Origin of the sequence: Marinifilum sp. D737 (assembly GCF_026672275.1) — a bacterium.
GTDB lineage: Bacteria > Bacteroidota > Bacteroidia > Bacteroidales > Marinifilaceae > Marinifilum.
Window position 1 is genome coordinate 57,672 of sequence record NZ_JANQCD010000004.1, and the last position, 114,873, is coordinate 172,544.

General features: G+C 34.7%; 102 protein-coding genes (1 of these 102 cut by a window edge). 54 read left to right on the forward strand and 48 right to left on the reverse strand.

Going from position 1 to position 114,873, the window contains the following annotated elements; genetic code table 11:
- The 9 genes from NQ163_RS04350 to NQ163_RS04390 form a co-directional block, all read left to right on the forward strand.
- Positions 1-163 carry the end of an N-acetylmuramoyl-L-alanine amidase family protein gene (locus NQ163_RS04350; RefSeq protein WP_268189058.1) on the forward strand. The gene continues 992 nt to the left of window position 1, outside the view, so the window shows 163 of its 1,155 coding nt (coding positions 993-1,155); its start codon lies beyond the left edge, outside the window; it ends in the stop codon at positions 161-163.
- A gap of 64 nt (positions 164-227) precedes the next feature.
- Positions 228-1,454, forward strand: coding sequence for an MlaD family protein (locus tag NQ163_RS04355; protein WP_268189059.1), 1,227 nt, complete (start codon positions 228-230; stop codon positions 1,452-1,454).
- Between the two features lie 391 nt (positions 1,455-1,845).
- On the forward strand, positions 1,846-3,276 hold the full coding sequence (dnaA, locus tag NQ163_RS04360) for a chromosomal replication initiator protein DnaA (protein WP_120239467.1): 1,431 nt from the start codon (positions 1,846-1,848) through the stop codon (positions 3,274-3,276).
- 105 nt (positions 3,277-3,381) lie between these two features.
- A complete protein-coding gene (locus NQ163_RS04365) occupies positions 3,382-4,242 on the forward strand; it encodes a hypothetical protein (RefSeq protein WP_268189060.1) in 861 nt (286 codons plus the stop codon).
- Positions 4,243-4,263: 21 nt separating this feature from the next.
- Positions 4,264-4,875 (forward strand): YigZ family protein, encoded by a 612-nt coding sequence (locus NQ163_RS04370; protein ID WP_268189061.1) that lies wholly within the window; start codon positions 4,264-4,266, stop codon positions 4,873-4,875.
- Positions 4,876-5,265: 390 nt separating this feature from the next.
- A complete protein-coding gene (gene pyrB, locus NQ163_RS04375; RefSeq protein ID WP_268189062.1) occupies positions 5,266-6,171 on the forward strand; it encodes an aspartate carbamoyltransferase in 906 nt (301 codons plus the stop codon).
- A gap of 33 nt (positions 6,172-6,204) precedes the next feature.
- Complete coding sequence (gene pyrI / locus NQ163_RS04380; RefSeq protein WP_268189063.1) at positions 6,205-6,663, forward strand: aspartate carbamoyltransferase regulatory subunit; 459 nt, start codon at positions 6,205-6,207, stop codon at positions 6,661-6,663.
- Positions 6,664-6,757: 94 nt separating this feature from the next.
- The gene (locus tag NQ163_RS04385; RefSeq protein WP_268189064.1) at positions 6,758-7,417 is read left to right on the forward strand and encodes a hypothetical protein; all 660 of its coding nucleotides are present in this window, start codon (positions 6,758-6,760) and stop codon (positions 7,415-7,417) included.
- Between the two features lie 245 nt (positions 7,418-7,662).
- Positions 7,663-9,183, forward strand: coding sequence for a dihydrolipoyl dehydrogenase family protein (locus tag NQ163_RS04390; RefSeq protein ID WP_268189065.1), 1,521 nt, complete (start codon positions 7,663-7,665; stop codon positions 9,181-9,183).
- 38 nt (positions 9,184-9,221) lie between these two features.
- Here NQ163_RS04390 and NQ163_RS04395 read toward each other — a convergent pair whose 3' ends face one another.
- Entirely contained in the window at positions 9,222-11,288 is a 2,067-nt protein-coding gene (locus NQ163_RS04395; protein ID WP_268189066.1) for an LruC domain-containing protein, read from the reverse strand.
- Positions 11,289-11,462: 174 nt separating this feature from the next.
- On the opposite strand from NQ163_RS04395, the gene NQ163_RS04400 reads away from it, so the two are divergent.
- Complete coding sequence (locus NQ163_RS04400; RefSeq protein ID WP_268189067.1) at positions 11,463-11,780, forward strand: hypothetical protein; 318 nt, start codon at positions 11,463-11,465, stop codon at positions 11,778-11,780.
- A 13-nt stretch (positions 11,781-11,793) separates the two neighbouring features.
- Here NQ163_RS04400 and NQ163_RS04405 read toward each other — a convergent pair whose 3' ends face one another.
- The 3 genes from NQ163_RS04405 to NQ163_RS04415 form a co-directional block, all read right to left on the reverse strand.
- Entirely contained in the window at positions 11,794-12,639 is an 846-nt protein-coding gene (locus NQ163_RS04405) for an MBL fold metallo-hydrolase (protein ID WP_268189068.1), read from the reverse strand.
- 110 nt (positions 12,640-12,749) lie between these two features.
- On the reverse strand, positions 12,750-13,262 hold the full coding sequence (locus tag NQ163_RS04410) for a hypothetical protein (RefSeq protein ID WP_268189069.1): 513 nt from the start codon (positions 13,260-13,262) through the stop codon (positions 12,750-12,752).
- 109 nt (positions 13,263-13,371) lie between these two features.
- On the reverse strand, positions 13,372-14,184 hold the full coding sequence (locus NQ163_RS04415) for an FKBP-type peptidyl-prolyl cis-trans isomerase (protein ID WP_268189070.1): 813 nt from the start codon (positions 14,182-14,184) through the stop codon (positions 13,372-13,374).
- A gap of 202 nt (positions 14,185-14,386) precedes the next feature.
- Between NQ163_RS04415 and NQ163_RS04420 the strand changes: the two genes are divergently transcribed.
- The 10 genes from NQ163_RS04420 (at position 14,387) to NQ163_RS04465 (ending at position 22,051) form a co-directional block, all read left to right on the forward strand.
- A complete protein-coding gene (locus tag NQ163_RS04420; protein ID WP_268189071.1) occupies positions 14,387-14,575 on the forward strand; it encodes a hypothetical protein in 189 nt (62 codons plus the stop codon).
- 14 nt (positions 14,576-14,589) lie between these two features.
- Entirely contained in the window at positions 14,590-15,150 is a 561-nt protein-coding gene (locus NQ163_RS04425) for an SOS response-associated peptidase (RefSeq protein WP_268189153.1), read from the forward strand.
- A 216-nt stretch (positions 15,151-15,366) separates the two neighbouring features.
- Positions 15,367-15,984 carry a hypothetical protein gene (locus NQ163_RS04430; RefSeq protein ID WP_268189072.1) on the forward strand — a complete coding sequence of 206 codons (618 nt, stop codon included), beginning with the start codon at positions 15,367-15,369 and terminating at the stop codon, positions 15,982-15,984.
- The gene (locus NQ163_RS04435) at positions 15,981-16,271 is read left to right on the forward strand and encodes a winged helix-turn-helix domain-containing protein (RefSeq protein WP_054719939.1); all 291 of its coding nucleotides are present in this window, start codon (positions 15,981-15,983) and stop codon (positions 16,269-16,271) included. Before NQ163_RS04430 ends, NQ163_RS04435 begins: the two co-directional genes overlap by 4 nt.
- A 52-nt stretch (positions 16,272-16,323) precedes the next feature.
- A complete protein-coding gene (gene creD, locus NQ163_RS04440) occupies positions 16,324-17,667 on the forward strand; it encodes a cell envelope integrity protein CreD (RefSeq protein WP_268189073.1) in 1,344 nt (447 codons plus the stop codon).
- A gap of 24 nt (positions 17,668-17,691) precedes the next feature.
- Complete coding sequence (locus tag NQ163_RS04445) at positions 17,692-18,084, forward strand: diacylglycerol kinase family protein (RefSeq protein WP_268189074.1); 393 nt, start codon at positions 17,692-17,694, stop codon at positions 18,082-18,084.
- A gap of 55 nt (positions 18,085-18,139) precedes the next feature.
- Positions 18,140-19,315: a hypothetical protein gene (locus tag NQ163_RS04450; RefSeq protein WP_268189075.1), complete on the forward strand. Its 1,176-nt coding sequence runs from the start codon at positions 18,140-18,142 to the stop codon at positions 19,313-19,315.
- A 58-nt stretch (positions 19,316-19,373) separates the two neighbouring features.
- Positions 19,374-20,102, forward strand: a complete 729-nt coding sequence (locus NQ163_RS04455) for a class I SAM-dependent methyltransferase (protein WP_268189076.1) — start codon at positions 19,374-19,376, stop codon at positions 20,100-20,102.
- A gap of 59 nt (positions 20,103-20,161) precedes the next feature.
- Entirely contained in the window at positions 20,162-21,571 is a 1,410-nt protein-coding gene (locus tag NQ163_RS04460; RefSeq protein ID WP_268189077.1) for a B12-binding domain-containing radical SAM protein, read from the forward strand.
- Positions 21,572-21,616: 45 nt separating this feature from the next.
- Complete coding sequence (locus NQ163_RS04465) at positions 21,617-22,051, forward strand: SRPBCC family protein (protein ID WP_268189078.1); 435 nt, start codon at positions 21,617-21,619, stop codon at positions 22,049-22,051.
- Between the two features lie 53 nt (positions 22,052-22,104).
- Here NQ163_RS04465 and NQ163_RS04470 read toward each other — a convergent pair whose 3' ends face one another.
- On the reverse strand, positions 22,105-23,718 hold the full coding sequence (locus tag NQ163_RS04470) for a dipeptidase (protein WP_268189079.1): 1,614 nt from the start codon (positions 23,716-23,718) through the stop codon (positions 22,105-22,107).
- A gap of 913 nt (positions 23,719-24,631) precedes the next feature.
- On the opposite strand from NQ163_RS04470, the gene truA reads away from it, so the two are divergent.
- A complete protein-coding gene (truA, locus tag NQ163_RS04475; protein ID WP_268189080.1) occupies positions 24,632-25,438 on the forward strand; it encodes a tRNA pseudouridine(38-40) synthase TruA in 807 nt (268 codons plus the stop codon).
- 423 nt (positions 25,439-25,861) lie between these two features.
- Here truA and NQ163_RS04480 read toward each other — a convergent pair whose 3' ends face one another.
- Both NQ163_RS04480 and NQ163_RS04485 read right to left on the reverse strand, forming a co-directional pair.
- The gene (locus tag NQ163_RS04480; protein WP_268189081.1) at positions 25,862-28,000 is read right to left on the reverse strand and encodes a PAS domain S-box protein; all 2,139 of its coding nucleotides are present in this window, start codon (positions 27,998-28,000) and stop codon (positions 25,862-25,864) included.
- Between the two features lie 4 nt (positions 28,001-28,004).
- The gene (locus tag NQ163_RS04485; protein WP_268189082.1) at positions 28,005-29,141 is read right to left on the reverse strand and encodes an FIST signal transduction protein; all 1,137 of its coding nucleotides are present in this window, start codon (positions 29,139-29,141) and stop codon (positions 28,005-28,007) included.
- Positions 29,142-29,360: 219 nt separating this feature from the next.
- On the opposite strand from NQ163_RS04485, the gene NQ163_RS04490 reads away from it, so the two are divergent.
- Positions 29,361-31,760, forward strand: a complete 2,400-nt coding sequence (locus NQ163_RS04490) for a penicillin-binding protein 1A (RefSeq protein WP_268189083.1) — start codon at positions 29,361-29,363, stop codon at positions 31,758-31,760.
- On the opposite strand, the gene NQ163_RS04495 is transcribed toward NQ163_RS04490, so the two are convergent.
- The 5 genes from NQ163_RS04495 to NQ163_RS04515 form a co-directional block, all read right to left on the reverse strand.
- On the reverse strand, positions 31,757-32,560 hold the full coding sequence (locus NQ163_RS04495; RefSeq protein WP_268189084.1) for a CHAD domain-containing protein: 804 nt from the start codon (positions 32,558-32,560) through the stop codon (positions 31,757-31,759). The genes NQ163_RS04490 and NQ163_RS04495 overlap by 4 nt on opposite strands.
- A gap of 172 nt (positions 32,561-32,732) precedes the next feature.
- A complete protein-coding gene (locus NQ163_RS04500; RefSeq protein WP_268189085.1) occupies positions 32,733-32,912 on the reverse strand; it encodes an Arc family DNA-binding protein in 180 nt (59 codons plus the stop codon).
- 10 nt (positions 32,913-32,922) lie between these two features.
- Positions 32,923-33,777 (reverse strand): SPFH domain-containing protein, encoded by an 855-nt coding sequence (locus NQ163_RS04505; RefSeq protein WP_268189086.1) that lies wholly within the window; start codon positions 33,775-33,777, stop codon positions 32,923-32,925.
- 105 nt (positions 33,778-33,882) lie between these two features.
- A complete protein-coding gene (locus NQ163_RS04510; protein WP_268189087.1) occupies positions 33,883-34,122 on the reverse strand; it encodes a hypothetical protein in 240 nt (79 codons plus the stop codon).
- Positions 34,123-34,234: 112 nt separating this feature from the next.
- On the reverse strand, positions 34,235-34,831 hold the full coding sequence (locus tag NQ163_RS04515; RefSeq protein WP_268189088.1) for an RNA polymerase sigma factor: 597 nt from the start codon (positions 34,829-34,831) through the stop codon (positions 34,235-34,237).
- Between the two features lie 194 nt (positions 34,832-35,025).
- Between NQ163_RS04515 and uvrA the strand changes: the two genes are divergently transcribed.
- Positions 35,026-37,809, forward strand: a complete 2,784-nt coding sequence (gene uvrA / locus NQ163_RS04520) for an excinuclease ABC subunit UvrA (protein WP_268189089.1) — start codon at positions 35,026-35,028, stop codon at positions 37,807-37,809.
- 44 nt (positions 37,810-37,853) lie between these two features.
- Here the strand turns inward: uvrA and NQ163_RS04525 are convergent, their stop codons facing one another.
- Together NQ163_RS04525 and NQ163_RS04530 are read right to left on the reverse strand one after the other, a co-directional pair.
- Positions 37,854-38,285, reverse strand: a complete 432-nt coding sequence (locus NQ163_RS04525) for a hypothetical protein (RefSeq protein WP_268189090.1) — start codon at positions 38,283-38,285, stop codon at positions 37,854-37,856.
- 16 nt (positions 38,286-38,301) lie between these two features.
- Positions 38,302-39,153, reverse strand: coding sequence for a hypothetical protein (locus NQ163_RS04530; RefSeq protein WP_268189091.1), 852 nt, complete (start codon positions 39,151-39,153; stop codon positions 38,302-38,304).
- Positions 39,154-39,359: 206 nt separating this feature from the next.
- Between NQ163_RS04530 and NQ163_RS04535 the strand changes: the two genes are divergently transcribed.
- Positions 39,360-39,881, forward strand: a complete 522-nt coding sequence (locus tag NQ163_RS04535; protein WP_268189092.1) for a hypothetical protein — start codon at positions 39,360-39,362, stop codon at positions 39,879-39,881.
- A 37-nt stretch (positions 39,882-39,918) separates the two neighbouring features.
- On the opposite strand, the gene NQ163_RS04540 is transcribed toward NQ163_RS04535, so the two are convergent.
- The 4 genes from NQ163_RS04540 to NQ163_RS04555 form a co-directional block, all read right to left on the reverse strand.
- A complete protein-coding gene (locus NQ163_RS04540; protein WP_268189093.1) occupies positions 39,919-40,923 on the reverse strand; it encodes a dihydroorotate dehydrogenase-like protein in 1,005 nt (334 codons plus the stop codon).
- Positions 40,924-41,020: 97 nt separating this feature from the next.
- Positions 41,021-41,698 (reverse strand): YggS family pyridoxal phosphate-dependent enzyme, encoded by a 678-nt coding sequence (locus NQ163_RS04545; protein ID WP_268189094.1) that lies wholly within the window; start codon positions 41,696-41,698, stop codon positions 41,021-41,023.
- 72 nt (positions 41,699-41,770) lie between these two features.
- Positions 41,771-42,469: a response regulator transcription factor gene (locus NQ163_RS04550; RefSeq protein ID WP_268189095.1), complete on the reverse strand. Its 699-nt coding sequence runs from the start codon at positions 42,467-42,469 to the stop codon at positions 41,771-41,773.
- A 5-nt stretch (positions 42,470-42,474) separates the two neighbouring features.
- Complete coding sequence (locus NQ163_RS04555; RefSeq protein ID WP_268189096.1) at positions 42,475-43,743, reverse strand: sensor histidine kinase; 1,269 nt, start codon at positions 43,741-43,743, stop codon at positions 42,475-42,477.
- Positions 43,744-43,923: 180 nt separating this feature from the next.
- On the opposite strand from NQ163_RS04555, the gene NQ163_RS04560 reads away from it, so the two are divergent.
- Entirely contained in the window at positions 43,924-44,307 is a 384-nt protein-coding gene (locus NQ163_RS04560) for a hypothetical protein (protein WP_268189097.1), read from the forward strand.
- 120 nt (positions 44,308-44,427) lie between these two features.
- On the forward strand, positions 44,428-45,003 hold the full coding sequence (locus NQ163_RS04565) for a tetratricopeptide repeat protein (RefSeq protein ID WP_268189098.1): 576 nt from the start codon (positions 44,428-44,430) through the stop codon (positions 45,001-45,003).
- Here NQ163_RS04565 and NQ163_RS04570 read toward each other — a convergent pair.
- The gene (locus NQ163_RS04570; RefSeq protein WP_268189099.1) at positions 44,992-47,010 is read right to left on the reverse strand and encodes a monovalent cation:proton antiporter family protein; all 2,019 of its coding nucleotides are present in this window, start codon (positions 47,008-47,010) and stop codon (positions 44,992-44,994) included. The two genes, NQ163_RS04565 and NQ163_RS04570, sit on opposite strands and share 12 nt — an antisense overlap.
- Before the next feature lie 290 nt (positions 47,011-47,300).
- On the opposite strand from NQ163_RS04570, the gene NQ163_RS04575 reads away from it, so the two are divergent.
- Both NQ163_RS04575 and NQ163_RS04580 read left to right on the forward strand, forming a co-directional pair.
- Positions 47,301-48,266 (forward strand): hypothetical protein, encoded by a 966-nt coding sequence (locus NQ163_RS04575; RefSeq protein WP_268189100.1) that lies wholly within the window; start codon positions 47,301-47,303, stop codon positions 48,264-48,266.
- Positions 48,267-48,376: 110 nt separating this feature from the next.
- Positions 48,377-48,643, forward strand: a complete 267-nt coding sequence (locus NQ163_RS04580; protein WP_262509974.1) for a 4a-hydroxytetrahydrobiopterin dehydratase — start codon at positions 48,377-48,379, stop codon at positions 48,641-48,643.
- 2 nt (positions 48,644-48,645) lie between these two features.
- Here the strand turns inward: NQ163_RS04580 and NQ163_RS04585 are convergent, their stop codons facing one another.
- Positions 48,646-49,485: a prephenate dehydratase gene (locus tag NQ163_RS04585; RefSeq protein ID WP_120239425.1), complete on the reverse strand. Its 840-nt coding sequence runs from the start codon at positions 49,483-49,485 to the stop codon at positions 48,646-48,648.
- A 458-nt stretch (positions 49,486-49,943) separates the two neighbouring features.
- Between NQ163_RS04585 and NQ163_RS04590 the strand changes: the two genes are divergently transcribed.
- From NQ163_RS04590 to NQ163_RS04610, 5 genes are all read left to right on the forward strand, one after another.
- Positions 49,944-52,295, forward strand: a complete 2,352-nt coding sequence (locus NQ163_RS04590) for a TolC family protein (protein ID WP_268189101.1) — start codon at positions 49,944-49,946, stop codon at positions 52,293-52,295.
- An 11-nt stretch (positions 52,296-52,306) separates the two neighbouring features.
- Positions 52,307-53,392 (forward strand): efflux RND transporter periplasmic adaptor subunit, encoded by a 1,086-nt coding sequence (locus NQ163_RS04595; RefSeq protein WP_268189102.1) that lies wholly within the window; start codon positions 52,307-52,309, stop codon positions 53,390-53,392.
- Positions 53,393-53,416: 24 nt separating this feature from the next.
- Positions 53,417-56,530 (forward strand): efflux RND transporter permease subunit, encoded by a 3,114-nt coding sequence (locus NQ163_RS04600; RefSeq protein WP_268189103.1) that lies wholly within the window; start codon positions 53,417-53,419, stop codon positions 56,528-56,530.
- 142 nt (positions 56,531-56,672) lie between these two features.
- The gene (locus NQ163_RS04605) at positions 56,673-57,155 is read left to right on the forward strand and encodes a TlpA disulfide reductase family protein (protein WP_268189104.1); all 483 of its coding nucleotides are present in this window, start codon (positions 56,673-56,675) and stop codon (positions 57,153-57,155) included.
- A gap of 19 nt (positions 57,156-57,174) precedes the next feature.
- On the forward strand, positions 57,175-57,774 hold the full coding sequence (locus NQ163_RS04610; protein WP_268189105.1) for a thioredoxin family protein: 600 nt from the start codon (positions 57,175-57,177) through the stop codon (positions 57,772-57,774).
- A 115-nt stretch (positions 57,775-57,889) separates the two neighbouring features.
- Here the strand turns inward: NQ163_RS04610 and NQ163_RS04615 are convergent, their stop codons facing one another.
- The 3 genes from NQ163_RS04615 to NQ163_RS04625 form a co-directional block, all read right to left on the reverse strand.
- Positions 57,890-58,837 (reverse strand): NAD(P)-dependent alcohol dehydrogenase, encoded by a 948-nt coding sequence (locus NQ163_RS04615; protein WP_268189106.1) that lies wholly within the window; start codon positions 58,835-58,837, stop codon positions 57,890-57,892.
- Positions 58,838-59,104: 267 nt separating this feature from the next.
- On the reverse strand, positions 59,105-59,815 hold the full coding sequence (locus NQ163_RS04620; protein WP_268189107.1) for an SIMPL domain-containing protein: 711 nt from the start codon (positions 59,813-59,815) through the stop codon (positions 59,105-59,107).
- A 365-nt stretch (positions 59,816-60,180) separates the two neighbouring features.
- Positions 60,181-60,750 (reverse strand): nitroreductase family protein, encoded by a 570-nt coding sequence (locus NQ163_RS04625; RefSeq protein ID WP_268189108.1) that lies wholly within the window; start codon positions 60,748-60,750, stop codon positions 60,181-60,183.
- Positions 60,751-61,056: 306 nt separating this feature from the next.
- Here NQ163_RS04625 and NQ163_RS04630 point away from each other — a divergent pair, with 306 nt between their 5' ends.
- Positions 61,057-62,358: a metallophosphoesterase gene (locus NQ163_RS04630; RefSeq protein WP_268189109.1), complete on the forward strand. Its 1,302-nt coding sequence runs from the start codon at positions 61,057-61,059 to the stop codon at positions 62,356-62,358.
- Between the two features lie 32 nt (positions 62,359-62,390).
- Here the strand turns inward: NQ163_RS04630 and NQ163_RS04635 are convergent, their stop codons facing one another.
- From NQ163_RS04635 to NQ163_RS04645, 3 genes are all read right to left on the reverse strand, one after another.
- Positions 62,391-63,491 carry a hybrid sensor histidine kinase/response regulator gene (locus NQ163_RS04635; protein WP_268189110.1) on the reverse strand — a complete coding sequence of 367 codons (1,101 nt, stop codon included), beginning with the start codon at positions 63,489-63,491 and terminating at the stop codon, positions 62,391-62,393.
- A 1-nt stretch (position 63,492) separates the two neighbouring features.
- On the reverse strand, positions 63,493-63,933 hold the full coding sequence (locus NQ163_RS04640) for a bacteriohemerythrin (RefSeq protein WP_268189111.1): 441 nt from the start codon (positions 63,931-63,933) through the stop codon (positions 63,493-63,495).
- A 272-nt stretch (positions 63,934-64,205) separates the two neighbouring features.
- Positions 64,206-64,958, reverse strand: a complete 753-nt coding sequence (locus tag NQ163_RS04645) for a DUF6261 family protein (RefSeq protein WP_268189112.1) — start codon at positions 64,956-64,958, stop codon at positions 64,206-64,208.
- A 1,039-nt stretch (positions 64,959-65,997) separates the two neighbouring features.
- Here NQ163_RS04645 and NQ163_RS04650 point away from each other — a divergent pair.
- From NQ163_RS04650 to NQ163_RS04670, 5 genes are all read left to right on the forward strand, one after another.
- A complete protein-coding gene (locus NQ163_RS04650; protein ID WP_268189113.1) occupies positions 65,998-67,455 on the forward strand; it encodes a tetratricopeptide repeat protein in 1,458 nt (485 codons plus the stop codon).
- Positions 67,456-67,561: 106 nt separating this feature from the next.
- Positions 67,562-67,966: a hypothetical protein gene (locus tag NQ163_RS04655; protein WP_268189114.1), complete on the forward strand. Its 405-nt coding sequence runs from the start codon at positions 67,562-67,564 to the stop codon at positions 67,964-67,966.
- 97 nt (positions 67,967-68,063) lie between these two features.
- Positions 68,064-69,080 (forward strand): TolB family protein, encoded by a 1,017-nt coding sequence (locus NQ163_RS04660; RefSeq protein ID WP_268189115.1) that lies wholly within the window; start codon positions 68,064-68,066, stop codon positions 69,078-69,080.
- A 21-nt stretch (positions 69,081-69,101) separates the two neighbouring features.
- Positions 69,102-69,635: a lipocalin family protein gene (locus NQ163_RS04665; RefSeq protein ID WP_268189116.1), complete on the forward strand. Its 534-nt coding sequence runs from the start codon at positions 69,102-69,104 to the stop codon at positions 69,633-69,635.
- Positions 69,636-69,666: 31 nt separating this feature from the next.
- Positions 69,667-70,314 (forward strand): CPBP family intramembrane glutamic endopeptidase, encoded by a 648-nt coding sequence (locus NQ163_RS04670; protein WP_268189117.1) that lies wholly within the window; start codon positions 69,667-69,669, stop codon positions 70,312-70,314.
- 151 nt (positions 70,315-70,465) lie between these two features.
- Here NQ163_RS04670 and NQ163_RS04675 read toward each other — a convergent pair whose 3' ends face one another.
- A complete protein-coding gene (locus tag NQ163_RS04675; RefSeq protein ID WP_268189118.1) occupies positions 70,466-70,732 on the reverse strand; it encodes a hypothetical protein in 267 nt (88 codons plus the stop codon).
- Between the two features lie 32 nt (positions 70,733-70,764).
- On the opposite strand from NQ163_RS04675, the gene NQ163_RS04680 reads away from it, so the two are divergent.
- Positions 70,765-71,499: a hypothetical protein gene (locus NQ163_RS04680; protein ID WP_268189119.1), complete on the forward strand. Its 735-nt coding sequence runs from the start codon at positions 70,765-70,767 to the stop codon at positions 71,497-71,499.
- 112 nt (positions 71,500-71,611) lie between these two features.
- Here the strand turns inward: NQ163_RS04680 and NQ163_RS04685 are convergent, their stop codons facing one another.
- Entirely contained in the window at positions 71,612-74,626 is a 3,015-nt protein-coding gene (locus NQ163_RS04685) for a hypothetical protein (RefSeq protein WP_268189120.1), read from the reverse strand.
- A 185-nt stretch (positions 74,627-74,811) separates the two neighbouring features.
- On the opposite strand from NQ163_RS04685, the gene map reads away from it, so the two are divergent.
- Positions 74,812-75,591, forward strand: a complete 780-nt coding sequence (gene map / locus NQ163_RS04690; protein WP_110359103.1) for a type I methionyl aminopeptidase — start codon at positions 74,812-74,814, stop codon at positions 75,589-75,591.
- A 118-nt stretch (positions 75,592-75,709) separates the two neighbouring features.
- Complete coding sequence (gene ispD / locus NQ163_RS04695) at positions 75,710-76,405, forward strand: 2-C-methyl-D-erythritol 4-phosphate cytidylyltransferase (protein ID WP_268189121.1); 696 nt, start codon at positions 75,710-75,712, stop codon at positions 76,403-76,405.
- Between the two features lie 106 nt (positions 76,406-76,511).
- Here the strand turns inward: ispD and NQ163_RS04700 are convergent, their stop codons facing one another.
- The 6 genes from NQ163_RS04700 to NQ163_RS04725 form a co-directional block, all read right to left on the reverse strand.
- Positions 76,512-77,285 carry a hypothetical protein gene (locus NQ163_RS04700; protein WP_268189122.1) on the reverse strand — a complete coding sequence of 258 codons (774 nt, stop codon included), beginning with the start codon at positions 77,283-77,285 and terminating at the stop codon, positions 76,512-76,514.
- A gap of 2 nt (positions 77,286-77,287) precedes the next feature.
- A complete protein-coding gene (locus tag NQ163_RS04705; protein WP_268189123.1) occupies positions 77,288-78,343 on the reverse strand; it encodes a CDP-glycerol glycerophosphotransferase family protein in 1,056 nt (351 codons plus the stop codon).
- Between the two features lie 19 nt (positions 78,344-78,362).
- Positions 78,363-79,832, reverse strand: coding sequence for a capsule assembly Wzi family protein (locus tag NQ163_RS04710; protein WP_268189124.1), 1,470 nt, complete (start codon positions 79,830-79,832; stop codon positions 78,363-78,365).
- A gap of 1 nt (position 79,833) precedes the next feature.
- Positions 79,834-80,367 carry an NUDIX domain-containing protein gene (locus NQ163_RS04715; protein ID WP_268189125.1) on the reverse strand — a complete coding sequence of 178 codons (534 nt, stop codon included), beginning with the start codon at positions 80,365-80,367 and terminating at the stop codon, positions 79,834-79,836.
- A gap of 464 nt (positions 80,368-80,831) precedes the next feature.
- Positions 80,832-82,535 carry a gamma-glutamyltransferase gene (ggt, locus tag NQ163_RS04720; protein ID WP_268189126.1) on the reverse strand — a complete coding sequence of 568 codons (1,704 nt, stop codon included), beginning with the start codon at positions 82,533-82,535 and terminating at the stop codon, positions 80,832-80,834.
- 84 nt (positions 82,536-82,619) lie between these two features.
- Positions 82,620-83,648 (reverse strand): carbohydrate-binding family 9-like protein, encoded by a 1,029-nt coding sequence (locus NQ163_RS04725; RefSeq protein WP_268189127.1) that lies wholly within the window; start codon positions 83,646-83,648, stop codon positions 82,620-82,622.
- A 174-nt stretch (positions 83,649-83,822) separates the two neighbouring features.
- Between NQ163_RS04725 and NQ163_RS04730 the strand changes: the two genes are divergently transcribed.
- On the forward strand, positions 83,823-84,341 hold the full coding sequence (locus tag NQ163_RS04730) for a nitroreductase family protein (RefSeq protein ID WP_268189128.1): 519 nt from the start codon (positions 83,823-83,825) through the stop codon (positions 84,339-84,341).
- Between the two features lie 138 nt (positions 84,342-84,479).
- Positions 84,480-86,126: an ATP-binding protein gene (locus tag NQ163_RS04735; protein WP_268189129.1), complete on the forward strand. Its 1,647-nt coding sequence runs from the start codon at positions 84,480-84,482 to the stop codon at positions 86,124-86,126.
- Positions 86,127-86,238: 112 nt separating this feature from the next.
- Here NQ163_RS04735 and hisIE read toward each other — a convergent pair whose 3' ends face one another.
- The 8 genes from hisIE to hisG form a co-directional block, all read right to left on the reverse strand.
- Positions 86,239-86,859: a bifunctional phosphoribosyl-AMP cyclohydrolase/phosphoribosyl-ATP diphosphatase HisIE gene (gene hisIE / locus NQ163_RS04740; protein WP_268189130.1), complete on the reverse strand. Its 621-nt coding sequence runs from the start codon at positions 86,857-86,859 to the stop codon at positions 86,239-86,241.
- A 66-nt stretch (positions 86,860-86,925) separates the two neighbouring features.
- Positions 86,926-87,681, reverse strand: a complete 756-nt coding sequence (hisF, locus tag NQ163_RS04745; protein ID WP_268189131.1) for an imidazole glycerol phosphate synthase subunit HisF — start codon at positions 87,679-87,681, stop codon at positions 86,926-86,928.
- A 3-nt stretch (positions 87,682-87,684) separates the two neighbouring features.
- Positions 87,685-88,416 carry a 1-(5-phosphoribosyl)-5-[(5-phosphoribosylamino)methylideneamino]imidazole-4-carboxamide isomerase gene (hisA, locus tag NQ163_RS04750; RefSeq protein ID WP_268189132.1) on the reverse strand — a complete coding sequence of 244 codons (732 nt, stop codon included), beginning with the start codon at positions 88,414-88,416 and terminating at the stop codon, positions 87,685-87,687.
- Positions 88,417-88,535: 119 nt separating this feature from the next.
- Complete coding sequence (gene hisH / locus NQ163_RS04755) at positions 88,536-89,126, reverse strand: imidazole glycerol phosphate synthase subunit HisH (protein WP_268189133.1); 591 nt, start codon at positions 89,124-89,126, stop codon at positions 88,536-88,538.
- A gap of 3 nt (positions 89,127-89,129) precedes the next feature.
- Entirely contained in the window at positions 89,130-90,275 is a 1,146-nt protein-coding gene (hisB, locus tag NQ163_RS04760) for a bifunctional histidinol-phosphatase/imidazoleglycerol-phosphate dehydratase HisB (protein ID WP_268189134.1), read from the reverse strand.
- Between the two features lie 3 nt (positions 90,276-90,278).
- On the reverse strand, positions 90,279-91,331 hold the full coding sequence (hisC, locus tag NQ163_RS04765; protein ID WP_268189135.1) for a histidinol-phosphate transaminase: 1,053 nt from the start codon (positions 91,329-91,331) through the stop codon (positions 90,279-90,281).
- A complete protein-coding gene (gene hisD, locus NQ163_RS04770; protein ID WP_268189136.1) occupies positions 91,328-92,626 on the reverse strand; it encodes a histidinol dehydrogenase in 1,299 nt (432 codons plus the stop codon). The genes hisC and hisD overlap by 4 nt, the downstream gene beginning before the upstream one ends.
- A 38-nt stretch (positions 92,627-92,664) precedes the next feature.
- A complete protein-coding gene (hisG, locus tag NQ163_RS04775) occupies positions 92,665-93,525 on the reverse strand; it encodes an ATP phosphoribosyltransferase (protein ID WP_268189137.1) in 861 nt (286 codons plus the stop codon).
- 810 nt (positions 93,526-94,335) lie between these two features.
- Here hisG and NQ163_RS04780 point away from each other — a divergent pair.
- The 4 genes from NQ163_RS04780 (at position 94,336) to NQ163_RS04795 (ending at position 99,849) form a co-directional block, all read left to right on the forward strand.
- The gene (locus tag NQ163_RS04780; RefSeq protein WP_120239390.1) at positions 94,336-94,683 is read left to right on the forward strand and encodes a P-II family nitrogen regulator; all 348 of its coding nucleotides are present in this window, start codon (positions 94,336-94,338) and stop codon (positions 94,681-94,683) included.
- A 37-nt stretch (positions 94,684-94,720) separates the two neighbouring features.
- A complete protein-coding gene (locus NQ163_RS04785; RefSeq protein ID WP_268189138.1) occupies positions 94,721-95,962 on the forward strand; it encodes an ammonium transporter in 1,242 nt (413 codons plus the stop codon).
- Between the two features lie 195 nt (positions 95,963-96,157).
- A complete protein-coding gene (locus NQ163_RS04790) occupies positions 96,158-96,739 on the forward strand; it encodes a DUF3332 domain-containing protein (RefSeq protein WP_268189139.1) in 582 nt (193 codons plus the stop codon).
- 104 nt (positions 96,740-96,843) lie between these two features.
- Entirely contained in the window at positions 96,844-99,849 is a 3,006-nt protein-coding gene (locus NQ163_RS04795) for an ABC transporter substrate-binding protein (protein WP_268189140.1), read from the forward strand.
- Here the strand turns inward: NQ163_RS04795 and NQ163_RS04800 are convergent.
- The 5 genes from NQ163_RS04800 to NQ163_RS04820 are packed head-to-tail and all read right to left on the reverse strand — an operon-like array spanning position 99,846 to position 106,312.
- Positions 99,846-101,291 (reverse strand): glycosyltransferase family 2 protein, encoded by a 1,446-nt coding sequence (locus tag NQ163_RS04800; protein WP_268189141.1) that lies wholly within the window; start codon positions 101,289-101,291, stop codon positions 99,846-99,848. The genes NQ163_RS04795 and NQ163_RS04800 overlap by 4 nt on opposite strands.
- Complete coding sequence (locus NQ163_RS04805) at positions 101,288-102,487, reverse strand: HEAT repeat domain-containing protein (RefSeq protein WP_268189142.1); 1,200 nt, start codon at positions 102,485-102,487, stop codon at positions 101,288-101,290. The genes NQ163_RS04800 and NQ163_RS04805 overlap by 4 nt, the downstream gene beginning before the upstream one ends.
- Entirely contained in the window at positions 102,488-103,801 is a 1,314-nt protein-coding gene (locus tag NQ163_RS04810) for a CotH kinase family protein (protein ID WP_268189143.1), read from the reverse strand.
- Positions 103,802-103,807: 6 nt separating this feature from the next.
- Positions 103,808-105,106 carry a YaiO family outer membrane beta-barrel protein gene (locus NQ163_RS04815; RefSeq protein ID WP_268189144.1) on the reverse strand — a complete coding sequence of 433 codons (1,299 nt, stop codon included), beginning with the start codon at positions 105,104-105,106 and terminating at the stop codon, positions 103,808-103,810.
- A 33-nt stretch (positions 105,107-105,139) separates the two neighbouring features.
- The gene (locus NQ163_RS04820; RefSeq protein WP_268189145.1) at positions 105,140-106,312 is read right to left on the reverse strand and encodes a hypothetical protein; all 1,173 of its coding nucleotides are present in this window, start codon (positions 106,310-106,312) and stop codon (positions 105,140-105,142) included.
- Positions 106,313-106,511: 199 nt separating this feature from the next.
- Between NQ163_RS04820 and NQ163_RS04825 the strand changes: the two genes are divergently transcribed.
- From NQ163_RS04825 to NQ163_RS04850, 6 genes are all read left to right on the forward strand, one after another.
- Entirely contained in the window at positions 106,512-106,961 is a 450-nt protein-coding gene (locus NQ163_RS04825; RefSeq protein ID WP_268189146.1) for a DsrE family protein, read from the forward strand.
- An 11-nt stretch (positions 106,962-106,972) separates the two neighbouring features.
- The gene (locus NQ163_RS04830) at positions 106,973-107,635 is read left to right on the forward strand and encodes a DUF2461 domain-containing protein (protein ID WP_268189147.1); all 663 of its coding nucleotides are present in this window, start codon (positions 106,973-106,975) and stop codon (positions 107,633-107,635) included.
- A gap of 137 nt (positions 107,636-107,772) precedes the next feature.
- Positions 107,773-108,375, forward strand: coding sequence for an HD domain-containing protein (locus NQ163_RS04835; protein ID WP_268189148.1), 603 nt, complete (start codon positions 107,773-107,775; stop codon positions 108,373-108,375).
- A gap of 320 nt (positions 108,376-108,695) precedes the next feature.
- Positions 108,696-110,672: a DUF3857 domain-containing protein gene (locus NQ163_RS04840; protein ID WP_268189149.1), complete on the forward strand. Its 1,977-nt coding sequence runs from the start codon at positions 108,696-108,698 to the stop codon at positions 110,670-110,672.
- Between the two features lie 205 nt (positions 110,673-110,877).
- A complete protein-coding gene (locus NQ163_RS04845) occupies positions 110,878-112,785 on the forward strand; it encodes a DUF3857 domain-containing protein (protein ID WP_268189150.1) in 1,908 nt (635 codons plus the stop codon).
- An 85-nt stretch (positions 112,786-112,870) separates the two neighbouring features.
- Positions 112,871-113,230 (forward strand): four helix bundle protein, encoded by a 360-nt coding sequence (locus NQ163_RS04850; protein ID WP_268189151.1) that lies wholly within the window; start codon positions 112,871-112,873, stop codon positions 113,228-113,230.
- A gap of 58 nt (positions 113,231-113,288) precedes the next feature.
- Here NQ163_RS04850 and NQ163_RS04855 read toward each other — a convergent pair whose 3' ends face one another.
- Entirely contained in the window at positions 113,289-114,458 is a 1,170-nt protein-coding gene (locus NQ163_RS04855; RefSeq protein WP_268189152.1) for a hybrid sensor histidine kinase/response regulator, read from the reverse strand.
- Positions 114,459-114,873: the final 415 nt, after the last annotated feature.

Below are 114,873 nucleotides of genomic sequence, written 5' to 3' on the forward strand. Positions count from 1 at the left end.
AAATGGATCTTATAAATACACCATAGGTTCTACATCGAATTATTCTGAAATCGTAAATTTACAAAAGACAGTACGTAAAAAAATAAAGGACTGTTTTGTAGTGGCTTTCTATAAAGGGAAACGAATTTCTCTCTCAAAAGCTAAAGAACTTCAAAAAACATGATTAGTTTTACATTAAACAAACCTGTTTTTGCTACGTACAATATCTATTATATAATACAGTCTGTATGAAAATTTCAAAAGATTCAATAATTGGCTTAGTTGTTATAGGTGCAATTGCAATTTTAATTTGGGGCATAAATTTCCTAAAAGGATTTAACATGCTATCACCTGAACAAAGTTTTTGTGCCAAATACGAAAGAGTTGATGGATTAAAAAAATCAAGTCCTGTTACGCTAAGAGGTTACAAAATTGGACAGATCAAATCCATTCAATTTAGTTCAAAGGCAGATAATCTAATTGTTGAATTTTCTATTGCGGACGAATTTCAATTGCCTAAAGATACCGAAGCACGAATTGTCAGCTCGGATATTATGGGAACAAAAGAGATACAATTACTCCCTGGTAAATCGAAATTAACTTTAAGCACCGGAGATACTCTATTGGGAAGTATGGAAGGTGATTTAAAAGAACAGGTGAGTATGCAAATGCTTCCTCTAAAAAGAAAAGCAGAAAACCTAATGTCTAGTGTTGACTCTGTTCTCTCAGTCATACAATACATCTTCAATAAAGACACTCGCGAAAATCTTACTCGTAGCTTTAGCAGTATAGAGCAAACTTTTCAGAAACTTGAAAACACATCTGGAACCTTAGACACAATCGTTACGGGACAAAAAACTCATATGGAAAATATCATTTCAAATGTTGATTCCATAACCACAAACTTAAAGGAGAACAATAAGAACATCTCAAATATCCTTACCAACTTCTCGTCGATTAGTGATTCGTTAAAAGCAGTAGAAATTGCAGAAACCATTAACAATGCAAAGCTAACTCTAAAACAATCCAACGAAATACTAGAGAAAATCAATTCTGGTCAAGGATCAATGGGAATGTTGATTAACAATGATACCTTATATATGAATTTGGAGGCGGCTTCGAATAGCTTGACCAATTTGTTAATCGACTTAAAAAACAATCCTAAAAAGTACATGCACTTCTCCTTATTCGATACAGGGAAAACAGTATATATGAATTCCAATAAAACCAAAAAGAAGTTAGACAAGGAGAAACAAACCCATTATAGAGTTCAAATTCTTTCATCCAAATCACAAGTTGATCTGAATGACCCAATTTTTAAGGGCTACAAAAAAATTGAAGAAGTATATTATAATGGACTGTATAAATACACATTAGATGACACTCAGAACTATAAAGAAATTATAAGAAAACTTAAAAGAATTAAAGCAGATTTCCCGGATGCCTTTATTATTAAAATAACACCCGAGGATTAGCTATTCACTTAACCATTCCCATTATGGTTAAACTTAAATCGATTAACCTATTGATTTTGTTGATGTAATAAGGATCTGTTAAATTCTTTTTAACAACCAACGCATTATGTTTTATTATTGTTTAATTCTAAACAAGCTTTTAAGACTTAAAAGTATGATATGGAAACCTGCTAAAAGTCAGGCTTTTAAAAAATTACATTTCTTATCTTTCTGATTTTCTGATACTTAGTTAATTTAATTTTTTTTTCATTTCTGTATCGTCGATTTATAGTAGGTTATACATTCTTTTTAAAAAATCAATAGAAAAATAATTTTTTTTTCTTTTTTTTTTTCACAATCTTGCATAAGCAAAAATTGACACACCCTAATTTTTTAAAACACTGAAATAGAAATGAATAATAATCACTTCCAGGTCTGGAATAATTGTTTGGCTGTAATAAAAGACAATGTTCCTCCAATTAGCTTCAAAACATGGTTCGAACCAATCGTACCTTTGAACTTGGAGAATCAAGTCTTGACTTTACAAGTACCAAGTCATTTCTTTTATGAGTATTTGGAAGAGCAATACATTGATATTCTTAGAAAAACATTACGAAAAGAAATTGGTAATGGTGCAAAATTGGAATACAATGTAGTAATGGAGAATAATCACATTGCTAATGCTAAGCCTATTTCAGTTGTTGTTCCTGGCAATAATCCTGCGAATACAAAAAATCGCCCGGTTAACATGCCAACAGATAAGGAAGAACAAACCATTCGAAACCCGTTTGTAATTCCAGGAATCAAAAAATTACATATCGATTCTCAGTTAAATCCTGATTATTCATTTACGAACTTTATTGAAGGTGATTGTAACAGGTTGGCTAGATCAGCAGGTGTGGCTGTTGCTGAAAATCCTGGAGGAACTGCTTTTAACCCATTGGTTTTATATGGAGATTCTGGTTTAGGAAAAACTCACTTGGCTCAGGCAATTGGTCTTAAAACCAAAGAATTGTATCAGGATAAGACCGTACTTTATGTAAGTGCCAATAAATTCCAAACGCAGTTTACTGAGGCTATTCGCAATAATAACAAGAATGATTTTCTTCACTTCTATCAAATGATTGATGTCCTAATTATTGATGACATTCAAGAATTGGCAGGTAAAGAAAAAACACAGAATACATTCTTCCATATTTTCAATCACTTGCACCAATCAGGTAAGCAGTTAATTCTTACCTCTGATAAGGCTCCGATTGAACTGAAAGGTATGGAGAACCGTTTATTATCGCGATTCAAATGGGGTTTATCAGCTGATCTTCAGAATCCTGACTATGATACAAGGGTTAGAATTCTTCAGCAAAAAGCATATAAAGATGGTATCGTTCTTGACATGGATGTTATTGAATACATTGCAAGTAATGTTACCAATAATGTAAGAGAGTTGGAAGGAGCATTAATTTCCTTATTGGCTCAATCTACATTAAATAAAAAAGAATTGAATCTAGAGCTGGCAACAAGTATTATTGACAAATTGGTTAAAAATACAAAACGTGAGCTTTCTATTGATTACATTCAAAAAGTTGTTTGTGACCATTTTTCATTGCCTATTGATGTTCTTCAGGCAAAAACAAGAAAAAGAGAAATTGTACAGGCCAGACAAATTGCCATGTATTTTTCCAAAACTTTAACAAAAGCATCTTTGGCGTCAATTGGATCGCAAATTGGTAACAAAGATCACGCAACAGTATTGCATGCTTGTAAAACAGTTAACAACTTAATGGATACCGATAGAGGATTCAAAACTCAAATTGATGAAATTGACAAAAAATTAAAAATGTAGTTCAATTACTAACTATACTATATTGCTACCCTGAGAAGCAGATTCATTTTGGATCTGCTTTTCTTTTTGGGTTTCATTCCTTATTTTTCGCCAAAATTTTAACCAATGCTATACTTACTTTTTGCCATACTATCCTCAGCCGGAATTTTTGTTTGCTTTAAATATCTGGAAAAATATAAAGTAGATATTCTGCTTGCCATTATAATTAACTACATCACAGCATCTGTTTGTGGATTTCTGTTAAGTGATTCAAATATTACTTTCACACAAATTGTTCACCAGCCATGGTTTAACATTTCGTTTATAATTGGAACTGCTTTTATTGCTGCCTTTTTTATTATTGGGAGATCAACTCAAAAAGCAGGAATTTCCATTACAACATTAGCTAGTAAAATGTCTTTTGTATTGCCAATGATTTTTTCCATTGTATTTTATCAGGAAGCAATTTCTACACAAAAAATTATCGGATTTGTTTTGGCCATTAGTGCTGTACTTTTAAGTATTTATAAAGATCAATCTGATGCCACCCAGCGCAAATATTTGTGGCTGCCAATACTACTGTTCTTTGTTGCAGGAACTGTTGACTCTCTTGTAAAATATGCACAGGAAGAATACCTTACATCTGGTGGACAGGAAATATTCTCTACCCTACTCTTCGCTATTGCGGCCATTTCAGGTTTTGTTGTTTTGATCGTTAAAAAGCAAAATTTCAAAGAACTATTTCGAGCAAAAGTATTAATTGGAGGTCTTCTCCTGGGATTGGTTAACTTTGGTTCTCTGCACTTTTTAATCGCCTCATTGAACAAATCAGGCTTCGATAGTTCCGTTGTCTTTAGCATCATCAATATTGGAATTGTTGCAGTTTCCGTTTTAATAGGAATAGGTATTTTCAGAGAAAAACTAAACAAAATAAACCTTTTGGGAATAGTACTCGCAATTATTGCTATTTTTATCCTTACAAATTAAAAAACAAGTTTTATTGAATTGATGAGTAACGATACTTATAAAACCATTAGCCAACAATGCGAAGGCTTATACAAAGAAAAAGGCAGTAAATTTATAACCTATGTTTATCCGGTTAGCACCGAAGAAGAAATCAAAGAACACATTGCCAAACTAAAAAAAGAGTATTACGATGCTCGTCATCACTGCTATGCATACATGCTTGGCGCAGATAAGAAAAACTTCCGTGCCAACGACGATGGAGAGCCCTCTTCAACTGCAGGAAAACCCATTTTAGGGCAAATTCTATCCAATGATCTTACCAACATTCTTATCGTAGTCGTACGTTATTTTGGTGGAACGAAACTTGGAGCCAGTGGACTAATTCATGCCTACAAAACTGCAGCAGCCGATGCCATTTCAAATGCTGAAATTTTAGACAAAACAGTAAATGATATTTATGACATACATTTCGATTACCTGGTAATGAATGATATCATGAAAATCATAAAGGATGAGCAACCAGAACAACTTGGGCAGGATTTTAACTTAACTTGCAAAATTACTCTAAGCATTCGCCAAAGTGAAGTGGAAAGATTAATTCAAAAATTTGAAAAAATTACCAGCGTAAAAGCAGAATATATTCGTACTACCTAGCTTATTATCTCTCAATCCAATAGACTATTTTTAATAATCAATATAATGCCAAGATTAAAAATTTGTTAATAATTAATCAAGTTTTCATTTGATTTCTCGAATAAATTATACCTATATTTGTAATCTAGAATGGAGTACATAATTATTCAATCTAGAGCCGCATTTATATCTGAAAGAAGTAAGTTTCATTACTTCTTCACTCACATTTTCCATTATTTATTTCGATGTAAACGCAATAACAAGGCGTATTTTCTTGATTGTTATTTGGGTAATCCCCTTCAAAAATATTTTTCAAAAAAACCAACATTACCATTAATTTCGGTAATTGTTGGTTTTTTTTTGTGCAGAATAATAAACAAGCATTTTATATACACTTTTAATTTTTAATCAATGGATAACAAAAGTTTAGTATCGATCGACGACTACACAAAAGAAGAAATTCTGGAAGTATTAGCCAGAGCTGCCGAATTCGAAAAAAATCCAAACTGCAACCTATTGGAAGGTAAAGTTGTTGCTTCGCTTTTTTTCGAGCCATCTACTCGTACTCGACTAAGTTTCGAAACTGCTATTAGCAGAATGGGTGGTAAGATTGTAGGATTTACCGATTCCTCTTCGTCAAGTGTTACCAAAGGTGAAACTTTGAAAGATACCACCAAAATGGTAAGTAATTATTGCGACTTGGTGGTTATGCGCCATCCAATTGAAGGGTCAGCTCGCTATGCTTCCGAAGTATCCGATGTTCCGGTAATCAATGCAGGTGATGGAGCAAATCAGCATCCTACACAAACCATGCTTGACCTTTACTCAATTTACAAAACACAAGGAACTCTGGAAAACCTTAACATCTTTATGGTAGGAGATTTAAAATACGGACGTACCGTTCACTCCTTGTTAATGGCGATGTCGCATTTTAACCCAACCTTCCACTTTATTGCTCCAAAAGAATTGGAAATTCCTTTGGCGTACAAGATTTTCATGAACAAGAACAACATTAAATATCATGAACACACCGAGTTCAACGACATCATTAATGATGCTGATATCTTGTACATGACTCGTGTTCAGCGTGAGCGCTTTGCCGATCCGTTGGAGTATGAGAAAGTGAAGAATGTGTACATCCTAAAGAATGATATGCTTGAGAATACCAGAGATAACCTGAAAATTCTTCATCCACTTCCAAGAGTAAACGAAATTGCTGTTGATGTAGATGAAAATCCTAAAGCATACTATTTCCAACAAGCTCTTAATGGTGTCTATGCACGACAGGCAATTATTGCAAAGGCTCTTGATTTATAATCACATTTTTCACGCTAAAAAGAACATCAAAATATGAACGCAAAAAAAGAATTACAAGTAAGTGCGATCGAAAATGGAACTGTAATTGACCACATTCCAGCAGAATATCTTTTTCAGGTAATTAATATACTTGGACTAGACAATTGTGATAATTCTGTAACCTTCGGGAACAATCTTGAAAGTAAAATATTGGGTAAAAAAGCCATCATCAAAATTGCTGATAAATTCTTCGAAGATGACGAAATCAATAAAATTTCATTGATTGCTCCTCATGCAAAACTAAACATCATCAAGAACTACCAGGTAGTTGAAAAGAAAATTGTTGAGTCGCCTGACAAAGTGATTGGTATTGCAAAATGCATGAATCCAAAATGTATTACAAATGTAGAGGATGTCACAACCAGATTTAAGGTAATTGAAAAAACTCCTATTACTTTAAAGTGTCACTATTGTGAAAAAATTACTGATCACAAGCATATTGAAATCATTTAATTGCATTGTGATTTTCTTGTTAGTTAAAAAAGCCCCTAGTGGGCTTTTTTTATTTTTCTACCTTTGCAGCAAATTATAATATCGATCATTAACTATGATACAAAATATAGAAGAGTTTAGAGAGTTGATTTCTGCTGCAATAGAGAATGGACAAAATGGAAAAATTAAGGCTTGTAAATCAGCTTTGCGCAATATTTATTCCTCCATTAAGAATAATCCTTTTCTGCTATGGGAAGACTCTTATGTATCTCAATTGGGTAAAGCAATTATCATGATGATTCATTGGGATATGATTGATGATGAAGACGAAAATATTGGATTGGCTCACCTTGCATATTTATATATTAGCAAGGCAATTGAAAAAGAAGAAAACATACAGCCAGAAAGTGATAAATGCGAACTTTTTCGTTTAAGAAAGGACCGAATTATCATCATGAAAAGCTTCGATGATTTCTTCGTAGAGAGTTTACAAAACTTCTATTTCGCAGATAATAAAGCCACCGATCTGGATACCTACAACGAGCAAAGAAAAGCTGTTCTAAGCCGTTTGCCTTTTATGCAATTTTCAGATATCTACCTAATTGAACAAGATTATCCAAACCTACGTGATGATGAGTTTCTTTTGGAGTTGGCAAATATGATTGAACACGATCAGGAATTTACCAATGAAAACTTAAATGAAGCCTTTCTACTTCATAAAATACTGTATAAATTCACCTATGAGGAATTGAAAAAAGGAGAATTCGTTTATTAATAAAGCTGATGTACTAGAATACAGAGACGTAAATTCATACGTCTCTTTTTGTATACAGCAAGTTCATTTCATAAAAAAAGACTTTTTTATCTGCAAAACATATCATTAGTTACTGAAGTTGAATTTTTCTTTCTATCTTAATGCTTTAAATGCATAGGTGTATATAAAATCGCTGAGTTTTTCCTATGTGAGGTTGGATTGCAAACAAAATATTATCAGCAAAAAACAATAAACAACAGCATTTTATGAGTATAGAAAAATACGACCTTGTTGTATTGGGAAGTGGTCCTGCAGGCTTCTCGGCAGCAATGCGTGCAATTGATTTTGGCAAATCTGTTTGTCTTATCGAGGCACAACATCTTGGTGGAGCTGGAATTATGAACGGAGCTCTTACCTCAAAAGCAATGTGGGAACTATCCAGAGACTATTCCATTGCCTCATCAGTAATGAGGGGGTACCGAGCATCTGGTTTGAATGTTGATTACAAGCAGGTACAAAAAACCATTATGCAAGCAGCTAAACAAAAGCAATTGCAAATGCTTTCTCAGATTGAAACCTATGCAGAACCAACTGAAAAGTTTGGAAATATCACTTTAAAGTATGGTTGGGGAAAATTTATCGATTCGCATACAGTAGAGGTTAAATCTGCAAAAAATACAGAGCTTGTTCATGGTGATAACTTTATTATTGCAACGGGATCGAGACCACGCCCAATGCCTGATGTTGAAATTGATCAGGAAAGAATTATTGATTCGGAAGGAATTATGAATCTAAAAGAATTTCCTGAAAGGATGATTATTTTAGGTTCGGGGATTATTGGTTGTGAATTCGCTACCATTTTCTCCAATTACAATCAAACAGAAGTACACCTACTCGACCGACAGCACAAGGTAATTCCATACGAAGATGATGATTTAAGTAGCTTTGTGTCGAGAAATCTTGAGAATAATGGTGTAATTATCCACCATACAGCTAACTTAAGATGCATTAGAAAACGACCAGATTTTCTGGAAGTAGTGCTTGATTACCAGGATGGCCATTCAAAAGTAATTGAAGTAGACGTTGCGTTGGTAGCCATTGGTAGAATTCCAAATCTTGACAATATCGGTCTTGAAAATGTAGGTATTGAAAGAACCGACCGAGGTTATTTGAATATCAATGAGGTTTGTGCAACCGACGACTTTAAGGCATGTAATATTTTTGCTGCAGGTGATGTTTCAGGTCACGCACAGCTCTATTCCGTAGGTGAACTACAGGGAAGATATATTGTGGAAGCATTGTATGGAAATCTGGATTATCCGTTAGACTATTCCAACATGTCTACTTTAATGTTCTTTAAGCCCGAAGTTGCTGCAGTTGGATTAAACGAAAAAGCTTGCCAAAAAAGAGACATACCTTATAAAGTTGCTACCTACTCAAATTCACTAATAAACAGAGCTATTGCCATGAGAGCAGTTGATGGTTTTATTAAAATTATTGTTAGTGATGACGGTAATGATCGAATTCTAGGAATGAGAGCAGCTGGTCCACAGGCCTCTACATTAATTACTTCCATAGCCTACCAAATCACTCAAAAAGGAACCTTAAAAGACATCCGACAAAATGTTCATCCACACCCAAGTATTAGTGAAGGAGTACAGGAATGTTTAAGGGTTTTCGAGGAAAAATCGATATACAAACCCAAAGCGTTTCCAGATTTGATAAAATTGAAAAGCTGGAAACCTGAGAAGGTAAAAGAAGCAAAAAACAACACCCCAAATAGCTGATTGTATTTGGGGTGTTTGCATTTATAATCTAATGATCATTATTCAATTTTATCCGTATTTCTGTATCCTGCATTATCCTTATACCAATCAGGATATAATTCTCCACCACTCTCGGCCCATTTGGCAAAATGATTATAGCCTTCGATAATCTCTACCTTCTCTTTTGTGTATTTAAATTCGTGAGCAATTGCAATGGCCCAAGGCAATCCTTTGGGTGATCTATAATCTCCATCTGAATCCAGGTTGGTTACACTTTGACTGGAATAGGGCTCTCCCAATGAAGTTCTACTATGATTTGACAAATGAATTTCTTTTGTTCTATTTCCATTCACAATCAGGAAAGGGTTAAAAGGACTTGTTCCAATTTCATCCAAATCCAAAGGTTCTGTGAATCGTATATTAATCGTTAGCTCATTATAATCTGGATCAGGTTCACTGGTTTCATTTCTATAATTCTGCGACTGATCAAATGCAATAACTACAGCTTTTTCCTGGTTTGCCTCCAAGCCATTGGCTTGTACATCTATGTAATCTGATCTGATATCAGTACCGGTAACACTTTCAATCTGTTTAGGCAATAAATTGTCGAACTGAATACCAAAGCCATTATTGAATGAAGCTCCCTTAACATGTTTCACCCAAAACTTAGCCTCCATTCGAACTGCTTTGTTATCCAGATTAATCATCATGGTATACCTGTAATTTACCACCAAATCATTAAAATCATAATCTCCTTTATATGGCCACAAATCTTCAAAAGCAAGACTTCCCCATCCATATTTTGTTGGCGTAACCGTTTTTAGACACACCTCAGGGTCATTGGGAAACTCATCGATGTCATCAGGACAACCATCATTGTCAGAATCTCCAACATTCTCGTATTCCAAAGGTGTTTTTGTAAGGTCATTAATTGCCAATTCATTATCCGGATCACGGGTATCATACCCTCCTGTTTGCGTATCCATTACATACAAACTTGAAGGTGTAAAATTATCAGCAACCCAAATATCCGGAGTTTGTTTCGTATCGATACATAAAGAAGTTGGTGTAAAAGGCAAGTTATCCGCACTTTTTCGAACTGCATTCACTTCGTTCGAGCCCTCGTTAAAAGTTAAAGCATATAAACCACCAAAGGTCGACATGTACCAGTTTCCATCTTTTCCTTTTGCAATATCTCCTCCTCCTGTATTGTTCAATCCATCATCAATATTAAATGTTTCCAATACACTTCCATCAGTAGGATTTAATTTATAAATGTAGTCTTTATTAGAAAAGTACAAAAAGCCTTCGTCATTGGCATATTCCAAACGAGGACCACCAAAACCCAAATTGCTATTGATAATGGTTGGTTCCGACACTGCATAATCATTCTCAACATCTACATCATAACGATACAACTTGTAAGGTTTACCACGTCCTATGGTATAAAACTGATGATTGTGAAAATCCATAGCTACAGTCCACGTACCTTCAGCCAAATCACGCTTACGAACTGTCGTCATGTCTTCTGGATTCACCGTAAAAAGCTGTCCACTACCATTTACACACCAAAGAATATCACTTGCCAACCCAGCATTTTTTGTTGTGATTTTTGGTCTGGACTTGGTTTTCAAATTACTTCCATTAAAGGTCAAACTTAAAGGACGTTCTTCGGTAATATCATTTGTATAGGTACTGGCAAATGCACCTTTGTAATATTTCTTTAGGAGTAATTTCTTTACATTGGTTGGAACGGATAAAGAGACATTTGCTTTTCCACCTGCTACACGAACCACGCCCAATTCAATGGTATTATAATGATCGGCTACAGGCACTTCATTGCTAACGGTATTCCCCTCATCATCGGCATACTCAATCTCCTGCCAACCAATTACATCCTCATATGAGTAGATGTAATAATAGGCTCCATCATCTGAATCGTTTATCTCCAGCTTTAGCTCTCCGGTAGTTTTAAAATCAAATTGATCGGGAATATTCAATTGCCCTAATAAGGTATTATCTGATACAGGATCTACCGGGGGCTTATCTGGTTCCTGTGAAGGTGTGCAGGAAAACAATCCTAAAAACATTACGAACAATAAAATGCTCCAAGTAAATTTCTTCATAGCAATTATTTTATAGTCAATTTTAATCCGTAAAATCATACTTACGCAAGTAATAAACATTTGTTAGAACAAAATGTACCATTATGGAAAAATGATAGATTCCAAAATAGAGAATTGACCTTATGCACTGATTTTTGTAACTTATAATTGGTCAATAATCAATAAAACAATCAGATGAACTACGTGGAATTTATAAAACTAATTACCAATGGGGAATGGCGCAATGTGGAATCGCAAGAGGTATGCTCATTCTTTTGGACTGAACCAGATCAATCCATAAATATTAAATTCATATCAGGTGAAAAAGCTGGCAAAACCGACTCTCATAAATTCGTAAAGTTATACTTGAGCAAAGAACAGCAAGAAGACTGTCATGCCTTGCAATTTCAGAGCAATTTATTCACCAGTAAATTCAGTTTAGAATCGAAAGACAGCCACCTGTTTGTATCCTCAAAAGTTTTTGGTGATATGGAATTGGAAAGGCATAGCTAGCTCTTCAGATAAGCTAAAATTCGAGTACAATTGAATCCATCTTATTTTGGAAAATTGTAACATGATCAAGCTCCTTAAAATGCTTTGTGAATGCAGATTTATTTTTCGGATTAATGTGCATCAGAACCATTTGTTTGGGAGCTATATACTTGTTCAGAATATCAATACTTGCTTTTCCATAAGCAAAAAACAAACGTTCCACTAAAGCGATATCGATATTTTCATCTTGTAAGTTAAAAGTTGAATATTCCTTTTCGTTTAAAGGATTGGTATCCCCACAATGAAAGACTTTTACGCCATCTATATCCAATACAAATCCTAAATTCTCGATATTTCGATGACGATTTATTTTTCCTCCATTAATCGTATCCTCCTCCATATAATGACTGTGCTCCAATCGGCAAATACGTATCGGAATATCATTGACTGTAAGTTTCTCATCGCAATATTCGCCAGGAGTGCAAAGAGTTACTCGATTTGAAAATTCCTTGTAATTCTTATTCTTTGCCAATATCTCTCCTACTTGTTCGGGGCAAAGCAAATAAGCCTTTTTGTTATGCAACATATGGCTTACTACCACATCCACATTAAAATGATCGCGATGCTTATGACTTACAGCAATTAAATCAATATTATTGAATGGTGCTTTGGCATGCTTTAATGCATGTAAGGTACTATCGTTGGGAGAATCGCACCAATTACCATCAATATGATTGAACAGGGCATCAAACATGATTTTTTTATCACCAGTTTGCAATAAAAAACCTTCATTGGAAACATAGGTAAGTTTGCATTGCTTTTGAGCCTGCGAATTGGTAAACAAAGTACATAAAACCAGAAATAGAATTAGCCTTTTCATACGGATGTATTTTTGAATGTTTATTGTTCTCCTAGAATATAACTTTAATCATCTTACTACACATGCTTTTAGACGATTAAAGTTACATACTCGTTACAGTTGATTTCTACTTATTGTGGTGAATATTCGAATACTATGGCATTAGCATCATCCAACAGATTCTGTTCATCCCTATTCAATTCCAACTCCCTGATTAATTTCTCCTTTGTAGGGAAATAGGTAGCAAATAAGCACATTAGTAATACAGCAAACCCAATAAACAGAAAATTGGCAAATAGTAAATTGGCAATAATTGCAAAGAATGCTGCACCTTCAATCATTGCAAGCTTTATAATCTGAGTCGATCGATAAACACCTAACTTCGAGTTTAAATCCTTCTCTTTTCTGCTCGCCTCCAATCTTTTAGGTACAATTATCTGACTTGCTATAAAACATCCAATAAAAAAGATGGGCACGAGAATGAAAAATATATCTTCCAATTCAGCATCGGGAGCAGTTGCTCCATTCATTTGAGTTATGAAAATGGTTATGCCTGCAAAAGTAATTTGCCCAAACAATAATGCTCCATGTATGATATTTAGTCCACGCAGGTATTGTTTAAAGTTTTGTTTGATAACACTCATTGATTTTTTGTTTAGGTTTAATAAAGTCTGAATTTAACTGTATCAAATCAATTAACAAAATAAAAGCTCAACCAAAAGGTTGAGCTCACTACAAATGTCTTTTTTCTGCTTATTTAGTGCTATGTTTCTTGCAAAGTTCAATCATTTTTTCCTGCATCATTTTATTTTCAGGATCACTTTTCAAAAGAATTTCCAATTGATCTTTGGCAGTAAGGTATTCTTCCATACTCTCCAAAGACAATACATTCCTGTACTTTAGTCTATCATCCTTGGCCAATTCGCCAATTTTTCCTGCGTAATTAGCTGCCTTCTCATGCAAGTTCTCTTTGGTAAGCATTTCCCAAACTCTATTTACCTGCTCGCTATCGGTATGGTACTGCTTTGCCTCCTCACCTTCAACTACTCGTTGATAAGTTGCAATGGCATCTTCAAGCGATTTCTCTTTCATATCGGCATACAGTAAATCCGACAGGAATTTTTTAGGAGCTCCTACCTTTATCACTTTAAACTGATCGTAAACCAAAGTGGCATTTGGAGGAATCACATCTCCTGCTCCCTTGGAACCATACGCCAAAGAATCCGGTAAAATCGCAACTACCTCATCGCCTTCACGAAGCAACATGCTTATTTCGGTAAAACCTTTAATCAAACGAGAATAATCAGCTGTATAAGTAAATAATGAATCAGGCAACTCATTGGTATTCCAAACCACCTTTTCATCAACCTGAAGGCTTAAATAAGCGCCTACTTTGCATCCGGTTTCAACCTTTCGCCCCTCTCCTTTTTTAAGATAGAAATACTTTAAACCACTAGCCGTTTGAATGGTATCGCCCAAAGCAATTTCTTTATTTATTGATTTTTGATTGTTACAAGCACTTAGCAATACCAGTGCCGTAAATAAAATAGAATAAATCGTTTTCATAGTGTTGTTATTATGTGGTATCTGTACAATCAGAATTCCAAATGTAAGAAATAATAAAGTGGTGGAACATAAATCACAAATGGAATTTTATCCTGTACCTTATTACAATTCGATTATTATTCCTCTTAAATACCATTCATTCCCAACATCTAGCCGATCTTATTTAATTTCCTTAAATTTAAATGAATCAAATAGGCAATGTATGTGTTACGATATACAAGCAAAATTAGAGGCTCAATTAAAAAGAGCTCGAAGGTTAAATCAGGCTGAAGTCATTCGCGAATTGGAGACCGAACTGGAACCATATATTACCAACTGGCATCATGTATCAGGATTTGCTCACCCCAATTTGATCATTTATACAAACGAAACTCTGATTTACCAACGATAGCATCTTGGGGGTTAATACCAGATTGGGTTAAGAATGAAAATCAAGCCAATGATTTAAGAAGAAAAACCATTAATGCCAGGGGCGAAAGCATATTTGAGAAACCTTCATTTCGAAAATCGGCTCAATATCATCGTTGTTTGATTTGCGTTAATGGCTTCTATGAACATCATCATAAGAATGGAAAAAAATTTCCCTTTTTCATCCAGATTGAAAATAGAGAACCTATGAATCTTGCCGGACTTTGGAACAATTGGACAAACAAGCAAACTGGTGAAATTCTGAAAACTTTTTCCATTGTAACGGTAAAAGCCAATCCTTTTATGGCAGATATTCATAACAATCCCAGGCTTAACGAATCAAGAATGCCTTTGATACTCAGCGATGATAATGCGGACCTTTGGATTCATACCTCATCGAATTCAAAGGATATGGATAGAATTAAATCCTTAATCAAATCTTCCCAAACAAATTTAATAGCACATACAGTTCACCCTTTGCGAGGCAAACACTCGTTTGAAAATTCTCCAAAAGCAAGCGAAGTGTTTCTTTATAACGACTTGAATAGTCTTTTTTAAACGCCACTAATTAAAAATAATAATGCATATTCGATTATTACACCATTTAAATTTCATAGTGAGCACAAGTGAAACACCAAGCTTAATCACTGACATATAATCGATTAGATGTTTTGAGTGATACACTCAAATGACAATTGTGAATTAATAATCGATATTATTTTTGGAGAATAAAAAAATTTACATACTTTTACTTTGAATTTCAAAGTACTTTTTATGAAGCAACAAAAATACATTGATGATTTAAATGAAATTAAAGAGATGATGAACAAATCATCCAAATTTATTTCATTGAGTGGTTTATCAGGAATTTCGGCAGGAATTATCGCATTAGCAGGTGCCTATTTTGCATGGATCAACATCTATTCTGAAACTGGCTACCAAAATTTTGATCGTGCTCTGTTAAGTTGGGAACAACTTATACAATTAATAGGCATAGGTGTAATTACATTGTTACTTGCAGTTGGCTTTGGAATTTTCTTTACTCGACTAAAAACCAAAAAGACCAAGCAAAACATATGGGATTCACAAACCAAAATATTGCTAATCAATTTACTTATCCCCCTTTTGAGCGGCGGAGTATTTTGCCTGTTGATATTACTTAAAGGTTACATAGGTTTAATAGCTCCTTTAACCTTGATTTTTTATGGTTTGGCCTTGGTAAATGCAAGTAAATACACCCTAACCGAAGTTCGAAGCCTGGGAATTCTAGAAATCATTTTAGGATTAATTGCTACTTATTTTATAGGGTATGGCCTGATATTTTGGTGCATTGGATTTGGAATCCTACACATTGTGTATGGTATTATTATGGAGGTAAAATACAAGTCGTGAAAGATATTTTAAAAGATTTAAATAAAGCTTTTGAGAACCGAATTCGACTTGGAATCATGTCGGCCTTGGTGGTAAACGATTACCTGGATTTTAATGCCTTAAAAAACCTTTTAGGCGTAACTGATGGTAATTTGGCCAGCCACCTAAAGTCTTTGGAAAAGACCGAGTACATTCGCGTTCAAAAAGAATTCCTGGATCGCAAACCAAATACCAAGTATAGTGCAACAAATGAAGGGAAAGCAGCATTCCTAAAACACATAAAAGCCATTGAGCAACTATTGAAATAATTTTTTTTATCATTCTACTTTGCATTTCAAAGTACTTTTAAAAACACAATATATGAACACAGAACAATCACCATTCGAAAAATTAGGCAGCTGGCTAAAACAATCCGTTGGATTAAAACTTTCTACTATTACCATTCTTATGCTTTTGCTTCTTATTCCTGCAAGCATGATCAAATCCATCATTCACGAAAGAGAAAGTCAAAATAGATCGGTACTCCGCGAAGTAAGCTCCAAATGGGCCAATGAACAACAATTAAATGGTCCTATATTGACTATTCCTTTGGTATATGAATATCTAAACAATGAAAATGAAACCATTCATAAAACCAAACACCTACACATTTTACCAGACCAATTAAATGTTAATGGAAATATCGAACCCAAAACTTTGAAGCGTGGTATTTACGAGGTCGTTGTTTACAGCAGTAAACTGAAGGTTTCGGGACAATTTGATTTAAATGCAAAAATTGATCAAAGTGGACTAAAGGAAATCCAATTCGACAAAGCATTCATAAGCATTGGTATTTCTGACCTAAGGGGAATAGAGGATCAAATTCAACTCCACTGGGGGAAAGATAAAGTATCGGTTCAACCAGGATCACGACTGCCCAATATGATGCCTTCTGGTGTAAGTCTTGATGTACCGAACTTGGCAGAAGATTTTACCAAAACAGTTAACTTTTCTTTTGATTTAAACCTACAGGGTAGTCAAAATCTTTCCTTTATACCAGTTGGTGGAAGCACACAAGTTGAGTTAGAGTCTCCATGGTCCTCTCCTAGTTTTAATGGAAACTTTATTCCTAAAACTCGTGAAGTTAGCAATAAGGGGTTTACAGCCCAATGGAAAGCCTTATTACTTAATCGCAACTACCCTCAATCGTGGGTGGATAGAAATATGGCAGACAGAATGCAGGATTCCAGTTTTGGTGTAGACCTAATTATGCCTTTAGATGATTACCAAAAAGCCACTCGATCGGCTAAGTATGCTGCAATGACAATCTCTTTAATCTTCCTGGTATTCTTCCTGGTAGAAATTCTCAACGGGAAAAAAATTCATCCATTTCAATATACTTTGGTAGGTTTAGCACTTTGCCTTTTCTATGTTCTGTTGATATCAATTTCGGAACATACTAATTTTAATATCGCATATTTTATTTCTGCAGGAGTTAGTTCCTTGCTCATCTCTCTTTACTCCACAAGTGTTTTTAACTCATTAAAGTTTACAGCGATATTGTCATCAACAATTCTTGGAATTTACACTTTCCTTTTTGTTACCCTTCAACTTGCTGACTATGCATTGCTAATGGGTAGTATAGGCTTAACAGTTATTCTTGCCATCACCATGTTCTTTACCAGAAATATCAATTGGTACAAACTACATGTGAGTGCTGAATAATTCCTATTAAAATCCGATTGAGAAATGAATAAAAAAAGCAAATTCTCCATTAAGGCTCAGCTAAACAGTTTCAAACATGCTTTGCGAGGTTTAAAAATTACAATTAAAGAAGAAGACAATGCCAAAATTCATTTGGGGATTGGCATTATCATGTACGTTCTTTCTGCTGTTTTGAAACTAAAAAAAATAGAAATCATCGCAGTGCTTTTCTCAATCGGGTTTGTTATAGTAGCAGAACTATTTAATACAGCGATCGAAAATCTATGTGATTATATTCATCCGGATCGTCACAAGCAGATCAAAAAAATAAAAGATATTTCGGCAGCAGCAGTATTAATTAGTGCGATTACTGCTTTCCTTGTCGGGTTAATGATATATACAAATAATTTAATAATTGAATCGTTAAATTTATTGTAAAAGCATTATATTTAATGTATTAATAAATTTATATCATTACTAACCCCTATTCCCAATGAAAAAAATACTATTAATCCTGATCATTCAGCTGACGAGTCTAATCTCAATTGCACAAATTAATTTTAAATCAGGCTATTTTATAGATAATAATGGAAAAACAATTCAATGTTTAATAAAAGATGTTGGATGGAAAAACAATCCTACAAGTTTTAACTACAAAATCAATGAAACTGCAGAAGTACAGTCTGCAAACATAAATGATGTGAAAGAATTTAGCATTACAGAATCAGTTCATTTTATTCGTTATGATGTTAATATTGATAGATCTTCTGAAATTCTAGGGAAATTAAGTTCCAATCATGAACCAAAATACAATCTTGAAACATTATTTCTCAAAATAATTATTACAGGAAAAGCAACTTTATATAAATATGAAGACAAGGATATTATAAGGTTTTTCTACTCGATTAATCATTCAAATCCAACACAGCTCGTATATAAAAAGTACTTAAGCAATAGTAAGTATATCCATTACAACAAATCATACAAAAACCAACTCCTTCAAAATTTTAAATCATCTATTCTTACAAGAGAAAGTATTCACAAGATTAATTACAAACAGAAAGATTTAACTTCAGTTTTTAATGCATATAATATAAAGCATGACCCAAACTTTACAGTTAATATTCCGAAAGAAAAGGACAGGTTTAATTTTTATTTAATCGCAGGCATTGACCAATTATCTCTTTCGGTTAAAAGTATAAATTCAACTACAAACTTTGGCAATAAATCTCATATTAAACTAAGTTTTGAAGCTGAGTATATTCTTCCTTTCAATAATAACAAATGGAGTGTTTTTATTGCTCCATCATTTGTAAATTATAATGCAACAAAAGAGATATCCATACAAACTGCAAAAGTTGATTACAAATCATTAGGACTTCCAGTTGGATTAAGATACTATCTCTTTTTTAACAAATCGAAAGTACATATCGATGGACTTGTTTCTTATAATAATGATTTTAATTCAGAAATTAAATATTCAGCTAGTCAAGCGGTTTTTGAGTTCGAACCTAACTATAATTTTGGTTTTGGAGTAGGTTACGATTATAAAAACTTAGGAAGTATAGAGGCTAGATACTATACAAAAAGAAATCTTACAAATAATGCACCGGCATACACTACTCATCTTGAAAACTTTTCTATCATCCTAAAGATCAAAGTTTTTTAACGTTTAAATCATTCTAAAATACAAACAAACACTCTTTTTTTTACAAAAGGTTTAAAACATGAATTTCTATCAAAGCATCTCAAAATACTACCATTATATTTTTCCTTTGAATAAAATGCAGCTCGATTTTATTGGGAAAAGCCATCCTCAAGCTAAAGATCAACTTTCCGTTTTAGATATTGGCTGTGCCATAGGTGATTTATCATTGGAACTAGCTAAATCTTATCAGACGGTCACTGGCATAGATCTGGATAAAGGGATGATTGACAAGGCAATCACCAAAGGAAAGAACTACAAAAATCTTGAATTCCGTTTGCAGAATATGCTGGAGCTTGATACTGCCTTTGGATCAAATTCGTTCGATATCATTGCCTGCTTTGGAAATACATTGGTGCACTTGAATTCAGATGAAGAAGTTTTGCAATTCTTTAAAAATGCCAAAGCCGTTTTAAAGGAAGATGGTAAACTACTATTTCAAATCATCAATTACGACAGAATCATCGATCAGATGATTGATCACCTGCCTACCATTGAAAATGAGGTCATAAAATTTGAACGCAACTACAAGTATCATTCCTCATTGGGAAAAGTTGATTTTGAAACCATACTAAGTATTAAAGAAAATAATAACAGCATTCAAAATTGCATTGCTTTATTGGCGCTCAGAAAATCAAAAGTGGAAGAACTACTGCAAAAAGCAGGTTTTTCAAGTATTTTATTTTACGGAAACTTTAAACGGGAAAATCTTACAGAAAACAGCATGCCTTTAATTATTGAGGCAAGTTAATGCCCTAAGTATCTGCTTTTACATATCGTTATTTTTTAAATCCTTCATATCCTACAGAAATGAAAGTTAAACTCGTATTGCCTTCACTCACCGAGGCGAAGAGCCCATTTTGGCGTCCAATTAAATACTCCTTGTTCCCTCCTCTTGGTTTAGCAACCTTAGCATCTTACCTTTCTGCAGAGGATGAAATTGAACTCGTAGATCAACATGTAGAAAAATTACATATCGATGACAATCCCGATTTGGTCCTAATTCAAGTATATATTACCAATGCAAAGCGAGCTTATAGAATTGCCGATCATTACAGAAAACGTGGGGCATTTGTAGTTTTGGGAGGTCTACATGTTACTTCACTGCCAAATGAAGCAATCCAACATGCAGACACTGTGATTCTAGGACCTGCAGAGCAATCCTTTCCTGAATTTCTGCAAGATTTTAAAATGAAAAGAACTAAAAAATTCTATCATGCAAATAATGGAAGAACCATTGAAAACCAACCAGTAATCAGGAGAGATTTGATCAAACGAGAAAAGTACTTAGTCCCCAACTCTCTATCCATATCAAGAGGCTGTCCTCATCACTGTAGTTTCTGCTATAAGGATGCCTTTTTTAAAGGTGGAAAATCATTTTACACACAACGAGTAGATGAAATTCTTGCTGAAATTGATCGACTTCCAGGAAAGCATCTCTACTTTTTGGATGATCATCTTCTGGGCGATCCAAAATTGACTGCCACACTATTTCGTGAGATGAAGGGAATGAACAGAGTCTTTCAAGGAGCTGCTACTGTTGAATCCATTCTTAAAGGCAATTTATTAGAATTGGCCGCCGAAGCAGGCTTAAGAAGCGTATTTGTAGGATTCGAAACCTTCTCGGAAGAGAATTTGCGCCAAAGCAATAAAAATCAGAACCTAAAACAAAGCTATGAGTTGGCTGTTAAAAGACTGCACGATTTAGGCATCATGATCAATGGTAGTTTTGTTTTTGGATTGGACAATGATAATAAGGATGTATTTAAACGAACGGTTGACTGGGGAGTAAACCATTCAATTACCACAGCAACATATCATATCTTAACACCTTATCCGGGCACGAAGCTCTATCAGGATTTAGAGAAGCAGAATCGTATTCTTACCAGAGATTGGGATTTATACGACACAAGACACACGGTATATGAAAGCAAAAATTTAAGCGCAAAAGAATTGGAGGATGGATATGAATGGGCCTATAAGGAATTTTATTCCTGGCAGAACATTTTCAAATCCTCTTTCGCTCATGATCATCTTACCCATCAACTAAAACATTTATTCTATACCGGCGGATGGAAAAAATTTGAACCACTATGGAATTTCATCATCAATACAGGAGGTTTGAAACGAATGTTGCCACTATTGGAATTGCTTCTTTGCGAAGTTGACAAGGCCAAAGCAAATATTTCTGACAATGCTCTATACAAATCATTTCAATGATTTTTCGTATATTCTATATTCCATAAACTTTAAACCAGAATTGAAATGAAGTATACCGTTGAAATAGAAATTAACAAGCCTATTGATGAAGTCGTAAAATTATTCAATTGTAAGGATAACCTTTTTAAATGGATGGAAGGTCTGCAGAGTATAGAACACCTAACGGGAGAACCTGGAACAAAAGGTTCTACTTCAAAAATGATTTTCAAACAAGGGAAAAGAGAAATGGAAATGCTTGAAACAGTAATCACCTTAAATCTTCCTGAAGAGTTTATTGCAAGCTATAAAGCAAGAGGGGTTTACAATTTGGCTAAAACCACTTTTCTGCCTTTAGGCGATCACAAAACAAAGTACCTAAGCGAACAGGAATTTCAACTGAAAGGGCTGATAAAAATATTTGGATGGCTTATGCCTGGAGCCTTTAAAAAGCAAACCGAAAAATACCTGCAAATGTTTAAGGAGTTTGCCGAAGAACAGTAATAAAAAAGCCATTTACCGATAAGTAAATGGCTTCTTCATATTCTTTTATTTGATTAGAATCCCAAACCAAATCTTCCCCAATATTCATTCTCCAATTCTTTCCAACGCAGCATTGTAGCTCCTGTAAAGTCTTTGGTGAATTTATTTAGAAGTGTGGTTGCTTCTTCTTTCTTGCCTTCTTCTAATAACTTCTTGATTTTAGCTTCAAAATACTCCGCATCGCTAAAGCCTTTGTCTTCAAAGTAAGCCACTTCTTCCATCATGCCTTTTCTGGTTTTTTGCCATTGCAAAGTAGCCAATTTGTTGGCCTTTCTGTATTGCCAGATTGCAGCATCTTCTCTGTATCGTTTTTGACCACAGAAATTAAAGCTCTCAGGAAGTTTCGTAGTTCCTGAATAAATTGGAATACGAGGGCTTTGTGCTGGATTATCGAAAGAGAACCAAGCTCTACCACCAATTTCATCAGGCAACCAATCTCTCAACTGAATGATATGAGAATAAGAACACCATGCAACAGCAACCGTTCTCTGATACTCGATGGTTCCCTCTTTAAGGAAATTGCGTAAGTTTCTGTGATCTCTTGTTGGCCATGGGTGAGCATTTGGAGCGATAATGGTATCAGCACCAATCTCCTCTTTCTTATCGTTGTATTTTTTCTTCACCACTTTTAGGTTTTGAGTCATATCATACTCAGTACCTTCATAGGTTTCGCGATACAATGCTATTACGTCGCGTACAGAAACTTTCTGATCTGGTTTTACCGAAAATGGCAATTCATCCGCTTCAAAATCCAATTTTAATGATGGAGCCAAAGCATTAAGAATGAAAAACTCACGAATCTTAAATGGTTTATCAACCTTACCATATGCTTTCCAGAACTTGAATTCTTCTTTACCATCCCATCTTTTAAGCTTCTTTGCAACAGAGAATACATTATCTGAATACATGAAGTAATCCTTGTTCTTTTTCTCGATCTTGCCAATTCTTGAAATATTTGCCGATACGCCAACATGATCATCAGGAATACGCTGAGCAGCCCAAACCCCTCCGATATTTTCATGACCTTCGCCAAAAATTTCCATTTGCCAAACCTCATGCTTGTCTGCAATGGTGATGCACTCACCCCAATCGCCGTAACCATATTCTTTGATTAACTTGCCGATTAATTGAATCGCATCACGAGCAGTAGAGCAACGCTGTAAAGCAATTCGTTCCAACTCTTCAATCAGGAACATTCCTTTTTCGTTCACCAATTCTTTAGGACCAACAATGGTAGTTTCACCAATTGCCAATTGCTTTTCGTTTAAACATGGATAAGCAGTATTTAAATATGCGTATGTTTCTTTCGCTTGTGGAATGGTACCTACAACATTCATTTTTCTTCGATCCCAAGCAGTTTCAGTTTTCAAGCTACCCTTGTAAACTTCCATGGTAGTATCCTTCTCGAACTTCTGTCCTTTCTCAACCTCTAACCAGGTTCTGTATCGTCCATCACAGGTATGACTTGTAATTACAGATCCATCGGTTGATGCCTTTTTACCCACCATGATACTGGTACAACTCTCTCCAAAAAACGGATCGTTTACCTGATCTAAAACTCCTTGTGCAACAACACTTGCCGGCAATATGCAAAGCATGGCAAATGCTGCTAATAGTAACTTTTTCATGTGTTTGTTGTTTAAATGTATGCCTCAGTTTTAAAATTGAGCTCTAAAAGTAATTTATTCTCATTATTCTTCCAATTGTACAACAAAATGATTGATAATGCTTTTAAACAAGTATGCATTTATGGGTACATCACCCTACTTGTTGCAGATACTTGCAAAATTTCGAAGCATAACCATCACTTTTAAGTTTCATTAACTTTTATTCAATCCATTTAGCACTCTTCTACCCTACATTTGTAACATACAAACAGAGATGTTTTTTCATAGAATTAGATTTAGGTTAGTAAATAGTGCTTAGAGAAAATCCCGAACTTTGAACAGGTTCGGGATTTTTCTTTTATAATATTCTGCCCTCAACTTAAGCTTGGAATAAATGGAAATAGTTGGTGCGACGTTCATGCAAACTAAATATTACGGTACGCTGTACCTTTTTTCATTTCATTCTAATTTTTCTATAAATATTCCGGTACTCCGTACCTAAATTTCTTTAAGAATAAAGCAGCAGAGCTGCGAAACATTTATAGAACTACACATTTATATATTTAATGAGGTGCAGCGCACCGTGATATGAATCACAATATTCTAATCACTTTTAAGTTTCATTAACTTTTATTCAATCCATTTAGCACTCTTCTACCCTACATTTGTAACATACAAAACAGAGATGTTTTTTCATAGAATTGGATTTAGGTTAGTAAATAGTGCTTAGAGAAAATCCCGAACTTTGAACAGGTTCGGGATTTTTCTTTGGTAATATTTTGTACTCAACTAAAGCTGATAGAGATTACAAATAGTTCACTATATCTATAATCCTATACATTCAACACTTCTCATCCTGTCATTGTAATTATTCATACCTTTGGGCACATCCAAGTTTAGCAGATCGTGAGAGTATAGAATAAATCAAGAATTCATGTCGAAATACAGGTATTTTTTTCATATCGCCTACAAAGGCAGTAATTACAGAGGTTGGCAAAAGCAGATTAACGCTACAAGTGTGCAAGAAAGCATTGAGGATGTGTTGAGCAAGTTTCTGAAGGAAAAAATACATTGCATGGGTTGCGGCAGAACCGATGCCGGCGTTCACGCATCGCAATATTACTTCCATATCGATGTGAGTCACCAGATTGATGATAATCTATTGTTTGCCATTAACCGAATGCTTCCGCCCGATATTTCTGTTTTCGATTTTCAGTTGGTTGAGCCACAAAATCATGCACAACATAGCGCCAGTGAGCGTACTTACAATTATTTTATTCACACCAGTAAGAATCCGTATTTGAGCGATATCTCCTCGCTTTATTCTCTTGATCTGGACAGTAAGAAAATGCAATTGGCTGCCCAACTCTTAATTGGCGAAAAGGATTTTCGTGCCTTCTGCAAAACGCCCGATCGACACAATCATACCATTTGCAAAGTAAGCAAAGCACAAGTTTTCAAGAGTGCTGACACAGGTTCTTTGCGATTCGAAATTACTGCCAATCGCTTTTTAAAAGGAATGATTCGAATCATTGTTCATCAACTGCTTGAGCTTGGACAAGGTAAAATGAGCGTAGAGGAATTTGAACAGCAATTGAGCCAACAAATTACGCCTTCCCCATTGAATTTGGCATATCCACAGGGCTTGTACCTATCAGAAATTAAATATCCCTTTTTAGAACAGAAAAATTTATCCAATCAGTGTATCATGATGGATTTGAAAGACTGGATTCTTGTTTAGCTCTCCTTTTATAGGTTTAATTATCACAACCGTTAAAAACTATATTGTGTTCAAAAAACAATTATCATCATTTAATGCTCAAGCCGCACGGCTCTTACTTTCTGCATTGATTAGAACGTAAGCAATCCCGAAGCTTCGGGAAGGGCGAGTAAGCCCAAACCACTTCTACTTGAAAAATTTAAGTGCGGCGGAGTGATCTTCTCCCGATTATGATTTTTGTTGCATTTGCTTCTCAAATGCTTACAAAATCTATTTCGGGATCAGCTTCCCCTCCCGAAAGCTTTCGGGATTACTAAAATTTATCCTGCGGATAAGCGGCTTGTCCTTCCCATGCCCCTACCGCAGTCCGAACAAACAAATATACATCTACACTTCACAAAGAGATGAAATTCTTAGTAGGCTTGTGACTTGGAGCTTGAAGCTTCAATCAGCATACTTCTCCAACTTTACATACAATTCTTCAGGATTTATTGGCTTGGTTACAAAATCAGTCATCCCTGCACTCATTACTTTAGCTCGTATTTCGTTAAAAGCAGATGCTGTAACAGCTATAATTGGCAAATTCTGATACTTTTCACCTTCTAGTTTTCGAATGTTTTCAGAAGCATCATAACCATCCATTTCTGGCATTTGCAAGTCCATAAGCACCATATCATAGTCAACTTCCTGTACTTTTTCAAAAGCAATTTTACCATTTTTGGCAATATCGTAGGTAACATTCCATTTCTTGAGGAATTGTTTTATAATTAAAACATTCATAGGATTGTCTTCCGCCACCAACACATGCATCCCTTTCAGTTTTTCACGACCTGTAAAGTGTTCATCGGAAAAACTAAGCTTAGGTTTTGATTTCAAGCTGATTTTTAAACTAACATTCACAAAGAAAGAGGTTCCTTTTCCTGCTTCACTTTCCACATCAATGCTACCATTCATTAGTTGTATCAACTTACCTGTAATGGCTAATCCTAATCCGGTTCCACCATACAATCTTGTGGTATTGGAATCTGCCTGCGAGAATGATTCGAAAATTTGATCTTTTTTGTCCGTCGGAATTCCAATTCCGGTATCGTTAATTTCAAATTGAATATTCACTTTATCGTCTGACCCTCCTTTAAAATCAGCCTTTAAATGCACTCTACCTTCGTCGGTAAATTTAATGGCATTACAACACAAATTGGTTATAATTTGAGATAATCTAGTAGGATCACCAGTAAGGTGAGCAGGAATTTTAGGATCTATTTCAACAAGAAATTCCAAGCTTTTTTCTTTTGCCTTCATAAAAAATCCGGCAGTCACATTATTGATAAAATTTCTAAAATTGAAGTCGATTTTCTCCAACTCAATCTTACCAGCTTCAATTTTACTGAAATCCAAAATGTCATTGATTAATGTCATTAAATTATCAGCCGACAGTTTTAAAATGTTCAGGTTACTTAACTGATCTTCTCTCGGGTCATTTTCCGATAACAAATGTGTAACGCCAATAACAGCATTCATTGGCGTTCGTATTTCATGTGACATGGTAGACAGAAACTGCGCTTTGGCTTTTGTAGCTTCTTCGGCTTTTTCTTTGGCAGCAATCAATTCCGATTCTACTCTTTTTCTTTCTGATAAATCGTGAAGTGCAACAAAATGAATATTATCCTCGGCCAAATGTACAGGATTCAAAATTACTTCAACAGGAAATTCCATTCCATCCTCCTTCATGTGAATCCAATCAAATTTATTAAAACCCTTTTTTCTGGCTTGGTAAATAAAATCCATTGCCTTATCGGATGATCTGGAACCGTCAGCTTGAAATTCCGGTGAAAAATCTTTTACAAATTTACCAATGAAATTCCTTCGATATTTCACTCCAAAAAGATCTAAGCAAGCCTGGTTGCAATCTAAAAATCTCGATTCTTTAATAATCAGATATGCTACCGATGATTTTTCAAATATCATCCTGAATTTTTCATCAGTTTCATTCTTTTCTTCTTCTAAACTTTTTCGTTGCGAAATGTCTTTTATAAAGCCCGATAATCCAGTTGCTTTACCATCTTCACCTATGATTAATCGCTCTTCGATTTCGCACCACTTGTAACTACCCGATTTGGTAACAAAACGAACCTCAAAATGATTGGATTTTTCTTTATTCTCGAGCAAATATCTTAATTTCAACCTGCACAACTCAATATCATCAGGATGAATAAATTCATAAACATTTGTACCAATACTCGACAACAAATCAAAGCCAGTAATTTTCGACCATTCCGGATTTAAATACATCCATTCACCTTCGATATTGGCTTGGAAAATCACTTCATTAATATTATCAACAATCGACTCCAGTCTTGAGCTTGTTGTTTTAACCTCGGCTGATTTGCTTTCCAGATTTTTCTTAAGCTCACGATTTACATTGAACAATTCTTGTGAACTTTCTTCAAGAATATTTTCAATTTGCTTGATATCAGAATCAAAGTCAACATATGCATCATTAATCACATCAAGAAAGTCTTTGAATTTTTCTTGCTCCTCTTCTGATAAATATTTCCTGATTTGTCTTTTAAGTAGTCGATGCATTGTTTTATTTTTCAGAAATTGTAGTAATTGTCATGGTTTGATTGTGCAACTTACATGGTGTGTTCTTGCGAAATGGAGAGATCTCTCCGTAAGAGTAAAACCCAGTAATACACACATCTTTACCAATTACATCCGAAACTGCTTCCACCTCTTCTTCGATCAGCTGCTTTAAAACCAATTTACGACCTACACAACTAATCAAAATGGCTATTTCAGCTATGTCCTTTGGTAATATTTCGGTAGTAGTTATCGCAGAATTTTCGGCTCCATTAATTAACCTGTCTACATTGGCTTTCATTAACCTCACATAGGCGCCCTCAGGAATGCATCCAGCAAAAGTCATCGATTGATCTTCTTCGTTTACCCCTAAAATGGTACGAACCACTGGTTCCTGAATTCCATCCTCTCGTAAACTTAAAGGGAATAGTAAACCCGATGCTGGTAAACCTTCTGCTTTATCTCCTAAAAATTGCTTGTAAAGCTGTAAGGCAGGTTTTCCGTCCAATTCATACAATATATTTCCTTTCGACTTGGTTACCAACCTTTCCAGTCCAAAGCTGTCCCATCCTCCATTTGAACCATAACCTACAGAAATCTTTTCGCCATAAAAGCCTAAGGCTGCAATACAATTTGACACTGGCTTACCAGATTTATCATACACAACCGTTTCGTTGAAATCACTACCATCACCAGCTAAACCTCCGGTAACCGTAACATTTCCAGGCAATGTATTTTCTATTCCATCAACCAGTTCAGCACCATTTATATTCAATCCATCAGAAAGAATCATAACATGCTTTAAACCGTTCTTATCCAGTTTATCCAATAACTTAGTCCCTAACAGTGTATTATCAGAATTCTCTTCTATTTGAATGGATTCTAACTTCACCGTCGAATTTTCAAATTCAATTGCAGTAATCACCACAGAATGATCTATCACTTCGGTTCCGGAGATTTCACCAGCAGAAGAACAACCAAATAAAACCGCCTCTGGATAATGATTCTTCAATGCTAATGTAAATGGTTCATCCAACATTAGTTTTCGATATCCAAAAACAAATATCAGGTCAGCTTTAATACGTAGATTTTTAATATTCGGCAATTCATCAATTGAATTAATTCTCAGCTTATCAATTTTCATACTATAGGTGTAAATAGGTAGTAGAATTCCACTTAATAGTGAATTTTAAATTATTCGTCAACATTTTAATACGATTCACAGCAAAGTCTGTTACATAAGTTAATCAAAAAATTAGTTTTTATCACTATTTTTGAACTTCCAATGAGTAATGTTTTGCAAGAAGATATAATCTTTATTGTGAAAATTCGTTGAATAATAGTAGCATCAAGAATTTTAAATATGGCAAAAGCAAAGAAAACAACAAGCAGAAAAACAAATTCCAAAAGAAAGACTTCTACAAAGAAAAAAGCAAAGAAAAGAAGTTTTAAGTCATATATCATTCGATTGGGATTATTGGCAATAGGATCTGCTCTTGTTGGTATTGGCTTGCTGTTTTCAACGGTATACCTGGGGTTCTGGGGAAAACTGCCAGATTATTATACTTTGCGAAACATTAAAAATGCTGACGCCTCTGAAATCTACTCTGAAGACGGTGCTATTCTAGGTAGAGTTTATGCCGAAAACAGAACCAATGTCAATTTTAAGGATATTTCTCCCAATGTGATTAACTCATTAATTGCAACCGAAGATGCTCGCTTTTACGAACATCAAGGTGTTGATCAAAGAAGTATGCTACGTGTTTTGGTAAAATCTTTGATCATGAGAGATCGAAGTTCTGGTGGAGGAAGTACACTAAGTCAACAACTTGCCAAAAACCTATATCCCAGAAAACGTTTTGGTGCCTTAACCATGCCTGTTAATAAAATCAGGGAAGCCATAACTGCATCGAGACTAGAAAAAATATACTCCAAAAAGGAAATCTTACAACTGTATTTAAATACTGTATCTTTTGGCGAAAATGTATTTGGAATTGAGAGTGCATCCAGACAATTTTTCAGCAAACCAGCTTCCGCTTTAAAAACTCATGAATGTGCCGTATTAATCGGAATGCTAAAAGCTCCAACTTACTACAATCCTCGATTGCACCCTGAGAGATCAAAACAAAGACGTAATGTTGTTTTGAATCAAATGGCAAAATATGAATATATTTCAGAAGTACAGTCAAAGCAACTGAAAGCTTTGCCATTGGGATTAAGATATAATAATCAGGCTTCGAAAAGTGGTTTAGCTCCATACTTAAGAGAAAAAATTAGAATTGAAGCGAATAAAATATTAGCTGATTTCCCTAAAGATGATGGAAGCTATTATGACATTTACAGAGATGGTTTGAAGATTACCACAACTTTGGATTCCAAGCTTCAGGCATATGCTGAACAATCGGTAAGTGAACATTTAAAGAGACTTCAGGATTTGTTTTACAAGCATTGGGGAAGTTCTAAACCTTGGGACAATAAAAAAGACATTCTTACTGATGCCAAACGCAGGTCTGATCGTTACAAGAAGTTGAAAAAAACTGGTAAATCGGAACAAGAAATCAACAAGATTTTCAATAAAAAAATAGACATGAAAATTTTCACCTGGTCTGGTGAAAAGGAAGTAAACATGTCGCCTAACGATTCAATTAAACACTACGTTCAACTTTTAAACACAGGCTTTTTGGCTATGGAACCACACTCAGGAAAAATAAAAGCCTGGGTTGGAGGGATCGATTTTAATCATTTCAAATACGATCATGTTACTGCAAAAAGACAAGTAGGATCTGTATTTAAACCTGTTGTTTTCTCTGCTGCTCTGGAAGAAGGAGTATCTCCATTTGTATATTTACCTAACGAAAGAAAAGTTTACGAAGAGTACGATAATTGGTCACCTAGAAATGCCGACAACAAATATGAGGGCAGCTACAGTATGGAAGGTGCTTTGGCTGAATCGGTAAACACCATTGCAGTAGATGTACTTTTGCAAACCGGCATTCGGGATGCAATTGTTCTGGCCGAAGAAATGGGAGTAGATAGCAACCTGCCTAAAGTTCCATCTTTGGCATTGGGAACTGCCAATATTTCCCTGTTCGAAATGATTCAAGTTTATGCAACTTTAGCCAACAGAGGTGTACATGTTGATCCTTATTACCTGGTAAAAATTGAGGACAAGAATGGAAATTTAATTGCTGATTTATCTAAACAACGAGATGAAAATAGATTTGTGTTATCTCCTCAGAATGCAGATATCATTAATCACATGCTGCAGGCGGTTGTAAATAGCGGAACTGGTAAAACACTACGAAATGTTTATAAACTCGAAGGCGATTTGGCTGGTAAAACAGGAACTACAAATTCACATGCAGATGGATGGTACATTGGTTACAATTCCAATTTAGTAGCTGGTGCCTGGGTTGGAGCCGATGACATGCGTGTTCACTTCCGCTCCTTAACTTTAGGACAAGGTGCAAGTATGGCTTTGCCAATATATGGTAAATTCATGCACAAACTAAGTCGTAATCGCAAATTCTCTAACTACAGTTATGCCTCAATTCGCAAACCTGATAGTGATATTCTGGCTCAGTTAAGTATCCCACACTACATGCCTAAAGACTCAGGATTTCTTAAGAATATTTTTGGCGTTAAAGCAAAGGATCGCGATAAACTCATGGAACGCAAAGCCAGAAGAGCAAAAAGAAAAGCCGAGAAAAAATCAATTTACCAAAGGATTAAGAATATTTTTAAGAAGAAAAACAAAGACTAGCGCTTTAAAAAATTAGTAAGCATTTGTTGTTTGAATTCTTTTATATGAGTATTCTTTTCACTTCTGTTTTTATTCTTTATTTCACGAACCAATGATTTAAATTCTGGATTTGGAGCAAAGCTTTGAATTTTAGCTAACTTCTTATCCAGAACATCTCGATCGTGCCAGTTCCCAAGAGTAGATTCTGTTTCATTTACAACTTTGTATTCTCTTTCCAGATCTTCAGAACTCTCTACGTCAATTAATAATTGGAGTAAGGATTTAATGATTTTGAAAAACTTACGAATATCGTGATAATTCTCTTCTCCTCTCGAAGAAGCCCATAGTTTGTATATTAAATCTAACTCATCAAGAATAATTTTATCAGCCTTCTCTCTTAATTCTGTGCTAGATGTTCTTTCCAAAACCTGATAAAGCTTTTCCATCCGCTTTTTAAATTTATCAAGCTTAAATTTTTCTAATGCTACAACAAAATCATTTGATATCTTCGACTGATTCTCTTCTAAAATCTGAATTACTTTCTCTTGATTCTTTACATTGTGTTGCAAGACTAAACTTTTACAAACCTGAATAGTCCTTAAACGACCTGAATACTTAAAAACAGGTCTTAATTGCTTTAACAACTTTCCAATAATAATCGTATCCAAGTGAAGTGCCTCCACCAGTAAAAGCAAGCTTCTCATATATTTAATGTCAACACGTAACTTGTGTACATTATCCTCATTCAGACTTTTAGCCTCTGTAAGATGCATTAAAAATGCATCAAATCTTCTCTTGTAAAACGTGCTTAATTTATTCATATCTATAGTATAAGTCCCCTATCAATTACATACAAGATACACAAAATCAAAAAATTAGTAAAATGAAATTTGAGCAAATACTTTTTGTTTAATTTAAAATAATATTCTTAAATGGATACAAATAAAAAAGACCATCTATATTAGATGGTCTTTGCATAACTGAATTAACTATTTATTCAGAGTGATCATCACTCTTTTTTTCATCTTTTAACCGGCCCGATTCTTTAAGCGCTTTGTTTAATATCCATTCAATTTGACCGTTAGTACTGCGAAATTCATCAACAGCCCATTTCTCCAACTTCTTAAACATCTCAGGACTCAAACGCAGAACAAATGATTTCTTTTTAGTCATATTCTATTTATTATTGATACAGGCTACCAGTATTTAATACTGGCGTTGCATCTTTATCTGAACAAAGCACAACCATTAAATTACTAACCATGGTAGCTTTTTTATCTTCATCCAAATCTACAATATCTTTATCGGCAAGTTCTTCCAATGCCATTTCTACCATACTTACAGCACCTTCAACAATTTTAAAGCGTGCCGCTACCACCGCTGTGGCCTGCTGTCTTCGTAACATGGCCCCTGCAATTTCGGAAGCATAAGCTAAATAATTGATTCTTGCTTCCATAACCTCAATTCCTGCAATCGCCAATCGTTCCGTTAACTCCTGCTCCAACAATTCACTTACTTCATTTCCGCCAGATCTTAAAGTAATTTCAGCCTTTTCATCTTCAAAGTTATCGTAAGGATATGCACCTGCCATATGTCGAATTGCCGCTTCAGATTGAATGGAAACAAAATTTTCGTAATTATTCACATCAAAAGCTGCTTTATAAGTATCCTGAACTCTCCATACCAATACAACTCCAATCATAATTGGGTTACCTATTTTATCGTTCACCTTAAGGGGATCACTATCGAGGTTTCTTGCTCGCAAAGATATCTTCTTTTTTACAAATAGAGGGTTTACCCAGAAAAATCCATTTTTTAAAATCGTACCCTTGTAAGCTCCAAAAAGAACCAACACAGCAGATTGATTTGGATTAACCACTGTAAATCCCGGCAGACAGATCATCAATACGAAGATGAGTAACATAAAAAATGGGTTTCGCAGAAATATAGTACCCAATATCCCTCCAGCAAGAAGAAGAAGACATACAAATAACATTGCAAAACCCGAAATGGCCGTAAAAGTTTGTTCTTGTTTCATAGTTGAATCTTTTTGATATTATTTTGATATCAATTTACAATTATTTTTAGAATTAACAAAAACAAGGCATAAAAAAAATCGGAACAGTGATTGTTCCGATTTTTTTTAATTCAACATTAACTCCCTTATATCAGGAATTTTTAAATCAACATTAACCGTTGATTGATTAAATGTTTTTATGCGTTCGACTATTTCACCTGATGCTTTCACCTTAAATTCATCGAGTAAATTGTATAAATCTGATGAATCAAACAGGTTTAAATCCGAAATTCTTTCAAGTAGAGTAAGCATTTCCTCAGGTGAAAATAAAACATCATGTTGTAACAAAGCGTAAATTTCATTCATAGGCATAATTGGCTAATTTATTTTATTCTAAAACGCCTATGATTTTCATTTAGTATTCCAAAAACAAAAAAAGCCGGAAAATATTTCCGGCCTACTAAAATCAAATAAAAAACTAATGAAAGGTTAAAGTCATATTTCTCTCTTCGATAATCTTTCTCATATTAATTAATGCATATCGCATTCTACCCAATGCAGTATTAATACTTACATCGGTTTGTTCGGCAATATCCTTAAAACTTAATCCTTTATAGTGCCTTAAAATCACAACTTCTCTCTGATCATCGGGCAGTTCCCGAACCAACTCTCTTATGTCATCATGTATTTGCTCACGAATCAATTCATCTTCGCAATTGCCCTCACAATACTTATTGGAGTTAAATATATCCAATTCATAATCATCTTTCGAGAAAGTATTACTTTGTTTCTCTCTTCGAAAATGATCAATGATTAAATTGTGTGCAATGCGTAAAACCCAAGCTAGAAATTTACCATTGTCTTGATATTTGCCCAAACGCAACGATCGGATCACTTTTATGAAAGTGTCCTGAAAAATGTCCTCGGTAAGCTGATGATTTTTTACAATAAGATAGATATAGGTATAAGTTCTATCCTTATGACGATTGATTAATGTATCAATGCATTCATGATTACCATCAATATACTGCTTCACGAGATCATAATCGGTAGGATTATTTTGTCTCAAATTCACAACTATTTAGTTTTTAAACAGCGTAAAAGTTTTTCTATAAGCAGTATCTCCTTTTTTTGGGGTTTATAAATTGGTAACAGTATGCAATAAACTAATTTTTCCTGAGATTTGAAAATCTTTAGAAGTTAAATAACTTTGGAAATTCGATTTCAAGATATAAATTCATCTCCATTTAGGAGCAGATTAAAATACAGATGGCAGAGAAATTTTCAGAAGATTTTATTCATATAAAAGGTGCAAGGGTACACAACCTAAAAAACATTGACTTAAAGATTCATCGTAATCAATTCATTGTAATTACCGGACTTTCCGGATCAGGTAAATCATCACTTGCATTTGATACTTTGTACGCCGAAGGCCAAAGAAGATATGTGGAAAGTTTATCAGCTTACGCTCGTCAGTTTCTTGGTAGAATAGACAAACCTGAGGTAGATTTTATTAAAGGAATTCCGCCTGCAATTGCAATTGAGCAAAAAGTGAATACTAGAAATCCAAGATCTACAGTTGGAACATCTACTGAAATATATGACTACCTAAAATTACTTTTTGCAAGAATTGGTAAAACCTATTCGCCAATTTCAAATTCCTTGGTAAAACGACATAGCATCAGTGATGTTGTTAATTTTATTTTGAAGCAGAAAGAAGATTTGCCAGTGATGATATTGGCAGAAATGCTAAATGGCGACAGAAGCAAAAAAGAACAACTTGAAGTACTTTCGAAGCAAGGATTTTCGCGTATTGAAATTGATGGCAAAATTCACAAAATTTTCGATGCTCTAGAAGCACCAGAAATCATTCCTGCAGATAAGCCAATTCATATCGTTATTGATAGAATAAGAGTCTCTTCCGACGAAGATACGAAGAACAGAATAGCGGATTCCTTGCAAACTGCGTTTTACGAAGGAAAAGGTGAATGTTTGGTAATGTTTGAAGGAGAAACTCATTCTTTTTCGAATCGATTTGAAGCGGATGGAATTGAGTTTGAAGATCCTAATGTACATACTTTTAGTTTTAACAATCCAGTTGGTGCTTGTCCGAAATGTGAAGGTTTTGGGAAGGTAATTGGAATTGATGAAGACTTGGTAATTCCTAACAAAACAGTTAGCATTTATGATGATGCAGTAGTTTGTTGGAAAGGAGAAAAAATGCAGGAGTGGAAAAATCAATTGATTTATGCTGCCGATAAGTTTGATTTTCCTATCCATCGACCATATTTTGAATTGAGTGAGGAACAAAAGCTTTTATTGTGGACTGGTAACAAGCACTTTAAAGGATTGAATGCTTTTTTCAAATACCTGGAATCTAAGCAATATAAAATTCAATATCGTGTAATGCTATCGAGATATAGAGGTAAAACCACCTGTCCAGATTGTAGAGGTACTCGATTAAAGAAAGAAGCTGGCTATATTAAAATTGGTGGGAAAAATATTCAGGATTTGGTGTTAATGCCAATCACCGAACTAAATAGTTTCTTTCAGAATTTAGAATTAAGCAAAACCGAAGAGCAAATTGCCAAAAGGCTTTTGGTAGACATTAAAAACCGTCTACAGTTTCTTTCTGATGTTGGCTTGGGATATCTTACCCTAAATCGTCTTTCAAGTAGTTTATCTGGTGGAGAATCTCAAAGAATCAATTTGGCCACATCATTGGGAAGTAGTCTGGTAGGATCACTCTACATTCTCGACGAACCAAGTATTGGTCTTCACTCGCGAGATACCGATTTATTGATTAAAGTTCTTAAACAACTCCGAGATTTAGGAAATACGGTTATAGTGGTTGAGCACGATGAAGACATTATTCTGGCTGCAGATCATGTAATTGATATTGGCCCACATGCTGGTAGACTTGGCGGTGAAGTTGTTTTTCAAGGTGACCTGAATGCCTTAAAAAAATCAAACGAAAGTTTAACATCACAATACATCTCGCAAGAAAGAAATATTCCGGTTCCTTCGAACAGAAAAAAATGGAACAATTACATTGAAATTATTGGCGCAAGAGAAAATAACTTAAAAGGACTTAATATCAAATTTCCACTTAATGTAATGTCTGTGATTACAGGGGTAAGTGGTTCTGGTAAATCATCTTTGGTGAAAACAATTTTATATCCAGCTCTTAAAAAACACTACGGAGGTTACTCCGATAAGAGCGGTCATTTTGATTTACTTCAAGGTGATCTACAGTTGGTGAAAAACATAGAGTTTGTTGATCAAAATCCAATTGGTAAGTCTTCACGATCGAATCCTGTTACATATTTAAAGGCATATGATGAAATCAGAAAACTATTCGCCGATCAAAAAGCTTCACAATATGCCGGTTTTAAAGCTTCACATTTCTCTTTTAATATTGATGGAGGAAGATGCGATGAGTGCCAGGGAGAAGGAATTATAAAGGTTGAAATGCAGTTTATGGCTGACATTTACCTTCAATGTGAAAGCTGTAAAGGCAAAAGGTTTAAAGATGACATTTTAGACATTAGATACAATGGTAAGAACATCCACGATGTTTTGGAAATGACCGTAAATGAGGCTACTGAATTTTTTAGTGCGTCAAAAGGAAATATCGAGAAGAAAATTGCACAACGTTTAAAACCATTGGTTGATGTTGGCTTAGGATACGTTAAATTAGGTCAATCGTCGAGTACCTTAAGTGGCGGAGAAAGTCAAAGGGTAAAATTGGCTTCTTTTCTTGCCAAAGAAAAAGCAGAACCTTGCCTTTTCATTTTCGATGAACCAACAACAGGACTACATTTTCATGATATCCATAAATTGATGGATGCATTTAATGCTCTAATTGCAAGAGGACATACTTTGATTATTATTGAGCACAATATGGAAATTATCAAGAGTGCTGATTGGTTAATTGACCTTGGTCCTGAAGGAGGAAACAATGGAGGAAAGGTTGTTTTTGAGGGAACTCCTGAAGAAGCAGTCAAATGCAAACAATCTTATACGGGAAAATACTTAAAAGAAAAACTATAAAAGAAAGGCTCCTAATTAAGGAGCCTTTTTTATGATATTAGGTATTATATTTTTAATCCGAAAAGCACGACCACACAACCATTCATGCTTTTATCGTATTCTTCATTTTCATCCAAAAACTTCATCGAGATGATTAAAGTTTGTGATTCTTCCAGCTCAAAATCGTATTTATTCGTGTATCCACTGTCTTTATTATCAAATAGAACCTCAAAATCGGAATTTAGGAGTTTAAAATGAATTGGTGGCAGAAAATCTTCTTTGCAAACTACCAATCTATATTTTTGTCCACTAAAAAATGCTTTATGAAGTTCAACATCTTCATCAACATTTAAAACAATTCCATTATAGTTTCCATCATGTATATAATCTTCCAATAAAGGCTTACAGTCCTTTTTGGCAAATTCTTTGCACTGCGAATAAACCAAATTGGTATTGGCAAGAAAAAATAAAACGGAAATAGTAAATAAAATCCTCATGAAATTTAATCAGTTATTAATCGACTATATAATCTCTTATAGCGTTAACTTTTAAAATAAGTTGCTCAAAAGCTTCTAAATTAACCCTACCGTAGAAATCCATCTCATTATTTTTTGATATAGTCGACTCTTTGAATAATCTCTCCAAATCTAATAAATCTTTATAAATTGGCTGTATTACCGGGTTCGATTGGTTTTCACTTAAAACAGATTTTACACTTTCCAAGGACAGCTGTTGATCTAAAATTCGTTCAATTAAAATTTGATGACTCACCTCGTTTGGTTTCACACTTTGGGTAGCCAAATACAAACTCTCTACCCAAGCTCCTATTAACATTAAAGATGAAAGTAGATACCTATCCTGTTCCCTTAATTGCTCATGCGATTCCATATACACCTCAGAAATCACATCAATCACCAACTCCTTGTTCGTTATATTTTCTTCTAACAATTTAATTTTCTTAGGATCAACAGCTCTTAAAATCCCTAAAGATTCGGCCAAATTTCTGGTGACATTTAAATATTCAATAGATGTTTGAAATTGTTCATTTATACCTGAATAACTTAAATCTGCACAATAAACTCCCAAGGCAATGGCTCTGGAAGTACTAGTGGAATAACCTGCCAATTTCTCTGTGGAGTTTAGTAAATCCTTCTGAAAAACTATACCTGATTTGTTAATTAGCAATGAAGTTTCTATAGGACTTGGTAAAACAAAGAATATCTTCTTCATTTTACTTGTATTTTCAGCCATTAGCTGATATTCTAAATTTTCAGATTGAATTTCTTTTTCCTTTTTCCCTGCAGAATTCCAACTACAAGAGGCAAATAAAAATAACAACAATCCAACTACAGAGATCTTTCTCATAAAATACAATAACGAGTTAATATTTATAGGCCCAATTAAAATACGATTTTTTATCTACTAAAACTGGATATCTAAAACATTTAAAACCACAAAAAAACATACTGACACAAGAAATAAGTTTAATTATTATTAAAAAAGCAATTTTTATCAAACACTACTAATCATCGCTTATTTTATTAATTTTGCAAAATACAAATGGAAACAAAATGACGGATAAAGCAAAAAAAGCATTACACGATAAATTAGTATCGGAACTACAATCTTCAGATTCTAAAATTGTTACTAAATCGATCAATCAACTAAGAGAAGAAGGACAATTGGAAGATATTGTAATTCTGTTTGATTTATTGGTAAAAAGCACGGATGAAGAAGTTAAAAATACCATTTTAAAGTTTTTGGCTGACATTAAGGATAAAAATGCTGATCTGATTTTTATTGAAGCAATCCTTAATGACCAGTACAAATCAATTCAGAAAGAATTAGCTGGTATTTGTTGGCAATCTAGTATCGATTTTGCCAAACATGTAAGTGTGTTTACCGATTTATTAATCAAATCTGATTTTGAAACTGCTTTTGAAGCTTTTACAGTAATTGAAAACTTTACTGGAAAAATTGAATCGGATATAAAAATTGAAGAACAAGATAAATTAAAGGATGCAATTCCAAATGCTCCTGAAGAAATTAAAGGAATGATTCATGAATGTATTCACATTCTTGATCAATTTTAAAAAGAAAGGCTGAATCAAATGATTCAGCCTTTTTATTTTAGATCATTACATCTTTTTCATTATTCGAAAAGTATTTCATGAACTGAGCTCTTTCGTATAGTGCAGAATCAGGAATGTTTCCATAACTCAACTTCCCTCTGAACTCCTCAATTGATTTGAATTCTTTTCTAGTCATCCATGCCGAAATTTCTTCCAAAATTTTGGTTACCTGATCAAATCCATGTTCGTAAACTGTAGAACAAATTTGAATGGTTTTTGCTCCAGCCAACAACTGCTTGACTGCAGCTTCCCCACTGTGAATTCCTGTTGATGCAGAAATATCAAGACCTTTAATTTTATCGGATAACATTCCTACCCAACGTAAAGATCTACGAATATCACTCGCATTACTTAATACCTCTGCACTAGTGATTTTCAAATCTTCAATATCAATGTCTGGCTCGTAGAATCTATTAAACAAAACCACAGAATCAGCTCCATCAGCATTTAATCGATTTGCTACAGAAAACAGGTTTGTAAAGTACATACCCAATTTCATCGAAATAGGAATATTTACTTCTTTCTTAACAGCATTGAAAATATCGTAATAAAGCTCTTCATACTTTGTAGAACTCATATTTCTATCGTTTGGAACGATAAATGCATTTAATTCAATGGCATCAGCACCAGCTTTTTCGATTTCTTTGGCAAAATGAGTCCAATCCGATGACGATACACAGTTAATACTAGCAATAATAGGAATCGAAACTGCTTCTTTTGCCTCCTTAATTAATGTCAAATAATTTGAAACCGAGTTACCCTTGATGTAATTTTGGATATAGTCCTCAGCTTCAGGATATCCAACATTTGTAGGATCTTTGCTAATAAGATGGCGGGCTTCGTTAGTGATTTGTTCTTCAAATAAAGATTTTAATACAACAGCACCAGCTCCCTTTTCTTCGATAATCTTAATCTTTCTTACCGAATTGGTTAAACCAGAACTACTAACAATTACAGGATTCTTTAAAGGCAATCCCATATAAGTGGTTTCAAGATTTATCATAGTATTTTGATTTTATTGAATTTCAATCGTTGACGAACAAATATAATCATTTAAATAAATAATTTCGGTTCATCAACGAAGGACTTTGTGGCAAATGTTATTTATTTGAATAATCTCTAGCTCCAAAAATGGTGCTTCCAACACGAATCATTGTGCTTCCCTCTTCAATAGCCAGTTTATAATCTCCGGACATTCCCATCGAAATTTCTTTAAAATTCTCCTCGCCTGAAAAGAACTTCGATTTAAGTTCGCTGTAAATAGATTTCAAGTTGCTAAATTCCGAACGTACCTGATTTTCATCATCAGTGTAGGTAGCCATTCCCATAACACCTACAATGCGAATATTTTGCATATTCTGATATTCCTCAGAATTTATAATAAGCTCTGCATCGTTTAAATCTAAGCCAAACTTCGTATCCTCATCAGCAATATGAAACTGAAATAAACAATCAATTACACGATCATTTTTTAAGGCTTGCTTGTTAATCTCTTTTAATAGCTTTAAACTGTCTACTGCATGAATTAAGCTAACAAATGGAGCAATATACTTAACCTTATTGGTTTGCAAATGACCAATCATGTGCCAAATGATATCTTTGGGCAATTCGTTAAATTTTCTGGTTAACTCTTGAGGTTTATTTTCTCCGAAAATTCTATAACCACCATCGTAAGCTTCCATTATTGCTTCGTTGGGTTTTGTTTTAGAAACTGCAACTAAAGTTACATTCTCCGGAATTGATTTTTTAATTTCTTCTATTTTTTGAGGTATGCTCATACCAATACTAGTTTTGAATTTTAGAACTCAAAATTACAACTTTTCGGTTTTAAGTCTCACCTTGAAGTTAAATTAATTATCATCAGACAGGATAAATCCCACTCCATGAACATTTTCGATTTTCACCTGTGGATCTGGTTTAAGATGCTTTCTTAATTTTGTAATAAACACATCCAAACTTCTTCCCATGAAGTAATCATTTTCGCCCCAAACCTTTACAAGGATATCCTCACGTCGGACAACATTATTTTTCGATTGAAGCAACATGTAAAGAACCTCTCCTTCTTTTTGCGTTATTCGAGACTCATTCCCGTCGATTCTTAGGCTTAGGTTTACATGATTGTATTCAAAATTACCAAGTTTGAAAGATAATTCCGAAGTATTCTGAACAGAAATTGTTCTTTTTAATATTGCATTTATTCTTCTAACCAACTCATCTTCATCAAATGGTTTGGTAATGTAATCGTCACCTCCCAAATCAAAACCTTTTAATTTATCTTCTTTTAATGATTTTGCAGTGAGAAAAATAATAGGAATGTCCTTGTCTATTTTTCTAATCTTTTTACCTAAAGAAAACCCATCTAATTTTGGTAACATCACATCCAAAAGGCAAATATTATATTTTGATTTGGAAAATTTTTCATAGCCCTCTTCCCCATCTCGAGCCAAGCTAACTGTGAAGCCTTCCATTTCAAGAAAAGCATTTAAAACCTCCCCAAGATTAGGATCATCTTCAACCAGTAATATATTTTTTGTTGCAAGTGTAGACATAAATTTTAAGATTGTGGTATTCTAACAGTAAAGGTACTACCATAATTTTTCTTACTCCAAACATTTATCGAACCTTTATGAGCATCAATTATCATTCGGGAATATGACAAACCAATTCCAAACCCTTTAACATCATGACGATCACCTGTTGGCGCTCGATAATATCTATCGAAAACATGTTTTTGCTCCTCTTTACTCATTCCAATTCCCTTATCGGAAACCAAAATAAGTAAACTTCCATTATTGTTTTTGGTTTCCAATTTCAATTCAGGTTTTCCTGAAGAATACTTTATGGCATTATCCAAAAGGTTTACAAAAACATTTTGAATCAACTCCCTATCACCTGTAATTAAATCATTTACAGCTGTTTTATTTATAATCAATTCTCCCTTTCGTTCCGATAATCTAACTGATAAAGAATCGATACATTCTTTTAGTAGTTCATGCACATTAAATTGATTTGAATTTAATTGCAACTCTCCTCTATCAATACATGACAATTTTAAAAGCTGATCAACTTGTTTTTTTAGTCTATCATTTTCAGAAGTAATCATATTGGCATAATGAATTACCTGATTCGATTGAGAATGAACCTTCTCACGCCCTAGCATCTTTCCAGCCAAAGCAATGGTTGCCATTGGGGTTTTGAATTCGTGAGCAATATTATTGATAAGGTCAGTTGTTCTTCCTAAAATTTTCTTGTCCTTAAGAAATGAGAAAACAGTCAATCCAAAAAATACAAAGAGTATTAATATCAGCATTACTGATAATATAAACATACTGCCCATACTATCCATTAAACTTTGTTCTCTTTTATTAAAATAGACATTCAGTACAGCTTTATCGTGACTTAATGCCTTACGCAAACTATAGTAGAAACATTTACTTCTTGGCTGCTCATCAGCAGAAGATAATACCTCAATGGTGTATGCTGATTGAATTTGGTAATTTTGAAATTGTTGCTTAATGATAGAATCCAAACGTTCCACTTCACTTTCTAATTTTGCACTATCATTGGCATCAAATCTCGATTTATTCATACATGCACTCATAGCTTCACATCTCTCTCGGTCCTTCATAAATTCGTCAACCGATTCGTGTAAAGCCATACCTACCCTATGGTTAAATTGTTCTTCGTTCAAATCGCGCGCTCTACCTATCCACCTTATCTGTATTAATAGAAGAGTAATTAGAACGACTACTGATATGCCAAGGAATATCTGAATTCTATAATTACTTAATCTGTTAATTAATTTTTGAACTTTTTTTATCATCTAATATCTTCTGTACTCCTTTAATAATGGGTATATTAATCAATCCAAAGGTAGTTTAATTTTTAAAAAATTAAATTTCTTTAACAATTCATTAACAGCAGACAAAAAGATCTTTTACGTTCTTTATGATACAATTCAATAAAATCAAAACGGATTAATTAACATTTTAAATTTAAAACAATGAAAAAGTTATTATTGAGCCTATTATTTGTTTTCGCAATTAGCGCGGTAAGTTTCGCAATTCAACCAGTTAACATTTCTACTGATAACGATGTTGTACTTACTCAGGATGTAGATCAGAATCAGGATCAAAAACAAGATAAAAAGAAAGTAAAAAAAGAAGCTAAAGCTGATAAAAAAGCTTGTTGTTCAAAGAAAAAAGACTGTTCTAAAAAAGAATGCTCTAAGAAAAAAGCATGTTGCAAAGACAAAAAGGAGTGTTCTAAAAAAGAAGCTAGTGCAAAAAAATGTGATTCAAAATGTAAAAAATCATGTTCGAAAGAAGCCAACGCAAAGAAAAAATGTGATTCAAATTGCAAAAAAGAAAGCAAGAAAAAGTCATAATTTATTATCAAGCAAGAGATAAGCCCTTCGAAAAACCGGAGGGTTTTTTTATGTGTTTTGGTACAATTTATGTTGCATGTTTAGCGTTGAAATTTTAAATCAATAAATATTGAAACACTCATGAAAACATCAATAGCTTTAATCGTAGGTATATTATTCTCATTTTTTGCTCAATCTCAAAATGTGGAACGCTATATGCAATATCATGACAAAGGTAGAATGCTCATTCTGGAAGGCAAATATGATAACGCAATCCACTACCTGGACACTGCCATTAACATTATGCCCTATTATCCGACAATTTTTCAAGACCGAGGATATGCATACATGCAACTAAAAAACTACAAAAAAGCCATATTGGATTTTAACCATGTACTGGCTAAAAAACCATATATGAGCGAAGTAAAATTACAGAGAGGTATGGCTTACTACCATCTGAACCGATTATATGAATCAGAACAAGATTTGGTAGCTGTAGTTAACTCCAATCCTTCCAAAAGCAGAGAAGCAATTATTTATCTTGAAAACATCCAAAAGGAAAAGGAGTTGGCCTATATTCAAAACCAAGAGCAATTAAATTACTTGCGATTACAAGTCGAAAATGAAAGACTTCAAAGAGCACGACATCGAGAGGAAGTAATCTGGAATACCGTAGTTCCTCTGGCCTTCTGGACAACGGTATTTTTAACCTGGTAAATCTGTATCGGGCTGTATTGGTCTTCGCTTAAAAGAAATCGTTTTTCCTGCAAATCTTATTTTCTTATAGTCAGGAGCTTCCGTATTCTCTAATTTAAGTCTCAATTTATCAATGCTATCAATTGAACCAACTACAGTCAATACATCACCTAATCTTAATCTGGTGAATCCAGTAGAAATTAGAGTATTCTGATTTCGTTTGGTAGCCAATATAATCAAATCAGTAGGTATTTGCAGATCTCGAATTGCAACTCCATGTAATTCCGGATTTTGCATTTCTATGTCAACAGTATCCTGATTTTCTTCCATCCCAAGCAATAATGAGGTTGCAATTGGTGAACGAACCAAATGGTCCATAAGGCTCACCATCACAGTAGAAGGTTCGACAATTAATGCTCCCAATTCATGAAATTTCTGAATAAAACTTCTTTCATGAACTCTAACCACAATATCCCTGGTACCAAAATGCTCATAAGCCAATTCACAAACCGTTAAATTGTCATCATCTTTATTTAAAAGAACCAAAGCATCTGCCTTGTGAGCTTTAATCTTCCTCAGTTCTTCCAAATTATAATCGGGAACATGTACAACATTTACTCCTTGATATTCTAATTTTGCCTTCGCTTCATTTCGAGTTACCAATTGTACTTTCCAATCATTATCTGCTAATTGTCTTGCCAATGCCAGCGATTGACCTTCCAATCCAAAAATAAGTGCTTTTTGTACTTTATTTTCGTGCTGTAACTCTCTTTGTTTATGACTTTCGCCAACCAAAAGAATAGACCATTTGAATAATGGTGGTCCAAATATCTCGTTTAATACAATTACAGCCAAAAGTATGGTAGCAAACTCGGAACCCCAAGTTGGATATTTTGCCGATACAACTGATACCAAGCCAATGGCAACACCAGCCTGAGTAACAAATGGCATCCACGAAATTCTATTGTAACGCATTGGATCACCACCCAAATTTCCACCAATAAATGCTCCAATTGCCATACTGGTTAATCGTACAACAAAAAATATCAAGGCAATAGACCATACATCTTGTAAAATATCAATTTTTACTGATGCCCCGGTTAATGTATAGAATAATACATAAATAGATGGAACAACCAATTCGATAATTCGATTAAACTCTCTTCGGTTTTTACCAAAATTAACGACTACAAAACTTCCAAGAATACAAATCAGCAATGGTTCAATGTATAAATCGAATCCAAACCATTCTAAACTTTGATTATGAACCAAACTTGCTAACAAATACACGCTGTATCCGGTAAGTACAATTATAAAAGCCTTAAGTTGCGTATATATGCGAATAGATAAGATTAGATTTAACAAATTTCCTAATACAAAACCTAAAAATACGGATAAGCACAACTCGCCAAACAAAATGATGACCAACCAAAAATCGAATGGAATTTTTGATATCAATGCATCTGCGACAGCAAAACAAATGGTAAAAAGAACAATTACCAATACATCTTTTATTACTGTAACACCAATTGCCATTTGTGTAAAGGGACCTTTTGCACGCATTTCATTAATAACAGCAATTGCTGAAACCGGTGATCTGGTAACAAACACAGTCCCAATCAATAAGGCAATAGCCAACTTGTATTCGAATGACATTTCTGATAAAAACTGAATTCTTTCCGAAATCAACAAAACAAAAGAAACACTAATCCCAAATGTAAATACAAGTTGTCCAAACGTCATCCATTTAATGCTTCTCATTCTTCCTTTTAACTCTTTCAGAAACAATTCGGCTCCAGCTGCAAATGCAATGAATGCCAATGATATTTCATTTATAAACCCTAGCTTTTCGATTGAAGTTTTAGGCAAAAGATTCAATACATAAGGACCAGATAACATCCCTATAAATAAAAGGCCAGTAATTATAGGTAACTTGATTTTTGGGAAATACAACGATATTCTATTTGCTCCAACTGCAATAATCAGAAAACTCATTAAGACCATTAATATTTCAAGATATTCATTCATTCGGTTCAATTTTAATGTTTGCCCAAAACAATTGATATAAAACATATCATAGCAATTTGTTTAGGTATTAGTAATTAAGATACAGAATTCTCTTATTAGTTCCAATACCAACAAACATTGTTAAATGATTGTAAAGTCTGCACAGATACGAACACTTACTGTACGAAATGTAACATCATTTCCTTTTCCATCCACACCAAACCCAATCGCTAATCGTTGACATACTGCCACTTATAAAGAACGGCACAAATACTGTTACAATTCAACTGAACCTATTAACCAAACTTAAAATGAAGATCAAACGAATTTTAACCGTTGGAGTCATTTTTTTGATGATTTGCATTGTGAATACAAAGGCAAATAATCAAAATTATTCTCCTGAAATTATCAAAGCTGTTCTTGATGAAACTCAAGAGCTTTGCTCAAATGATAATGGATTGCTATGGGGACATAGTTTGGATGTTCCAATTCTCTTTGTTGATGAAGAAAATGAAATCGTGTACTCAAATAAGAATAGCTCTAAACTAAACCTGGAAGAAAAAAATAACATTTACATAGGGAAACTTCCTGATTTTATAAGAGTGAAAAAAGGACCACAAAAAATTGACAAACGCAATTGGGCTGTTATACCTCTACCTTTGCCTGAAAACAAAATTGAACAACAGTGTGTTATTTTGCATGAGGCATTCCATTGTTTACAACCACAAATAGACCTAAAACCTTTGCCATATAACAACAGTCATATGGAAGAGATGGAAGCAAGAGTATGGTTAAAACTTGAGTGGAAAGCCCTGGATTTTGCATTGCATAGTGAAGGAGAAGACCGAAAACAAGCAATCATTGATGCAATTTGCTTTAGAAAGTATCGTAGGGCCTTATATTCTGATTGCGATGGATGTGAAAATCGCTTTGAAATTCATGAAGGTATGGCCGAATATACTGCTCAAAAAATATGTAGATCGAAACCAGAACTTAAATCATTTTTGCAATCAAAGCTTGAATGTTTGTGGGAAAACAAATCGTACGCTGATTGTTTTGCTTATTTCACCGGGCCTGTTTATGCCTATTTATTGGATGAAACCGAAATTAACTGGAGAAACCAATTAGGATCCAAAGACGATATTGCCATATTGGTACAAACAGCTTATAACATTTCGTTACCTTTTGATGTTTACATGGAGGCGGAAGAAAGATCTGTTTTGTATAGTGGAGCAAAAATTATGGGAGAAGAACTGGATAGAGAAATTTCATTATAAGCCTTTTGCTTGTCTGAAATTAATTAGTTAATCAAAGGATTGCCTGTGGCAATCCTTTTTGTTTACATTACAATTTTCTTTCCTTAACTTTATATATCAAAAAGCAGAAAATCATGAATATTTTATTGGAACAAGGCTGGAGTGAAATAGATAGTAAGCTGATTAAAAATTACGTGTTATCTGATTTTACCCATGCCATTAAATTTATCAATCTTATTGCCGAAGATGCCGAAAAAGTTGATCATCATCCTGACATTAAACTGTATAAATACAAAAATGTCAGAGTAACATTAACAACTCACTCCAAACGAAGAATCACCGAGAAAGACATTTCGTTAGCCAAGCAGATTGATAAGATATTTGATTCAATTAATTAACTTTATCGAATTTCAATGCCCTTATTGTATGTCCCTAAAATTTGCATTCCTCTAACCTTTTGAGAAATCATATTCATTGCATTTTTAAATTGCATTGGAGCTTTAAATTCCAAATCGACATGAAAGAAATATTGCCAATTCTCACCAGGAATTGGATGAGATTGGATTTTAGAAAGGTTTATACCCTCTTGAGCAAAACAATCTAAAATATACGATAAACTACCAGGTTCATGATTTGTACTAAAGTATAGCGAAGCCTTTGTAAATCCACCATTAACACCAACATCTTTTTGTCTTTTCAGCAAGAAAAATCGAGTTTGATTATTCTTGATACTTTCAATTGCCTCCTCCAAAATCTCTAAATCGTAGAGCTTAGCAGGTAAATCACCAGCAATTGCACCTACACCATGTAGTTCATTATCACGAATATTTTTAGCACTTAATGCTGTATCTTCCATCTCTACCAATCTGATATGTGGATATTGACGAAAAAATGCCCTACACTGATTGATAGCCATTGGATGAGAATGAACCTCTTTTAAATCTTCAATTTTCTGTCCCGGCAATGCCATCAAGTTTTGCTTAACTCGTAAAAAGATCTCTCCTTCCACAACAAGACCTGAATCTTGTAACAAGCCATAATTTTGTAAAATACTTCCAGCAATTGAATTCTCAATGGCCATTATTCCTGCATCGCAAACACTTTCATCATTAACAAGGTCAACAAGCTTGGCAAAATTTTCAGCTGGAATAATTTCTACATCCTCACCATAATATGCATTTGCCGCGATGTGATGGAAACAACCTTCCACTCCTTGAATAACAATTCTTCTCTTGTCCATTTTGTTTTGGTTTTATTAGATTTTTTTCAAAAAAAAAGTCCTGAATAATCAGGACTCTCTTTTAATGCATTTGTAATTTAAACCATTAGAATCCTGTCCTTCTCGTCTCCAAAAAAGAAAAAGCTAAAAAAGAAGCTAAAGGAAAATATGGTTCTCATCGTATCGTAAAAAAAAAGAGCCTTTCGAAAAAGGCTCAGTTAATATTTTATATCACACAAAACCTCTTCAGCACTACATGCTAAAAAAGAAAAAAAATCGATTTGTGTGAACTCTATTCATTGTTTGTAAATCATTTGTACAGCTCAAAGTTAAAAAAATAATTTTAAAATAATGATTTGATATTAAATCAATTCAATTTCAACAACATAATTTAATGCAATAATAAAGGGTACAACTAAGTTTTCTCGATGTTTTTTAATATCTTTTGAACTGATTTTTATTCTTTAAGAGAAAACCACATGAAACAACTCATCCTGCTATCATTTATTTTATTGAATGCAACGTGGATAAATGCTCAAAATACCAAGGAATACTCGGTTGCCATTTTGGGTGATGAATATATTCACGAAACAGACTCCATCTTAAATCGGTTGAAAGCTGAAATTAAATCTGTTGTATCTCAGGAAGCTACAATTGTATTTAAGGAGAAATACTTTTTAATGAACCAACTAAGCCAGAAAATGGCAAAAGAAAATTATCAAACTGTTGTAAACACCGATGATGTTGATTTGATATTATCCTTTGGTTCTCTTAACAATTTTGTGATTGCTCAAAACAAAACATTTCCGAAACCAGTTATTTTATTTGGTGTTATTAATGATGATTTTATAGAGTTTCCTGAAGGTCAAAACACATCGCAGGTTAAAAATCTGACCTATATTTTAACTCCTAAATCATACAAAAAAGACTTATCTGAATTTAAGGAAATGTATCCTTACAAGAAAGTTGGAATAATTTTAGATGAGTATTTAAGCGAAATCTACCCTGTAAAAGAAACATTAGACAAAATTCTTGGCGAGATCAAATCGGAGTACAAACTTATCTCAATATCATCTGCTGATGAGTTAGACAGCCAGCTTGAAGATATTGATGCTGTATATATTTCCGGAGGCCTATATTTCTCTAAGGAGGAAAGACAAAGAATGATTGATATGATTAACAATCGAAACTTGCCATCCTTCACTTCATTAGATGAAGAATTTTCTTCACTAGGAGTACTCCTTAATACACAACCTATAAATGAGTTAGATCAGTTTTTCAGGAGAATTGCTCTAAACATTGAAGCTGCAGTATTGGGAAATGATTTATCGGATTTGCCAATTTATTTAGACGTTGAAACCAAACTTCTTCTAAATATCGAAACCTCATTTAAAATTAATTTCCCACTGAAATACAGCTTTTTAATTAAAACAAATATTATTGGAAATGCCAATAAGCTCTCTTATAAAAAGAAGTATTACCTAGATGATTTTGTTTATCAACTTCTGGAAAAGAATTTAAGCTTAAAAGCAAGTAAGTTTGATATTAATTTGGCCCAACAAGAGGTAAAGTTGGCAAACAGTCAATACCTACCAAATCTTACAAGTTCGGTAACCGGTTCTCATATTGATCCTGATTTAGCCAAGGTTTCAAACGGATCGAATCCCGAGTTTACCACAAGTGGTAATGTTAATATTGAACAACTTCTATTTTCGGAACAAGCCAGTGGAAATATCAAAATTCAGAAAACACTGGCAGCTGCAAGCCAAGAGAATTACAATGCCATTGAAAAAGATGCAATATTAGATGCGGGTGTTACTTTTTACAATGCATTAATTGCAAAAGCCAATTACCTAATTAATGATGAAAATCTAAGGGTTACCAGAAAGAATTTTGAAATCGCAAAGCAAAATTACTCGGCTGGACAAACTGGGAAAGGAGATGTTCTGCGTTGGAAAAGTGAATTGGCACTCGCAACTCAAAATATCGTTAATGCTTACACCAACTTTATTCAAGCAATGCATGCCATCAATCAACTTCTAAATAATCCCATCAACTACAAAATTGACATCAAACACTCTTTGGTAGATGAGAATACAGAAGATCAATTTAATTACAAGGGCCTAATCGCACTGATTGATGATCCAATTTTAAGAAGTAAACTGTTAAAATATTTGGAGACAGTTGCTATTGAAAATGCTCACGAACTGAAATCTTTACAGTTTAATATTGAAGCATCAGAGAGAAGTGCAAAACTATATCAAAGAAGTAAATTCATTCCAAGCATTGCCTTGCAAGGAGGATACAATTATACCTTTTCAAGAGATGGAAAAGGAAGTACATATCCTACAGGAATTGTAGGTGCTCCAGATGGATATTACAATGTTGGTGTACAATTAAGTCTGCCTATATTTAATCAAAATCAGAGAAGTTTAAACAGGCAAAAGTCATTAATTCAACAACAGCAACTAAATATTCAAAAAGAAAATACTGAAACACTTATAAAGAAAAATGTAAATGATATTGTATTTACCATATTGAATCTTTATACCAATATTGAGTTATCAAAACTTACCACCAAAACAGCAAAAGAAAGTTTGGAACTTATGCAAATTTCTTACTCGAATGGAGCGATAGGAATTACAAGTTTAATTGATGCACAGCAAGCATACTTTCAAGCACAGCAACAACAAGCAAGTGCAGGTTACAACTTTTATTTAAGTCTGTTACAAATGGAAAGAGTACTATCCTATTATTTTTTCCTAAATCCGGATGAAGAAAATCAAACTTTCATTCAAAATCTTCAAACCTATCTTTTAACCAATAATTAAACCAGTACAATATGAAACCATTATACATTTTAGCATTAAGCTTATTCGTGTTTGCATTTGGATCTTGTGGCAATGGCAACGAAAAGCAAAAACAAGAACGATACCGACCAGTAAAATTTCAAGAGGTAAGTTACTCAGGAATAGGACAAGTTAGATCATTTAATGGAACTGCCAGATCTGATAAAGAAATCAACTTAAGTTTTAGAACTTCTGGTATTTTAACTGTTTTAAATATTGCCAATGGTCAATCAGTTAAAAAAGGCGATTTATTGGCAAGGATCGATAATTCTGAAGCTCAATTGTCCTTGGAACAATCAATATCAGCTCTTAGCAGTGCGAAAGCAAACTTAAACACAGCAACTTCAACACTGGATAGAACCAGAACCCTGTTTGAGAAAGGAAGTGCCTCATTAAGCGATTATGAAAATGCAAAATCCTCTTACGCTTCGGCTAAAGCAAACTATGAATCCTCGAAACGAAGTGTTGAAATACAACAAAAACAAGTTGGCTATGGAATTATCTACTCTCCTTCCAATGGAGTTATTGCGGCTAAAAATGTAGAGAACAATGAGAATGTAAGTGCAGGACAAATTATTGCAATTCTAAACGCTGGTAGTTTTATGGAGGTAAGTCTTGGTTTACCTGAAAACGTAATCAACAGAGTACTACAAGGAATGGAAGTAACAGCAACATTTCCTGCTCTTCAGGGCAAAGAATATCAAGGAGTAGTAAACGAAGTATCTCCTTCGATAAGTGAAGGTTCCGCTACCTATCCGGTAAGAATAAAATTATTAGGCGAAACTTCTGAAGTGAAGTCAGGAATGGCAGCACATATCAAATTTAAATTTGCCGAAGCTAATAATGGTGAAAGCTTAATTGTTCCGATTTCAGCAGTGGGTGAAGACAGCAAAGGCAACTTTGTTTTCATTATAGAAAAAGAAAACGAAAATATTGGTGTAATTAAAAAACAACACTTTAAAGTAGGCGTACTTTCTCCTATTGGATTTGAAGTGAAGAGTGGATTAAAGGCAGGTCAGATTGTGGCTACTGCTGGCTTACAAACACTACTTGACGGACAGAAAGTTAGTTTAAAATAGTATTCACCTCCAAACAAAGCAATTATGAACCTTACAAAATTTGCTATTGAAAAAAGCCGAATAACCTTTACTCTGCTTGCCGTGGTGGTGATTTTAGGCTTGGCATTATACGAAACACTACCCAGAGATAGTATGCCACCATACACCGTTAGAGTAGCTACCGTTGTTTCCTCATTCCCTGGAGCCGGACCAGAAAGAGTTGAACTTTTGGTTACCGACAAGATAGAAAAGAAAGCGCAAGAAATTCCTGAAGTAAAAGAAATTAATAGTACATCCAGAACTGGTTTATCCGTAGTAACAGTAAAGCTTAAAGACGAAGTTGCTCCTGAAGAACTTCAGGCAATTTGGGATAAGCTCAGAAGAAAAATAAATAGTCTTAGAGATCTGCCTCAAAATGTAAAACCAAACCTTAATGATGATGATGTTGGTGTGGTGTATGGAATTATGGTTGGATTAATAAGTGATGGCTATTCTTATGTAGAAATGAAAGAAGCAGCCGATAAACTAAAAGATGCTCTAATTAAACTCGAGGACGCAGCTAAAGTTGAACTTGGAGGTGTGCAAGATGAAAGAGTTTTTATTGAGTTTGACGAATCACAATTGAAAGAATATGGATTAAGCTCATCTAAGCTTCAAAGTATAATTGCATCTACCAATATTTTAGATTCAGGTGGAGAAGTTAATCTTGAATCGGAAAGAATAGTTCTTGAACCAACGGGCAACTATGAATCATTGGAAAGTATTGAGAATACATTAATTCCAATAGGGGATGGAAGTCAAGTGGTTCAATTAAGAGACATAACCAGCATTCGCAAAGCATATGTTGAACCTGCCAGCACCATTGTTCATGTAAATGGCAAACCAGCAATTTCACTTTCTATCTCCTTAATGGATGGCGCTAATATTATTAAGCTGGGTGAAGATGTAGATAAAGTTTTGGCTGAATGGAATGAACAATTACCAATTGGTTTAAATATACAACGCTTAACTTCTCTAGACCACTATGTTGATAAAAGTATAGATAATTTTATTGGCAATTTGGTTCAGTCTATCGTGATTGTATTGGTGGTAATGCTAATCTTCCTGGGATTGAGAACGGGTTTGATTATTTCCAGTTTGATTCCTATTGTAACCATCATGACCCTAATGTTAATGGGACTTATAAACATGGGACTAAATCAAGTTACATTAGCTGCATTAATCATGGCACTGGGAATGATGGTTGACAATGCCATTGTAGTTTCCGAATCGATAATGGTTAAAATGGAGAAAGGAATGACCGTAAAAGATGCTGCTGTTTCATCTTGTTCCGAGCTAATAGTCCCTTTATTAATCTCAACCTTAACCACTTCGGTTGCATTCCTATCGTTCTATTTGGCAGAATCAACCATGGGTGATATTGTTGGACCAATTTTCGTGGTTATCACATTGGCCTTGGTATCTTCATGGATCATTTCTCTTACCATCATCACCATGTTGTGTTTTTACTTCCTAAAAGTGAAACCAAAAGAAGAAGCTAAACCGAACTTCATGGATCGTATTTTTGATGCATTAAAAGTATATTACAAATCCATCATCTTATCCGCTTTAAATCACAAAGGCATTGTTATTGGAGGAATAGTTCTACTATTCTTTTTATCCTTAAAAGGATTTAGTTTGGTGCCATTCATTTTCTTCCCGGATAGTGATAGAAACATGATTACCGTTGACATTAATCTGCCTTTGGGAACAAAAATAGAACAAACTGAAAAGGTGGTAAAAGAGATTGAAAAACACATTGCTGAAGAATTAAAGGTAAATACTGAGAGAGAAAAGGGAATCATTGACTGGTCTTCCTTTATTGGACAAGGACCGGAATCTTATGACTTGGGATATTCGCAGGATGAAGCAAACTCGAGCTATGCTCACATTCTCGTAAATACAAGCTCCTTCGAAGAAAATGCAGAAATGATTCGTCGATTGGATGAATTCAGCTTTAAACATTTCGCTAATGCAGATATTAAGGTTTCAGCATTAGGTTCGGGAGGTAGCGGAACCCCAATTGAGATTAAGGTAAAAGGAGATAATCCAGATATTTTAGCTGACCTATCGGAGAAGATAAAATCAAAATTATCGCAAGTACAAGGAACCAAAAACGTTAAGGATGACTGGGGGCCAAAAACCAAAAAATTTGTGATTAATATCAATCAGAACAATGCACAAATTGCAGGCATTACCAATCAGGATATCGCTACATCATTAAAAACAGTACTGGATGGATTTCAAACAGGCGAATATCGCGAGAATGATAAAAATATTCCGATACTATTAAGAGGTTTCGCAAGCCAAAATCAAAGCTATGAAAAGATCGAGACCATGAATGTCTTCTCTCAAAGCTCAGGAAGAAGCGTTCCTCTTTCTCAAGTGGCCAGCATTATCCCTCAATGGCAATACGCAAAAATTAAACGCCTTGATTTGATTCGAAGCATTAATGTTTCGAGCGAAATCACAGAAGATGGGAATGCTTCTGAAATTATGAATGAAGTGCTACCCTGGTTGGATGAAGATGTGAAAAGTTGGCCTACTGGATACGATTACGAACTTGGTGGTGATAGTAAAAATACTGCTGAAAATATGGGTGCGGTAATCGCATACCTGCCATTATCTGCATTTCTAATTCTGCTATTGCTGGTCATTCAATTCAATTCGTTTAGAAAAACAGCAATGGTGGTAAGTACCATTCCATTGGGAGTTATTGGGGTAGTAATTGGATTAATTGCACTTCGCTCCTATTTTGGTTTTATGGCTTTCCTGGGTGTAATATCACTTGCCGGTATTGTAATTAACAATGCCATTGTATTGATTGACCGGATTGAAATTGAACTCTCCGAATTGAAACGAACACCACAAGATGCAGTAATTGCAGCTTGCCTGCAAAGGTTCAGACCAATTCTGTTGACCACATTTACAACTTCCTTAGGATTAATTCCATTGTACCTGGGCGGAGGTTTAATGTGGGAACCAATGGCAGCTTCTATTATGATAGGATTACTTTTTGGCACGGTAATTACCTTAATTTTTATACCTGCACTATATAGTGTATTCTATAAAGTGAATTATAAAGATTATCAATTCGACGAAAAACTCTTACAAGACTAAAACAAATAAAATTCAAAAAAGCCTGTCAGTGAAAATTGACAGGCTTTTTTATGCACATTAACAAATCAATAACAAGCCAGATTATTCTGTTACAACGATTAATGGTATATTTAATACTTATAAGTCTTATTTGTACCATATCATGAAAATGAAGATACTATTCTCGATCTCCTTACTGATTGCAATCAGTCTGACAGTTAAATCCCAGGACTTTACAACCTTAAATTTTAAGGAACTAGAACCCACATTCCATCTACAGAACGATACCACCTATGTTATTAATTTTTGGGCCATGTGGTGCAAACCCTGCGTTGAGGAACTTCCGGAATTTGAATACATCCGAAAATCATACGAAAATAAAAAAGTAAAGGTCCTATTGGTAAGCCTGGACTTTGGAGCAAAAGTAGAAGAACGCCTGAGCAGATTTCTTACCAAGAAAAATATAAATGCTGAGGTGGTAATTCTAGATGATCCGGATGCAAACTCCTGGATTGGTAAAGTGGATGACAAATGGGATGGTGCATTGCCAGCTACAGTGATATATAAAAAGAAGCAACGAAAATTCTTTGCCAGGAAAGTAACTTATTCTGAACTAGCAGAGACAATTGATAATTTGAATAGATAATAACCAATTTATTTAGATGATGAAAAAAATATTATTCCTAAGTTTCCTGCTAATATCAGCAGTAGCAATTCATGCTCAAGGATATAAAGTAGGTGATTCAGCTACAGATTTTAAGCTGAAAAATATCGATGGCAAACACATCTCTCTTGCCGATTATAAAGATGCAAAAGGATTTGTAGTGATCTTTACCTGTAACCATTGTCCATATGCCGTGGCTTATGAAGACAGAATTATTGATATCGATAAAAAATACAAGAAGAAAGGTTTTCCGGTAATTGCTATTAATCCGAACGATCCAGCAGTGGTTCCAGGAGATTCTTTTGAAGGCATGCAAAAAAGAGCGAAAGAAAAAGCCTTTACTTTCCCTTATCTTTTTGATGCAAAACAAGAAGTGTACAAGAATTTTGGAGCTACCAAAACTCCACATGTTTACATTTTAAGCAAAAATGGTAAAGATCTTAAGGTAGAATATATTGGTACCATCGACAACAACTATAAAGATGCTTCGAAAGTGAGCACCAAATATGTTGAAGATGCCATTAATTCTCTTTTAATGAATAAAAAGCCAGAAGTAACTTACACAAAAGCAATTGGTTGCTCCATTAAAACAAAAGGATAAATTTAAATTATGAATTATAAGTGATTAATTATAAGTGATTAATTATAAATGAACACAGCTAATTTACTGAGTTAATTAGCTGTGTTTCTATTAATTCTTAATTGATAATTAAAAGTTATTCTGTAATTTTCAAAGACAACTTTCCAACAACTCTTCCCGATTCGCTGTATTGATGTGCTTCTGCAATATCATCCAATTCGTAAGATTTATCGATGTAGGTTTTAAGTAATCCGGCATCAATAAAATCGGCCAACAACTCAAGATCCTTTTTACTTTCCTCCACAAAGATCTTTTTCATTTTCTTAGAGCTTACTAAATTGTGAATTGAACCCAACAGAAGAATATTAAAAGATGGTAAAGTAGTTACATATACTCCACCTCGTTGCAACAAGTGCTTCACTTTTTTGTATTCCAGGTTCCCAACCACATCGAAGAAAATATCGTACTCCTCCTGAAGTTCCAATAAATTCTCATTCTGGTAATCGATCACTCTATCAGCTCCCAGCTCTTTGGCAAATTCAATATTTCGTGTACTACAAACCCCTGTTGCCTTACATTTAAATGCTTTAGCCAATTGCAAAGCGAAAGAACCAACACCCCCCGAGCAGCCATTAACCAACACACTCATTCCTGCCTTTATTCCACCCATATTGCGCAATGCCTGTAAAGCAGTTAATCCAGCCAAAGGAACAGTAGCTGCCTCTTCAAAATTCATGTTCTGAGGCTTTAAGGCCAAATGATCGGGAGTTGTTGCCACATATTCGGCATAGGCTCCATTTTTGATAATGTCTACTTTCCCGTACACCTCATCACCTACACGGTAAAACTGCACCTTATTACCTACCTCCAATATACGACCAGCAATATCTCCGCCTAAAACACAAGGCAATTTCTTCCTCATAAATAGCTTTAGCAGACCTTTTCTTATTTTCCAGTCAACAGGATTAACTGAGGAGGCATACACCTCCACCAACACTTGATTTTCTTTTATCTTCGGTCGATCCAGATTGGTAATTTCCAACACATCAGGAGAACCATATTTTCTCATTACTATAGCTTTCATCGTCGTTTTCTTTTCGCTTAGGTTCAATTTGTCCTGAGTACAAAACTCACTAATCAAGTTACGACAAGTTTGGCTCAATTTCAAGATATTGGAAGGCAGCCTTGATCTATCTTATAACCATAGAATACACGGAGTAACACAGAGGTCTAATTTGTCATTATTTACTCGGTGTACTCCATGGTTAAATTGCACAAAACACTGCGCTTACCGTTTCATAATTGTGTATGAATGCAGCCATAGAAAATCCGGTTTTCTTGATTAAAATCTTTACTCCGACAACATATAGGTAATTTCAACATGATCAGTCAGTACAATTGGATCTGGATTGGTAAACGATTGTGAACCCGAATATCCAGCCTTGCTCACTCTCATTTCAGCCATGTGCTGCTTTGGTCCGTATATGGTTTTAACTGTTCCGTAATTGATATTCTGTATGCTTTTAAGCTGAACCCCTGCCGATTCTGCCAATATCTTGGCTTTGGTTTTGGCATCACTTACAGCCATTGCAATTAATTTGGCCTCGGTAGCTTTAATCAACTCAGGACTTAAACCATAGTTGGCATTGTAATTCAAGTCCACATCCGACGATTTTAATACTTCAAGACAAGCGTGAATGGTTTTTGGTTTGGCTTCCAACTTTAGCTTAATGCTGTAATTGGCACGGTAACCATCAGGAATCTGTTTTCCCGATGAATAGGTTTTCTCTTCATTAATTCGCTGACCAACATCAAATATTTTCATACTCTCAATCTTTGCCAACTTCAATGATTTCTTTAAACGATCTATATCAGAAAGATTTTTGTCCAAACAAGCTTCATATTCGTCTGCCTTGGTGCTTATATTCAACGATATCTCAACGATATCCGGCTCTTGAAATATCTTACTTTCCCCTTTTACATCTAAAGTAGGATAAGTGCTTTGAGCATTTACACATACACCTGTTATAAGGATCGCCACTAATAGAATTAACTTCTTCATAATTATAAATTTATTGATTTACTGTTTCTTATAATATTTAACGAACAAAGAGAAAAAATTCACACCTAATTAAAAGATAATTTAGTCTTTTTTAACTATCTTGCGTCCTCTTAAATTCAAAACACGTTTGATTTAGGAACGATTACTTGCAATAATACCGATTATTAATTCGTAGAAATCATTTGTTCGAATAACTCCAAATGCCCAACGAATTATATATCGGCATTTCTGTTTAAGATTTCACAGTTTCGCTTAAAGCACTCCCGATAACTATCGGGACTGAAATTTAAATGGTCTAAGTTATCAATGTAAATTATCAGCAAAAAAGGCTCTCCTGGCGGGAGCCTTTTTTAGCATGTATGATTTTATTTCATTTTATCCCAATCGCCATCAAACAATAATTGGGCCAAGTTTTTTCTATCTCGTTTAGGCGATTCCATTTCTTGCATGCTTTCGGGCAATTGTTCCGCATCTCCCAGGTAACCAATAGCAATCATGGTAACCGGTTCAAAATCTTCCGGGATATCAAAAACCTCACGAGCCTTTTCAGTCGAAAAACCAGCCATTTGATGCATGTACAAATCCATGCTCATGGCTTGCATGGACATGTTACCAATGGCCAAACCCAAATCATGACGAGCATGTGCATTGGGATTTTGATTGTGAGCAAATTTTTTGGATACCACGGTTAAAATGATCATCGGAGCCGTTTTTACCCACATCTGGTTAAATTCGCCCAAACAAGAAAACAATTGCTCGTATCGTTCAGGATAGTCCTTGGTAGCATATACAAATCGCCAAGGTTGTTCGTTGTAACATGATGCAGCAAAAGAAGCCGCCTCAAACAATTTTTCAATCTTGTCCTCCTCTATCTCCTGATCGGCGAAAGCTCTCGGACTCCATCTTTTATCGATTAATTCGTGTATCTGTGCCATATGTATTGGTTTAAAGTTTTTTTCACAAGCCCCAAATATCAAATCCCAAATATCAAATCCCAAATCCCAAATATCAAATCCCAAATCCCAAGCTCCAAAGATTGGGATTTGGTGCTTGTATTTTGGCGTTTGAAAATGAATATAACTCTTTTTTAACAATTATTAAGGACTTGGCAGTATTTAATTCTATATATTTGGTGCCTAATTCAATACTAAAATTGTTATATCTCAAAAAGGTATTGTGTTAATGAAAATTTACATCCTGATGGAAACAAAATTCTTTTGGGATAGTATAAATACAAATCGGTGAAAACCGATTTAAGAATCTTTGAAATAAGAATGAGAGCAAGCGTTTATTTATTAATACCTCTGTTACTATTTATGCTTTTGGTAGACATTTACACCTACCGTGGCATAAAACCTCTGATTGCAAGAATTAACAATTCAATTGCACGACACACATTAACGTATTTATTCTGGAGCATTTCAGTTTTTATTTTTGCTGCCTTTACCACATTCATGTTTGGTATTAAGCACGTACAAAAAGCCGATGCCTACATCTATTCCGGCTATTTGGTGGCCGGGTTTGCGTTATTTTATTTTCCAAAGTTTGTATTCATATTTTTCGTCTTAATAAAGGACATACAAGGGGCGATTAGGAGAACCATAGCATGGTTCAGAGAGAGAAGGAATAAAAGTGTACCACAATTTAATTCGAAGAGAAAGATGGAGAGATCCGAGTTTTTGTACCAAATGGGATTGGTATTGGCTGCCATTCCGTTTGCATCTATCCTTTACGGAGTAACCAAAGGAAAATTCAACTACCGAGTAATGCGCGAGAGCATTCGTTTCAACAATCTTCCGAAAGCATTTAAGGGTTTAAAAATTGTTCAGATTTCGGATATGCACCTGGGAAGTTTCAACAAGAACTTCGAGAAGGTGGAGAAAGCCGTTGAACTGATTAATGAACAAGAACCAGATTTGATTGTTTTTACCGGCGATTTGGTAAACAACTTTGCCGAAGAAACCGATGGTTGGGCTTCCGTTCTGGTAAAAATGAAAGCTAAAATTGGCAAATACTCCATACTGGGCAATCACGATTATGGCGATTACTCCTATTGGCGATCAGAAGAAGACAAAGCTAAAAATCTTGCAGCAATCAAACATTTTCACAAGCAAATGGGATTTCGATTGTTATTGAACGAAACCGAAACCATTAATGTGAAAGGAGAAGAAATTGCTTTGGTAGGAGTTGAAAATTGGGGTAAACCTCCATTCCCTCAGCATGGCGATTTAAACAAAGCTACCCAAGGCACAGAACATCTTCCGTTTAAAATATTATTGAGTCACGATCCTTCGCACTGGGACGAGGAGGTGATTAAAAACTCAAATATCGATCTTACTTTTGCAGGACACACCCACGGCATGCAGTTTGGAATTGAACGTGCAGGAATCAAGTGGAGTCCGGTTCAGTACAAATACCCTCGCTGGGGCGGATTGTACCGCGAAGGCGATCAGTACCTGTATGTAAATCGCGGATTTGGATACATTGGTTTCCCGGGAAGAATAGGTATGCCACCCGAAATTACCGTGGTGGAATTGGCATAAAAAAAAGCTCCAATTTTAATTGGAGCTTTTTTCTATTTTGACTCTTCATATATTGGAAGCCTAATTTTAAAACTTGTACCGTTACCCACATGGCTTTCCACCTTTATTTCACCATTGTGTTTGTCTGCAATTTCTTTCGAAAGAAGTAAACCATATCCCGATCCCAATTCTCCCGAAGTACCAAGACTAGATTGAGGATGCTCCTTATCGAACAAATTATTCAATTGATTTTCGTTCATTCCAACTCCCGTATCCGTAATATCAATTTCGATCATATTACCTATCACCCTGGTTTGTACGGTAACAAAACCTTGTTGACGCGAAAATTTAATGGCATTGCCTAAAATATTCCGAATCATCGTAGCAATTAAATCTTTGGTGCCAAAAGTAGATTTTGCCTCTCCAAAGATTTGCACCAACTGTATTTTTTTTAATGCTGCAGTAGGTTGAACAATTTGTAACACTTCTGATATTAGCTTGTGTACATCTATTTTCTCTAAGGTAGATTCAGCTTGCTTTTCCAGATCACGTGCATACACCAGTAAATTATCTAATAGTTCCATATTTTTTGTGGAAATATTGCAAATCAATTCTGCATATTTTTTAGATGATTTATCTTCACTTGCTTCTAAATTTTTAAGCAATAATTTCGAAAAACCAATCAACGAATTAAAGGGATTTCTTAAATCATGACCAATGATGGAGAAAATCTTATCCTTGGCAATCATTAATTCATGAATTTGCTTATGCTGTATTTGCAATAAGGAATGTGTAGATACTTTTGAAAGCAACTCTTCCAACTGAAAAGGTTTTGTGATTACATCCCTACACCCTACTTTAAAAGCTTTGGAGATATTCTCCTGGTCGGTTTTCTCAGCCATAAAAATAACAGGAGTATTGCTGTTTAAATCACTCACTCTTATTTTATCAACAAAGGCAAAACCATCACGTGGCATTCTAATATCGATTAACAAAAGGTCAAACTCAATTTCATTACACAGTTCGTATGTTTCCTCATATGAGCTTGAAGTACGCACAAAATAGTTTGAATCCTCAAAAAAGCTTGAAATCAGGTTTAGGTTTTCAGGTTTATCATCAACTACCAAGAGTTTGATAACGTTTAATGTATTCATTTTAGATCTTTAGTTCGTAGAAAAAATCTTCCAAATTTATATTATTTTCCAACATATACAGTTTCAATTTTGTATCTGATTCAACAGTATGCCTAAGAAACCATTCTTTTAGAAATTCATGAAATCCATCAAAATTACAATTTTTAAACTTTGCAAGGTTAAATTTTTCCAACAATTCAAAATGTTCAATTTGATGCTCTTTAAAAGCAGGGTAATTCATTCTACGCATGGCATTTTCCTCACTAATAAAATGAAATTCTGCATACTTTTCTATTTCATTCATAATTCTAAACAACTCATCATCAGAACGCTTTAAATTGATTTCATACTTAAAAGAATTCAACAATTCTATAAAGATTTTATGTTCGAAGTCTATTCTCGCAATACCTGTCTCAAAATCGGAATGCCATTGTATAATTCCATCTATCTCTCTACTTCCCATACTCTTATGTTTTAATGTTAGTATAATGTTGCCTAACAAACACCTTGCAACTTTTGGTAACTCCCAACAATTAACCAGTTCGCACATTGGGTATTGGCGTTATCACTAAAATAAGAAATTATGTGTAAGAATCTCTCATTTATTTTCAATAATTACATCACAAGCTCTTAACATTCTCTTTATCAGAATTAGATCCCATACATTCAGTCATAAAACACCCCATGCAAAACTAGTCTGCATGGGGTAAAATATAATCGATTGTAAGTAATGAATTACGACTCCTTGCTTGAAGATTCGCTAAGCACTTCTTCTTCGTTTTGTGAACGCCCCATACGCTGGGCAATTAAGCGGTTGGTTTCTTCAGTTACAATATTCAGTTCTTTCGCTAAATTATTGTAGGCCTCATCTGTTTCAATGTCACACATCACATCAAGATATTTAAACATTGCCTCCAACTCCTTCCTCAACTCTTTACAAACCGCATCGCTCTGACCTTCATTTCTGCTTGTCTTAGCATCACCTCGTTCTGCCACCGCTTGTTCAAAATTTTTCTGAGCTTGCTCTAGCTCTGTTAACCAAACCTCACCATCCAATTTTTTCAGAGAACCATTTAAACTTTCATTGGTTTTCAGCTTTTCAACCATTCCATTGATAATGGCCGATTCCTCCAACATTGGCTTACGAATGACACCTGAACCCAAACTATCAATTTCATTCAAAATGATTTTTCCAGCTTCGCTAATTTCAGCATTTAACCGTTTGGAACAGGCTAAAACAAAAGTTTCCAAAGCCGAAAATGCCAAATCACGCTGAGCATCGCATTCTGCAACCGTAAGGGTTAAAAGTTGAGTGTTTACCTTTTCGGTATTCTTTTCCAACTTTTCGATACCATTAGCGATTCTGGTTTTAAATGGTTCAAAACTGATTGCCTCTGTTACAGCATTCTCAATTAACTTAAAGATACGATTAGAATAAGTCAAATACTCGGCAATTCGCATACGATAAAACATAGGAATTCTGATCATGATTGTAAATTTTAGTTATTGTATGTTTAATTTTTACTAAACTAATTTATGAAGTCCATTACCCAATGTCAAGTATATTTTGATTATTTTACAAATCACTTATGAGATTCTTATATCTGTTTTTTAGATATTTACAAACTTCCTTAAACACAATACATGTATATTGTATACAATTTACAATTCTTTTAGTGATAAGATAAAGCAAGTACTACAAGACTTCTTTCCCAATTTATCTCCCACTTTCTTTCTCTTATAAATCAGGCATTAATACAAAATCAATTCTACATACATAAAAAAGTATTCTCACATCCCCACAGGCCCAAATATTCACTTACAAGCCATTATCAACAACAAACACTCTTGTTCCCTCCACTCCTAAATTTTGAAGATGTTCTTTTAATCCTTACCGATATATTCGTCAACTGCGGGGATGGTACTTTCATCTTTGTTTACTCCTTTCGCAACATTGCTTTACCTTCCTGTAAACTTGTTTGTTATCTTCGATGCACTACGAATTGCCCAAACAAACTTGTCTAAGTCCTCCACACATTCAACGGACATATAAACAAGCCTGCCAGACCTTTCTTTACATTTACAGAAGGTTCAAACAATGTTGCGAGATAGCTCCAAGCGTTTAAGAAAGCAATAAACACCCTTGCAGGATGCTTGCCTGCCATTAAAGTGTGAATAAACAAGCATGCAGGAATCCTCCCTAATGTCACGGTTCATACAAATATGCTCGCAAGAAGCCTCCGTGCCATTAGCAAGAGAGTAAACAAACTTGCGAGAACCTTTCCTAACCTCACGAATAGAGTAAACAAGCATGCGAGAAAACCAACTTTCTTATTTTTATTGATAATGAATTAGTGTACAGAACAATACTGTATGCGATTTATGATTAAATTTAGTGTACTAATAGAAATTGACTTTTAAGCTCTTACACAACAGCCAAGTGATATAACATCAATATGATGTTATTCTTACGTTGTTTAAATACCGTAAAACCAAACACAATTAAATAAATCCTGCGAAAAACATTATGCAAAAGAAAATAATATTAATTTTTTTACTCCTTCTTGCAGTTAAATCTAGTTACTGTCAGGTTGATAGAAAAGATAGATACAATGTGGGTTTTAAGTATTTTAAGGCGACAGACACTTCGAGAAATTATATTATTGGGCATGATACAGTAAATCGCCCCATGTTGATTCATTTTTGGTATCCCAGTCAAAATAATCCTGAATTAAAATGTATGTCATTCAAAGATTATATTGATTTGATAGCAATTAGAGAAGATTTTGAGAGAGAACAGCAGGACATTGATAAGATCTCTAACAACTTTGTTAATGCTTACTTGGGATTTTCAAAACAGCAATTTGGAATTGACACATCAATAACAACAGAAGAGGTGCTAAATAGCCCGGTTAAAGCAATACTCAATGCAAAACCAATTGATAATAAATTTTCTCTCATCATATATGCTCCATCCAATAGTAAGTCAGCAGTACAAAATCATATTATGTGTGAGTATTTGGCCAGCAATGGATATTGTGTTGTTTCAGTTGGCTCTGCAGGACATGAATCCTTAAAACGATACGACCAAAGAAAAGCTACTGTAGCACAAGTTCGTGATATGGAATTTAGTGTAAAATACATTAGTGATTCATTGAAATTAGATTTTTCTAATATTGGATTATTCGGGTTTAGTACTGGAGGTATGGCGACAATAATTTACCAGATGCAAAACCCTGAGGTAAAGGCTGTAGCTAGTTTGGATGGAAGCCATGAATACGGATTATATTCTGTATTAAATAAAATTGAGAAGTTCACTATTGATAAAGCAGATACTCCTTATCTAATGATTGCCAATAAGTACAAAGACTTTTCAATTTTCCCTTATTACAGTTCAATTTCTACAGAGGATAAACATCTGTATCAAATGACTGCAATAGGCCATAACGGATTCATATCTTATTGGCAACAATTTGCCATGTGCGGTAAGGATAGTAAGGCAAATAACACAACCGAAAGTTATACTGTGCTATGCAAGAGCCTTACTAGTTTTTTTAATGACAAGTTAAAATCAGGAAATAAAGATTCAAAAGAATTTGAAATACAGAACAATAAACTAATTCAAAAGAACGATACTGATTATAACATTGCTGCACAATTACTTAATCGGATAATACAAGACGGGATTGATAATTCAATTAGCTGGTTGAAATCAAACAAGGTATTGTTTAAAGGCAAAGCCAATATGATTAATGTAGTAGGTAAAATGTATTTAGGCAATCAAAATGACATTGCAATAAAAATTTTCACCGCTAATACAGAAATTCATCCTGCTTCCTGGGAAGCTTTTTATAATCTGGCGCGTGCATACAAAGAAAGTAAGCAGATAAATGCTGCGAAAAGTGAAATTACCAAAGCAAGGAATATTAATAACGAAAATGAAGATATTCAGAAGTTATATGATGAGATAATAAATGCAGAATAAATTACTTCGCGCAAGCCTATCGCTGGCTCAAGCTCAATGTCATTAGATTAAGATCCTGATAAGCTAGATATTGCACTTTACACATACGTTTCACTAATTATAAACTATGCTAAAATACTTAATCAACATAGCCATTCTTCTAATAGGCATTATAATTGGAATAGTGATTACCAAAAACTTTTGGGGAGTGAATCAACTCAATTCAGAAATTGACTTAATCAAAAAGGAGAAGTCTGAATTACTGGAAATCATTAACGACAATGCCAAAATTCTAAGACTACTAAACAATTACGATCTGGCTGAAGCTGACAGTGAAAAAACAAAAATTGAACTTGATTGTTTAATCTCTGATATTAAAGAAAAACAGAATGCGGGTTACTCATGTGGATATATAATTTTTGATATAGAAGCCGATTCGAGCATTAATGCTATAGACACCGTTTTTTCAAGACACACTTTCATTGTTCAAGAATATGGGATAGCATGGGATTATATTATCCCACAAAATTAAACTGCGTTCAAAACACTATCATCCAATTAACAAAACCACGCAACCATCTGAAAATGATTTCATCTTACCAATATATTCTAACAATAATCACACAAAAATGAAAACACTAAACCTATCTTTCCTACTTATCTTATTAATTCTATCCGTAGCCTGCGACAATAACAGTCCTGGTGGATACAAGTACAATACAGGTAGTCTTCCTGAAACTCCCATTAATTTGGAAGCCTTTAATACCGAGTACGATGATTATAACTCTACTGCTCCTACATTGGGCTATCTGATTCCATTCTGCTTTTCGACTAATAGAAATAGCCAGGGAAATGATTTTGATGTAATCTATCAACCAATGAGTGTGAATTTCGACAAAACCACAGGAGAATTAACTGTAAGTAACGAAACCAAACACTGGGGAACATTTAAGGAAGTATATGGCGTTATTAATATTGGTGTTGATCAAATAAAAACCCTCGGAAATGAATTTGGACCTAACCTTATCATCACACGTGACTTTAATGATACTTATTTCTCACTTTTGTATGCAAGCGATATTTCGGGCGATTTTCAGATCAATTTTATCTCTAACCTCAGCGAAGCGAACTTTGGCGATCCCAAGGAAGTATCTTTTCTGAATTCAGAATTTGATGATTTGTATCCTTGTTTCAATTCCGACAATACCAAGATTTACTTCTGCTCGAACCGCCAGGAGGATAATTTTGATTTCTATTCGGTTAATGTAGATCCTGAAATGGATTTGGAAACTCTTTTATCTGATGATGCTGAGTACGAAATCAACAAAGAAGAAGCACTATCAAGTACAGCCGATGACAAGTGTCCATTTATTTTTGGTAACAAAATGGTTTTTGCCTCGAACCGAGAAGGTGGTTATGGTGGTTTCGATTTGTACTACTGCATTTATGAAAATGGGAAATGGAGTCAGCCGATCAACTTTGGAGAAGGCATCAATTCTGAATTCGACGAATATCGCCCTATTTTGATAGATGAAGGCGTTAGCTACACGCAAACTATGATGGTATTTTCATCGAACCGAACTGGTGGAAAAGGGGGATTTGATTTGTATTTTGTAGGAGTTGACCATGACCATACAGAATTGTAATTTTAGGTAAAACCATAAATCATGAAAAGACAGCTCAACATCCTACTTGCCTCTCTTGTTCTATTATGCTCGTGCAAAGGACAAGAATCGGTAATCGATAATAGTGTAGTGAAGGATTTGAATATTGATCGTTACCTGGGAAAATGGTACGAAATTGCTCGCTTCGATCACAGCTTTGAAAGAGGTTTGGTGGGGGTTACAGCCCACTATTCCATGCGTGAGGATGGAAAAATAAAGGTCGTGAACTCGGGATACAAAGGGAGCCTGGATGGAGAGAGATCGGAAGCCATTGGCAAAGCAAAAATTCCCAACCCAAACATTCCTTCCAAATTGAAAGTTTCCTTCTTCTGGATTTTTTATGGCGACTATTTTGTTCTGGAATTGGATGAAGATTACCAATGGGCCATTGTTGGAAGCAATACCGATAAATACCTTTGGATCCTATCTCGAAATCCACAAATGGATGATCAATTGTATTCCAAACTACTGAAGCAATTACAAGCAAGAGCTTACGATACCAGCAAATTAATAAAAGTGGAACAAAGAAAGGAATAAAACCACATCCTCTAAATCTTATTTTTTAGTAGTGAGTAAAACCATATTATACAATAAATCCCTCGAAATACCAGCGATTATACTTACCGTATTGGGTAAATTCCTGTTTATGGATTATTTAAACTGGCGATTTCCATTCGTTTTAAGTGCTACCATTTTATGGTGTGCTTACATTTGGTACAGAAAGAAGATCAACCAAGGAATCTTAAAATATTGGGGATTTAGAACCGACAATTTCAGAAGCGTATTAAAGGTGGTTCTCCCCTTTGGACTTACTGCAGTAATTGCATTTTTTACAATTGGTGGCATTCAAGGAACCATTAATGCAACATGGCACATTATTCCGGTATTGTTGTTTTATCCACTTTGGGGCAGCATTCAACAATTCCTACTAATTGGTTTGGTGGCAGGAAACCTGTACGACAATCCCAATCGCAAACTTAACAAGCACATTATTGTACTGTTTGCAGCTACCCTATTCGCTTTGGTTCACTATCCCGATTACTGGTTGATTGGTGGTACTTTTATTCTGGCAATATTCTATGGATACGTTTATTTGAAGGAAAAAAACTTGTATGTTCTGGGAATCTTTCATGGATGGTTAGGGGCTTTGTTCTATTACACGGTATTAGACAGTAATCCTTTTTATGAAATATTTGGGAACTTGTTGAATTTGTAGAATAATTAGAATGACACACCCACGAATAAATAACTATTAACCTGATAATTATCAAGATCATCTGACCTTAATAAGAAAATTATGTCTCTATATGAAATACCGTGGGTAATAAAATTAATAGTAGTGCATTAATGAGAATATTATTTATAACCTAAGCCTTAATTTGCTCAAGCCGCATGGCTTTTACTTTCTCCATTGATGAGAAAGTAAACAATCCCGAAGCTTCGGGAAGGGCGCGTAAGATCAAACTACTGATATTTGAAAACTTTAAGTGCGGCGGGATGATCTTCGAACAAGTTCTCAGCTTTCCCGTCTTTCTAAAAGTTTTCTGCACATAAGCAGCTTGACCTTCCAATGCCCACCATGGGTAGTGAAGCAAAATAAGAACCAGTAATGATAATTCTAAATAATTACCCATTATAAATCATGCAGAATCAAAATTATAAACAGATGAATAAAATTATCCTTGGTATTATTTTGGGAACAATGCTTTGCTCCTGTTCTTATAAGAATATCTATACTCTAAAAAAATTTCATGTAAATCCGTTACAGTCAGAATATCATTCGGGATACTCAGAATACACAGCTGACAAATACAAAATTCAGTTGAAGTATATCAGCAGAAAAGAAGATAAAATTGACTTTGAGGCAATAATCACCAACACCTCTAAGGATACTATTTTTATTGATCCCAGTTTGTTTTACTACAAGGCTTATCGAAAAACTGAAATTAACTCATACAACCATATTCAAAGCTATTCTTGTATTAATTCTGATAGTTTATTGCAAAAGGCATTCGAGGTGAAACAACAACTAAGCCATGCCAAAAACCCATACTCTAAGGAAAATTACACTACTTCCTCCATTATTACAGAAGCCTTGGTTGCCGGATTTTTTGAATCCCTTTCGGGATCAGAGAATGAAGACGACGAGTACGAATCTCGTGAAGAAATGGAGGCCAATTGGGTAAAAGATCGTATCCAAATAGTAACACGCTGCGATGAAACCATTGACTACCTTCAAAACGAAGCCATTTTAAATACAAGCCTGGCACCAAAGAATATGGTAAAAGGCAAATTGCGTTTCACACTGATATTAAAAGCAAAAAGAGTAAAGTTTTATTTTCCTGTAGCTGAATGTAAAACCTCATCCTTAATTTTTGATCAGCAAGCATTTTACAAATAGAGCCTATTAATTCATTCCCTCTTTTCTGTAAGTTCGTCCTACAAGATCATATCGCATCAAAAAGCCACAAACTCTTATCGAATTTGTGGCTATTTGATGATGCGTTGTATGTTTAATATGCGGCCAAATTAAAAGAAATCAAAAAATTGGCAAATAAGTTATTGGTTTGGTTTTCGTAACCCAATCGAACCCCTAAGTCTACCGGAGCCGAAAACCTTAATACATGTAAGTCGGATCTTAGCTCAATACCTCCTGAGAAATAATCATTTTTAAATGGGAAAACATCTCCTTCTTCATTTTCCAGGTATTTTTTCTCGTATCCATAATCCACAAAGGCATTCATTTTAATGCGCTTAAAATAGGCCAAAGGGCCTAGGTTCCAATCCGGATAAAAAAGAGGCATTGCATAATCTGCTCCTACAGTTGCAATGTGTTTTCCATATAAATCACTCATCCCTCTAGGACTTTTCACCATATTCGAAAAGCGAGAATCAGTTAACGAACGGTATTGATAAGCTCCATACAATTTGATTCCATGATGTTTTACCAATCCAGGGAAATACAAATGCCCCTCAGCCGACCAGGTATTGCCAAGATCTCTATCGCCCCAAGGAGTATCACGGTAGTTCAACTCGAATATTTGAGCCCATTGGTATTGTACATCTCTTGGTGCTGTTTTGGCAATATTATATCCAAACAATTGGTATTCCATAACCTGTTGACTAAAGGATTCATCACCAAAATCATACTCTCCTATTCCAAGCGAGTTATTAACCGTAGTTTTTAAGGCTACTGTATTTAAATCTGTAAACTTTACCATACTATAGGTAAGTTTCGGAATTAACTTTCGTGTATACTGTCCCGATGATAAATTAAATGGCAAACTAATACTATTTTCCCATTCCCATTGTTTCCACCCGGTATTAACCAGCAAAGTGTCCATCTGTTCAGGCTGTAAGCGCTGTGCTACGGTAGCATAAGTAGTATTCCTATCTCCTATGGTGAATTTAGAATCTAATATTGGAAACCACCCTTTGTAAGAAAGATTGGCATAAAACTGACCATTATCAAATCCTTCCTCCCTTTTGTAACCTACTGTTGTTAGTAAAGTACTCAACTTGTTCTGGCTGGCAACGGAAACCCCTACATCTGCCTTACCATCAATACCATCAACAAACATTGGAGCCCAGGAATGGAAGCTGAACAAATTGGCCAGTTTCGAATAGTTCCTTACTTCGAATCGATCGAGATTGGTAGTATCAGCATTTAACTTCTCTCCCAATTGATTGGATAGTTGTTCTGCCAAAGGGTATTGATTATAATCGCCCTGCCACTCCTTCCATTTTTCTTTATCAATAGCTGCCTTTGCCAAAAGGTAACCATCTGAGGTATAATCAGAATAGTACAGTTTCTTATTGGGGGTAACATATGCATCTCTGCCTCCAAATCTTGAAGACGTTACCTGGTATACTTTCTTGGTATTCAAATCGAGAGCAAACACATTATCAATGCCAGTAAATGAAGCATTAAAATACAAGTAATCTCCGTAAGGAACCGGACGCGACATGTCGGCATATCCAGAGTTGAAAAGTTCTTCTCTTTCTTCAGATTTTAGGTTCAATTTTACAATCTGCTTCCCTCTATCATTCAAAACAATTAAAACAATATTCTCATCATCCATAAATTGAGGTGTTTGAAAATACTCATTCTTCCCCGCAGCAATTCTTTGTTTGATTAATCCTGTTTCATGATCAATTATCACAAGACTATTATCTCCCTTCTGATCTGAAGAAACAGCAACGATCTCACTTGCATCTGATTTAAATGATGGCGCAAACAATGACTTCATGAAGCGATGCATTTTCTTCTCTTTTGATTTGATATTGTAAGTCACCAAAATACTCCTGTCTGCATGTTCCCAGCGAATGTTCTGTTTTGATTCTGCCCACACCAGGTATCCATTGCGATAATCATAGTCGATATTTGACAAATAGCCTGGCACCAAAACTTTATCAGTATTGCCATTAACATCCAACTTTTCAAAACACAAAGCATCCGATAAACCGTGCTTCAGATAGATTAAATCTCCTTGCTCTGTTACATGTGGGATTCTTTTACTGGTAAAGTATTTTTCTCTATCGCTCACCAACTGATAAGCTGATTTATCCGTTTCAGTATCTTGTTTCTTCCACTCCCAAAGCAACTCTTGCATGGTATCGAAATACAGCAGTAGCTTCCCATCAGAATACTTTTTCGCTCCTTGTACCTTCTCCCAGTCTACATCTCCTGCTTTTCCATATTTCTTCTGAAGTTCAATTTTAACCTGTTTTCTACTTTCAGATAAGCTTTTCTTTATTCCATTTGAAAAACTCACAATTCCCAATGGGTGTCGGGCCACATTTGTTAAAGTATTGTCCCAAATTTTATCACCATAGTTGGATCTTGCTTTACCTACCAAATGGTAACCCAATTTGTATCTGTCGGTCACATAATCATTATACGAACCATTAACTGCTTTATCGTATGAAAACTCACCTTTTTCAAGCAATTGAGCTCTTAATTCCTGTTCAAATTCTGGTAACCTTCCTCTTCCCGACTCACTCATACTGGTCTCCAAACAAACGGCATCTCCTTCCATAAACCATGGTGGCAAATATAATCCTACTACTACGGCAGTAGCTTGTTGCCCGAATACATAATTCAATACTCTTGTAAATCCTTGCTCTATTTTATCCATTTGAACCACATGCCGAAACTCATGCGTTGCCAAATGGTCCAACCAAATTTGCGCATCATTATTCTGAGCCGAAGTGGTATACAGCTCCATTCGTTTAGGAGCCCAGGCCACTAATCCATTAGAGTTGGCTGAATGTGTATGCAAAACCACCGAAAACTTCTTAGGCACCCGGTTTAAACTCTTCCCTCCTTTGTGCAACAAATCCTCAAACAAAGCTGCAATATAGCGTGCCTTTTCTTCTGATTCTTGCGGGAAAATAATTTGAAATTCCCTGGTATTAATCTGTTTCCATTTGATAGAGGCAGGATCTTGCCCTGTAATAAAATATTGCGAATATCCTGACGCAAATACCAGAACAAAACACACTAGAAATGCCAATCTTTTAATCATAAATAGCCATTTTATTTTGAATGCCTTAAAATACCAAACTAATACACTGTAAACAAAATTAATTTACAGATGTTTTAATTAACATTAAATGATATCTCGTTTTGAATTTGCAAAAGTCGTTTTCAATGCAGACCTTTGCCTCCTTAATTATAGATTGAAAAACGGTATCTGAATAGATCAAAATTATGGGTAAAATTGTAATTAAAACACCGGAACAAATCGAAGGAATTCGAAAAAGTTCACAGTTAGCCGGAAATACATTAAAATATATTAGCAATTACGTTGAGGAAGGTGTATCCACTCACTATCTTGATAAATTAATTGAAGAATACATCCGTGATAATGGAGCAATTCCAGCTCCTTTAAACTATCATGGTTTTCCAAAATCATGTTGCATCTCACTTAATGATGTAATCTGTCACGGTATTCCTGATGAAAAAACCATTTTAAAACCAGGAGATATTCTTAACATTGATGTTACAACAATTCTTGATGGCTATTATGGCGATACTAGCACCATGTTTACCATTGGTGATATTACCGACCAAGCTGCAAGATTAGTAGAAGATACGGAACATGCTCTATACTTAGGAATTGAACAAGTAAGACCTGGCAACTATTTTGGTAATATTGGTTTTATGATTGGACGTTATGCTCAAGCAAAAAAATACAGTGTAGTATATGAATTCTGTGGACACGGTATTGGATTAGAGTTCCATGAGGATCCTCAAGTAGAACACATCGCTCCAAGAAACTCAGGCCCAAAAATGAAAGAAGGAATGGTTTTCACAATCGAGCCAATGATCAATTTGGGTAAAGCAAGAGCTGTTGTTGATGAGAATGATGGCTGGACTGCAAGAACTGTAGACAAAAAATTATCTGCTCAATTCGAACACACCATTTTGGTAACAAAAGATGGGTACGAAATTTTAACTGATGTTGGTGATTACGAAATCTTCAGATAAAGAAATTTCCTGACTAATAGAATATAAGCCGTCTTAAATAAAATTTGGGACGGTTCTTTTTTTCACTTTCGCAATGAAAGAATTTGTATTAATTTAGCTCATCACTAAACTTTAAACTATGAAGAACGTTGCAGTTCTATTGGCTGGCGGAAGCGGTAAAAGAATGGGAACCTCACTCCCTAAACAATTTTTAAAAATTGCAGATAAACCAATCATCCAACACTCAATTGAGGCTTTTGAATTTCATCCCAATATCGATGAAATCTGTATTGTTATTAATGCTGACTACCACGAGGAAATTAACGATTTGATCGCTAATAACAAATACAGGAAGGTAAAATACGTATTAAGTGGTGGTAAAGAAAGGAGTGATTCCAGCCTTGCTGCAATTAAAGCTTATGAACGAGAACAAAATGTATACCTGATTTTTCATGATGCTGTACGTCCTTTCGTTTCCAAGCGTATTATTAGCGATGTAATTAATGCTTTGGAAGCGGGAAAATCAGTAGCTGTTGCAATTCCAACAACCGATACCATTTTCAGCCTGAATCAAGATGAAACCATTGAATCTGTGCCCAATCGCAATTTGTTGCGAAGAGCCCAAACTCCTCAGGCATTTTCATACAAAACCATTAAAAAAGCCTATGATATTGCAATGAACGATTCCAATTTTGTGGCAACTGATGATTGTGGTGTTGTTTTAAAATATCTTCCAAATGAAGCCATTCACATTGTTGAAGGTGAAGAATCCAATATCAAAATCACTTTTGAGCAAGATTTACTGCAAGGGGCACAAATTGCGGATAAAAAGTAAGCATTGAAAAAATATCAATCGAAACTTACAAAAAAGGCTTGACTGTAAAATACAATCAAGCCTTTTTTAGTAATATTTTTATTTTGTAGTTTCAGATTTAGACAAACTATTTTTTACCCTTTATTAGGGCTTTAAATTTATGCTTTCTATAGATCTTCTCTTTGTGTTTTTTATCAAATTGAAGCAAAAGCTTAATAGCTTCATTTTCATCCCGTTTATTCAATTGAGCATATTGTTTTGCAATAATTTCAAGTTCATATTTGGATGCCCATAACTGTGCAAAATTTCTTAATCCTTTTAGATAATCAATTTTCTCAAATCTTAATCTATTGATATCTACAATAGAAAAATCATATTTGTCATTTTCTAATTTTGTAACTAATACATTGCCTCTTGAATAATCTAAATGATGAATACCCATTTTATGCAACTTGCCATATGTATAGGTAGCAAACTGCTTCAGAATATTCTCTTTATCCGGAAATTCAAAACCGATTAAATCTCTAATGGTAAAATCATATTTAAGGTGAACCGAGACATAATAACTTCTATTAAAGAGAGCTTTTTTTAAAGTTTCAACAAAAGCGATCGGTTCTGGCGTATTGGCTCCTCTTCTTAAAATTTCAATTCCATATTCGTATGAGTGCTTGGCCTTTGAACCTCTTAGCCATGCATAAGCCAATTTATTTATGAAATTCGGAATTTTAAAAGATTTAACATTTAGTTTTACTCCTTCATAGTCAAAAACCTTAATTTCATTTCGCCCTTTATAAATTGAAGTGCCTTCACTTTCAAAAATATGAGGTAAATCATTAACGAAATCCTCAACGAACTCATATTCAGAATTAACCGTGTAACGCTTTTTTTTCTCGAATACCATCTTTACTTCTCCTTTTCAAGTTCGGGCAACACCTCCATAATCTTATTTGCGATACGTTCTCCTGCTTTACCATCAAGAGATTCAAACATTCTTTGGTTTGCGATTTGCTGAGCATCTCTTTTTTCATTGGCATTCTCGTATGCATAATCCAACATCTTTCCCAGTTCTTCTTGCGAGTCAATTTGAAAACTAATGGAACTAATTATTTCGCGTACCTCAGGAACAGTTCTTCTAACAACAGGTACCTTAAAAGTAATAATTGGTTTATACAAAGCACACATTTCAGACAATATTGAACTGGTATCACCAACACAAATATCTGCAATCATAATATATGGCGTTACATTCTGAGTATCTATATACTTTACTCCTGGTGTTTCTCTAATAATATCCCTATACTTATCTGAAATCCAAACATGAAGCGTTACAAGTACATTGTATTTCTCCGTATAATCATTTAACTGATCATACCACTTGTGTACAGCAGACATTTGAGACCCATCCCATGTAGACGAAAACAGAATTGTCTTCTTATTTTCATCGAGTTTTAATTTCTTTTTTAAACGATTTAAAACTTCTTCCGAATAAGTTCCATTATAAGCATCATCCATTTTTGGATAACCCAAGCCAACACCTGAAACAATTCCGATCGCCTTTGCCTCCTCCACTTCTTTAGAGCTTGTAAAATGAAATTGATCGAACATGTTATGTCCTTTTACATTTGCAAAAGGCTTAAAATGGTATGCTCCATGGTTTATTCCGATCTTTACAATTTTAGGTTCCGGGAACAAATAACAAGATTGCCTGCACATAATCACTCCCTTTGGAAATACAGGCATAATTCTGGCTTTTATTCCTTTTTCCAATAACTTCTTTTGTATGCTTCTATTCTTTGCTACAATTGGTATCGGTTTCAAATGCCTTTGCACATTTTTAAATATTTCCAAATCGAGCTCATTCGCACAAAAAAATACAATTTCTTTTCTCTTTTTTAATAAATTAAGAATGTTCCAAACCAGTCTATAAGGAAACTTAATCACATAATAAGATAAAACCATTCTGTAAGTTATTTAGTATTTAATTTCCTTGTTTCGATAGCAATCCTTTTTTCAACAATTTGATTTGAAAACCAACATTGTCATGCAAATATTTACCATTATCAACAGCTACGCTTGTTGAAAGTTCGAATGGAAATTTTTTCCATTTTGGGAATATTAGCTCCAGCATATAGGATTGCTGTGAAAGACCATCTGGGTAGCTATAACTTTTAGAATAGTTTTCTTCTAACTTGCCTTGGCCATCATTCACAAGTAATACCCTACCATAATTATCAGAAAATGTTAGTAAGGTTTTATACCTTATCTTACCTATGGTACCTGTAATTCCAAAATGATGGGCTACGACGGCATTATTACTTATTCCATTTGCAATTCCATCCTTGTAAGATGGCGTAAACAAAGGCATACCTATTGTTCTTTGGTGACTAGTCCATCCTGATTGAAATACTGAATTTGAAAAATAGTTATCAAAACCAATGACAGGTTCAATGGGATGATCCGGACGAATCATATAACCTCCCTGGTCCTTGGTATAATAATATTCATAAATAAAAGAAGATATCAGCTTCGAGTTTTTCAATTTCAAATAAAAAGATAGATTCCAATCCTTTACCTCTTTTAAATGTCTAAAATCACCCGATTTATCCTCATAAATATTCTTCAAGCTCAAAACACTTTCTATTTTATGTGAAGAATATGCCAACTCAAAAGTATTTTGGCCTATGTGATTTCCTGATTTGTTATAGCTCTCATTTATTGACTCATTGCCATCTTCATCCACCAACACTTTTCCTTCTCTAACCAAAACAGCATCCATAAAAGCATCGAATCCACCTAAATTACCCCACTTAGGAGAATCTCCTCCCCACTGCACATAGTGATCCAAGCCAACTGTAAATGACAAGCCTTGTTTTTTACCGATTCTTAGGAAAGCACTCTTGTGGTGTACATTTGCATTATCAACAAATCTATCATCCAACATGATTCCATTGGAAAAACTACCTTTAATCCACAACCAATTGTTTGAGAAAGGTACAGCAATAAAATCATTAAGCTCGATTTTCACTTCCGGATACATACGTGAATTACCAGAGTAAAGCATGTCCCCATTGGTAAGAGACAATCCATCAAATTTTACTGCTCTGTGTTGCATTCCAACATTAATTCCAATTTTTCTCCAATCCGCTGACACATACAATTCATCTATGAAAACATCACTTGATTTTCCTTGACTGCCAACTAAGGAGGTTCCATAATTAAAATCGATTTTCTTTGAATTATTCGAAGGAGTACTGTGAATTCTAAAATTTAATGTTCCATTATTCTCGTCTGGATAAATCCCATATTTGTTTGTGACCAACCAAAATGGCAAGTTACTTTCTGAAGAAAATTGAGTAGATAGTTCTGCCTCATAATTTACCTTTTTATTTTGAGCTACAAGCGTTTGACATGCAAGCATTAAAATAAATACTAATCCCCTATACTTCATTTTAATTATTATTGTTTTTTACAAATGACTTTACAATTTCTTTTATTGATACCGATCCAATCGCATTCAATGGAATATCTTCCGGTTTATAAAATTCAAAGGAGGAAATATCATCTTCGGCCTTAATATTTTTAAATGATTTTATCTGACATATAAAAGCCAAATCTGTTGTGAAGACCGATAATCCTCCAAAAACATATTCATTGGGAAATGACATAAAGTATTTCATCTCTTTAATGTCCAAATTCAACTCTTCTCTAATTTCTCTATGGACTGCATTTTCAACCGTTTCCATTACATCTACAAAACCTCCTGGCAAATCGAGCATGCCTAATTGTGGTTCAATTGCACGACGCGTTAATAACAACTCCCCCTTTTCATTTACTATTAAAGCTGCCACTGCTGCTGCCGAGTTAATATAGAGGTGAAATGAACATGAACCGCACAAAAAGGAATTGTCCCTATGGTAAACAAAATCTCTACTACCACATTTTGGACAATATCGAATTACTTTTTCTGGAAATGTAGGTGCCATACCTTAAACGATTTACTATGAATCAAACTTCCAATTCAAAAACAATGCCAGTAACAAACAAAGCTGAATTGAATAAAATATCATAAAACGACAAAACTAACTTAATGTTATCTGAATGCCAATAATTAACTGTTTAATTTTAGAATATTTCCTTTTGAAAACGGTAAATTCATTGACATATTATCTTATTTTTTTATTTGGATTCATCCCAAATTAGCTTTTAAATCGATTGCAATGCTTTGTTTATTTCAAAAACTTATTACTTTTAGTGCCGAAGCAAATACGATGGGTATGGCCAATCTCGATATTTTTTATCCTGACTAAAAAAGAGCTTGTATCTTATTCAAATCAAATGGTCGCTAATTTTACTTGAACAAGGTATTGAGGCCTCCCCATTAATTTTGATTCTAACCCAAATACCATATATAAAAAGAGGCATTTCAATAAGAAATGCCTCTTTTATTTTAGTATCCAATTGCTCTACTATCTTTATGCCGTAAGCTGTCAGCAGCTCCAACCAATAATCCATCATCGTTTACAGCTATATTGGCCATCATGCCAATCCTGGATTGTTCTTGAATTACATGCCCCAAATCTTGTAAATTACTTTTTATTTCAGGCGAGATTGCTCCTGTTTCGGCATATACTTTATCGGGCAACCATTGGGAATGGATTCTTGGAGCATTTACACATTCTTGAGCATTCATTTTAAATTCAACTGCATTAATGATATTTTGAAAAACCGATGTAATAATGGTTGAGCCTCCGGGTGAACCTGTAACCATAAACAACTTCCCATTTTTCTCAATAATCGTTGGAGTCATACTGCTTAGCATTCTCTTTTCCGGTTCAATTGCATTTGCTTTTCCGCCTACCAAACCAAACTGATTTGGGATGCCTGGCTTAATGCTAAAATCGTCCATTTCATTATTTAAAAAGAAACCACCACCTTCAACAATCACCTTACTTCCATAGTTCCCATTTAATGTAGTGGTTACAGAAACCGCATTTCCCCATTTATCTACAATAGAAAAATGAGTTGTTTCAAAGCTTTCAATTACTTCTACATTGCCTGCTTTTATATCTTGCGAATTCGACTTGTTGTTCAAGGAAATATTAGAATATCGATTCGTTAAATATTCATCACTTAACAACTTTTCCATAGGCACGCAACAATAATCTGGATCTCCAAGCCAAGTTGCTCTATCGGCATACACTCTTCTTTCCAATTCAACCATTAAATGGATATGTTCCAATGATCCGAATTGATATTGTCCCAAGTTAAACTCTTCGGCACCCTTTAAAAGTTGCATCAAGGCAATTCCTCCACTTGATGGTGGCGGCATAGAAATAACTTTACAATCTCTATAATTTCCAATCAAAGCAGGACGCCAAACAGCCTGGTATTCTTTCAAATCTTCTTTCGAGATTAAGCCTTTTCCCCTTTGCATTTCGGAAATGATAAGTTCAGCTGTTTCTCCTTCATAAAATCCATTTCTTCCCTGATTCTTGATACGTATTAATACATTTTCCAATTCTGGATTTTTAATCAGTTCACCAGTTATGAAATCTGCATCTTTTATATAACAACAGTTAGTTTTACCAGCATTTGCCTGATTAATTCTCTCACGATAAGCATTTAGCTTCTCCGCTTCCAACCTGGTTAGTACTACTCCATTTTTTGCCAAATCAATTGCCGGCTGCAGCAATTTTTCCCAGCTCAAATTGCCATATTTTTGGTGTAGTTTAACCATTCCATCAACACTACCTGGAACTCCAACAGCCAAATGTCCTGTTTGGCTTAATCCTTCAATAACATTCCCATTTGCATCGAGATACATTTTCTCAAAAGCAGCTTTAGGAGCTTTTTCTCTAAAATCTAAACTTTCCGATTCGCCCTTAGCCGTTCGAATCACGGCAAAACCTCCACCCGCAATATTACCTGCTCTTGGGTAAACAACTGCCAAGGCGAATTGTACCGCTACTGCCGCATCAAAAGCGTTTCCTCCTTGTTTCAGAATATCCGATCCAACTTCAGATGCTAAGAAATGCGCTGTTACAACAACACCATTTTTACAAACATTATTGGTTTGAACTACCTTTTTTTGATTACAAGCAATTAAAAAGAGCACAGCTAAAGCTAGCGAGAGAGTTTTTATTAGATTCATTTGATTCGTATTGGGTATTTAGAAAAATAAAAGGATAAATTTATGTATCTAAAAAAGAGCTTGCAAATACAAGCTCTTTAAAATTTATTCGGTCCACAGTTTGCTTTCCTGATTTATATACCATGTTTTACCAGAAGCAGATTGAATTGAAATTAAAAACTGCTTGCTGGTTGTTTCAATTAAAACGGGATAGTTCGAAGTTATTTTGTTGAAATATTTGCCATACTTTTTATACATTTTCTTCTCTAAACTATAAAGTCTGATTAATTCTATTTTGGCTGGATAATCTTGATCCATTCGAGGAGTAAGTTGTTTTCCACCCACAATTTCATCAGTAAACTCAACATATCCCCATGTTTCCGGCTGATGCATTGCAATTACTCCTTGCGGAGACCAAACCCAATTGTATTCCGGGTAAACTTTTTCTGTTTTGGGATTAATTTTCTTGAGATACTTTCCATCTTTATGCTCAACCTCCCAATTTACTCTTGAAAAATTTACTCTCCACTGCTCGCCCGACTTTGGTTTTCTTCCCTGGTATGCACATTCTTTCAGAACCTCCCAGGGAAAAGCAATTTCCAGGGTCCACTTTTTATCTTTATCCTTAGGATTATTTAATGTTCCATATACTTTAACTGCAGATTTTAATCCTTTTATATCCCATGCATTAATAGCAGGTGCACCATCACGATATGGTTTGGCAAGCATTAAATCCCAAATGGTATTTAAGGCATTTATCTCAAATTCATAATACCTATGATTATCTCCTTGCGGATCGATAAAAACCTCAAAATCATTATCGTAAAAAATAACTGTATCTCGTTGTTTTAGTTTAGCCCAAATATGCGGTTCTTGCAATTCTGCCGCTATATAAAAGTAGTTTTCATCCCACAGCATTTTAACTCGCGTTTTGTATTTTGGTTTTGGCTTTTTATCTCCCTCAATATCTACAAATTTACTGGTCCAATTGGCCTTGCCCCACTCCTCATCCGACAATAAACCATCTATAACAATATCGGCACCGGACTGATAGCACATATAAGATTCAGGATAATCTTGAGCACTTACACAAAATGCCAGCAAGACCAAAAAAAACGTAAGCATACTCTTCATAACAATACTTTTTTGTGGATTTTACCCATAAAAGTAATGAATAAATTAAGCAAAGAGGAATCCTTGTATCAAAACAAAAAGTGTATGAACAACATATTAGCGACATACCACCAGGACTAAACTGGTTTAGTTATAATTTCCTATTTTTGAAATTGTATTAAAAGAAAAATTATCATGCTAGATATACTTTACAAACGAAGAAGTGTAAGAAGATTTACAACCGAAAAAGTAGAAGAGGAAAAGATTGACAGAATTCTGGAAGCAGGCTTACTGGCTCCATCATCAAAAAGCAAATACCCTTGCGAATTCATAGTGTGTGATCAGCCAGAGCTTAACCTAAAACTTTCAGAAAGCAAACCTGGTGGGGCAAGTTTTCTAAAATATGCTCCCGTATCAATTGTAATAACAGGAGACGAAGAAAAAAGCGACGTTTGGATTGAGGATACTTCAATTGCAGCCGCCTACATGTTGCTGCAAGCCGAAAAAGAAGACTTAGGCGCTACCTGGGTACAAATAAGAGGTCGCGAGCATAAGGAGAATTTCTCTGCCGAAGAATATATTCAAGAACTATTAGGCATTCCTAAAAATCAAAAGGTTCTTGCTATTATTGGCATTGGACATAAAGATGGACTTAAGGAAGGTAGAGATAAATCTTTTCTAAAAAGAGAAAAAATCCATCGAAATCATTTCTAATGGTATTTTTAAAAAAAATGTAAAGCTTGTAAATATTAAATTTTTACAAGCTTTATTATTTTCGTACAAATCATTTGACTTCTTATATGAATTTTGATTTAAATTAATTATTTTAAGTCCTTAAAATTCGTTTATTGCATGGGACGTAAAACATACTTATTTTTTCTTCTACTCTCATTTCTTACAATTCTTTCTTGCTCACGAAAAGAATATGATATTCTTACTTATAAAGAAAGACAATGGTTAGAAGAACACCCAAATGTTTCCATAGCAGTATCTTCCGTTTTTCCTCCCTTTCAATACACCGATGAAGAAGGTAAATCAATTGGAATTTCTGTAGATATTCTTTCATTACTTGAAACAAAACTTGATTATAAATTTAAAAAAGTAATATATCTCACATGGAAAGACATACTCCAGGCAGGAATAAACAAGGATGTTGATATCATTTTAGAGATTCAGGAAACCCCTGACAGAAGGAAACACTTCTTCTTTACCGAGCCCTTCATTTCCATTCCCCATGTTATTTTTATGAGAAATGATGCTCCTGAAAATGTCAAAATTGAAGAATTAGAAAATATAGATGTTGGAGTAGTGGATAATTATGCGATACAAGAACATCTTAAAGTTATGTATCCGGAAATCAATTTGGTTCCTTACAAAAGTGATTTAGAGTGTTTACTTAAATTATCGGCAAAAAAAATAGATGTTGTAATTACACAGCAGGGATATGGCGCTCAGGTGATACACAATCAATTAATACCAAATGTTAAAATTGTTGGCAATGCGAATTACGACAATAAACTTGGCTTTGCCATAAGAAATGATCAGCCAATGTTGGCAAGAATCATTTCAAAAGGATTAGCTGAAATAAGTCCGAAAGAACAAAGCCAAATCTATAATCATTACATTCAGATTAATTCTAGTCCTTTCTGGCAGAAACCAATTTTTTGGGGAAGTTTAGTAGCCACATTACTACTATTTGCATTAGGATTACTATTGATGTGGATTTGGAACAAAGCCCTAAGAAAAAATGTTGCAAAAAAAACAAGCGAACTAAAAAATGCAAAAGAAAAAGCCGAAGAAAGCAACACGCTAAAAAGTTCTTTCTTAGCTAATATGTCTCACGAAATCAGAACACCATTAAATGCCATACAAGGATTTTCAGAGCTTTTAACATCAAAGGATTTAAATCAGGAAAAAACTGATTTATTTGCCAATATTATAAGAACGAATTGTAATGATTTAACGCATTTAATTGATGAGATTCTAGATTTATCCATTATAGAGTCAGGTCAAATCAATTTAAACTATCAAGAATTTAATGTGGTAAAACTTATTGAAGACATCATTGCAGTTCAAACACAAAACATTCCAAAGAAGAAGAAAAAGGATCTTAAAATTAGCTTTGTCAATCAGTTAAATACAGATGCGTTTAATATTACAGCAGATCAATTAAGAGTAAAGCAAATCTTTAACAACTTAATTGAAAACGCAATAAAATTTACCGAAAGTGGAACGATCACCATATTTGTCAATTATAACAGCGATAGCGAATTGTTTTTCTGCGTGGAAGATACAGGTATAGGAATCGAACCATCATCCTTAAACTATATTTTCGATAGATTCCGAAAAATTGAAATTGACACGACTGTTTTATATAGAGGCTCAGGCTTAGGCCTAAATATCTGCAAAAAGTTATTACAAATTATGGATGGACAAATTTGGGTAAAGTCAACATATGGAGAAGGCTCTTCATTTTATTTCACGCTTCCAATTCGTTAAACAAAACAAGGAGGTAAGACTCAAACACAGCACCTATTTTGATCAATTGAGAGCATCACTTAAAGTGATACTCTCAAAGCATCCAGTTTAATTATTTTACGTCAAACTCGCGTTATTTAGAATGTCTTGTTTCCAATAAGGCAACAACTTGCTCTAAACTATATCCTTTTGCTGATAACAATATCAGATAGTGAAACATTAAATCGGCTGCTTCGCCCATGAATAAATCTTCATTATCGTCTTTGGCTTCAATTACCAACTCAACGGCTTCCTCACCTACTTTTTGAGCAATTTTGTTAATCCCTTTTTGGAACAAACTTGCCGTGTAAGATTTCTCTGATAGATTCTTCTTTCTTTCTGTAATCACTTGCTGCAATTGCAAAAGAAAATCGATGGAACTTGCCTCATTGGCTTCTTCCCAACAAGTATCTGTTCCTTTGTGGCAAACAGGTCCTACAGGATCAACCTTTATTAATAATGTATCCTTATCGCAATCCAAACTAAGGTCTTTTAGATTTAGGAAATTCCCACTCTCCTCTCCTTTGGTCCACAATCTTTGTTTGCTTCTACTGTAGAAAGTAACTTTTCCAGTTTCTATGGTCTTTTCGTAGGACTCTTTATTCATGTAACCCAACATCAATACTTTTTGGGTTTTTACATCTTGTATAATGGCAGGAACCAAGCCATCGCCTTTATTAAAATCAATTTGGTTTGTTAGATCTTTAAAATTCATTTTTTATTACATTTTGCAATATGAGAATCAAGGCTTTTTCAGACTATCCTCTCCTATTTAATACATTTAAATTCTTACCGGGATATTTTTAGTTTTCAGATATTTCTTCAGTTCTGGTATTTCAATTTCTTTGAAATGGAAAACACTTGCCGCCAAGGCTGCATCAGCCTTTCCTTCGATAAAAGTATCGGCAAAGTGCTCCATATTACCTGCGCCTCCCGAAGCAATTACCGGAATATTTACCATCTCAGACAGCTTGGCTAATGTTTCATTGGCAAAACCATTTTTCGTACCATCGTGATTCATGGATGTAAAAAGAATTTCACCAGCACCAAGCTGCTCTGCCTTTACAATCCATTCAAACAGATCGATTCCCGTTGAAAGTCGACCTCCATTCAGAAACACTTCCCAATTGCCATCAACACATTTGGCATCAACAGCTAAAACCACACACTGACTTCCAAATCTTTTTGCCAAATCGGATATCAATTGCGGATTTCGCACAGCTGCTGAGTTTATGGATACTTTATCTGCGCCAGCATTTAAAAGAACTCCTACATCCTCAGGTGTTGATATTCCACCTCCAACGGTAAACGGAATATTCAATTCTCTGGCCACTTTTTGTACCAATTCAACCAAAGTCTTTCTTTTTTCGTGGGTGGCTGTAATGTCAAGGAATACCAATTCGTCGGCTCCTTGTTCTGCATAGTAAGCAGCCAACTCAACCGCATCACCGGCATCACGAAGATCAACGAAGTTAACTCCCTTTACCGTTCTGCCATCCTTCACATCCAAACATGGTATTATTCTTTTCGATAGCATAACTTACAATATAAATTCGTTAACCAATTCATTCACATCAATTCGCTCTTCGTAAATCGCCTTACCAATGATTACTCCCCAGCATCCAATCTCATTTAACACCCGAACGTCCTCAATATTACTCACACCTCCACTGGCTATCAAGTTGAGTTCCGGAAATTCTTTCATGACACCTTTGTATAAATCCACCGCCGGGCCTTGTAGCATTCCATCTTTAGAAATATCGGTACATATAATACTCTTTACTCCCTTGGCCTGATATTTTTCAAGGAATTTGTACAGGTGATAGTCCGAATCTTTCTGCCATCCTGAAATGGAAACCATTTCATTTCTAACATCGGCACCCAGAATTATTTTATCTGCTCCATATTTATCGAGCCAGCTTTCCATTAGTTCCGGATTCGATACAGCTATACTTCCTCCTGTAACCTGGTTTGCACCTGATTTAAATGCCAGTTCAATATCTTCATTGGATTTTACTCCTCCACCAAAGTCAATTTTCAAATTGGTACCTTCCGCTACCCTCCTCAAAACTTCGGCATTACAAATGTGTCCTGATTTTGCACCTTCCAAATCCACCAAGTGCAATCTTGTAATTCCTAATGCTTCAAAATTTCTTGCTACTTCCAAAGGATCTTCGCTATACACTTTCTCGGTATTATAGTCGCCCTTGGTTAAGCGAACGCATTTTCCTTTTATGGTATCTATTGCTGGTATTATTTTAATTTTTGCCATTGCTTTTTTCTTTTAAATCGCAAGTATATTGCTTAAGTGTCACGTAAATCCCGAAAGCTTTCGGGACGCAAAGCCATTATATCTATCCTTACGGATTTTAAGTCTTAATCAAACTCGATTTACAAATTGATAAAGTTTTCCAAAATTTTTACTCCAACATCACCCGATTTTTCGGGATGAAACTGACATGCATAAAAATTATCTTTTTGCAAGGCCGCACTAAAGGGTACAATGTAATCACAACTGGCAATTGTTTCCTCTATTAGTGGCACATAGTAAGAATGCACAAAGTAGGTAAATTCACTTGTCTTAATGCCATTCAGTAATCCTCCTTTTAAATCATCCAGCTGATTCCAGCCCATATGTGGTACCTTTTGCTCATTGGTAAAACGCTTTGCGGATACAGGAAAAATGCCTAGAGCCTTGGTGTTCCCTTCCTCAGTACTTTCACACATTAATTGCATTCCCAGGCAAATTCCCAATACTGGCTGCTTTAAGTCAGGAATCAAATCAATCAGATCATTTTCTTTTAGAGAATTCATTGCCCATGAGGCCTCTCCTACTCCGGGAAATATCACTTTATCCGCATTACGAATCACCTCTTTATCTTTAGAAACTATTGGAGTAATTCCCAATCGCTCAAAGGCATATTTTACCGACTGAATATTGCCCGCATCATAATCTATAATTACAATATTTTGCTTCTTCATTCTTTATAACTTTCCTTTTGTTGATGGTAATTGCAAGCAGTTTACATCTCTTCTAATGGCCATACGAATGGCTCGGGCCAAGGCTTTAAAAATGCCTTCTATTTTGTGATGCTCATTTTGTCCCTCTGCCTTAATATTCAAATTACATGCAGCTCCATCGGTAAATGATTTAAAAAAGTGATAAAACATCTCGGTAGGCATACCTCCAATCATTTCGCGTTTGAATTCAGCATCCCAAACCAACCAATTTCTTCCTCCAAAATCCAGGGCAACTTGTGCTAAGCAATCATCCATAGGCAAAGAAAAACCGTAACGATCAAGGCCTAATTTTGAACCTAGTGCTTTATTAAAAGCTTCTCCTAAAGCAATGGCAGTATCTTCAATGGTATGGTGCTCATCAACTTCCAAATCACCTTTTACCTTTACCGATAAATCAACACCTGCGTGCTTGGCAATTTGATCCAACATGTGATCGAAGAAGCCTATTCCTGTATCAAATTCTCCCTTTCCTTCTCCATCCAAATCCAATTTGATTTCGATTTGAGTTTCCTTGGTATTACGTACTATTCTTGCTGTTCTCTCCTCTAAGCTTAGATATTCGTAAATCTTTATCCAACTATCAGTTGCAAGTGCAATACATGCTTGAAGATCATTTTTAGATTCCGTCAATTCTTCATCTCCAATATTTCCACTTGATGTGATAAAAATGGCTTTCGATCCCAGATTTTTAGCCAATTCCACATCCGTCCACCTATCACCAATCACATAAGAGTTGGCCAAATCGTATTCTTCCGAAAAGTATTTGGTCAGAAGAGCTGTTCCCGGCTTACGGGTAGGTGAATTTTCTTCAGGAAAAGTTCTGTCAACGCAGATATCGCTAAATTCAATTCCTTCATTTGAGAAGGTCTTCAACATCTTTTTTTGTGCAGGCCAGAATGTTTCTTCAGGATATGAATCGGTTCCCAAACCATCCTGATTGGTCACCATCACCAACTCATATTCCAATTGATCAACAATTTTAGATAAGCCTTTAAACACAGCCGGATAAAACTCCAGCTTCTCTAAACTATCCACTTGGTAATCTACGGGAGGTTCAAGTATTAAAGTACCATCTCTATCAATAAAAAGAACTTTCTTTTTTGTATTCATAGCTTAAAATTTAGAGTTGTATTCGCTTAATGATTCGCACAATAGCTTATTTTCTTCCTGGGTGCCAATGCTTATTCTTACACAATTTTCCAAGCCAACAATCTTTGAACGATCTCTAATAATTATTCCTTTTTCCAATAAGTAATTGTATAGTTTTTTGGCATCATCCACCTTAATCAAAATAAAATTAGCATCTGATGGATAAATCTTTTCCACACATGATAAACCGGAAAGATACTTGCTTAACAGTTCCCTGCCTTGTAAAATTTCGTTCACCTGATTTAAATACCTCGCCTCATCATCAAGCAATTCCAATGCTTTTGTTTGTGTTAGGCTATTTACATTATATGGCGGCTTAATGCGATTCAACACTCCTACAATTTCTTCTGATGCAAAACCGATTCCCAATCGAATTCCTGCCATGCCCCAGGCTTTCGACAAAGTTTGAAGAATTACAAGGTTTGGATATTCATCTAACTTATCCAGGACTGATTTCCCGGGAGCAAAATCTATGTAAGCCTCATCTACAATTACAATACCTGGAAAAGATTTTAACAGTTGAACAATCCTATCTTCATTATACAAATTTGCGGTAGGATTATTAGGTGAGCACAGAAACAACATCTTGGAGTTCTCATCCGAGAGATCCATTACCAAATCAATATTGGGCTGGAAATCCTTATCTAAAGGAGCTTCCTTAATTTCAATTGCATTAACATTGGCTGCCACCTCGTACATTCCGTAAGTAGGTGTACAAATTACAACATTGTCTTTATTAGGCTCACAAAATGCTCTAAACAATAGATCAATTACCTCATCACTTCCATTTCCAAGAATCATTCTTGTTGGGGGAACTCCCTTTAATTGAGTTAATCTTTTTTTCAATTGATTTTGCAAAGGATCAGGATAACGATTGACTCCATTTTCGTATGGATTTTCATTTGCATCGAGAAATACAGAACCATTGCCCGAAAATTCATCGCGAGCAGAAGAGTATGGAACCAATTGTTTCACATTCGGTCGAATCAAATTATCAAGTGTAAATCTTGTATTCATCCTTTGACCTCCTCTCTCAGTTTTTGTAAACGTACACTTACTGCATTGCAGTGAGCATCCAATTGTTCAGCTTTTGCCATCACCTCAATTACCGGTCCCAGTTCAAGTAAACCTTTTTCACTAATCTTTTGAAATGAAATACTCTTCATAAAAGATTCAAGACATACGCCTGAAAAGGATTTAGCAAATCCATTGGTTGGTAATGTGTGATTTGTTCCTGAAGCGTAATCACCCGCACTCTCCGGAGTATAATTTCCTAAAAACACTGAACCTGCATTCAATATATTGTCTACACATTTTCCTTCATCCTTAACAGATATAATAAGGTGTTCAGGGCCATATTCATTACTCAAGTCCAATGCTTCATCCAATGAAGAAACCAAAATAATTTTAGAATTCTGCAAGGCCTGCTCGGCAATCTCTTTGCGAGAAAGCTTGTTCAACTGCCTATCAACTGCCAATTGAACTTCCTTAACCAAGGATTCTTCCCAGGTCACAAAAATCACTTGGCTATCTGCCCCGTGTTCCGCTTGTGATAACAGGTCGGAAGCTATAAACTCCGGATTCGCACTTTCATCTGCTAAAACCAATACTTCAGAAGGGCCTGCTGGCATGTCAATTGCCACACCCAGTTTGCTTACCCTCTGCTTTGCCGCAGTAACAAATTGATTTCCCGGACCAAAAATTTTATACACATTAGGAATACTTTCTGTTCCAAATGCCATAGCCCCGATAGCCTGAATTCCACCTACACAAAAGACTTTATCTACCCCAACCAATTTACTGGCGTATAGAATCGCCGGATCAATCTTGCCATCCTTACCCGGTGGTGTGCACAAAACAATCTCTTTACAAGCTGCAAGTTTTGCCGGAATCCCCAACATCAAGACAGTAGAAAACAAAGGAGCACTTCCTCCAGGAACATATAATCCCACTCGTTCTATTGGTGTAGCCTTTCTCCAGCACTCAACCCCTTTTGTGGTTTCTATAACTTCAGTTTTTTGAAATTGAGCAGCATGAAATTTTTTAATGTTATTGGCAGCAACCAATAAAGCATCTTTTAATTCAGAGCTTAGCAGTTCCTCAGCTTTATCGATTTCCTTCTGAGTAATCTCAAGCTTATCAATTTTAATTTTATCAAACTGCCAGGTATATTTTTTCAGAGCCTGATCTCCACCAACTTTTATCTCTTTAAAAATTTGGTTTACCACATCCTCCAAATCATCATTATCAATCAAAGGACGTGACAAAATCGCCTTCCAGTCTTTCTTATCGGGATATTTTATTACTTGCATGATTAAATATTCTGTGATTAATAGTTTTACGATTTAAATTATAGTACCATCTTTTCAATTGGGATGATTAGAATACCTTCGGCACCATTTAACTTTAACTGATCAATCACTCCCCAAAAGTCATTTTCATTAATTACAGAGTGCAAAGAACTCCATCCTTCCTTGGCCAATGGCATAATTGTAGGACTTTTCATTCCTGGTAATACTTCGATGATATCATTGATCTTCTCATTTGGAGCATTCAAAAGAATATATTTATTGTTTTTTGCTGCCAAAACCGATTTCAATCGGAATATTAGTCTATCCAGAATTGCTTGCTTTATACCAGAAATATTTTTATTGGCAACCAAACAAGCTTCTGATTTTAGAATGGCTTCTACTTCCCTTAATCCATTCTTAAATAAAGTACTTCCTGAACTTACAAGATCGCAAATACCATCAGCCAAGCCAATATTTGGAGCAATTTCAACCGAACCAGAAATAACGTGTATATCACAATTCAAATTATTCTCATCAAGAAATAGCTGTAGAGAGTTTGGATAGGAAGTAGCTATCCTTTTACCATTAAAATACTCCAGGCCATTGTATTCAATATCCTTTGGCAAAGCCATTGACAACCTACATTTCGAGAAACCAAGCTTCTGTAATATTTCAAGTTCTTTTTGTTTTTCTATTACTACATTTTCACCAATTATAGCAATATCAGCCACTCCATCTTCCACATACTGAGGAATATCTGAATTCCTAAGATACAAAACTTCCAATGGAAAGTTAAAGGCACTTGCCTTTAGTTGATCTTTTCCATTATCAATAGAAATTCCACATTCTTTAAGGATTTTAAGAGAATCTTCTTTAAGTCTTCCTGACTTTTGAACTGCAATTTTTAATTTTTCACCCATGATTTAAAATTTTGAGACCACCTGATCCATCATGGGTAAAAAAAATGCCCACCTGAATCAGGTGGGCATTTTTAATGTTAGTTAAATATCTTTTTCGGAATAGTGCATAACATCGTCAGCTCACCTGCGGGTAAGTAAAATGATGATGACGATGATGTAATGCAATAAACTTCATTTTTGTTCTTTTTGTGTGGAGCAAAGATTAGCATTTATTTTTTTTCAGACAAATCTTTTTTTCAAGAATATTGAAAAGTTAACGATTTAGCAACATAGATTCTATTCTAAAACAACATCACACAAATTTCTCTATTTTCAAACTCACCCCCTATTATTTTATTAGGTTATTCTCTAAAAAAACAAAATAATTCAACACACCCCCTCTTCGGAAACGATATAATTAAATAAAATGCACTTTTCGAGAAAAGAACCCCTTGTTTTTATTTGTTAGTATGAAATTTTTAATACTTTTACAAAAGCAACCCCTAAAAACACCAGGTGTATTTATTAAAAAACCACAATTATTTAATACACCCCCCCTTTTTAATGAAAGTTGCTTAAGAAAAAAACTGAAATTACTAACTATTATTAAAAACCATTATTAACCACATGAAAATCAATTTTCGCAATTCAGATGACAAAGCATACCTGCTTTTCTCAAGACATCAAAAACTGTCAATTTCTTCAATTTTTCGACAATAGTCGAATTTACGCTTGGTCTAAATACGAAACCCGAGGCTCCTTAATCCGGGGAACCTCGGTGTTTCAAATTAGAAGACTCAATGAAATTAAAATCTTATAACAGAAAAATTTATGAAAAAGATCGAAGCGATTATTCGCAAAACTAAATTTGAAGACGTTAAGAAAGGACTACACGAAATAGGCATCGACTACCTGACATTTTGGGATGTAAGAGGTGTAGGAAAATCGGTGGAAAAAAGAGTATACCGAGGCGTTAAATATGATACCAGTAGTATCGAAAGAACTATGATATCATTTATAGTAAGAGACAAATTTGTAGATAGCTGTATTGTTAGCATTCGTGAAAATGCATTTACAGGTGAAATAGGAGATGGAAGAGTTTTCATTTATGAAGTTCTTGATGCTTACAGAATCAGAACAGGAGATTCTGGCGATCGCTCCTTATATGATGAAGAATAGAGCTAGCATTAATTATTCACGAAATTAAATTATTATCATGGAAGAAACTCTAAGTTTAAACACAATACAGTCAACAGTTACAGCAACGAGTCATTCATTAGATGTAGTTTGGGTACTACTTTCTGCTGCTTTAGTAATGTTTATGCAGCCTGGATTTGCAATGGCAGAAGCTGGCTTTACCAGAGCAAAGAACACAGCAAACATCCTAATGAAGAACATGTTGGATTTTGGTGTTGGCTCCATTTCATTTTTCTTAATTGGCTACGCTTTAATGTTTGGTTCTGATATAGGAGGATTCATTGGAAAGCTTCCCTTTCTGGAAGAATCAAGTCCTGAAATTGACTATTCATTTCTAATGTTTCAAACTGTATTTGCAGCCACCGCAGCAACAATTGTATCAGGTGCAGTAGCAGAAAGAACGGAATTTAAAACCTATCTATTTTTTAGTATAATCACCACAGCTATTATCTATCCTATTTCCGGGCACTGGGTATGGGGAGGCGGATGGTTAAGTAATCTTGGCTTCCACGACTTCGCAGGTTCAAGTGTTGTTCATTCTGTTGGTGCATGGATGGGATTGGTAGGCGCTGCCCTTATCGGACCACGTATAGGTAAATACAATGGGAAAGCAAATGCAATACCAGGACATAACTTAACTTTTGCAGCTCTCGGAGTATTTATCCTATGGTTCGGATGGTTTGGATTTAATGCTGGCTCTCAGCTGGCTGCCTCTGGGTCGGATAATACCATTGCCATTTCTCATATCTTTTTAACAACCAACTTATCAGCAGCTGGCGGAACTCTTGCAGCACTTGCAGTAAGCTGGATGAGATATAAACGCCCCACACTTTCCTTAACTTTAAATGGTGCATTGGCGGGACTTGTTGCCATTACTGCCGGATGTGATATTGTTACACCTCAAGCTGCAATCGTAATTGGTATTTTAGCAGGTATAACACTTGTCTTTTCAGTTGAGTTCATTGATAAAGTACTCAGAATTGATGATCCTGTTGGTGCAATTACAGTTCATGGTGTGAATGGAGCACTAGGAACTCTTTTAGTAGGAATTTTTGCTACTGATGGTGGTCTCTTATATGGAGGTGGATTTAAACTTCTTGGAATTCAAGCTTTAGGTGTCATAGCTATTGCAGCCTGGGCTTTAGGAACTGCTTATATCTTATTCAAATTATTAGATAAGACTATAGGTTTAAGGGTGCCGGCAATTGTTGAAGAAGAAGGTCTGGACATATACGAGCACGGCGAAAAAGCATACCATTAATTACCAAACAAATACTCGTTTCTCAATAAAGGTGATGTGAAGTAAGATTCTTCCATCATCTTTTTTTTGTTAGAAATAGTTTGTAATTTCATGTGAGGAAAACAAATTGAATGACAATAATTGACTTTATTTGGCGTTCTTTTGCAAAAGATAAAATTTTAAAAAACACATAGTAATAAATTTAAATTAATGAACATGAAAAAGATTAATGTTTTCTTATTAGCCTGCCTATTCTTTACTCTTAGCATTGGTCAAACAGGATGTTACGGTCCTTTTCGTTTGACTAAAAACCTTCATGAATGGAATGGTACCGTAGGCGATAAATTTACAAATGCATTGGTATTTTTTGCATTTGTAGTAATTCCGGTTTACGAAGTTGCCGTTTTGGTTGACGGTTTAGTTTTAAACACCATTGAGTTTTGGTCTGGCGATAATCCTGTAGCAATGAAGGAAGGTGAAAAAGATGTTCAGATCGTGAAAAAAGATGGAAAAAAATACCGAATTACAGCTACAAAAAACAAATTTCACATCGAACAACTAAAAGGTCCAAACAAAGGAAACTTTGCAGAATTGGTATATGATCCAACAAGTTCAAGCTGGAGCCTAAAGGATGGTGACAAGGAATTACAAAAGTTAGTATGTTTCGACGAAGAAGCTAACTTAATCGAAATCTATAAACCAAACGGTGAGAAAATTCAGGTTAATCCAAACAGCTACGATTTAGCACTAATAAAAGAACAGGTTAATTCCAAGTCCATCAATTGGGCAATGAAATAACAATCCTCCCCGACTCTTGAAAGTCGGGGATTTTTCTTTCTCAAAATTTTGATGCTCCATACTATAAATGTAACTTTATTGACAGCACGTTAAATGCTGTTAACATGAACAAATCGCCAATACCATTCCTCCCTTTTAAGCTGATTATAACCTTCGCTATTTTTTTGCTTGCTGTTAATGCTAAAGCCAGCGAACCGAAAAAAGCTCCACACTTTGATAAAATCAGATTGCAATTAAAATATTATCACCAATTTCAGTTTGCAGGATATTACGCTGCTCTACATAAAGGATTTTACAAAAATGAAGGATTAGATGTAGAACTTTTAGAAGGCGGTACCGTTAACGCAGTGGAAATTGTTTTAAATGGCGATGCAGAATACGGTGTAAGTGCTAATGATATTTTGATTGAACGCATAAACAAAAAACCCATTGTACTACTAGCCTCCATCTTTCAGAGTTCACCATCTATTTTCCTTAGCTTAAAACAATCGGGCATAAACACAGCACATGATCTTATCAACAAACGAATCATGCTTCTTGATGAGTACAGAGACCCCGAACTATTAGCCATTTTTTACACAGAGGGAATCCCTTTAGACAATATAAATCGACTCACAACAACTTATAATATTAATGATTTAATTACCGGTAAAACCGATGTTTTAAATGCCTATTCAACAAACGAACCATACTTCCTGCATGAGCAAGGAATCGCCTATACCATTATCTATCCTCAAAATTATGGAATTGATTTTTACGGTGATGGAATATTTACTACGGAAAAAGAAATTAAAAGTAACCCAAAACGTGTTGATGCATTTATTAGGGCCACCAAAAAGGGTTGGGAATATGCATTAAAAAATCAAGATGAAATTATTGATATACTCATTGATAGCTATGGAGTAAAAAAAAGCAAAAAGCACCTGCAATTTGAAGCAAAGCAAATTCAAAAGTTAATTTTAAATGATTATGTGGAAATTGGTCATATTAATCCGGGCAGACTGGATAACATAGCAAGAATTTGCGCCCAAATGGGCATGGTTTCTACCAATTACGATTTAAGTGGTTTTATTTACAAGCAAGAACAATTTAAAACGCCAAAATGGTTAAAGTGGGCACTAATCATATCAATGATAAGCATATCTATTGCTGTTATCATTTCATTATACCTTTATATTTTTAACAAACAATTAAAAAAAGCTGTTGACAGACAAACTGCTAACATCAGCCTAAAGAATGAGGAATTGATAAAATCTGAAAAACGCTTTAGAGAGGTGATTGAAAACTTGCCTTCGGGAGCAATTCTTGTTGAGGGCGATGTATTGTTTACCAATAAAAAGGCTCATGAAATAACCGAATATACCAACAAAGAAACTCCAGACATTAACTCCTGGTTTACTACCCTTTACAAGAATCATAAAGAGGTAAACCATCAGATTTACATGAATAGCAAATCTGAAAATTTTAAAAATCCAACCATCACCTCCATTACCACAAAATCAGGAAAAATAAAACAAGTTGAATTCCATGCTTATCGTTTCGATGGTAAAGAAATTTGGTTGATGAATGACATTAGTAACAGAATAGAGACAGAACAAGCTTTAATTGCCAGCGAATACAAACTCAGAACCTATATTAACGAATCGCCAAACGGCCTTGTAATATTTGATAAAAATACCAAAGTAAAATTTGCAAACCCTGCTTTTCTAAAACTTCTGGACATCATTGAATCTGAAGAGATTAATTACCATATAAAAGATTTCTTCTCTCCATTACAACTTGTAAAGAATGTTGAGATGATGCAACAACTTTTGGAAACAGGAAAAATTCAAGGTGAAGTAATGATAAGGTCTGTTAAGAACAGGAATTTTCCAGCATTTATTAATGCGGTTAAACTTAACAATGACGAATTCCTGGCATTTCTAATGGATACCTCTCCTCTGAAACAGGCCGAAAACAAACTAAAAGCTGCGCTGGAAAAAGCAGAGGAAAGTGATCGATTGAAATCAGCCTTTTTAGCTAATATGAGTCATGAAATCAGAACCCCTATGAATGGAATATTAGGCTTTAGTCAATTGTTATTAAAAGAAAATCTATCGCAAGACAAGAAGGAACTGTATATTGATATTTTGAATCAAAATGGCAAACAGCTACTGGAAATCATCAACAATATCATAGACATATCATACCTGGAGGTCAATCAATTGAAAGTAATGAAAAGTACTTTTTCGATTGCAAAACTCTTTAGCGACCTTGATACATTATTTAAAATTGAAAAACCAAAATATCACAAAGAAAATCTTGAAATTTCATTTACCTGTAACATTCCAAAAGAATTGGATAAAATCGAGTCTGACCTTGGCAAGATCAAGCAAGTTTTGGTCAATCTAATCAATAATGCACTGAAGTTTACAAAAGAAGGATACATTAAAATTAGCGCTAATTTAAGCGAATCGAAATTATTTTTCGTTGTAGAAGACACTGGAATAGGAATACCTGAAGAAAAGCATGACATCATATTCGAACGCTTTGGACAAATCGAAAATGTATACACCAGGCAGTTTGGAGGTGCCGGGCTAGGCTTGCCAATTTCAAAAGGAATTGTTGAACTTATGGATGGAAAATTGGAACTGGAATCCAACAAAAATAAAGGCTCTAAATTTCAATTCTATATTCCGATACAAGCAAAAGAAATCGAAGAAAATGAAAACAATAATCAACAATTTAGATTTTCCTGGAATGGAAAGGAAATTCTTATTGTGGATGATGTGGACATAAACATTAGCTTTCTGGAGGAATTACTAGATAATACCGGTGCAAATATCACAATAAGTAAAAATGGCAAAGAGGCTGTAAATTTATGCAAATCGGGATATCAGCCAGACTTGATTTTAATGGATATTCAGATGCCTGAAATGAATGGACTGGATGCTACTAAAGAAATCAGAAAATATCTAAAGAAGACACCAATTATTGCACAAACTGCTTATGCTACCGAAAACGATAAGAAATTAGCCATATCAGCAGGTTGCAATGACTTTTTTCCAAAGCCTTTAAATCCAGAACAATTGTTAAACAGAATAGATCAATTCTTATTGGCAAGAATTTAAACCTTTGATTTTGATCTTTGCTTGTGTTTAAAACCTTTACGTTCCATTTTACCCCACTTTCTGTTCCCTCTGGCATATTGAATATTACCTTTAATTGAGAAAAATAAAGATATCGGGTGCAATACAAATGGCTCAAGAAGAGCTGCAATCCACAATCGGAATACATCTCCTTTCTTTTCGTACCTATGGAAAGTCAATTCTTCGTAGAGAATTGCCCAAGTTGTAAAAAACAAGGCAAAAGTGTACACAAACAAGAAGGTAATCAGAATAAAATTCAAGCTTAGATTTCCAGTAAAATATAGAATAATTGCATAGAGGATACCTAGAACTTCGACCAAAGGAGCCAGCCATTCGAACAAAAACCAAAATGGATATCCCAGCATTCCCATAGCTCCATACCTTGGTGAAAAGAAAATTTTTGAATGGTCGGTTAAGGTTTCTATGGTACCTCTGGTCCACCTGCTTCTCTGACGTCCAAAAGTTGAAACATCCGAAGGAGCCTCTGTCCAACACAAAGGATCGGGCACATATTCTATCTTGTATTTCTCTCTTTGCTCAGACATGTATCGACGAATTCGTACCACCAGCTCCATATCCTCACCAATGGTATGAGCATATCCGCCACTTTGCACCACAACATCGCGTTCGAACATTCCCATGGCACCTGAAATAATAATTAAACCATCTAATTTGGCCCAAGCCATTCGCCCCATTAAAAATGATCTGGTATATTCCAAAACCTGCATTCTGGCAAGCAAATTCTTTGGCACAGAAACCTCTGTTATTCTTCCATTTTCAATTACGCACGAATTTGCAATGCGAACAACACCTCCTGCGGCAATCACTCTTCTATCCGTTCTTTCAAGGAATGGTTTAACCAGCTTTAATACTGCATCTGGCTCCAAAATCGAATCAGCATCAATAGCCATAAACAAATCCTTATCAGAAACGTTAATCGCTACATTTAAAGCATCTGCCTTTCCTCCATTCTCTTTGTCAACAACTATTAGATTTGAATAGGTCTCAAGATTCGATTTATAAACTCCTCGGACCTCTTTCGTTTCTATCTCATGATTTACAGCAAAATTAACACGTTCCAACATGAAAGCCTTTTCCAGCTCTTCGAATGTATTGTCCGTACTTCCATCATTAACAACAATTACATCAAAGTTATTGTAATGTATTGTATATATTGATTCGATGTTATCGACAATGGTTTTTGCTTCATTAAAAGCAGGCACCAATACTGAAACCGAAGGGGCAAGAGGAGAATCGAGAATTACACTATAATCCACAAAACTATTCTTCTTCAAATAGTAATTTAAGGCGATACCCGAAACAATACTTAGTGCTGTATAACTAAATATCAATAAGAATGCATAAGATATGAATATCTTATCCAAAAAATAACTAATAAACCTTATTAACTCATCGTAATTCATATTCTAGGATCTAATACGTGGTTGATAATCCCTTTTAATTCTTCATCGGCATTTACAGATAAAACATTTAGCCTGGCAACACCTGTTTCTCCAATTTTGGCAATTGATTTACATGCCTCCATCCTAATCTTAAATTCATCGCTTTTCAGTTTATCTTCCAAAAAATTTATTTCCGAATCCATTTTTAACTGTCCAATGGATTTAAGAATATTTAATTGATTTGGTAATTCTTCCAAATGATACATTTCCTTGAGCTTTGCAATTGCCTCATAACTTTCCAGGTCAATTAATGTTTTAATCACTTTTCCTTTCACAAAGTCATTGTCATGATTTATCAATTCCAAAACCTTTGGTGCTGCTTGCTTTTGTTTTAATACCCTAATCATATCCAGACAGAACATTACCACCGAATCATTCCAATGATCCAGCCACAAATGAAACTCAGGAATTTCAATCCTTTTCTTTCGTATCAAGTCAAACACATTAATTTGCTCCCAAACCGTAAAAGGTTTCTCCTGCGAATCCAAAAATGCAAAAGGAACAAAAGGCAAGAGCTTTATTAATCCCATTTGTGATTCTATTCTCAATACATCATTGTTTTTCTGCTGAAAAGAAATAATTTTCTGATTCTCGGACTTTATTCTCATGTGACTCAATTCACGAATTCCGAAAATCTTTTTGTTCCAGGAATACTTATCCAACTTTCGAATTGATTCCTTATTCAATTTTAAATCTATGTACAGGGCTCTTATCTCATCACTTACAACTTTATTTTCAGCTTTATCAATTGCCATTAAAACATCAATCATTACGTTTCGATGGAAGCGACTTGATTTTAGCTTATCCTTATCACCGATCTCATTGACTTCTTTATTTCCTATTAAGTAAGCTATCACAGCCTGAGAATACCTTACATAAACTTGATTGTATCTTGTCTTTTGATAAGCCAGGTATAATTTTGAGATTATAATTGTTGGCAGTAATATAATCAAGGATACAAAGAAAACCAGTATCATGTATACAATCAAGCGATTCAATGCATTGTAAGGCAATCTTTCAAAAACATAATTGATCACAGTCTGTACCCGATCTATTGTATTACCTAAAAAATCGAAGACAATAAACAAGAGATCCGGAACTGAACTCACCAATTCCTGAAAGTAAAATAAAATAATATGTTGATCCAATAATAACATTTAATCTCTGTTCTTTACTTTAATATTCAACTCTCTCCTTACTGCTTGAATTCTCTTCCTGGAGAAGATCTTTAACCCTGGAATGAATGCTCCCGGATCCAACTCATCTCCCAAATGCATCATCAAATTCTTCTCAAATTCTGCATTGCTATACATCTTTATTGTATCCTGATAAACATGCTTTCTTAGCCTAATGGCAAGCCTATTAATTTTATACTCTAAATAATCAGCAGTAAACTTTTCATTCAGTAACTCCTTTATGTAGTTTGTATAAAAGTCACGGTATTTTTTAATCCCAAAAACAGTTTTCATCAAGGTATTTTCATACCTGTCATTCCTATAATAAACACTTAAATTTTCCGCCTCATGCATCGTAAACTTTGAACTAAATGCACAAAATGCATAATTGCCATCATAAGGAATCCACTTAAACTGGTGATCTAAAGTACTTTTATACAAATAGTAATTATGTCGATGCAACAAATTCATAGCATCAACATTCATAAACAAGTTGGTGATTGCAAATACTTTTAAGCACTCATATACATCAAAAACCTCTTCTATATATTTTAAAGCATCCTGATCCATTTTAACACAGCCATCGAGCGTTTTAATAAAATCCATCAATACCTGATAGTCTTTTCTATCATCTGACTTTATCTTATAAGATCGTTCGTAGTCCAACTGATTATCGCCTATATAAAGCAAACTTGCATTGGGCTCTCCTTTAAAAAATGCCCCAGACTTGTTACCAAAATTTCTTTTTACAAAACCTTTATTGATTTCTTCAACCAACACATACAAACCAAACAACTCATCATTTACATATACATTTGCGTAAGTCGATCTTGGAACAGGCAATCCCTCCGATCTCATAAAATCGAGGTATAATTTTTCTCTCATAAAAGTGGGATCCTTAAAAGCATTATTCAGATTAATGGTTTTTAAGCCATCCAGCTTTTGCTTTTTAATGTACTTCCCAAAATTTATTTTCAAAGATTTCTTCCTTCCCGGATAGAAATCATAGGACGACTCTCCCTTTATTCTTACTCCACAAGCATAAAGTTTCTTTCCATTCACCTCTACATTTCCCTGCAAATACCTATTCAGATTTAAAGAGTCGCGAGTTTCTTTATGATTTACCAGGGAATCCCATGCAGAACATTGCAAAAAGTTAATTCTTATCTCATGAACTTTTTCACCGCCAAATATCTCATCTCCAGCCACAACTTTATCCTTGTCCTGATTATTTGAACCAAATAAAGCAGAGCTTACAACAACACAGCACAACAATATGAGTAAAGACTTCATCATTTGCATTTACAATTGATATGACAATTTCACTGAGAAAGTAAGAATACGTCGTTTTTCACTCACTTCATACTCCTCTCTTTCATAACCAGCACGCAACAAATAGGTTAACCTCTTATCAATTAACTGATCTTGATAGGCCAATCGAACTTTCCAGCTATCATATTTATAGGTATCAAAATTCGACACATTTCCTCTTGCTTCATCCGGAGATGTTCCCGTTCCCAACTCCAATCCAATATATTGCTTGGCATCTCGTAAGTATCTCCTGGTAATAAAGAACACTGATCTTGAAACATCACTATCCTTTGGAGTAAAATATCCTCGCAATGAAAACCAATAATTTCGGTAATACTTTCCAATGGAACCTGTGTAGATGTACACATTTTTGTAGCCATCGCTTCCATCAAATCTTAAGAAACGAACGCCTGCTGATGCTTCAAACTTCGCAGGTAATTTTTGATAAAACTCAGCTCCAGCTCTATGTTCAGGAAATAAATTATCGGGAGAGTATCCATAGTTCAGGTACATATAGCTGCTTGCTGAAATACGTGGATAAGCATCAATTTCAAACTGCTTTGAAATTTCATTCGACCACAAACCTTCTCCCTCCTTTACCAAATCGCCAACATTTACTTTCCCTATAAGGCTTCCCCAGGCGTTTCTTCTTGAAACCTGAAACGAACTCACATGCCATCTTCTCACATAAGGTTTCTGAAAATGTTCAAAATCATGCTTAACCGTTAAGGCATACTTTCTGCTTGCTGATTTATAAGCCTTAAAAAGTTTGATTCCCTCTTCATTACCAGGATTGATTTCCAACAGCTCATTTATGGTTTGTAAAGATTTGGCATCCAAACCCATTTCTTGCTGAATTTTAATTTTTTTGATTAAGAAACCTTCCTCTCTGGGATAAAAAGATTGTCCGTATTCACAATAAAACAATGCCTTTGACAGATCTCCAGACCACTTTTCCAAATCAATAAAAGCAGATATTGCATCTTTATTATCGTAATCTTTATCTAAGGCCAATTGCAATTCCTTTCTTGCTTCATCATATCTTTTATCCCATGCAAATGTTCTTCCAATTAGAATTCTGGCATCATGAAAATTTGGCTGTTTTCTTAGTATCTCATAACAAAGTTTTCGGGCCTCTTCTCTATTGCCATCAAATGCAAGTCCTTGCGCTTCCTTAAATTCTTCTGAAAAATTCTTTGACTTAAGCGTATCAATTTCCTGTGCGTTCAAATTCACTGAACACACCAATGCATAAGAAATCACCAATGAGAGAGATAAAAGTTTAATCATATTTAATTTATTCAGTTATATCCTATAAGAATTTCAATCCAAATATTTCTTTTTGCGTTCCTGCCTCGCACTAATACTATCCATTACCGTCGACATAAATGGTCGATAATATTTCCAAAAAAACATTTTCCTGTCTTTAACTTGGTGAGGGCTGTAAAAAGCTCCACTCATATTTTCAATTCCACGGAAATAGGAGGAATAAATGCCCATTTTGTTATCTGAAAAATCACAAGCGAAGTAAAGGAATCTATAATCCTCATCATGCTCGATAATAGCAGGAAATTTATTAGGTACTTTTAATGAATCTAACAAATGCTTCCCTTTTTCATTCACATCAATCTCAAAATTTGCCAGCACATGGTTTCGTTCATCCGTTTCATTAATCTCGAACCAATACGGATAATAAACTTTCTCTGGCACATTGTATTCCAATTGTGTACTCAGGGATGATTTTAGAATTGGAAATTTATCGTTTAAATATTCACCCTGTTCCAGAATAATGATCTGCTCCTTGTTATTTACCAAAACAATTCCACCTTTTCGGAATTGATATTCTGAATTATAGTTTTTACGATACAAATCTGGCACCCACTTTGGTATTTCCGGATCCATCAAGGTATCCAAAGTTTGATAATACTTTCCAACCCAACCGCTCCATTTTACACCTAAAAGCTGTTCCGTTTGCTTTCTAATCACCGAAGATGTAGGAGATGCAAACAGGTTAAATTCGGCAATTATGGTTTTCCCCTTTCTTTTTAATTCCCGAAGCAGGTTAAATTCCTCGGCCTGCAGTCCTCCGTAAAAAAGTGAGATGGTATCTTTGCCATAATCCGGATGATCTTTCCAATTGGAATTGTAAATACCATATGTATCAGCAAAAAAAACAACATCTAATGAATCAGCTAGCTTTGCGCTATTTTCCTTCCCATATACTTTTAAATCCTTTATTACATACTCGCCTTTTTCATCTGGATGAAAACCAAGAAAATCTTTCGCATAATCATACTCCTCTCCGCCAGGCTTAACCCATTTACTTTGGTTAGCTACCCAGAAAAAAGACAAATGCTCCGAGAAATTCTTTTCCGGAGTTGTTTTATCAATTACAAGTAAACTTATTGGTATCTCTTTTTCAGTTTTCCATACAATCCACGAAATCACTGGAATAATTAAAATGAGAAAAATCAATACCCGAACTAGCTTCCACATTCGATTTTTACTTTAAAATTACTTATTATTCACCCTTATAACGGAAAGTACGATGAATAAGTTATACTTTTTTGATAAGTATTTTTATTTAATCCATATAATGCCTATTTTCCTATTTAATTCACCAGTGTGTTTTTTAAATAACACTTTTTTTTATTTGAACTGTTTTTTTTGATTTATTAAATAAATTTAATCATCCATGAATAAGATTTTATTGATTTTCGTTCTGGTAGTTTTTTTCAGTACAAATTCGTTTGTAAATTGTAGCGCAAAGAATAAGCTATCGCAATCCTCAAACCTTAAAATGAATCAAAACAACAAATTAGCTGTAGTTTGGACAAGTGCTGATAAAGAAGTTGCTGAAAAAATGGTTTTCATGTATGCCTATAATTCAGCAAAATTCGGATGGTGGGACGAAATAAATTTTATAATTTGGGGACCATCATCAAAACTTCTGAGCGAAGACACAGATCTGCAAGATTACATCAGGAAAATGAAAGAAGCAGGAATAAAGGTGTATGCTTGCAAGGCTTGTGCTGACATGTATAAAGTTTCGGATAAGCTCTCGGAAATTGGAATTGAGGTAAAATACATGGGGAAACCATTAAGCCAATATTTACAGGCAGACTATAAAGTGATTACATTCTAAATCGTATTAAAATGCTAAACAAATCTGTATTTGATTTTCTATTTGAACTTAGAGAGAATAACAATAGAGAATGGTTTCATGCCAACAAAAAAAAGTATGAAGCTGCAAAAAAGGATTTTCAACTTTTCGTTGAATTGAGCATAGAACAAATCAAAACTTTTGATCCAAGTGTTTCTGGTTTAAATGCAAAAGATTGTCTTTTTAGAATATTCAGAGATGTTCGCTTTTCAGAAGACAAAAGGCCTTACAAAACGAACTTTGGAGCTTTTATCGCCAGGAATGGAAGAAAAAGTCGCTATGGTGGCTATTACATACATATCGAGCCTGAACAATGTTTCCTGGGTGGAGGATGCTATATGCCTGCCTCGAATGTTCTAAAAGCCATTCGAACAGAAATCTTTCATCATCCTGAAGAATTTAAAGGAATTATTGAGAATACTGAATTTCAAAAACACTTTCCGGAATTGTACGGAGAAAAACTAAAAACAGCTCCAAGAGGATTTCCAAAAGACTTTACACATATCGACTTGCTTAATTACAAGCACTATGCTGTTGCCAAAATGATTGATGATCCAATCGTCAATTCTGATCATTTTGTAAGAGAAATAGATAATGCCTTCAAAGCATTGTATCCGCTAAATCGATTCTTAAACGAAATCGTTCAGGATTTGTAAAACAAAACTCACCAAATATCGTTTCAATTATCGAACGACCTTTTCTTTATAGATTAACAAAGAATAACATCTTTTAATAGAAAACATTTTTTTATTTGCTCATTCATAACTTATTTAGCTGCAGAATTAAGCAATAAATGCATAATAGTAAAAACCACATATTAAAAGTTGAAGAGTTTGTTACAGATTTACTGTGTAACTTGCCCGAAAACCTATGCTACCACAACCTAAAACATACCAAGGAGGTTGTAGGGGCATGTAAAGAGATCGCTAAAAATTCAGGTCTTTCGACAAGCGACACGGAAATTGTAATTATTGCAGCATGGTTTCACGATGCCGGTCATGCTGTTACTTACTTTGGACACGAAAAGGCCGGAACTAAAATTGCAAAAGAGTTCTTAAGTAAATTACATTATCCTGCCTCCAAAATTCATAAGGTTATCAACTGCATATTAGCTACGCACTATCCTCCTCAACCTAAAAATGAGCTGGAAAAAATTCTTTGCGATGCAGACATGTACCACCTCAGCCTGGATGATTATGAATCCAGAAGTTTTTCGTTAAGAAAAGAACTGGAAACTGTGACTTCAACAGAAATACCAACACAATATTGGTGCGATAAGAATCTTGAGTTCCTAAAAGATCATTGCTACTTCACCACCTATGGCAAAAAGGTACTTCAATTCCTAAAAGAAAAAAACCTTAAGAAATACTTCTTATCTCACTGTAAGTGCAAATAACGTGAGTTCGATGTAAAATTCGACCAATTTCATAACCATGGAATTAAATCATGATTGGTTACTTGGCATTTATTGTGAGTTATTAATCATTACAGGTAAAGCATACAAACTAAACAGTACAATATACACGACTATTAAACTCTTCAGCCCTTTCTGTTCGAAACAATTGCATCTTACTGAATTACAAATAGAAATACAGTACACACCAACACAATTCCAATATACTTTCTAATTAACTGAAATCAATCAGATTAATCTATATTCATTCTTAATTTTTAGTTTACTATATTATCCGAATTGTAAACTAAACCAATTTATCTATGAAAAACTTTACGATTCTTAGAACTATCGTTCTGGGATTAATAATTCTTTTTATTAGTAATGTAAGCTATGCAGCTAAGGCTCCTATTAAATTCGGAAAGGTAAGTATTGATGAGCTAAAAATGCAGACCTATGAAAAAGACAGCACAGCCGTTGCTGTTTACTTGTGTGATTATGGAGTAAGTGAAATTCCATATGTGTCGAGCACCGATGGTTTCCAATACAGCTCCACCAGAATCATCAGAATAAAAATATTAAAAGATGAAGGTCTGGATTACGCTGATCTTGAGTTTTCGTTTGATAAAACCCGATCGAATGTAGGAACAGTTAAGGCATGTACTTACAATTTGGAAAATGGAAAAATTGTAAAAACAAAAGTTAGCGCCAAAGATAGAATTCTTGAGAAATCTTCTGACGATGTTTACACCTATAAATTGGCTTGTGAGAATGTTAAGCCAGGTTCTGTGGTTGAATTCATGTATCAAATAACATCTGATATTCCCTGGAATATCGGTCCCTGGTATTTTCAAAGAAGTGTTCCAACCATTTGGAGTGAGTTTAGAGTTAATCTACCCGAATACTTTGACTACAAAAAAAATGCAAAAGGATATTTAAGTTTTGATATTAACGAGCACAATTATGGGAATGGAACTTTTAAGAGTGGTAAAGCTTTTTCCATAGACCAATATCGATTCGTCATTAAAGATGTGCCTGCTTTCAAAAAAGAACCTTATACAACTTCCAGAAAAAATTACATGTCGGCTATTGAATTTGAAATTGCCGGAACTAAAAACAGTTACGGTGTTTACAAGAATTTAACTGGCAACTGGGATAAGATCAATAAATCACTAATGGAAAGTGAACGTTTTGGTCAACAGTTAAAAACAGGTGGTTTTTTGAAAGATGTGGTTGCTGAAATCAACAGTAAAACAGAATCGGATGAAGAAAAAATTCTGGCTGCATTCAATTACATTAAATCCAATATGAAATGGGACGATTACTATGGTAAATATACTACTTCCTCTTTACGCTCTGCATTTAAAGAGAAAAAAGGGAATGTTGCTGATATCAATTTAATGTTAGTAGTTCTGCTAAATAAATTAGGTATTAAGACTGATCCTGTAATTCTAAGCACAAGAGGTAATGGTTTACTGAGTTTATTCTCTCCTAGTCAATCCAAGTTTAACTATGTAATCGCAAGTTGTAAAGTTGGGGAAAATAGAATTTATCTGGATGCTACCGATGCCAACTGCCCATGTAATCTTCTTCCTGAGCGTTGTATCAATGATAAAGGAAGACTGATTAGTAGCCAGGGATCTTACTTTGTAGATATCAAGTCAAGTAGTATTTCAAAATCAGCAACCATTGTAAAACTAAAACTTGATGAAGATGGTTTTGTTTCCGGTAATCTGGATTTATCGCTAAATGGATTTACTGCTTTACAATTTAGAGATGCCATTCAGGATAAAAGTGAAGAAGAGCTGCGTGAAACCATGGATGAAGCGTATAAGTTAATAGATGTAGAAAGTGTTGAAGTTAAAAATCTTAAAGAGGTTGAAAAAAATGTTATTTCAAAAATGGAAGTTGAAATGACCGAAGAAGTTGAAAGCGTAAACGATCTTATTTATTTCAACCCATTTATCGTGAATAAAATTGAGGAGAATCCTTTTACCCTGGAAGAAAGAAAATATCCTGTTGATTTCACATATCCTATCGACAGAACTTATATGCTCGAACTTACCGTTCCTGATGGATATACTCTAGAGAGCAAACCTGCTCCTGCAAGAATCAATCTTCCTGAAAAATCAGGTCAATTTATGTATTCGGCAAGTCAGAATGGGAATAAAATTATGGTGGTTAGCAGATTTAAAATTAACAAACGAACCTTCTTGTTTAATGAATATCCTAACCTAAAAGAATTTTACAACCTGATTGTAGCCAAGCATGCAGAAATGTTGGTTCTTAAACGAATGTAGCATTCTCTTTAATAATTACAATTGCTGAATTATTAATAAAGTAATGAACAGCAGAGCAAAGAATTCATGAAGTGTCGTATTTCTGCGATCTGTTTTTAAAGAGACCGATTCGCAGTAGGTTTAATTCTTTGAATGAACTTGACCATTGATCTTTGCTTGCCGTTCATTGTTAATTTATGATATTTTTAAAATCTTAATCCATACTATGAAATTTCGATACATTTATTTGTTGCTCCTGACATTTCTATGTACAAATCAACTATCCGCAAAAAAAACTCCTGTTTTCCCTGTAAGTGAAATACCAGAAGAACTAAAAGAAAATGCAGATGCCGTAATCAGACTTGATGAGACGATTGTTGAAATCAATTCGATCTATAATTTAAAATACTCCTATAACAGAGCCATAACCATTCTAAATGAGTCTGGCGATGAATATGCTGAGGTGCTTGCCTCCTATGACAAATCGATGCCTTTAAGCAATTTGCAGATTGCTTTGTACGATGGAGATGGAATGCTAATTGAGAAGGTAAAATCCTCCGAAATTAATGACTATAGTGCTTCTGGTGAATCGATGTTTTCAGATAACAGGGTAAAACAATATGAAACCGTTCAAAAGAATTATCCTTACACCATTGTATACTCATACAATCAAAGCTTAAACGAATACACAAGCATTGCTGGTTGGTACCCTTACGATGGTTACAGATGCGCTGTACAAGCAAGTACATATACAGTAATAAGCAGTGATCCATCTTGTTTCAAACACAAATTATACGGTCCGGTAATAGAACCCGAAGAAACCAATGTCAAAGGCAAAACATCAATTTGCTGGAAAGTAAATAATCTAAAAGCATACAAATATGAACCCTATTCTTCGCCTTACTCAATGCGAGGACCATTGTTAATTTGTGCTCCTACAAAATTTCAGTACGATAAAATTGCTGGGAATACAAGCTCATGGAACGAATTGGCAAAATGGTTCTCTAAACTAAATCATGGTAGAGATGTTTTGGATGAAAATACCATTGCTGAAGTAAAAGAAATGGTAAAAGATTGCAAGACGGATTTTGAGAAGGTGAAAACCCTTTATGAATACTTACAAAACAAAACCCGCTATGTTAGTATTCAGGTTGGTATTGGTAGTCAACAACCATTTCCTGCACAAGATGTTCAGGATAAATCATATGGCGATTGTAAGGCTTTATCGAATTACATGAAGACCCTTCTTAAGGTAGTTGATATTCCATCCTACTACACCATTATCACATCAGCAAACAAACGACGCGATCTTGACACGACTTTCGTTAAAAACTTTGGAAACCACATCATACTAATGGTTCCTCTGCAAAAGGATACCGTTTGGCTGGAATGTACCAATAAATTTAGTCCGTGTGGATTTTTAAGTTCGAGTACGGATGACAGAACAGTACTTGCCATTAATGAAAATGGTGGACACTTGGTTCGAACGCCAGTTTACAAAATGGAAGATAATACCCAAAATAAAAGTGGGGAAATTATTATTAATGCCGATGGTACCGCTAGTGCAAACATTACAGAAGAGTGCCGAGGTTTGCAATATTCATACCTGGCCGGACTTTCTCACCTAAGTCCCGAAGATCAGAAAAAGAAAATCTATAGTGATTTGGAGCTTCCTGATTTTAGAATCAAGAATCATGAAGTATCGAAAGAATTAACTCGAATTCCCAGTTCGGTTTTAAAACTTGAATTGGACATTAGAAACTATGCTTCCAAATCGGGTGATCGCTTATTTATTCCGCTTAATTTGATCAACAGAACCAATAAAGCACCTAAAAAAGTTAGGAATCGTAAAACAGGAATCTACTATAAGCGTGAATATTGCGATACCGATAGCATACAATTCACCCTTCCGGATGGTTATGAAATGGAAAGTATTCCTGAAAAGAAAGTAATTGAATCGGATTTTGGCAACTACTATAGCGAAGTCAAACAAGATGGCAAGAAAGTAACTTACATCCGTAAAGTGGAATACAAAAAGTTTGATTTGCCTGCAGAACGATACGATGACTTAAGAAATTACAAAAAAACAGTAGTTCGAGCTGATAAGGCGAAGTTGGTTTTGAAGAAGATTTAAACGTAGAACAGTGAAATAGTAGAATAGTAGAATAGTAGAATAGTAGAATAGTAGAATAGTAGAAAGGTAAATTTTATAGATAAATATGGCAAATGTTAATCGATTTGAGGACTTGATAATCTGGCAGGAATCCAGGTTTTTTGTAAAATTAATCTACACTTCTTTCGATTCACAAAAAGATTATGGATTCAAGGATCAAATTCAGCGAGCTTCCGTTTCTGTGATGAACAATATAGCTGAAGGATTTGAACGATTTTCAAATAAAGAATTTGTTCAATTCCTTCGGATTGCTAAATCGTCTTGTGCTGAAGTAAGAAGTATGTTATACGTAGCAGAAGATCTGAATTATATCAGTCAAGACGAAGCAAAAGATCTAAGAGCAACAAGCATGAAAATCTCAGGGAGTATACAAAACCTGATTAAGAAACTTCAACAAAGGCCTTAACTATTCAACCTTTCTACTATTCTACTATTCTACTATTCTACCTTTTTACTTTCTTACCTTAATACTCCGGAAGCAGGAATGAAACACAAACTCCACCCTCATCCAGGTTTTCAACATCTACTTTGGCCTTGTGCAAATCCATAACCAATTTAACGGCTACCAAGCCTGGTGAAAATCTTTTAAATTCTTCGGTACGTTCGTTTTTCTCCAAATCGAAGAATCGGAAGGTATAATTCACCTCTCCTGCAGCAAAATGTGTTCCTGCATCTTTTACAAATACCTTAATTTTTTGGCCCATCAATTCGGCTCCTACATATACTTCGGAACGCGATGGTGTATTGGTAATTGCATTCTCAATAATTTTCTCCATGCAAACCAATAACAAACGCTCATCACCGCGAATGATGTAGTTTTTAGGAATATCAATCTTCAATTTGATCTTGCGTTCGGTAATCAGGCCTTTCAGTTTATCGGCACTGGTTTTTACGATTTCATGTACCGGTAATCCTTGCACTTTCATTTCATAACGTTCGAATCGTAGGGCCGAAAGTAGTAAGGCAATATCCGAAACGCCAATCAACTTTTCTACGGCTTGCTTGATAAAGCGAACATATTTTAAGTTGGTTTTGTTCTTGATGGAAAACTCCAACATATCCGCAAATCCAACAATCCCATTTAATGGTTCACGCAATTCTGTTGACATTAAAGAAAGGAAATCATTCTTGGCATCTTCCAATTTTGCCAACTGAAGGTTTGCCTCTTTTAATTCACCATTGGCCTCTTGCAACTCCATGGTACGAGCAGCTACACGCTCTTCCAATTGCAAATTCATGAACTTTAAAGATTCATTTTTATGCTTCAATTCGAGATGTGTGTTTACACGTGCAATCAACTCCTGAGGATTAAATGGCTTTGTGACATAATCCTGCGCTCCCGTTTCAAATCCTTTTACAATGTCCTCGCTATCTACCTTAGCAGTAAGGTAAATGATTGGAATATCTTTGGTTTTATCTTTTGATTTAAGATACTTGCAAACTTCATATCCATCCATTTCGGGCATCATGATATCCAGCAGTATCAAATCAAAACTATCCGCTACACAAAGCATTAAAGCATCTTTACCATTCAGTGCATATTGAATTTCATAAGAAGAATCAGAAAGAATTGCTTGTAAAACTTTTATGTTTTCAGGGATGTCATCAACGATAAGAATACGATGTTTCTTCATTGTTAAATTTTATTTGAAGGGGTTTAAGTTGTAATAATTGAGTTGATTAAGAATAAGAACTTAAGGGGGCCTACCTTAATCAAAGCATAAATATAACATATTAATTTAAAGATTTGATAATAAAAAGGCAAAAAGTAGAATGGTAGAAAGGTAGAATGGTAGAAAAGTAGAATGGTAGAAAGGTAGAATGGTAGAAAAGTAGAAAAGTAGAAAGGTAGAATAGTAGAAAGGTAGAATAGTAGAATGGTAGAATGGTAGAATGGTAGAATGGTAGAAAAGTAAAATAATGGAATGGAGGAAAGGATGGAATATGATTTCAGAAAATTACGAATGACGAATTGCGAATTACGACTAAACACATTGCGCCCGACTTGGCTTTAGCAAACTTGGCAATAACAAATTGTACCACGAAGGA

What these genes read in the sequence shown, in the direction of transcription:
- NQ163_RS04355 (WP_268189059.1), top strand. Translation starts at nt 228, where the DNA reads ATGAAAATTTCAAAAGATTCAATAATTGGCTTAGTTGTTATAGGTGCA.
- dnaA (WP_120239467.1), top strand. Translation starts at nt 1,846, where the DNA reads ATGAATAATAATCACTTCCAGGTCTGGAATAATTGTTTGGCTGTAATA.
- NQ163_RS04365 (WP_268189060.1), top strand. Translation starts at nt 3,382, where the DNA reads ATGCTATACTTACTTTTTGCCATACTATCCTCAGCCGGAATTTTTGTT.
- NQ163_RS04370 (WP_268189061.1), top strand. Translation starts at nt 4,264, where the DNA reads ATGAGTAACGATACTTATAAAACCATTAGCCAACAATGCGAAGGCTTA.
- pyrB (WP_268189062.1), top strand. Translation starts at nt 5,266, where the DNA reads ATGGATAACAAAAGTTTAGTATCGATCGACGACTACACAAAAGAAGAA.
- pyrI (WP_268189063.1), top strand. Translation starts at nt 6,205, where the DNA reads ATGAACGCAAAAAAAGAATTACAAGTAAGTGCGATCGAAAATGGAACT.
- NQ163_RS04385 (WP_268189064.1), top strand. Translation starts at nt 6,758, where the DNA reads ATGATACAAAATATAGAAGAGTTTAGAGAGTTGATTTCTGCTGCAATA.
- NQ163_RS04390 (WP_268189065.1), top strand. Translation starts at nt 7,663, where the DNA reads ATGAGTATAGAAAAATACGACCTTGTTGTATTGGGAAGTGGTCCTGCA.
- NQ163_RS04395 (WP_268189066.1), bottom strand. Translation starts at nt 11,288, where the DNA reads ATGAAGAAATTTACTTGGAGCATTTTATTGTTCGTAATGTTTTTAGGA.
- NQ163_RS04400 (WP_268189067.1), top strand. Translation starts at nt 11,463, where the DNA reads ATGAACTACGTGGAATTTATAAAACTAATTACCAATGGGGAATGGCGC.
- NQ163_RS04405 (WP_268189068.1), bottom strand. Translation starts at nt 12,639, where the DNA reads ATGAAAAGGCTAATTCTATTTCTGGTTTTATGTACTTTGTTTACCAAT.
- NQ163_RS04410 (WP_268189069.1), bottom strand. Translation starts at nt 13,262, where the DNA reads ATGAGTGTTATCAAACAAAACTTTAAACAATACCTGCGTGGACTAAAT.
- NQ163_RS04415 (WP_268189070.1), bottom strand. Translation starts at nt 14,184, where the DNA reads ATGAAAACGATTTATTCTATTTTATTTACGGCACTGGTATTGCTAAGT.
- NQ163_RS04420 (WP_268189071.1), top strand. Translation starts at nt 14,387, where the DNA reads ATGTGTTACGATATACAAGCAAAATTAGAGGCTCAATTAAAAAGAGCT.
- NQ163_RS04430 (WP_268189072.1), top strand. Translation starts at nt 15,367, where the DNA reads ATGAAGCAACAAAAATACATTGATGATTTAAATGAAATTAAAGAGATG.
- creD (WP_268189073.1), top strand. Translation starts at nt 16,324, where the DNA reads ATGAACACAGAACAATCACCATTCGAAAAATTAGGCAGCTGGCTAAAA.
- NQ163_RS04445 (WP_268189074.1), top strand. Translation starts at nt 17,692, where the DNA reads ATGAATAAAAAAAGCAAATTCTCCATTAAGGCTCAGCTAAACAGTTTC.
- NQ163_RS04450 (WP_268189075.1), top strand. Translation starts at nt 18,140, where the DNA reads ATGAAAAAAATACTATTAATCCTGATCATTCAGCTGACGAGTCTAATC.
- NQ163_RS04455 (WP_268189076.1), top strand. Translation starts at nt 19,374, where the DNA reads ATGAATTTCTATCAAAGCATCTCAAAATACTACCATTATATTTTTCCT.
- NQ163_RS04460 (WP_268189077.1), top strand. Translation starts at nt 20,162, where the DNA reads ATGAAAGTTAAACTCGTATTGCCTTCACTCACCGAGGCGAAGAGCCCA.
- NQ163_RS04465 (WP_268189078.1), top strand. Translation starts at nt 21,617, where the DNA reads ATGAAGTATACCGTTGAAATAGAAATTAACAAGCCTATTGATGAAGTC.
- NQ163_RS04470 (WP_268189079.1), bottom strand. Translation starts at nt 23,718, where the DNA reads ATGAAAAAGTTACTATTAGCAGCATTTGCCATGCTTTGCATATTGCCG.
- truA (WP_268189080.1), top strand. Translation starts at nt 24,632, where the DNA reads ATGTCGAAATACAGGTATTTTTTTCATATCGCCTACAAAGGCAGTAAT.
- NQ163_RS04480 (WP_268189081.1), bottom strand. Translation starts at nt 28,000, where the DNA reads ATGCATCGACTACTTAAAAGACAAATCAGGAAATATTTATCAGAAGAG.
- NQ163_RS04485 (WP_268189082.1), bottom strand. Translation starts at nt 29,141, where the DNA reads ATGAAAATTGATAAGCTGAGAATTAATTCAATTGATGAATTGCCGAAT.
- NQ163_RS04490 (WP_268189083.1), top strand. Translation starts at nt 29,361, where the DNA reads ATGGCAAAAGCAAAGAAAACAACAAGCAGAAAAACAAATTCCAAAAGA.
- NQ163_RS04495 (WP_268189084.1), bottom strand. Translation starts at nt 32,560, where the DNA reads ATGAATAAATTAAGCACGTTTTACAAGAGAAGATTTGATGCATTTTTA.
- NQ163_RS04500 (WP_268189085.1), bottom strand. Translation starts at nt 32,912, where the DNA reads ATGACTAAAAAGAAATCATTTGTTCTGCGTTTGAGTCCTGAGATGTTT.
- NQ163_RS04505 (WP_268189086.1), bottom strand. Translation starts at nt 33,777, where the DNA reads ATGAAACAAGAACAAACTTTTACGGCCATTTCGGGTTTTGCAATGTTA.
- NQ163_RS04510 (WP_268189087.1), bottom strand. Translation starts at nt 34,122, where the DNA reads ATGAATGAAATTTACGCTTTGTTACAACATGATGTTTTATTTTCACCT.
- uvrA (WP_268189089.1), top strand. Translation starts at nt 35,026, where the DNA reads ATGGCAGAGAAATTTTCAGAAGATTTTATTCATATAAAAGGTGCAAGG.
- NQ163_RS04525 (WP_268189090.1), bottom strand. Translation starts at nt 38,285, where the DNA reads ATGAGGATTTTATTTACTATTTCCGTTTTATTTTTTCTTGCCAATACC.
- NQ163_RS04530 (WP_268189091.1), bottom strand. Translation starts at nt 39,153, where the DNA reads ATGAGAAAGATCTCTGTAGTTGGATTGTTGTTATTTTTATTTGCCTCT.
- NQ163_RS04535 (WP_268189092.1), top strand. Translation starts at nt 39,360, where the DNA reads ATGACGGATAAAGCAAAAAAAGCATTACACGATAAATTAGTATCGGAA.
- NQ163_RS04540 (WP_268189093.1), bottom strand. Translation starts at nt 40,923, where the DNA reads ATGATAAATCTTGAAACCACTTATATGGGATTGCCTTTAAAGAATCCT.
- NQ163_RS04545 (WP_268189094.1), bottom strand. Translation starts at nt 41,698, where the DNA reads ATGAGCATACCTCAAAAAATAGAAGAAATTAAAAAATCAATTCCGGAG.
- NQ163_RS04550 (WP_268189095.1), bottom strand. Translation starts at nt 42,469, where the DNA reads ATGTCTACACTTGCAACAAAAAATATATTACTGGTTGAAGATGATCCT.
- NQ163_RS04555 (WP_268189096.1), bottom strand. Translation starts at nt 43,743, where the DNA reads ATGATAAAAAAAGTTCAAAAATTAATTAACAGATTAAGTAATTATAGA.
- NQ163_RS04560 (WP_268189097.1), top strand. Translation starts at nt 43,924, where the DNA reads ATGAAAAAGTTATTATTGAGCCTATTATTTGTTTTCGCAATTAGCGCG.
- NQ163_RS04565 (WP_268189098.1), top strand. Translation starts at nt 44,428, where the DNA reads ATGAAAACATCAATAGCTTTAATCGTAGGTATATTATTCTCATTTTTT.
- NQ163_RS04570 (WP_268189099.1), bottom strand. Translation starts at nt 47,010, where the DNA reads ATGAATGAATATCTTGAAATATTAATGGTCTTAATGAGTTTTCTGATT.
- NQ163_RS04575 (WP_268189100.1), top strand. Translation starts at nt 47,301, where the DNA reads ATGAAGATCAAACGAATTTTAACCGTTGGAGTCATTTTTTTGATGATT.
- NQ163_RS04585 (WP_120239425.1), bottom strand. Translation starts at nt 49,485, where the DNA reads ATGGACAAGAGAAGAATTGTTATTCAAGGAGTGGAAGGTTGTTTCCAT.
- NQ163_RS04590 (WP_268189101.1), top strand. Translation starts at nt 49,944, where the DNA reads ATGAAACAACTCATCCTGCTATCATTTATTTTATTGAATGCAACGTGG.
- NQ163_RS04595 (WP_268189102.1), top strand. Translation starts at nt 52,307, where the DNA reads ATGAAACCATTATACATTTTAGCATTAAGCTTATTCGTGTTTGCATTT.
- NQ163_RS04600 (WP_268189103.1), top strand. Translation starts at nt 53,417, where the DNA reads ATGAACCTTACAAAATTTGCTATTGAAAAAAGCCGAATAACCTTTACT.
- NQ163_RS04605 (WP_268189104.1), top strand. Translation starts at nt 56,673, where the DNA reads ATGAAAATGAAGATACTATTCTCGATCTCCTTACTGATTGCAATCAGT.
- NQ163_RS04610 (WP_268189105.1), top strand. Translation starts at nt 57,175, where the DNA reads ATGAAAAAAATATTATTCCTAAGTTTCCTGCTAATATCAGCAGTAGCA.
- NQ163_RS04615 (WP_268189106.1), bottom strand. Translation starts at nt 58,837, where the DNA reads ATGAAAGCTATAGTAATGAGAAAATATGGTTCTCCTGATGTGTTGGAA.
- NQ163_RS04620 (WP_268189107.1), bottom strand. Translation starts at nt 59,815, where the DNA reads ATGAAGAAGTTAATTCTATTAGTGGCGATCCTTATAACAGGTGTATGT.
- NQ163_RS04625 (WP_268189108.1), bottom strand. Translation starts at nt 60,750, where the DNA reads ATGGCACAGATACACGAATTAATCGATAAAAGATGGAGTCCGAGAGCT.
- NQ163_RS04635 (WP_268189110.1), bottom strand. Translation starts at nt 63,491, where the DNA reads ATGAATACATTAAACGTTATCAAACTCTTGGTAGTTGATGATAAACCT.
- NQ163_RS04640 (WP_268189111.1), bottom strand. Translation starts at nt 63,933, where the DNA reads ATGGGAAGTAGAGAGATAGATGGAATTATACAATGGCATTCCGATTTT.
- NQ163_RS04645 (WP_268189112.1), bottom strand. Translation starts at nt 64,958, where the DNA reads ATGATCAGAATTCCTATGTTTTATCGTATGCGAATTGCCGAGTATTTG.
- NQ163_RS04650 (WP_268189113.1), top strand. Translation starts at nt 65,998, where the DNA reads ATGCAAAAGAAAATAATATTAATTTTTTTACTCCTTCTTGCAGTTAAA.
- NQ163_RS04655 (WP_268189114.1), top strand. Translation starts at nt 67,562, where the DNA reads ATGCTAAAATACTTAATCAACATAGCCATTCTTCTAATAGGCATTATA.
- NQ163_RS04660 (WP_268189115.1), top strand. Translation starts at nt 68,064, where the DNA reads ATGAAAACACTAAACCTATCTTTCCTACTTATCTTATTAATTCTATCC.
- NQ163_RS04665 (WP_268189116.1), top strand. Translation starts at nt 69,102, where the DNA reads ATGAAAAGACAGCTCAACATCCTACTTGCCTCTCTTGTTCTATTATGC.
- NQ163_RS04675 (WP_268189118.1), bottom strand. Translation starts at nt 70,732, where the DNA reads ATGGGTAATTATTTAGAATTATCATTACTGGTTCTTATTTTGCTTCAC.
- NQ163_RS04680 (WP_268189119.1), top strand. Translation starts at nt 70,765, where the DNA reads ATGAATAAAATTATCCTTGGTATTATTTTGGGAACAATGCTTTGCTCC.
- NQ163_RS04685 (WP_268189120.1), bottom strand. Translation starts at nt 74,626, where the DNA reads ATGATTAAAAGATTGGCATTTCTAGTGTGTTTTGTTCTGGTATTTGCG.
- map (WP_110359103.1), top strand. Translation starts at nt 74,812, where the DNA reads ATGGGTAAAATTGTAATTAAAACACCGGAACAAATCGAAGGAATTCGA.
- ispD (WP_268189121.1), top strand. Translation starts at nt 75,710, where the DNA reads ATGAAGAACGTTGCAGTTCTATTGGCTGGCGGAAGCGGTAAAAGAATG.
- NQ163_RS04700 (WP_268189122.1), bottom strand. Translation starts at nt 77,285, where the DNA reads ATGGTATTCGAGAAAAAAAAGCGTTACACGGTTAATTCTGAATATGAG.
- NQ163_RS04705 (WP_268189123.1), bottom strand. Translation starts at nt 78,343, where the DNA reads ATGGTTTTATCTTATTATGTGATTAAGTTTCCTTATAGACTGGTTTGG.
- NQ163_RS04710 (WP_268189124.1), bottom strand. Translation starts at nt 79,832, where the DNA reads ATGAAGTATAGGGGATTAGTATTTATTTTAATGCTTGCATGTCAAACG.
- NQ163_RS04715 (WP_268189125.1), bottom strand. Translation starts at nt 80,367, where the DNA reads ATGGCACCTACATTTCCAGAAAAAGTAATTCGATATTGTCCAAAATGT.
- ggt (WP_268189126.1), bottom strand. Translation starts at nt 82,535, where the DNA reads ATGAATCTAATAAAAACTCTCTCGCTAGCTTTAGCTGTGCTCTTTTTA.
- NQ163_RS04725 (WP_268189127.1), bottom strand. Translation starts at nt 83,648, where the DNA reads ATGAAGAGTATGCTTACGTTTTTTTTGGTCTTGCTGGCATTTTGTGTA.
- NQ163_RS04730 (WP_268189128.1), top strand. Translation starts at nt 83,823, where the DNA reads ATGCTAGATATACTTTACAAACGAAGAAGTGTAAGAAGATTTACAACC.
- NQ163_RS04735 (WP_268189129.1), top strand. Translation starts at nt 84,480, where the DNA reads ATGGGACGTAAAACATACTTATTTTTTCTTCTACTCTCATTTCTTACA.
- hisIE (WP_268189130.1), bottom strand. Translation starts at nt 86,859, where the DNA reads ATGAATTTTAAAGATCTAACAAACCAAATTGATTTTAATAAAGGCGAT.
- hisF (WP_268189131.1), bottom strand. Translation starts at nt 87,681, where the DNA reads ATGCTATCGAAAAGAATAATACCATGTTTGGATGTGAAGGATGGCAGA.
- hisA (WP_268189132.1), bottom strand. Translation starts at nt 88,416, where the DNA reads ATGGCAAAAATTAAAATAATACCAGCAATAGATACCATAAAAGGAAAA.
- hisH (WP_268189133.1), bottom strand. Translation starts at nt 89,126, where the DNA reads ATGAAGAAGCAAAATATTGTAATTATAGATTATGATGCGGGCAATATT.
- hisB (WP_268189134.1), bottom strand. Translation starts at nt 90,275, where the DNA reads ATGAATACAAAAAAGAAAGTTCTTTTTATTGATAGAGATGGTACTTTA.
- hisC (WP_268189135.1), bottom strand. Translation starts at nt 91,331, where the DNA reads ATGAATACAAGATTTACACTTGATAATTTGATTCGACCGAATGTGAAA.
- hisD (WP_268189136.1), bottom strand. Translation starts at nt 92,626, where the DNA reads ATGCAAGTAATAAAATATCCCGATAAGAAAGACTGGAAGGCGATTTTG.
- hisG (WP_268189137.1), bottom strand. Translation starts at nt 93,525, where the DNA reads ATGGGTGAAAAATTAAAAATTGCAGTTCAAAAGTCAGGAAGACTTAAA.
- NQ163_RS04780 (WP_120239390.1), top strand. Translation starts at nt 94,336, where the DNA reads ATGAAAAAGATCGAAGCGATTATTCGCAAAACTAAATTTGAAGACGTT.
- NQ163_RS04785 (WP_268189138.1), top strand. Translation starts at nt 94,721, where the DNA reads ATGGAAGAAACTCTAAGTTTAAACACAATACAGTCAACAGTTACAGCA.
- NQ163_RS04790 (WP_268189139.1), top strand. Translation starts at nt 96,158, where the DNA reads ATGAAAAAGATTAATGTTTTCTTATTAGCCTGCCTATTCTTTACTCTT.
- NQ163_RS04795 (WP_268189140.1), top strand. Translation starts at nt 96,844, where the DNA reads ATGAACAAATCGCCAATACCATTCCTCCCTTTTAAGCTGATTATAACC.
- NQ163_RS04800 (WP_268189141.1), bottom strand. Translation starts at nt 101,291, where the DNA reads ATGAATTACGATGAGTTAATAAGGTTTATTAGTTATTTTTTGGATAAG.
- NQ163_RS04805 (WP_268189142.1), bottom strand. Translation starts at nt 102,487, where the DNA reads ATGTTATTATTGGATCAACATATTATTTTATTTTACTTTCAGGAATTG.
- NQ163_RS04810 (WP_268189143.1), bottom strand. Translation starts at nt 103,801, where the DNA reads ATGATGAAGTCTTTACTCATATTGTTGTGCTGTGTTGTTGTAAGCTCT.
- NQ163_RS04815 (WP_268189144.1), bottom strand. Translation starts at nt 105,106, where the DNA reads ATGATTAAACTTTTATCTCTCTCATTGGTGATTTCTTATGCATTGGTG.
- NQ163_RS04820 (WP_268189145.1), bottom strand. Translation starts at nt 106,312, where the DNA reads ATGTGGAAGCTAGTTCGGGTATTGATTTTTCTCATTTTAATTATTCCA.
- NQ163_RS04825 (WP_268189146.1), top strand. Translation starts at nt 106,512, where the DNA reads ATGAATAAGATTTTATTGATTTTCGTTCTGGTAGTTTTTTTCAGTACA.
- NQ163_RS04830 (WP_268189147.1), top strand. Translation starts at nt 106,973, where the DNA reads ATGCTAAACAAATCTGTATTTGATTTTCTATTTGAACTTAGAGAGAAT.
- NQ163_RS04835 (WP_268189148.1), top strand. Translation starts at nt 107,773, where the DNA reads ATGCATAATAGTAAAAACCACATATTAAAAGTTGAAGAGTTTGTTACA.
- NQ163_RS04840 (WP_268189149.1), top strand. Translation starts at nt 108,696, where the DNA reads ATGAAAAACTTTACGATTCTTAGAACTATCGTTCTGGGATTAATAATT.
- NQ163_RS04845 (WP_268189150.1), top strand. Translation starts at nt 110,878, where the DNA reads ATGAAATTTCGATACATTTATTTGTTGCTCCTGACATTTCTATGTACA.
- NQ163_RS04850 (WP_268189151.1), top strand. Translation starts at nt 112,871, where the DNA reads ATGGCAAATGTTAATCGATTTGAGGACTTGATAATCTGGCAGGAATCC.
- NQ163_RS04855 (WP_268189152.1), bottom strand. Translation starts at nt 114,458, where the DNA reads ATGAAGAAACATCGTATTCTTATCGTTGATGACATCCCTGAAAACATA.